Origin of the sequence: Streptomyces sp. NPDC048643, from assembly GCF_040650615.1 — a bacterium.
Lineage (GTDB): Bacteria > Actinomycetota > Actinomycetes > Streptomycetales > Streptomycetaceae > Streptomyces.
The window spans coordinates 1-115343 of the sequence record NZ_JBEZHO010000003.1; the positions used below are offsets into that span (position 1 = coordinate 1).

Sequence of the window (115343 nt, forward strand, 5' to 3'; positions counted from 1 at the left end):
GGGGCCCTGCTCGACGCCACCGGCGCCGTCATCGCGGTGATCTGCACGCCCATCCCCACCCACACCGACCTGGCGGCGGACGGCGCCCCTCCTTCGTACCGGGATCCCTGCGCGGGCCCCTAGAACTTGTTGCGCGGGGTGATCCCCAGCGACATGCCCGACAGGCCGCGCTGGCGGCCGCCGAGCTTGCCCGCGATGGCGCGCAGGGCGGAGCCGGCGGGGGAGTCGGGGTCGGTCAGGACCACCGGCTTGCCCTCGTCGCCGCCCTCGCGCAGGCGGACGTCGATCGGGATGGAGCCGAGGACCGGGACGCTCGCGCCGGTGGTGCGGGTCAGGCCGTCGGCGACCGACTGGCCGCCGCCCGTGCCGAACACGTCGACCATCTCGCCGCAGTGCGGGCAGGGCAGCCCGGACATGTTCTCGACGACACCGACGATCTTCTGGTGGGTCTGCACCGCGATCGAGCCGGCGCGCTCGGCGACCTCGGCCGCCGCCTGCTGAGGAGTCGTCACGACGAGGATCTCGGCGTTCGGGACGAGCTGCGCCACGGAGATCGCGATGTCGCCCGTGCCCGGCGGAAGGTCGAGGAGCAGGACGTCGAGGTCGCCCCAGTACACGTCCGCCAGGAACTGCTGGAGGGCGCGGTGCAGCATCGGGCCGCGCCACACCACCGGCGCGTTGCCCGGGGTGAACATGCCGATGGAGATGACCTTCACGCCGTGCGCGGACGGCGGCATGATCATGTTCTCGACCTGGGTCGGACGGCCGTCCGCTCCGAGCATGCGCGGTACCGAGTGGCCGTAGATGTCGGCGTCGACGACACCGACCTTGAGGCCGTCGGCGGCCATCGCCGCCGCCAGGTTCACGGTGACCGAGGACTTGCCGACACCGCCCTTGCCGGAGGCGACCGCGTAGACGCGGGTCAGCGAGCCGGGCTGGGCGAACGGCACCTCGCGCTCGGGGGTGCCGCCCTTCAGCGCGGTCGCCAGCTCACGGCGCTGTTCGTCGCTCATCACGTCGAGTTCGACCTCGACGGCGGTGACGCCCTCGACGCGCGCGACCGCGTCCGTCACGCGCTGGGTGATCGTGTCGCGCATCGGGCAGCCGGAGACCGTCAGGTACACGGCGACCGCGACCGTGCCATCCGCGCCGATCTCCACCGATTTGACCATCCCCAGCTCGGTGATGGGTCGGTTGATCTCGGGGTCGTTCACCGTCGCCAGTGCTTCACGCACCGCGTCTTCCGTAGCCATAGGGACGATGGTACGGCGCTCCCCATGGGCCCGGGAAAGCCCCGTCACCGGTCGTCTACGTCACGTGCCCGCGACCGTTCCGCCGGGAATACGACCCGGGAGTCCCCGGGACCCTCCGCGTACCGCTCCTCCAGCTCCTTGACCAGGTCCTGGAGCTCGGAGCGGATCCAGTCGCGGGTGGCGACCTCGCCGAGGCCCATCCGCAGCGCGGCGATCTCGCGGGTGAGGTACTCGGTGTCCGCGATGGACCGTTCGTTCTGCTTGCGGTCCTGTTCGAGGTTGACCCGGTCGCGGTCGTCCTGCCGGTTCTGCGCGAGCAGGATCAGCGGGGCGGCGTAGGAGGCCTGGAGCGACAGCATCAGGGTCAGGAAGATGAACGGGTAGCTGTCGAAGCGCAGGCCGCCCGGGGCGAAGATGTTCCACACGACCCACAGGATGATGACGATCGTCATCCAGACGATGAACCGTCCGGTGCCGAGGAAGCGGGCGATGCGCTCCGAGAGCCGTCCGAAGGCCTCGGGGTCCCACTCGGGCAGGAACCGGCGGCGCGGCGGCATCGGCTGGTCGAGCCGGCCACGGTGCCGGGGGGCCGCGGTGGCCCCGGTGGCGGCCCGCTCCCGTGTCTCGCGGTCAGCGCCCATGGCGTCCCCCTCGGCCGGAAGCGCCGCCCGGCCCCGCTGCGGGGTCCGCGCCCGTCCGGCCGCCCTCACTGCGGGCGCCGTCCGACGCCTCGTCGTCGCGGACGGCGTGCTGCACGTCCTCGGGGACGCTCTCGTCGAGGTGGAACTCCGTCTCCCGCCAGTCGTCGGGCAGCATGTGGTCCAGTACGTCGTCCACGGTCACCGCGCCGAGCAGCGAGCCGCTCTCGTCGACGACGGGCGCCGCGACCATGTCGTACGTGGCGAAGAACCCGGCGACGACAGGCAGTTCGTCCTCCGGCGCGAGCGGCTGGAGGTCGTCGTCGACGAGCGAGCCGACCAGCGTGAACGGCGGGTCGCGCAGCAGCCGCTGGAAGTGCACCGCGCCCAGGTACTTGCCCGTCGGGGTCTCGTCCGGCGGGCGGCACACGTAGACCTGGGCGGCGAGCGCGGGCGAGAGGTCGGGGTTGCGGACCCGGGCCAGCGCGTCGGCGACGGTCGCGTCGGGCCGCAGCACGATCGGCTCGGTGGTCATCAGGCCGCCCGCCGTCCGCTCCTCGTACGCCATCAGCCGGCGCACGTCGGCCGCGTCGCCGGGCCGCATCAGCGTCAGCAGCCGCTCCACGTCCTCGGCGGGCAGCTCGGCGAGGAGGTCGGCGGCGTCGTCGGGGTCCATCGCCTCCAGCACGTCGGCCGCGCGCTCCTCCTTGAGTTTGCCGAGGATCTCGATCTGGTCGTCCTCGGGCAGCTCTTCGAGCACGTCGGCGAGCCGGTCGTCGTCGAGGGCCGCGGCCACCTCGCCGCGCCGCTTCGGCGACAGGTGGTGCAGGACGTTCGCCAGGTCGGCCGGGCGCAGCTGCTCGAAGGTGGCGAGCAGGCTCTCCGCGCCCTGCCCGTCCTCCTCCAGCGCGACGCCGGTGACGGCGGACCAGTCGACGGTCAGCGTCTCGCCCTTGGTGCGCCGGAAGGGGCCGCTGCGGCCCTTGCGCACGAAGACCCGGTCGATCTCCCAGTCGCGGCGGGCCGGCAGCTGCTGGATCGACAGGTCGAGGACCGTGACCTCCTCGCCCGTCTCGACGAGGGTCACGAGCCGGTCGAGGAGTTCGCCGAAGATGAGCCGTTCGGTGGGCCGCTGCTCGAAGCGGCGGACGTTCAGGACGCCGGTCGAGATGACCTGGCCGGACTCGATGCCCGTCACCCGGGTCATGGGCAGGAAGATGCGGCGGCGGGTGGACAGTTCGACGACCAGGCCGAGCAGCCGGGGCGGCCGCCGGCCCACGCGCAGCATGGCGACGAGGTCCCGCACGCGGCCCACCTGGTCGCCGTTGGGGTCGAAGACGGCGACGCCGGCCAGGTGCGAGACGAAGATCCGGGGGGCACCTGCGGCCATTGCCCGCACCTCCTTCGCTTCGAAGCGTTCTGTGCCGGTCTGTCCGCTCGGGTGGGCTTCAGGCTAGCCCGTCCCGGTCGGATACGCCCTGGTGGGCGGTCCGGACGGACTGCCTCCGCCGGGCGGGCGCGGCACCGGTACGCTGCCGTACGCCGCCCAGCACCGCGCACGAAAGGCAGCCCCACCTGTGACTGCAATTCCCCCGGGCCGTACCCGCAGAGTCGCGATGGTGAGCGCGGTGTGCGCCCTGGCCGTGACAGGGATGGCGGGGCTGACGGGGTGCGGCAGTGAGGACCCGGACGCGGGCACGAACGGGGTCGGCAAGCTGCCCGCCGCGACCATCCAGGCGAAGACCAAGAAGGCCGCCGAGGACGCGAAGACCGTACGGCTGTCCGGGACCGTCGTGTCGAACGGGACCACGTACACCCTCGACATGCGTCTCAAGTCGGACGGCGGCACCGGCTCGGTCACCTCCAAGGGCGCCAGTTTCCGGCTGCTGCGGGTCGGCGAGCACCTCTTCCTCAAGGCGGACGCGCAGTTCTGGGCGCACGAGGACGACAAGAACGGCGACAAGCAGGGGGACACGGCCGCGGCCGACAAGCTGGAGGGCATGTACGTGAAGGTGCCGACCGGCGACCCCGCGTACAAGCGGTTCAGCGGCTTCACCGACAAGGACGTCCTGCTCGACGGGTTGCTCGGCCTGCACGGCGCGCTCGCCACGGACGGGCACCACGAGCAGTCCGGGGTCCCCACCATCCGCATCACCGGCGACAAGGGCTCCGGCGGCGCCCTGGACGTCTCGCTGAAGGGCACCCCGTACCCGCTGCTGCTGGTCCGCGCGGGCAACGCCGGCACGCTCCGGCTGACCGACTGGGGCAAGGACTTCCCGCTGGAGGAGCCCTCGGAGAAGGAGACGGTCGACTACGGGCAGCAACTGCCCACCTCGTAGTCCGCGCCGGTCTCGCACCCGCGCCCGCTCCCGGTCGTCAGCGGCGCTTTCGACGCTTCAGCAGGAGGCGCGGGAGCGCGGCGGGGATCTCCTGGCGGGTGGTCGCCGAGGTCGGCACCGGCCGCTGCGCGAGCGATCCGTCGGGCAGTCCGCCGGTCGCGCCGGTCGGCTCCAGACGGACGAGCCGGCACTCGCGGGCCCAGCGCTCGGGCATGGCCTCGCCGTCGGGCGCGTTCAGCCTCTTGCCCTTCAGCTCGCCGACAGCGGTCTCCCACTGCGGGGTGCCCGGCGCGAGTTCCGTGACGCGGGCGGACCAGGAGACGAGCCGTCCCCCCTTGTCCTTGCTGCGAACGGTGACGACCGCGTCGCCCCCGTCGGCGAGGTCGGGCAGCGGCTGCTCGCCCGGTCCGTCGCCGACCAGGAAGGCGGCCCCGTCGGCCCACACGTGCCAGAGCGGACGGGTGGGCACCTCGTGGCCCGGACCGGGATGCGCCGGCAGGCTGCCGCCGCGCACCCAGATCAGCCCGGACTTCTTGGTGGCCTCCTCGATGAGGGCCCGGTCGAGCAGCTCGTGCGTCATGGGGCCCAGCCTATCCAGGCCCTCCTAGAGCCAGCCGTTGCGCTTCAGGATGCGGTGGATGGAGAGACAGAGCCCGACCGTGACACACATGACGACCGGGTAGCCGTAGCGCCAGTGCAGCTCGGGCATGTGCTCGAAGTTCATTCCGTACACACCGCAGACCATCGTCGGTACGGCGATGATCGCGGCCCAGGACGTGATCTTGCGCATGTCCTCGTTCTGGGCGACGGACGCCTGCGCGAGGTTGGCCTGGAGGATCGAGTTGAGCAGTTCGTCGAAGCCGAGGACCTGCTCCTGCACGCGCGCGAGGTGGTCGGCGACGTCGCGGAAGTACTTCTGGATGTCGGGGTCGACGAGCCGCATCGGCCGCTCGCTCAGCAGCTGCATCGGGCGCAGCAGCGGCGACACCGCCCGCTTGAACTCCAGCACCTCGCGCTTGAGCTGGTAGATCTGCCCGGCGTCCGTGCCGCGCGGGGTGCCCTTGCGGCCGGGCGAGAACACCTCGGTCTCGACCTCGTCGATGTCGTCCTGCACGGCGTCCGCGACCGCGATGTACCCGTCGACGACGTGGTCGGCGATCGCGTGCAGCACCGCCGAGGGGCCCTTGGAGAGCAGTTCGGGGTCGTCCTGGAGCCGGTGCCGCAGCGCGCGCAGCGAGCCCTGCCCGCCGTGCCGGACGGTGATGAAGAAGTCCCCACCGGTGAAGCACATCACCTCACCGGTCTCGACGATCTCGCTGGTCGCGGTGAGCCGGTCGTGCTCGACGTAGTGGATGGTCTTGAACACGGTGAACAGGGAGTCGTCGTAGCGCTCCAGCTTGGGGCGCTGGTGGGCCTGGACGGCGTCCTCGACGGCCAGCGGGTGCAGGCCGAACTCCCTGGCGATACCGGCGAATTCGTCCTCGGTGGGCTCGTGCAGACCGATCCACACGAACCCGCCGTCGCGGCGCACCTGGCGCATCGCCTCGTGCGGGGTGAGCGGCGTGCGCGTCTCGACGCGGGCGCCGTCGCGGTAGACGGCGCAGTCGACGACGGCCGACGGGGTGCCGGGGTCACGGGTGGTGTCGTACGAGCCACTGTCCTTGCGCAGCGGGGGGCGCGGGCGGACCGCGGCGCGCAGGTCACGGATCATCGACATGGCAGGCTCCTTTTCGCAACGGAGGCGGCCTGCGACGGGTGGAACTACCCGGAATGGGGACGTCCTGACTGCGGATGTTTGGCACGTCCACAAAGCGGGGAGCACCGCACCGTCGCGGTGGCAGCTTCGCTACTGATTCAGATCGGACAGATCAGGGGTTCAGATCGGACAGATCAGGCGGAAACGAAGCGCTCTTCCGTGGTGCACCGGGCAACGCTGACACGTATGCACACGATTGCGGGAGGCGGCAGCCGGCAGGGCTGAAAGACCAGCGGGACCAGCTACGGACTCAGCGACAGGAAGAGCGGGTGGTACTGCACGATCGACTTCGATCCATTGCAGCCCCACCTCCTCCGGTCGGTCCCCCGTGGGGGACGAGCCATCCCCCGAAGGGGAGTCTGTCTCCCTCCGAAGGGGAGTCAGATCAGTCTCAGTGCGTCGGAGCTTTCGGGGCCAACTCCCGCAGCGCCATGAGGGCATGAGGGGTGCGTCCGATACGAGCTGCTCCGACCAGCGGCCAAGACTATCAGCGCACCGATGTGTCAAGGCGCAGCTTTGCGCGTTGTTGACCACGGGGTGCGGTGCCCGCCCTGGCGGGCGGCCCCGCCTATGCTCGGCGCATGGCAGATGTTCTTCCCCTGGTCGAGGCCCGTTTGCGCTCCGCGCTGGGCGAACCCGACGCGCGCGCCGCGGTCACCTTCCTCGGCACCGACCGCATCGAGGTGGTGCGCTTCACAGAGGGCGACGTCGTCCGCTACGCCACGCTCGGCATGTCCGCCCAGCCGATGGCCGACCCCACCGCGGCGCTCGCCGACCCGGTGAAGGGCCCGCGCGCCGAGCTGATCCTCTCGGTCCGCCCGGCCGGCGCCGACACCGACAAGGTGCTCCGCCCGCTGGCCGTCCTCGCCGCCTCGCCGCAGGTCGAGGGCCTGATCGTGGCCCCCGGCGCCTCCCTCGACGTGGGGGAACCCCTGTGGCCCGGCGCGCCGTTCACCTCCGTCCTGGTCGCGGAGTCCGGCGGCCTGGTGGAGGACCTGGAGCTCGACGAGCCGGCCGATCCCGTGCGGTTCCTGCCGCTGCTCCCCATGACCCCGAACGAGGCGGCCTGGAAGCGCGTGCACGGCGCCGCCGCCCTTCAGGAGCGCTGGCTGAACGGCGGAACGGACCTGCGCGATCCGCTGCGCAAGTCCGTTCCGCTCGACTGATCCCCGAGCCTGACGAGACGTCAACTGCTCTGCCCCTCAAGTGAGTCGGTGACCTCGGTCCGGTCTGCCGACCGGACCGCCCGGTCGGGTCAGTTCGCGAAGACCGTGACGCCGTCCTCGGTGGCGTGGGCCGGTTCCAGCTCCTGCGCCTCATGGGTGAGGGCGTGTCGCCGGACGAGGACCACCACGGCGCCCAGCAGCGCGGTGACGGCGGCCACCACGAACGGGATGCGGATGTTCGTCCACTCCTCGATCTTCGGCGCGAAGTAGGGTGCCGCGGCCGCCGCGAACCAGCGCACGAAGTTGTAGCCGGCGCTCGCCACCGGTCGCGGCGCGTCGGAGACCCCGAGGGCCAGTTCCGTGTAGACGGTGTTGTTCACGCCGATGAAGGCGCCGGACAGGATCGTGCAGACGATCGCGGTGGTGTGGTCGCCGTAACCGAGGGCCAGGACGTCGGCCGCGAGCAGCACCAGCGAGCCGCCGAGCACCTTGAGCGAGCCGAACCGCGCCTGCATGCGCGGCGCCACGATCACCGAGAAGACCGCGAGCAGCACACCCCAGCAGAAGAACACCGCGCCCGACTTGTAGGGCGTCATGTTCAGCACGAACGGGGTGAAGGCCAGCACGGTGAAGAACGTGTAGTTGTAGAAGAACGCCGACGTCGCCGCGGAGGCGAGGCCGCCGTGTCCGAGGGCGCGCAACGGGTCGAGCAGGGAGGTCTTGCGCGCGGGCTTCGGCTGCTCCTTGAGGAACACCGTGATGCACAGGAAGCCGATCGCCATCAGGAACGCGGTGCCGAAGAAGGGGTAGCGCCAGCTGGCGTCACCGAGCAGCGCGCCCAGCAGGGGGCCGCAGGCCATGCCGAGGCCGAGGGCGGACTCGTAGAGCAGGATCGCCGCCGCGCTGCCGCCGGCCGCGGCGCCGACGATCACGGCGAGGGCCGTGGAGACGAACAGCGCGTTGCCGAGACCCCAGCCCGCGCGGAAGCCGACCAGTTCACCGACCGACCCGGAGGTGCCCGCGAGTCCGGCGAAGACCACGACGAGCGCGAGACCGAGCAGCAGGGTCTTCTTGCCGCCGATGCGGCTGGAGACGAAGCCGGTGACCAGCATGGCGACGGCGGTGATCAGGAAGTACGAGGTGAAGAGGAGCGACACCTGACTCGGGGTCGCTTCGAGGCCCTTGGCGATGGACGGCAGGATCGGGTCGACGAGCCCGATGCCCATGAAGGCGACGACGGACGCGCCGGCCGTCGCCCAGACGGCCTTGGGCTGGCGCAGGAGGCCACCCGCGCCCGCGTCGAACGTGTCCCCTTCGGCGGGGGCTTCCGAGGTGCTGATCATGCCCGCTCCTTCACTGCGTACCGGCCAGATCGTTGTGCTATACACACGATAAGTTAGGTGGCCTAATTAATGCAAGGTACACGCAGTTTTGTCGTGTCAGGCACACGCCGGACGGGTGATCGTCCTTGACGCGAGGAAGGACGGGGAGGACCGTTGGACCCTATGAGGGGCGAACCCAGTTGCCCGAAGTGTGGTGGCCGGGTCAGGGCTCCCGGCCTCTTTGCCGACTCGTGGCAGTGCGATGTGCACGGCACGGTGCATCCGCTGCAGCCCGTGATCCCGCCTAGCGTCGAGGCCCTCGGTGTGGTCGTGCACCGCGCCCGGGTGCCGGTGTGGATGCCCTGGCCGCTGCCCGTCGGCTGGCTGTTCACCGGTGCCTCCTTCGCCGGGGACGACCGCAGCGGAGGCCGGGCCACCGCCGTCGCCTGCTCGGGCCCCGGACCCCTCGGCGGCATGGGCGAGCTGATCCTGGTCGCCGAGGAACTCGGCGTGGGCCTCGGCGCGCGGTACGCGGGCGTCGACGGACCGGACCCCGGCCCCTACATGAACGTCGAGAAGCCCCCTCAGGCGAAGGTCCTCGCGGCCGGCCGTCCCACCCCGCTCTGGCACGTGCCCAGCGCTCCCGGCGACCGCGCCGTCTTCGCGGGCGAGGCCCTCGGGATGTGGCTGTGGGCCGTCGTCTGGCCCGAGCAGACCGGACTGCTGATGTACGACGAACTCGTGCTGACGGATCTGCGGGACGCCGGCGCGGAGGTCGATCTGCTGCCCTGCGGGGCACTGTCCCCGCGGATCCTGGAGCCCTAGAGCCTTCCCCGAGGGGCTCCCGCTCCGGGCTTCGGTGTCCGGGGACGCCTTGTCGCGGCCCGGCACGCGGGTGCGGACGGTAGGGGGTGCTCGGCCGGTTCGGGTGTGACAGGAGTGCCCCGGATTCCCGTTATCCTTGAGCGTCCCCGTCCGACCCGTCACCGCTTGGAGTCCGCGTAGTGCGCATCGACCTGCACGCCCACTCCACCGCGTCCGACGGCACGGACACCCCGGCCGAGCTGGTGCGCAACGCGGCCGCCGCAGGGCTGGACGTCGTCGCGCTGACCGACCACGACACCACCCGCGGATACGCCGAGGCCCTTGCCGCGCTGCCCGAGGGGCTGACCCTCGTCACCGGCGCCGAACTCTCCTGCCGCGTCGACGGCATCAGCATGCACATGCTGGCCTACCTCTTCGACCCCGAGGAGCCCGCCCTGCTCGCCGAGCGCGAACTGGTGCGGGACGACCGGGTGCCGCGCGCCCAGGCCATGATCGGCAGGCTCCGCGACGCGGGCGTGCCGATCAGCTGGGAGCAGGTGGCGCGCATCGCGGGCGACGGGTCCGTCGGCCGCCCGCACATCGCCTCCGCACTCGTCGAACTGGGCGTCGTCGACACCGTCTCCGACGCCTTCACCGAGGAATGGCTCGCCGACGGCGGCCGCGCCTACGTCCCCAAGCACGAGACCGACCCCTTCGAGGCGATCCGGCTCGTCAAGGGAGCCGGAGGCGTCACGGTCTTCGCGCACCCCGCGGCCGCCAAGCGGGGCCGTACCGTGCCCGATTCGGTGATCGCCGAGCTCGCCACGGCCGGACTCGACGGCATCGAGGTCGACCACATGGACCACGAGCCGTCCACCCGCGCCCGGCTGCGCGGCCTGGCGGCCGAACTGGGGCTGCTCACCACGGGCTCGTCCGACTACCACGGCAGCCGCAAGACCTGCGTGCTCGGCGAGTTCACCACCGACCCCGAGGTCTACGGAGAGATCACCCGCCGATCCACCGGGGCGTTCCCCGTCCCGGGCGCCGGCGGAGCCTGATCCCGGAGGCTCCCCTCCCGGTCCGGAACGGCGGGCGGACACCCGCCGGCCACCGGTCGCCCACGCGCGACCGACCTGAACCGGATCCCCACCGTCACGGCGCATCCGCCGTACCGCGCGGTCCTTCGTTGTAGGCGCCCCGTCGGTCCCGGACGGTCCGTGCCGCCCCGCCGCACGCCTGCCCCCGAGGGCCGGTGTCGTGTCGAGGCGCACAAGACCTCCGGTGCCGGTCCGGCCCCGCCGCCCGGCGCTCGTACGCGGCTCGTACGCGCCAGGTCCCCGTCCCGCCCGCGGGACGCCCGCCCACCCCGGCGGACGGAACACCCGTCCGCCCCCGCTCACCACGCGCAAGGCTCTTCCTCACCATGTTCGACGTCGCCGTCTTCGGCTCCCTCTTCCTCACGCTCTTCGTCATCATGGATCCCCCCGGGATCACCCCGATCTTCCTGGCGCTCACCGCCGGCCGCCCCGCCAAGGTGCAGCGCCGGATGGCCTTCCAGGCGGTCTGTGTCGCCGGCGGCGTCATCACCGTCTTCGGGCTCCTCGGCCACCAGATCCTGAACTACCTGCACGTCTCCGTGCCCGCGCTGATGATCGCGGGCGGACTGCTGCTCCTGCTCATCGCCCTCGACCTGCTGACCGGCAAGACCGACGAGCCGAAGCAGACCAAGGACGTCAACGTCGCCCTCGTCCCCCTCGGCATGCCGCTGCTCGCCGGGCCCGGAGCGATCGTGTCCGTGATCCTCGCGGTGCAGAAGGCCGACACGGTCGCCACCCAGGTCTCGGTGTGGACCGCGATCCTCGCGATCCACGTCGTGCTGTGGATCGTGATGCGCTACTCGCTGCTGATCATCCGGGTCATCAAGGACGGCGGCGTGGTGCTCGTGACCCGGCTCGCGGGCATGATGCTCTCCGCGATCGCGGTGCAGCAGATCATCAACGGCGTCACCCAGGTGATCCAGGGCAGCTGAGCCGCCGGGCCCCGGCTCCGGACGCGCACCCCCCGGACACGCAGAACCCCGTACGGCATACGTGCCGTACGGGGTTCCGAAGTCTCTACATCAATAAACGGCCGCGGTCCGCAGCGCCTCGTCTCGGCGCCACCGGTCGCGTCCTCGCACTACGGGAAGTATTACGAAGCGGTCGAATCGGCGGGGCGGATCCACAGGCGCTGTCCGATGGCGGCGGCCTGCTGAACGATCCTGTTGACGGAGGCGGCATCCACGACGGTGCTGTCCACGGGGGTTCCGTCGACATCGTCGAGTCGCATGATTTCGAAGCGCATGGGCTTCTCCCTTCGTCTGGTCATCCTCCTGAGGAGAACTACTTGTATGGGAAGCCGCGGCATCGGTGTCCCGGCTTCCGTATGTATCCAACGGGATGCTTGTTACAAACATTCCCTACGCTAAGGAAATTTTTCGAGAACCTAATTACTGAGCGGTAAGCCGGGTGGCGGAGACTGACCGCCGCCGGTTGTGTTCGCAGCGTGACCGCCGGGACAATGGTCGTGATGAACGACGACCACGCGGCGCTCGCCGCCCGCATCGACCGCACGAACGAGCTGCTCCAGCGCATGCTCGCCGAGGTGGCGAAGACACCCTCCACGCACGCGATCTTCGTCGACGCCGGCTATCTGTACGCGGCCGCGGGACGGCTCGTCGCCGGCACGGAGGACCGCCGTTCGTTCGACCTCGACACTGAGGGCCTCATCGAGGCGCTCATCGACCGGGCCCGCACGATCTTCGCCGACAGCCGGCTCCTCCGCGTCTACTGGTACGACGGCGCCCGCCGCCGCATCCACACCTCGGAGCAGCAGTCGATCGCCGAACTCCCGGACGTGAAAGTCAGGTTGGGCAACCTGAACGCCAACAACCAGCAGAAGGGCGTCGATTCACTCATCAGGTCCGACCTGGAGTCCCTCGCCCGGCATCGCGCCATCAGTGACGCGGCCCTGCTCGGCGGCGACGAGGACCTGGTCTCCGCGGTCGAGGCGGCGCAGGGGTACGGGGCCCGGGTCCACCTCTGGGGCATCGAGGCACCCGAGGGCCGCAACCAGGCGGAGCCGCTGCTCTGGGAGGTCGACAGCCAGCGGACGTTCGACCTCGACTTCTTCAAGCCGTACGTGGCCCGCCGGACCGCCCAGTCGTACGACCCGACGGCGGCGGCCCGGCCCAGCCGGGAGGACGTGCGTTTCGTGGGCGCCCAGATCGCCGCGAAGTGGCTCGCCGCGCGGGGCCGGGAGTCCCTCGTGGAGCTGCTGCCCGGCCACCCCTACCTCCCCGGATCGGTTGACCAGGACCTGCTGGTCGAGGCCGAGGGACTCCTCCAGTACTCGCTGCGCGGACAGTCCGACCTGCGCCGCTCGCTGCGGGACGGCTTCTGGGAGCACCTTCAGGCGCAGTACTAGGCGGGGCGGGGCGGGGTGGGGTGGGGCGCGGCAGGGCGGGGTGGGCGCGCGGCGCAGACGTCCTGCCGCAGCCGTCTGTCAGCCGTCCGTCAGTCCCGGTCAGCCGTCTGTCAGTCGTCCGTCGTGTCCCAGAAGGCGGCCAGGGCGCGGGCGGTCTCCAGCGGCTGGTCCGTGTTGGGGGAGTGCTCCGCCCCTTCCACGACCGTGCGCCGCGCGTCGAGCCGTACGGCCATGTCGTCCAGCAGGTGCACCGGCCAGGTGTCGTCGTGCTCGCCGGATATCACGTGCTTGGGCAGCGGCAGGGCGGCCAGTTCGGCGACGCGGTCGGGTTCCGTGCAGAGCTGGCGTCCCGTCGCGACGAGCTGGGCCGGGCTGTTGGCGAGCCAGCGGCGGCGCAGGTCGGCGAGGTCGTCGAGCCCCGCGTCGAGCCCGCCGGTGTCGGTCTCCTCGGGCGGCTCCATCGCGCGGATCGCCTCCCATACCTCGTCCATGTCCATCACGGCGAGCGCGTCCCGCAGCAGCTTCACGCGCTGCTGCTGGGGCGTGGAGATCTGCGCGGGGCCGGAGGCCATGAGGGTCAGCGAGAGGAACGGCGACGGGTCGATCAGCACCGCCGCCCGGGCGATGTGGCCGCCCAGAGAGTGCCCCAGGAGATGGACGGGGGCGCCGATCGCGGCGGCCTGCGCGAGCGCGTCCCGCGCCAACTCGTCCTGTGCGTAAGGAGTTTCGTCGTCGGGCGGGCCGGCGGTCTCGAACTGCCCGCGCCCGTCGACGGCCACCGTCCGGTAGCCCGCCGAGGCGAGCGGTGCGTGCAGCGCGACGAAGTCCTCCTTGCTGCCGGTGAACCCGGGCAGCAGCAACACGGTCCCCTTCGGTGGCCCGTCCGCCGCCGCGTCGAGCACGGCGAACTCACCGCGCGCGGTCGCCAGGCGATACGCGTGGACACCTGCGGGCGGGACGAACGTGTAGGGCCTGCTCATGGACAGGAGGCTATAGGGCACCGGTGAAGGCCGCTCGGGGAGGTGAGGGGCACCGGGCCCGGGCGGGCTGCGGCCGGGCGGCACGCTCCCGGGCGGGCGCCCTCCGGGGCCGGAAACGCCGACGGCCCGGTCCCACCAGTTGGTGGGACCGGGCCGTCGGGCAGGAGATCAGCTCTCCGCGGGCTCCGTGGCGACCGCCTTGCGGGTACGGCTGCGGGTGGCCGGCTTGGCCTCCGCGTCGTCCGTGGCCTGGGCCGGGATGTCGGCGTCGGCGACGGCCTTGCGGGTGCGTCGGCGGACGGGCTTGGCCTCGGCCGTCTCGGCGGCCTCGGCCGTGTCCGTGACGGTGCTCGCGGCCTTGGCGCGGGTGCGCCGCGGCTTGGCCGGAGCCTCCGCGACACCCTCCGCCGTGTCGACCACGGCCTCCGCGGCCTTGCGCGTGCGGCTGCGGGTGGCTGGCTTGGCCTCCGCGTCGTCCGTGGCCTGGGCCGGGATGTCGGCGTCGGCGACGGCCTTGCGGGTGCGTCGGCGGACGGGCTTGGCCTCGGCCGCCTCGGCGGCGTCAGCCGTGTCCGTGACGGTGCTCGCGGCCTTGGCGCGGGTGCGCCGCGGCTTGGTCTCGGCGACCGCCTCGGCCACCTCGGTCGCGGCGGCCTCGACGGTGTCGACGACGGCCTCCGCGGCCTTGCGGGTCCGGCGCCGCACGGGCTTGGCCGGCGCCTCGGTCACCTCGGCGGTCTCGACGACCGTCTCGGTGGCGGGCGCCGCCTCGGCGGTCTTGCGGGTCCGACGGCGGGCCGGCTTGGCCGGCGCCTCGACGGCTTCCGCGACGACCTCGGCGGCGACGCTCTCGACCACGGCCTCGGCCGCGGTCACCGCGGCCTCGGCGTTCTCGATCGCCTCGATGCTCTCAGCGGTCCTCCGGCCCCGGCGACGGCGCGGCCTGGCCGCCTCGTCGGTGACGCCCTCGGCCGTCGCCACGGCGGTCACCGCGGCCTCGGCCACCGGAGCGGCCACCTGCTCGGAGCCCGATGCACCGCGCGTACGACGGCGGCGGCGCGGCGTCCGGGGCTCGGTGGCCCCTTCCGACGCGGGAGCCTCCGTGGTGCCCTCGGGCGCTGCCGAAGGCGTCGTGGACGGCTCGCCGTTGCGCGTGCGACGCCGGCGGCGCGGGGTGCGCTCCGAACGGTCACGCTCGCGCTCGGTGGTGGTGCTGGTGGCAGCCGGCGCGGCCGAACGGCCACCGCGGCCACGCGGACCGCCACGGCCACCGGTCTCGCCCAGGTCCTCGACCTCTTCGGCCGCGAGCCCGGCGCGGGTGCGCTCGGAACGCGGCAGGACACCCTTGGTGCCGGCCGGGATGCTCAGCTCCTCGTAGAAGTGAGGAGACGTCGAGTAGGTCTCCGGCGGGGCCGGGAAACCGAGGTCCAGCGCCTTGTTGATCAGCTGCCAGCGCGGGATGTCGTCCCAGTCGACGAGGGTGATCGCGATGCCCTTGGCACCCGCGCGGCCGGTGCGGCCGATGCGGTGCAGGTACGTCTTCTCGTCCTCGGGGGACTGGTAGTTGATGACGTGGGTCACGCCCTCGACGTCGATACCGCGGGCGGCGACGTCGGTGCAGACCAGCACGTCGACCTTGCCGTTGCGGAAGGCGCGCAGCGCCTGCTCGCGGGCGCCCTGACCGAGGTCGCCGTGGACCGCGCCGGACGCGAAACCGCGCTGCTGGAGCTGGTCGGCGAGGTCGGCGGCCGTGCGCTTGGTGCGGCAGAAGACCATCGCGAGACCGCGGCCGTCGGCCTGCAGGATCCGCGAGACCATCTCGGGCTTGTCCATGTTGTGCGCGCGGTAGACGAACTGCTTGGTGTTCGCGACCGTCGCGCCCTGGTCGTCCGGCGTCGAGGCGCGGATGTGCGTGGGCTGCGACATGTAGCGGCGCGCGAGACCGATGACCGCGCCCGGCATGGTCGCCGAGAACAGCATCGTCTGACGGCGGGCCGGCAGCATGTTCATGATCTTCTCGACGTCGGGCAGGAAGCCCAGGTCGAGCATCTCGTCGGCCTCGTCGAGGACGAGCGCCTTGATGTGGCCGAGGTTGAGCTTCTTCTGGCCCGCGAGGTCCAGCAGACGGCCCGGGGTGCCGACGATGACGTCGACGCCCTTCTTGAGGGCCTCCACCTGGGGCTCGTAGGCGCGGCCGCCGTAGATGGCGAGGACGCGCACGTTACGGACCTTGCCCGCGGTCAGCAGGTCGTTGGTCACCTGGGTGCACAGCTCGCGCGTCGGGACGACCACGAGCGCCTGCGGGGCGTCGGTCAGCTGCTCGGGCGTCGCCCGGCCCGCCTCGACGTCCGCGGGGACGGTGACCCGCTCCAGGAGGGGGAGGCCGAAGCCCAGCGTCTTGCCGGTGCCGGTCTTGGCCTGGCCGATGACGTCGGTGCCGGTGAGGGCGACCGGGAGCGTCATCTCCTGGATGGGGAAGGGGTTGATGATGCCGACGGCCTCAAGGGCTTCGGCCGTCTCGGGAAGGATTCCGAGCTCTCGGAAAGTCGTAGTCAGGGTGCTGCCTCTTCTGTGTACGCGGTGCGAGGCGAGCGCGGGGGTCGTGACGGGACCGTGCCGGGGACGTCGGCCGCTCTGTGACGGGCGGGCCGAGTGGCATGGGACCACTGCCGACGCTCGAGCTCTCGTGCCGCTGAGGGTTCCCTCCGGATGTCGCACGCAATGTGCCGTACCGACGAGGAGGGCTGTCGGGTCGGAGCCGATCGGGCCACCGACCGGGCATCCTCATTCGTGCGGCCCGACACATACTCGCCGGGCGCATTACCACCATACCCCGGAATCCCGCATATGCGATGGCCGGTTTGGTCACGTAGTCGTCGTCACACTGGTTGACCAGGGACTTCCCCCGTGCGGTGAGAGGGCTATTGTGCGCTTCATGACGACGCCTGACAACGCCGCTGAGAAGCCCGCCGAGGCCCCCGCAGACACCGCTCCGACGGCCACCGGAGTCGCCGCGCAGAACTGGGACACGGCCTCCGCCGACCCGCAGTACCGCGCCGCGGTGGTGGACCTGCTCGGAGCGCTCGCGTACGGCGAGCTGGCGGCGTTCGAGCGGCTCGCCGAGGACGCCAAGCTGGCGCCCACGCTCAGCGACAAGGCGGAGCTGGCGAAGATGGCGTCCGCCGAGTTCCACCACTTCGAGCAGCTGTCGAACCGGCTCTCCGCGGTCGGCGCCGACGCGGGCCAGGCCATGGACCCCTTCGTCGCCGCCCTCGACGGCTTCCACAAGCAGACGGCTCCCTCGGACTGGCTGGAGGGTCTCGTCAAGGCGTACGTCGGCGACTCGATCGCCAGTGACTTCTACCGTGAGGTCGCCGCCCGCCTCGACTCGGACACCCGCGGGCTGGTCCTCGGCGTCCTGGACGACACCGGGCACGCGAGCTTCGCCATCGAGAAGGTGCGCGCCGCGATCGACGCCGACCCGCGGGTGGGCGGACGGCTCGCGCTGTGGGCGCGACGGCTGATGGGCGAGGCCCTGTCGCAGTCACAGCGTGTGGTCGCCGACCGGGACGCCCTGTCGACGATGCTCGTGGGCGGCGTGGCGGACGGGTTCGACCTCGCGGAGGTCGGCCGGATGTTCTCCCGCATCACCGAGGCACACACCAAGCGGATGGCGGCGCTGGGGCTGGCCGCCTAGCACCCGCGGGCTCGGACGGGTCCCGGCCTCCGGGGCCACGGACCCGTGCCGGGTGCGGCGCACCGCGGACGGCCGCCGGGGCGGCTATCCGCGCGGCTGCCGCTCCCTCTCGCGTTCGCCGTGGCGCCCGCGCGCACGGAACCCGCGGAACCCGCGGAACGGACTAGGCGGTCGCCGAGCGTCGGCGAAAACGCTCCTCCGGGCGGAGCAGCAGTGACAGCAGCGCCGCGGAGACGGCCACCGCTCCGACGAGGATGACGACGTAGTGGCCCGAGCCGAGCGCGGTGTGCGTCAGGAAGGCGCCGAACAGGCCTCCCGCCACCCCCGTCGACAGGACCAGGCTGCGGGCCGGCAGACGGTGGGGCAGGCGGTACGAGGCCGCCCACGCCAGAGCCAGACCAAGCAGCGCGGAGCCGAGCGCTTCCAAGAACATGGTGGGGTGTCCCTCCCTCACGGCCGGTGCAAATCGGTCGTAGCCGGTCCTACCCGTGGCGTGCGGAACGCAACCCTCCCCTGTGCTCGAACTGTGGTCCATCTGTGGAGGAGTTCGCGCGGGGCGGAATCGCACGCGAAGGGTCCGGTGACATCGCCACCGGACCCTTCGTGTACCTCTGTGTCGCTCTGTGAACCCTCTTACAGAGCGCTGAATCCGACCTTGCGCTGCGTGGGCTCTCCGAGCTCCACGTAGGCCAGGCGGTCGGCCGGAACCAGGACCTTGCGGCCGTGGTCGTCCACGAGGCTGAGCAGCTGCGACTTGCCGGCCAGCGCCTCCGACACCGCGCGCTCGACCTCTTCCGGGGTCTGACCGCTCTCCAGAACGATCTCGCGGGGCGCGTGCTGCACGCCGATCTTGACCTCCACGGCTTTGTCCCTCCGACGGTCAGTCATGTGCGCGTTCGTACGCGCCGTACGCAGCACACATTAGCCCGGTGAGGGGACGTACACGCTCCGCCCGGGAACGCCAGGAGCGAACAGGCGGCGGGAACAAAGAAGCGGCCGGGGGATGTGTCCCCGGCCGCTTCCGTGTGCTCCGTGATGATCGGTGCCGTGCGTGCTCGGTGCTCGGCGGCGCTTGGCGGTGCTCGTCAGTGGGCGTCGGTGCCGTGCAGCGGGAAACCCGCGATGCCGCGCCACGCGAGCGAGGTCAGCAGCTGCACCGCCTGGTCGCGCGGGACGCTGCGGTCGCTGTGCAGCCAGGAACGGGCCACGACCTGTGCCAGACCGCCGAGCCCCGACGCGAGGAGCATCGACTCGGCACGCGAGAGACCGGTGTCCTCCGCGATGACGTCGCAGATCGCCTCGGCGCACTCGTGCGTCACCTTGTCGACGCGCTCGCGGACCGCGGGCTCGTTGGTGAGGTCGGACTCGAAGACCAGCCGGAAGGCACCGCCGTCGTCCTCGACGTACGCGAAGTAGGCGTCCATCGTGGCGCGGACGCGCAGCTTGTTGTCCGAGGTCGACGCGAGCGCCGTGCGGACCGCCTGGAGCAGGGACTCGCAGTGCTGGTCCAGCAGGGCGAGGTACAGATCGAGCTTTCCCGGGAAGTGCTGGTAGAGGACCGGCTTGCTGACGCCCGCGCGCTCGGCGATGTCGTCCATGGCGGCCGAGTGATACCCCTGCGCAACGAAGACTTCCTGGGCGGCGCCGAGGAGCTGGTTGCGTCGGGCACGGCGCGGCAGGCGAGTGCCCCGCGGGCGTGCCGCCTCTGTCTGCTCGATGGCTGTCACGCCGCCTCCCAAAATTGTCCACTGCGGTGTGCGCCGCGCCGCCATCGTACTTTTCGGTAACCGTGCTGTGTGCGGTGCGAGCGCAGAATTTCACGGACCGGACGCCGACGGCGGCGGCGCACAGTGGGCCGAAGGGGACGAGCTGGGCGCCCACCCCTCGCTACGGCCCTGATCAGCGGTGTCGCGTCACCTGTAGTCGTCCTCGTTCTGCCGGACGCCCCGGGCCTGCTCGGCGCGATCCCCCTCGTCGGCGCTGAGGGGATCGCCCGGGGGTTCCGGGTCCACGTCTTCGGCGGGATCGACCTCGCTGGCCTGCTCGGCGGCGTCCGCCTCCGGGGCCTCCACGTCGAGAATGTCCCGGAACTGGTCGTCGAACGTTCCGGGGTCTGTCGGGTCGACTGTCATGGTTCCTCTTCCCGAACGGTACGAGTGCGCTCCTGACGTACGTACGAGTGCCCTCGATGGAAGCCTAGGAGACACGCGATCGGGGCGCTATGCGATCCGCACGCGATCTGTGACGGCGAACACATGAGCCCCGGCGTGATCGTCTCGTAACATTGCGGCATGTCTTCGACCGAACTCCCGTCCGCGCTGGCCTCCACCGTCACGCCCAGGGTCGGTGCCGTCAGGGTCACGGAGGGCGAGCGGCTGCGGTCGGTCGGGCTTCCCGGAGTCACGCTGACGGTCCGGTCGAGGCCCCCGGCCCGCGAAGGGCTGCCGCCCGCCCTGTACGTGCACGGCCTGGGCGGCTCCTCGCAGAACTGGTCGGCGCTCATGTCGCAGCTCGACGGACTCCTGGACAGCGAGGCCCTCGACCTTCCCGGCTTCGGCGACTCGCCGCCGCCGGACGACGGCGACTACTCGGTCACCGGACACGCGCGCGCGGTCATCCGCTATCTCGACGCGTCCGGACGCGGGCCCGTCCACCTCTTCGGCAACTCGCTCGGCGGCGCCGTCTCGACGCGCGTGGCCGCCGTCCGTCCCGACCTCGTCCGCACGCTGACCCTCGTCTCGCCCGCCCTGCCCGAGATCCGCGCGCAGCGCAGCGCCTGGCCGACCGCGCTGCTGGCACTGCCCGGAGTGGCCGGTCTGTTCACCCGGCTGACCAGGGAGTGGAGCGCCGAGAGGCGCGTACGCGGGGTGACGGCCCTCTGTTACGGCGACCCCACCATCGTGACTCCCGAGGGGTTCCGCGACGCGGTGGAGGAGATGGAGCGGCGGCTCGCTCTCCCCTACTTCTGGGACGCCATGGCGCGTTCCGCGCGCGGGATCGTCAACGCGTACACGCTGGGCGGCCAGCACGGGTTGTGGCGGCAGGCCGAGCGGGTGCTGGCTCCGACCCTGCTGGTCTATGGCGGCCGCGACCAGCTCGTCGGCTACCGTATGGCCCAGCGCGCGGCCCGTGCCTTCCGCGACTCCCGGCTGCTGACTCTGCCGGACGCGGGGCACGTCGCCATGATGGAGTATCCACAGACGGTGGCCACGGCCTTCCGTGAACTCCTCGCGGACCAGGGAGAGTTGACCTCCGAGGCGGCAACCGGCGCGGAGAGCTGAGGCGGGAAGTGGGACGACACAGTCGTCGGGGGCGGGCCGACAAGGCGGAGACCTCGCAGACGCGAGCGGTTCCCGAGGCGGAGCCGTCACCGGAGCCGGGCCCGGACCGGAACCGTCGAGCGGCGGGGACCCGTCCCGGCGCCCTCGGGCCGTACCCGCCCGCGGGCGCGGCCTTGCCCCGCAGCGCGCCACCGCGCGCCGACGCGACTCCGGCCCACGGATTCCCACAGGCATTCGACGGCACCCCCGCGCGTGGGGTGCCGCGTTTCGTGGACGGGACACCCGCGCGCGGGATGCCCCGTTTCGAGGACGCGCCGTCCGGACGCCCGGTGCCCCGCGCTGCCGAGGGGACCCCGGCGCACGGATTCCCGCAGGCCTTCGACGGCACCCCCGCGCGCGGAGTGCCCCGGTTCGCGGACGGCACCCCGGCGCACGGGGTCCCGCGCGTTCTCGACGGGACACCCGCCCACGGGACGCCGCGACTTCCCGACGGCACCCCCGCGCACGGGACGCCCCGGGTTCGGGGCGGCCATCCCGAGCAGCGTGAACAGGGTGGCGGCTGGGGGGAGTCCAGGGCCGGCGCGGCCGCGCCGGGAGCGCCTCCGGGGCCGATGGTCCCGCGCCCGCGCCAGGAGCACCGAACCGCTCCCCGGCAGGCGTACGTCGACGCGTTCGACGTCGCCACGGACGAGGACGACGACCTTTTCGCGCCCCGTGCGGGCGCTCCCGGCCGGAACGCCGGCCCCCGGTCCGACGACCCGTACGGCTCCGTCACGTCGTGGGACACGGAGGCCGGCGGCTCCGGCGGCCCCGGTGAGCCGCCGCCGGAGACCGGGGAACAGGAGAAGGGCCGAGCCGGCAAGGGGCGGGCGTTCACCGGGATCGCGGCGGCCGCCGTCACCACCGTGCTGGCCGTCGTCGTCGCCGGACAGGTCGCGACGGGACAGCACGACGCCGGCGCCCGGACCCAGTCCGCCGCGGGCGGCCGGGTGACCCAGGACCCCGCCTCGCGCGGGGACGGCAGGCCGACCCAGGCGGGCCACCCGACCGTGGCCGCGGTGGCCCTGACGTACGACCAGAAGATGGCCAAGACGTACCCCCTCGGCGCGAAGCTCAAGGGGTCGGGGAAGTTCGACGCGGTGCCCGGGTTCGCCAAGGCGCCGGGCACGGGACGCAAGTACACCTACCGCGTCGACGTCGAGCAGGGGCTCGGCCTGGAGGGCGCGCTCTTCGCCGAGGCCGTCCAGAAGACGCTGAACGACAAGCGGAGCTGGGCGCACGGCGGGGCCCGCACCTTCGAGCGGATCAGTTCGGGCAAACCGGACTTCGTCATCACGCTGGCGAGCCCGGGGACCACCGCCGAGTGGTGCGCCAAGTCGGGCCTCGACACCACGGAGGACAACGTCTCGTGCGACTCGGCGTCCACCGAGCGCGTCATGATCAACGCGTATCGATGGGCCCAGGGCTCGACGACCTACGGTGACAAGATTCACTCCTACCGGCAGATGCTGATCAACCACGAGGTCGGCCACCGGCTCGGATACGGGCACGTCACCTGCGACAAGGACGGCGAGCTCGCCCCGGTCATGCAGCAGCAGACCAAGTTCCTCGACCACGACGGAATCCACTGCCGGGCCAACCCCTGGGCCTATCCCGGGAGTTGACAGGAGGCCCTCGGGCCACGTTGACATGCGCCGAAAGTTCGTTCATATTTTGGCGCATGTCGCCCCGTCACGCCTCCGTCTGCGCCGCCATCGAGCTGGCGCTCATCGGCGTGACCGCGCTGTGCGTGGCCGACATCGACTGTCGCTGACGCCCGCCCCCGGCGAGTGCGTCGCATTCCTTCTCGTCTCGTTTCCGTGCGCTCCTGAACCCTTCCGGTTCCCCGCGCCCGTACCTCCTCCGGTCCGGTCGGACTCCGACGCTTGACGCCCTGGGCGGGCTCCGTGCCCCGCTGTCTCATTCCGCGTCATTCCGTCTCAGTATTCGAACCACCCGAGAGGTCGTCTTCCGATGCGTCAACCGTCCCTCATAGCGCGCCGCGTGGCAGTGGCATCCGTCAGCCTGGTCGTGGCAGCGGGCGCCGCCGCCTGCGGCCCTGAGGACAACGATGCCAAGAGTTCCGGAGGCGGCGACTCCCAGGCGAAGAAGGGCGGCACGCTCAGCGTGCTGAACTCCAACCCGCAGTCGGACTTCGACCCCGCGCGGCTCTACACCTCCGGCGGCGGCAACGTGCCCTCGCTCGTCTTCCGCACGCTCACCACCCGCAACCGCGAGAACGGCGCGGCCGGCGCCAAGGTCGTCCCCGACCTGGCCACCGACACCGGCCGCCCGAGCAAGAACGCGACCGTGTGGACGTACACCCTGAAGAAGGGCCTCAAGTTCGAGGACGGCTCGCCGATCACCTCGGCCGACATCAAGTACGGCATCGAGCGCTCCTTCGCCGCCGAACTCTCCGGCGGCGCGCCCTACCTGCGCGACTGGCTCATCGGCGGGGCCGACTACCAGGGTCCCTACAAGGACAAGAAGGGCCTCGACTCGATCGAGACGCCCGACGACCTGACCATCGTCTTCCACCTGAACAAGCCGGAGGGCGAGTTCCCCTACCTGGCCACGCAGACGCAGTTCACCCCCGTCCCGAAGGCCAAGGACACCGGCACCAAGTACGAGCAGCACCCGGTCTCCTCGGGCCCGTACAAGGTCGTCAAGAACGAGAACGACGGTGAGCGGCTCCTCCTGGAGCGCAACACCCACTGGTCCGCGTCGACCGACGCCGAGCGCAAGGCCTACCCGGACAGGATCGACGTACGGTCCGGTCTGGACTCGTCCGTGATCAACCAGCGGCTGTCCTCCTCCCAGGGCACGGACGCCGCCGCCGTCACCACGGACACCAACCTCGGCCCGGCCGAGCTCGCCAAGGTGACCGGCGACAAGGAGCTCGCCTCCCGCGTCGGCACCGGCCACTTCGGCTACACCAACTACATCGCCTTCAACCCGAAGGTGAAGCCGTTCGACAACCCCAAGGTGCGCGAGGCGATCTCCTACGCCATCGACCGCAGCTCGGTCGTCAACGCGGCCGGCGGCTCCTCGCTCGCCGAGCCCGCGACCACGTACCTGCCGAACCAGAAGTCCTTCGGCTACACCCCGTACGACCACTTCCCGGCGGGTGCGTCCGGCAACGCCGCCAAGGCCAAGGAGCTGCTGAAGGAGGCCGGCTACAAGAACGGCCTGACCGTGACGCTGACGCACTCCAACAGCAAGGACTTCGAGACCAGCCCCGAGATCGCCACCGCGATCCAGGACGCGCTCAAGAAGGCCGGCATCACCGTCAAGCTCCAGGGCCTGGAGTCGAACGACTACAGCGACAAGGTCCAGAGCGTCAAGACCGAGCCGGGCTTCTTCCTCGCCCACTGGGGTGCCGACTGGCCCTCCGGCGGTCCCTTCCTGGCCCCGATCTTCGACGGCCGGCAGATCGTCAAGGACGGCGCCAACTTCAACACGGGCTTCCTGAACGACAAGTCCGTCAACGACGAGATCGACGCGATCAACAAGCTGACCGACCTCGACGAGGCCGCCAAGCGCTGGGGCGCGCTGGACAAGAAGATCGGCGAGCAGGCGCTCACCGTGCCGCTGTTCCACCCCGTCTACAAGCGCCTGTACGGCAAGGACGTCAAGAACATCGTGATCAGCGACTGGACCGGCGTTCTGGACATCTCCCAGGTCGCGGTGAAGTAGCACCGTGAGCGAGGCACTTGTCGCCTCCTCGGCCCCCGTGACGGACCCGTCCGTCACGGGGGCCTCGGGGGCCCGTCAGTTCTGGCGGCGGCTGCTCGCGCAGCGTGCCGCCCTCGTCGCGGCGGCCGTCGTCGCGCTCCTCGTCCTGGTCGCGATCGCCGCACCGCTGCTCACCGCGATCGAGGGCCAGGACCCCACCACCTACCACCCCTCGCTGGTGGACTCCGCACGCGGCGGGGTCCCCGTGGGGTCGCTCGGCGGCATCGGCGCCGACCACTGGCTCGGCGTCGAACCGCAGACCGGCCGCGACCTCTTCGCCCGTCTCGTGTACGGCGCGCGCGTCTCCCTCGGGGTCGCTCTCGGCGCGACCGTCGTCCAGGTCGTCATCGGGGTCGTGGTCGGCGTCGCCGCCGCGCTCGGCACGCGCTGGGTCGACCAGCTGCTGAGCCGCTTCACCGAGATCATCATCGCGATGCCGCTGATGATCATGTCGCTGGCGTTGCTGGCGATCGTGCCCAGCAGCTTCCCCCGTCCCCTGCTGGTCGCCCTCGTCATCGGCCTGATCGCCTGGGGCAACGTCGCGAAGATCGCGCGGGCCCGGACGCTGACCCTCAAGGGACTCGACTACGTCTCCGCCGCCCGGCTCAGCGGCTGGGGCACCTGGCGGATCGCCCGCCGCGAACTGCTGCCGGGACTCGCCGCGCCGGTCATCACCTACGCCGCGCTCCTCGTCCCGATGAACATCAGCGTGGAGGCCGCGCTGTCCTTCCTCGGCGTCGGGGTGAAGCCCCCGACGCCCTCCTGGGGACAGATGCTCACCGCCGCCGACGTCTGGTACCAGGCAGCCCCGCAGTACCTGCTGCTGCCCGCCGGCGCGCTCTTCGTGACGGTCCTGACGCTGACCGTCCTCGGCGACGGCATCCGCACGGCCCTCGACCCGCGCGCCGCCTCCCGCCTGAGCATCGGCACCGGCCGCAGGCGTGAGGCCAAGGCGGACGCGGACACCCAGAAGGCCACTGCGGACGCGAGCGCCGGGGCGGACGCCACCGGCCGGAAGGAGGAGCGGGCATGAGCGGCTTCGGCGGATTCGTCCTGCGCCGCCTCGTCGGCACCGTGATCACCCTGCTCGCCATCTCGGTGATCGTCTACGTCGTCTTCTTCGTCACGCCCGGCAACGTCGCCCAGATCACCTGCGGCCCCCGCTGCTCCCCGGAGCAAGTGCACCAGGTGGCCCAGCAGTTGAGGCTCGACGACCCCCTCTACGTGCGCTACTGGCACTTCCTCCAGGGCATCCTCGTCGGCCAGGACTACTCCACGGGCACGTCCGTGGAGCACTGCTCTGCGCCCTGCCTCGGCATGTCGTACCAGGGCGGCCAGCAGGTGACCCAGCTGATCTTCGCGAAGCTGCCGGTCAGTCTGTCGCTCGTGTTCGGCGCGATGATCCTCTGGCTGATCCTCGGCGTCGGCACCGGTGTCCTGTCCGCATGGCGGCGCGGCCGGATCAGCGAGCGCGTGCTGACCGGCGTGACACTCGCGGGCGTGGCCACCCCCGTCTTCGTCATCGGGCTCGTCCTGATGATCATCGTGTGCGGGCAACTGCGGCTCCTGCCCTTCCCGCAGTACGTCAGTCTCAGCGACGACCCCGAACAGTGGGCCTGGAACCTGCTGCTGCCCTGGCTCTCGCTCGCCCTCATCGAGGCCGCCACGTTCGCCCGGCTCACCCGGGCGTCGATGCTGGAGACGCTCGCCGAGGACCACATCCGCACCTTCCGCGCGTACGGCGTCGGCGAGCGGTCGATCATCGGGCGGCACGCGCTGCGCGGGGCGTTCGCGCCGATCATCGCGCTCAACGCGAACAACGTCGGCGGTGCCATCGGCGGCGCGGTCCTCACCGAGACGCTCTTCGGACTGCCCGGCATCGGTCAGGAACTGGTCCACGCCGTGAACGTCGTCGACCTTCCCGTGGTCGTCGGCATGGTCCTGGTCGTCGGCTTCTTCGTGGTCATCGCCAACGCCGTCGCGGACGTGCTGTACGCGGTGGCCGACCGACGGGTGGTGCTCGCATGAGCGACTCTTCCATGACAACATCGGCGACCGCTTCCCCGGCCTCGCCGGGCGCGGCGGCTTCGGCGAACACCGCTACCGCGAAGACCGCCAGCGCGGCCCCGCTGGTCGAAGTGGACGGACTGTCCGTCGACTTCGGCGACCTGCGGGCCGTCGACGGGCTGTCCTTCCGGCTGGAGAAGGGCGCCGCCCTCGGCCTGGTCGGCGAGTCCGGCTCGGGCAAGTCCACCGTGGCCTCGGCCCTGCTGGCGCTGCACCGCGACACCGGCGCGCGGGTCGCCGGCACCGTCCGGGTCGCCGGCGTGGACGTGCAGCGGGCGTCCGACGACGAGCTGGGCCGGCTGCGGGGCGGGAAGGCCGCGATGGTCTTCCAGGACCCGCTGTCGTCCCTGGACCCGTACTACGCGGTCGGCGACCAGATCGCCGAGGTGTACCGGGTGCACACGAAGGCCTCGCGACGCGCCGCACGCGCGCGTGCCGTGGACGTACTGGACCGGGTCGGCATCCCCGACGCGGTACGCCGGTCCCGCTCGCGCCCGCACGAGTTCAGCGGCGGCATGCGCCAGCGCGCCCTCATCGCCATGGCGCTGGCCTGCGAACCCGAGCTGCTGATCGCCGACGAGCCGACCACCGCCCTCGACGTGACCGTCCAGGCGCAGATCCTCGACCTGCTGCACACCCTGCGGCAGGAGACCGGGATGGGGCTGCTGCTGGTCACCCACGACGTCGGCGTCGCCGCCGAGAGCGCCGACGAGATCCTCGTGATGCGGCACGGCCGCGCGGTCGAGCACGGGCCGGTCACCGCCGTGCTCGGCTCACCCCGGGAGACGTACACGCGCGAACTCCTCGGCGCCGTGCCCCGCGTGGACACGCCCCGCGTGACCGGCGCGACCGGACCGGCCGCCGACCCGGGTCGTGGCGAGCCGACCGGTTCCGTGGAGGGAGCCGGTTCCGCGGCGGCCGCCCCGTTGGAACGGTCTACCTCCGTGGAGGCGACCGGGCCCGTCGCGGGCGTCGAGCCGGCGACCATCGGCTCGACGAGCGGTGGTACGCAGAGTGGTGCGCAGAGTGGCGGTTCGGAGATCGACGGTTCGGAGAGCGGCGGCGCGACGAAGGTCCCGTCGAACGACGTGGTCCTCGAAGCGGTCGGGCTCCGGCGCGAGTTCGGACGCGGGAAGCAGCGGTTCGCGGCCGTCGACGACGTGTCGCTGACCGTCCGCAGGGGCGAGACCCTCGGTGTCGTCGGCGAGAGCGGCAGCGGGAAGACCACCCTGGGAAGAATGCTGGTGGGGCTCCTGGAGCCCACGAGCGGAGCGATCCGCTACGAAGGGCGCGAACAGTCCGGCGTGCGCCCCTCCGTGCAGATGGTCTTCCAGGACCCGGTCTCCTCCCTCAACCCCCGGCGCAGCGTGGGCGAGTCCATCGCCGACCCGCTACGGGCACGCGGCGAGCGGGACGAGGGGCGCATCCGGGGGCGCGTACGGGAACTGCTGGACCGTGTGGGGCTCGAAGCGGCGCACTACGACCGCTACCCCCACCAGTTCAGCGGCGGACAGCGCCAGCGCGTGGGCATCGCACGGGCCCTGGCCGCCGAGCCACGCGTCATCGTGTGCGACGAACCGGTCTCCGCCCTCGACGTGACCACGCAGGCCCAGGTCGTCGCCCTGCTCGGTGAACTGCAGCGGGAACTCGGCCTCGCGCTGGTGTTCGTGGCGCACGACCTCGCGGTCGTACGCCAGGTCAGCGACCGGGTGGCCGTGATGCGGCGCGGCAAGCTCGTCGAGTACGGCACAGCCGACGACGTGTACGAGCGTCCGGGTGACCCGTACACCCGGCAGCTGCTGGCCGCCGTACCGGCGCTCGACCCGGAGGTCGCGGCGCGCCGACGCGCGGCCCGCAGGGAGCTGGCCGACGGCAAGGAGCTGACACCGGCGTGAGCGCGCGAGGCCCGCGGGCGGCAGCCCGGTTCGCGGGCTTCGGCCGACAAAACGTGACCGCTTGATCTCTTAGCGCGACAGAACGCCTCCCGCGCGGGAAAGTTACGACCGTTCACCCCTTTTGGTGGCGCGATGGACAACCGTCCGTCGCGCCACCGCCTTGTCCGCATACGTTCGTCCCGCTGCGAGCCGCCGGGTCAACGGCGGCTCCCCATACGGGAGATCGGGGGTGTGCTCGTGCGCATCGGACTGCTGACGGAGGGTGGCTATCCGTATGTGAGCGGTGACGCCAGACTCTGGTGCGACCGGCTCGTGCGCGGGCTCGGGCAGCACGAGTTCGACATCTACGCGCTCAGCCGCACCGAGCGCCAGGAGGACGAGGGCTGGATCCAACTGCCGTCCCAGGTCAGCCGCGTCCGCACCGCGCCGCTGTGGACGGCGGAGGACGACGGCGTGGTCCACGGGCGCCGCGCACGACGCCGCTTCGCCGAGGCGTACGGGGAGCTCGCGGCGGCCGTCTGCACGGGACCGGAGACACCCGGCGCGACGGGGTCCTCCGAGGGGGCGGCGGACTCCTCCGGCGTCGAGGCGGACCGTTTCGCCAGCGCGCTGTACGCCCTCGCCGAACTCGCCCGTGAGGAGGGCGGTCTGGTCGGCGCCCTCCGTTCGGAAGGAGCGGTCCGCGCCCTGGAGCGCGCCTGTCGCGCGCCCGGCGCGCTGCGGACCGCCCGCGCGGCACGCGTACCCGACCTGCTCGCCGTCGCCGGCCACATCGAGCGCGCCCTGCGCCCCCTCTCGCTGGACTGGTACGAGGACGACGGCCTCGGCTCGGTCGACCTCTGTCACGCCGCGGCCGGCGGAGCGGCGGCCCTGCCCGGCCTCCTCACCCGGCACTTCTTCGGAGTCCCGCTGCTCGTCACCGAGTACGGCGTGCAGCTGCGGGCGCACTACCTGTCCTCCAGCACCGTCACGGAGGCCCCCGCCGTCCGTGCCCTGCTCGCCGCGTTCCACGGCGCGCTCGCCGCCGAGGTGTACGGCGCGGCCACCCTCATCACGCCCGGGAACGCCCACGCCCGCCGCTGGCAGGAGCGCTGCGGCGCCGACCGCGCCAAACTGCGCACCGTCTACCCCGGCATGGAGGCCGAGCGCTTCGCCGAGGTCGGAGAGGGCGCCGAGGGCAGCCGGTGCGCGGACCCCGACACGCTGGTGTGGGTAGGCCGCATCGAACCCGCGAAGGACCTCATCTCCCTGCTGCACTCCTTCGCGGAGGTCCGCAAGGAGGAGCCGAAGACCCGGCTGAGGATCGTCGGCGCCCCCGCCGAAGGACCGGACGGCGCGACCTACCTGGCCCACTGCAAGGCGCTCGCCGCACAGCTCTTCCCCGACGAGGCCGAGGGCGTGCACGCGGTCGGCGACAACCCCGTGTCCTTCGAGGAGATCGGCGGACCGGAGGTCCCGAGCCTCGCCGAGGCCTACGCCTCCGGTGCCCTGGTCGTCCTCTCCAGCGTCGTCGAGGGCTTCCCGATCAGCCTCGTCGAGGCGATGTTCTGCGGCCGGGCCACCGTCTCCACCGACGTGGGCGCTGTCGTCGAGGTCATCGGCGGTACGGGACTGGTGGTCCCGCCGCGCAACCCGCGGGCGCTCGCCGAGGCGTGCGTGGCGCTGCTGCGCGACCCCGAGCGTCGCGAGCGCCTCGGCGCCGCCGCCCGCGCCCGCGCCCTCGAACTCTTCACCGTCGAGCAGAACATCACGGCATTTCACGGCATTTACCTGGAGATCGTCTCGCACTCACCGGTACGTCGCCTGGTCGTGGACAACACGGGGGAGCCGCTGCCGTTCGGCGTACCCGCCGAGGCCCACCTCCCTGGCCGCTGGACCGAGGCCCGCCTGATGGCCGCGGGCCGGCCGCGCTGGGGCGACGGGGCACCGGTGCGCGCCACGGCCACCGTTCCGGCGGGGGAGGGCGCATGACCGGCGACACCGCAGGACCGGGCGCCCGCGGCGGCGTCGGCGACCTGACGGAACCGGACCCCGACGGCACGGGAGTGCCGGAAGCGGGTGGAGGCGCGTCGGGCGGAGGTGCGGGCGTACAGGGCGAGGTCGCGTCGAGTGAGGTCGCTTCGGTCGGGGTCGCATGGGGCGAGGTCGCTTCGGGCGGTGACGCGGGCCGCGTTCGTGACGTTCGCCGTGGTGCGGGATCCGATGCCGGACCCGGTGGCGGACCTGGTGGCGGCGGGGGCCGGGGCGGGGAGCGTGCGGACGGAGCGGCGTGGCCCGCCGGCACGCGATCCGAGGTTGCCGACGGGGGGCTCATGCTCTCCGACACCGTTGTGGAGAGCGCGAGTTCCGAGGCCACCGGCGGTGGGAACGGGATTCCTGGCATCGGCGCGGAGGGTGCTGAGGGTGCCTACGGCGGGCGCAGGCTCGCCGGCCCCGGCCCCGGCAATGAGGGCGCCGACGGTGCGCGCAGGAACGCTGGACGCCGCGGCGCTGCGGACCCCGTGAAGGCGCTGATGCACCGGCATCGCGAACTCTGCGAACGGGCCGTCGACCCGCTGGAGATCGCCGCGGGTCTGGAGGCCCACGGCGTGACCGACCGGACCGCCGCCCGCTTCCGTCACCGGGACGTGTTCTCGCTCGCCGAGGAGATGTACGCGCGCGTGGCGCGCGACGGCGAGTCCGCGCCGCCCGACGCGGAGCGGCCCGCACCACCCGGTGCGCGCGCCTACTGGGCCGTCCTCGCCCTGGTGCCGGGCGCCCTCGGTGCGGGCGTCGTCGCGGGGCTGCGGCTCACGCACGGGCAACCCCGTCTCGCCGTCGCCGCGTTCGGCGCCCTCGCCGTCGCGTGCGGTCTCCGCCTCGCGCTGCGCCGCGGCCCGCTGAGCAGCAGCCACGGCACGACGGGCGCCACCCTCGCGTGGACGTGCTGGCTCGTCGCGTACGCCCTCCTCGGCGACGGCTTGCTGAACGCGGGCCTCACCGGAGGGCCGGACGGCAACTGGCCCCTGGCCACCGCCCCCGTGCTGGCCCTCTCGCTGGCCTGCGCTCCTGCCGCCTGGTGCGCCCACCTGTTCGTCAGCCGCGCTCGCCGCCGGCTCACCACGAGCCGGGGGCTGGAGGAGTTCGCCGCCTCCGTACAGCCCCTGCTCATCGGCGCGTTCGGCTTGTTCGTGTGCGCCCTGCTCGGCCTCCTCGCGTTGTGCGGCGCGGTGCTCGACGAGCCGCCCGCCTACGCCGGAGCCGGTGCCCTCGGCTCCCTGCTCCTGCTCGCACGACTCCTGACGGCGCGCGGCTTCACCCACGCCCCGGCCCTGGCACTCGCCGGAGCGGGCGCGGCGGAAGCAGCGGCCCTGGCCACGGTCTACGCGGCCCGGCTCCCCGGCTGTTCGTTCCTGGCCACCCCCGTCGACACCCTCGTCGACACCTGGGGGCCCGGCGCCGTACCCGCTCTGGTGTGCGGGGCGGGCGCCGTCATCCTGCTCCTGCACGCCTCCCGCACGCTGACCCGCGCCTCGGCCCACGCCCGGACCGGCGAGGCCCCATGAACGCCGGGGACGAGACCCGGCGAACGGGCCGAAGCGAGTCGCCGACTCTTGGCGTCCTCACCCGCGGGGCCCGGGCAGCGTCGAGGCACTCCGCCGTGCACGGAGTGAAGCCGCCGGCGCACGGCGGGCCGAGCCGCCGGGGCCGAGGCGCTTCGAAGGCCGGTGACCTGGGCGGCGGGACGGTCCGTGCCGTGGGCGGCCCGATCCCGTCGGGTCGCGGTCGACGGAGCCGCACCGCCCAGGGCGGCCCCAGGTGCGGGGCGCGGGGCGGATCGAAGCGCGGGGCGCGGGACGGATCGAAGCGCTCCGACCCCGGCATCGGCATCGGCTCCGACATCGGCCCCGGCTCCGACCCCGGCACGCCGAACGGCTGGGGCGGAGGCCGCGCTCCGAGCCCTGTCGCGCTCAGGAGGACGCGGCCTCTGGCCGGCCACGCCACGGCGCACGGGCCGTCTCCTCGCACGACGCTTCCTGTTCCGGCCCATGGCCCCCGCCGCCATGAGCCCTCTCCGGTGCCCGGGATCACGCCCCGGGGCCGGTCCCCCTTCTCCCGCGGGGCCGACACCGCGGGAGCTCTCCCCGACCTACGCATCACCTCGAAGGAGACAGTCAGATGATCACCTCCCGAACCGGAGAATCCGCCCCGGGAGCCGCCCGATGAGGGTCCTGCTGATCGGAGCCAACGGCTACCTCGGCCGTTTCGTCGCCGACAGACTGCTCGCCGATCCGGCCGTGCAGCTGACCGCGCTCGGCCGGGGCGACGACGCCGACGTACGGTTCGACCTCGCCTCGGGCAGCCCCGGCGCGCTCACCCGCTTCCTGGACGCGGTGCACCCCGGAGTCGTCATCAACTGCGCGGGCACCACACGCGGCGGCGCCCGCGACCTCACCCGGCACAACACCGTCGCCGTCGCCACCGTCTGCGAGGCCCTGCGGCGCAGCGGCTGCGGTGCCCGGCTCGTGCAGCTCGGCTGCGGAGCCGAGTACGGGCCCAGCCAGCCCGGCTCGTCCACCGCCGAGGACGCCGTGCCGCGCCCGGGCGGCCCGTACGGCGTGAGCAAACTCGCGGCCACCGAACTCGTCCTCGGCTCCGGCCTGGACGCCGTCGTGCTCCGCGTCTTCTCGCCCGCGGGGCCCGGAACACCTGCCGGATCCCCGCTCGGCCGGCTCGCCGAGGCGCTGCGCCGCGCCATGCAGTCCGGCGACGGCGAACTGAAGCTCGGCGGCCTGGGCGTGCAACGCGACTTCATCGACGTCCGTGACGTCGCCCGCGCCGTGCACGCCGCCTCCCTCTCCGCCGCGCAGGGCGTGATCAACATCGGCTCGGGACGTGCCGTCCGGCTCCGCGACGCCGCCTCCGTCCTCGCCCGCGTGGCCGGTTACGGCGGCACCCTGCACGAACTCGACGGGCCGTCAGGGCCGCCCGGCCCGGCCGGTCCCGCGCTGCGAGCCACCATCGGACACCCGCGCCCGGAACCCGACCACGTGGCCCCCGTCGCGTACCCCTACCCGGACGGCTGCGGCGGCTGGCAGCAGGCCGACGTGCGCACCGCCCGCGACCGGCTCGGCTGGCGGCCCCGGATCAACCTCGAGGAGTCCCTCGCCGACATCTGGATGGAGGCGGCGTGCCGCATCTGACCAGCACCGCCACCGGCACGGCCGGCACCGACCGGTCCGGGGTCGGCTTCGGTGTCCCCGGCTACGCGCACCCCCTCGTCGCTCCCGTCGAATGGGACGGCCTGACCCGCCCCGGCACCCCCTTGCACTGGGTGGTCCTGAACGTGGACAACGGCCCCGGTGACCGCCCCGACCCGCGCTGTCTGGAGGCCTCAGGACGGCTGCGCAACGCCGGTGTCCGGGTGCTCGGCCACCTGGACACCGCCTACGGGGCGCGCCCGTTCGACGACGTGGTCGCCGACGCGCGGCGCTATCTCGACTGGTACCAGGCCGACGGGTTCCTGCTCGACCGCTGCCCCGCCGAGCGCTCCGCGCTGCCCGAGATCCGCCGCACGATCGGGTCGCTGCGGGCGCTCCGCGACGGCGCGCACATCGTGCTGGGCCATGGCACCCACCCGTATCCGGGATACGCGGAGAACGCCGACCAACTGGTCACCTTCTCCGGGCCCTGGAGCGAGTACCGCTGGTCGCAGGTCGCCGAGTGGACCGCCGACTATCCGCCCGAGCGCTTCTGCCACTTCGTCCACGGTGTGCCGCGCGGTCATCTGGAGGAGGCGTTGCGCGTCGCGCGCTGGCAGGGCGCCTCCACGATCTACTTCACCGACCGCTCCGACCATGGGGGGAGGGTCGACCCCTGGGAGACGATGCCCGGCTACTGGGACGAAATCGTCTCGCGGATCGGAACGGGTGTCTCGGAATGAAGAAGGGCGTGGCAGTGTTACGCGGAGAACAACTGTAGTGATTGACCGACCAACGGAGTCCCCGTGTCGCTGCCACCCCTGGTCGAGCCAGCCTCTGAGCTCACCGTAGACGAGGTCCGCAGGTACTCCCGCCACCTGATCATCCCCGATGTGGGCATGGACGGGCAGAAGCGGCTGAAGAACGCCAAGGTGCTCTGTGTGGGCGCCGGCGGCCTCGGATCGCCGGCGCTGATGTACCTGGCCGCGGCGGGCGTGGGCACGCTCGGCATCGTGGAGTTCGACGAGGTCGACGAGTCGAACCTGCAGCGCCAGATCATCCACAGTCAGGCGGACATCGGCCGGTCCAAGGCCGCCTCCGCCCGCGACTCCGTGCTGGGCATCAACCCGTACGTGAACGTGATCCTTCACGAAGAGCGGCTCGAGGCCGAGAACGTGATGGACATCTTCAGCCAGTACGACCTGATCGTGGACGGCACGGACAACTTCGCGACCCGCTACCTGGTCAACGACGCGTGCGTGCTGCTCAACAAGCCGTACGTGTGGGGCTCGATCTACCGGTTCGACGGTCAGGCCTCGGTCTTCTGGTCCGAGCACGGGCCCTGCTACCGCTGCCTCTACCCGGAGCCCCCGCCGCCGGGCATGGTCCCCTCCTGCGCCGAGGGCGGTGTCCTGGGCGTGCTCTGCGCGTCCATCGGCTCCATCCAGGTCACCGAGGCGATCAAGGTGCTGACCGGCATCGGCGACCCGCTCGTGGGCCGTCTGATGATCTATGACGCCCTGGAGATGCAGTACCGCCAGGTCAAGGTCCGCAAGGACCCCGACTGCGCGGTCTGCGGCGAGAACCCGACCGTCACGGAACTCATCGACTACGAGGCCTTCTGCGGCGTCGTGTCCGAGGAGGCCCAGGAGGCGGCGGCCGGCTCGACGATCACTCCCAAGCAGCTCAAGGAGTGGATCGACGACGGCGAGAACATCGAGATCATCGATGTCCGCGAGGTCAACGAGTACGAGATCGTCTCGATCCCCGGCGCCAAGCTGATCCCGAAGAACGAGTTCCTCATGGGCACCGCCCTGGAGACCCTGCCGCAGGACAAGAAGATCGTCCTGCACTGCAAGACGGGAGTCCGCAGCGCGGAGGTCCTCGCCGTCCTGAAGTCCGCGGGCTTCTCGGACGCGGTGCACGTCGGCGGCGGTGTGATCGGCTGGGTCAACCAGATCGAGCCCGACAAGCCGGTGTACTGACCGGCGGCACGTCCCGCTCTTTCGGCGGCGGGGGTTCCGCGGACCGGGTGTCCGCGGAACCCCCGCCGTCGTCATGAACAGACCTTGCCGTCCTTCGGCACCGTCCCGTCCAGGAGATAGCTGTTCACGGTGGAGTCGACACAGTCGCTCCCACTGCCGTAGGCGCCGTGTCCCTCGCCCTTCCAGGTCAGCTCCACACCGACGTCCTTGCCGAGCTCGTCCGCCATCCTGCGGGCGCCCTCGTAGGGAGTGGCCGGGTCCCCGGTGTTGCCGACGACCAGGACCGGATCGGCGCCCGGAGCGCTCACCTCGGGGGTGTCGTGCTGCCCGGCCACCGGCCAGTCGTGGCACCAGCCCGCCGTGTCCCAGCCCATGAAGTCCCCGAACACGGGTGAGATCTTCTCGAACCCTGCCAGCCGCTTCTTCGTCTCCTCGGGGGTCGGGCGCTGCTTGTCGTCCAAGCACGATATGACCCGTTGTGAATGCGTCGTCGTGCCGTAGTGCCCGGAGGCGTCGCGTTCGTTGTATCCGTCGGCCAGGTGCAGCAGGGCCGAACCGTCCCCGTCCTCGGCGTCCTTCAGGGCTTCGGTGAGCGTCGGCCAGCCCTGCTTGCTGTAGAGCGGCAGCACGATGCCGGTGAGGGCCAGTGTCTGGCTGAGCTTGCGACCGCCGGAGGTGGGCAGCGGCTTCGCGTCGATCCGCTTCAGCAGGTCCGCGATCTTCCGCGATCCCTGCCGGGGGTCCTGGCCGGTGGACTTGAGGTAGTCGTCCAGGGCGCGCTGGAAGCCCAGCGTCTGGTTCCTGGCGTGGCCCACGGTGTCGGCGCTCGGGTCGACCACGGCGTCCAGGATCAGGCGTCCCACGTTCTTCGGGAACAAGTGGGCGTACACACCGCCCAGTTCCGTGCCGTACGAGATGCCGAAGTAGTGCATGCTGCGGTCGCCGAGGACCTGGCGCATCAGATCCATGTCTTTCGCGGTGTCGGTCGTCGACACATGGGACAGCAGTTTCCCGGCGGCCTTGGCGCAGCCCTTGCCGAAGTCCTCGGCGTCCTGGAAGTACGCAGCCTCCTCCGCCGCGTCGTCCGGAGTGGCGTCCACGGACTCGGATGCCTGGATGGCCTTGTCCGTGCGGCACCGCACGCCTTCGCTGGCAGCCACTCCGCGCGGGTCCCAGCTCACCAGGTCGTACCGCTCGTGGAGCGGTCCGACGGCGCTTTCGTACGACGGCAGGGTGGAGACGCCCGAGCCGCCGGGGCCGCCGAAGTTGAACAACAGGGAGCCGATGCGCTTGCTCTGACCGCCGGTCGCCTTCGAGCGGATGAGTGCGAGACCGATCGTCCCGCCGTCCGGCTTCGCGTAGTCGAGGGGGGTCTTGAGCGTGGCGCACTGCCAGCCGCCGCCTGGCGCGGGCGCGTCCGAAGTGGCCTTGCAGCGGCCCCAGTCGAGCTTCTGCGCGGTCAGGGAGGCGGGCAGTCCCGGCGACCCGGTGGAGGACGGCGCCGCGGCCGACGGTCCGTCGCTGTTCTTCCCCTCGTCCTTGCCGTCACCGGACGAGCCCCCGCCGCAGCCGGCCACCAGCAACGCGGCGGCGGCAGCGGCCGTCCACCGTGCGAAACGTGTCATGAGCGTCCCCCCTTGCCCGTGCTCCGCCCGAAGTCGCGGATCACATGCAGGCAATAGTAGGCGCCGGCCGCCGACCGTGCCGAGACCTGTGGATAACGCTCTGACCTGCGACTATCTAGGAGCAAACGGTTCCGGCCGAGGGGACGGTGCCCTGCAGCAGATAGCCGTTCACGGCGCCCTGCACGCACTTGTTCTTGCTGTCGTACGCCCCGTGTCCCTGGCCCTTGTACGTGAGCTCGACGCCCACGCCCTTGCCGAGCGCGTCCACCATCTTCCGCGCGCCCTCGTACGGAGTGGCAGGGTCACCGGTGTTGCCCACCACGAGGATCGGGGCCGCGCCGGGAGCGCTGACGTCCGGGTGGTCGGCGGCGCCCGGCACGGCCCAGTCGGTGCAGCTGACCATGCCCCAGGCCAGGTAGTCGCCGAACAACGGGGAGGCGGACCGGAACTCCGGGAGCTTCGACCGTACGAAGTCCGCGGTGTAGCGCGGCTTGTCGTCGGCGCAGTTGATGGAGATGTTCGCCGCCGTGATGTTGCTGTAGGTGCCGTTCTCGTTGCGCCCGTTCATCGAGTCGGACAGCAGCATCAGCACCTTGCCGTCGCCGTCGTACGCCTGCTGGAGCCCCTCGGTCAGGTACTCCCAGAAGTCCTTCGAATACAGCGACTGCGCGATGCCGTTGGTCGCGGCGGTCTGCGTCAGCTCGCGCGGGAAGATTCCGGGGATCGGCTTGGTCTCGAGGTCCTTCAGCAGTTTGGCGATGCGGTCCTTGACGTCCTGGGCGGTGTCGCCGATGGGGCAGTCCTCGACCTTCGAGGTGCAGTCGTCGGCGAAGTTGTCGAGCGCGAGCTGGAAGCCCTTGGCCTGGCCGAGCGAGCTCTGTTCCGGGTTCTGCGTCGGGTCGACGACCCCGTCGAACACGGCGCGTCCCACGTTCTTGGGGAACAAGTGGGCGTACACACCGCCCAGTTCGGTGCCGTACGAGATGCCGAAGTAGTGCAGCTTGTCGTCGCCGAGCACCTGGCGCATCAGGTCCATGTCGCGCGCCGCGTCGGTGGTGCGCACATGGGGGAGGACCTTGCCGGAGTTCTTCTCGCACGCCGCGTTGAACGTCTTGGTGTTCCGCAGCAGGTCCTGCGTCTCTGCGGCGTCGTCAGGGGTCGCGTCCTGCTGGAAGTACTTGTCCAGCTGCTGGTCGTCCTCGCATTCCACGCCCGCGCTGCGGCCGACGCCGCGCGGGTCGAAGCTGACCAGGTCGTAGCGGGTGCGCAGGGCGGCGTAGTCCTTGCCGAACGCGGGCAGGGTGGTGACGCCCGAGCCGCCGGGCCCGCCGAAGTTGAAGATGAGCGAGCCGATGCGCTTGCTCGCGTCACCGCTCGTCTTCGCCCGGATCAGCGCGAGCCCGATCGTGTCGCCCTTGGGGTCGGCCCAGTCGAGGGGCGCCTTCAAGGTGGCGCACTGCCACTCCGTACCGCCCGGCAGGGGCGAGGGCGCGCTGCCGCCGCCCTCGGACTCGGACGGGGCCGGGCACTCCTTCCAGCTGAGCTTCTGTGCCGTCAGATCCTCGTTCTTGGAGTCGCTGCCGCAGCCGGTCGACCATGCGGCCAGCAGGACGGCGGTGACGGTCAGGGCAGCGGCGCGCAGCTGGGACGGGTTCGGCATGCTCCCCATCCTGCGGGCCCGCGCGGCGGCGCGCTCGGGGCACGAGCCGTGTGGGTGAGGACGCGCCGCGAAGCCCGTACGAGGGAGTTCTCGGCGGTGTCCTAGAGCGCGCCCTTGCGGGTCAGGTGGTTGAAGAACAGCCAGCCGGGCAGCACCGGGATCCACAGCGTGAGCAGCCGGTACAGGAGTACCGCGGGGGCCGCGACCTCCTTGGGGAGGCCGACGGCGATCAGGCCGACCGTCAGGGTCGCCTCGACCGCGCCGACGCCACCGGGGGTCGGCGCCGCGGAGCCCAGTGCGTTGCCGGCGAGGAAGACGACGGCGACGCTGGCGAGGCTGAGTGTGGTCGGCTCCTCGTGGCCGAAGGCGCGGATCGACGCGTCCAGGCACATCACGAAGCAGGCCGTCAGCAGCAGCATGCCCCCGATGCCCGTGACGAGCTTCTGCGGCCGCTGGAGCACGTCGAGCATGCGCGGGACGACACCCGCGAAGAGTGACCGCACGCGCGTGGAGACGAACTTGCGCAGGAACGGCACCGACGTCACCACGAGGACGAGCACGGCGACCGTCAGCAGACCCGCGATGACCGTGCGGGACGGCGACAGGGACGGCGTCTTCTCCGTGCCGGTCAGATAGCCGAAGGACAGCAGCATCAGGATGTGGCAGCCGAGCCCGAACAGCTGGGAGGCGCCGACGCTCGCGACGGCGAGCCCGGGCCGGACCCCGGCACGCTGCAGGAAACGCGTGTTGAGGGCCACACCGCCGACCGCAGCGGGGGCGACGATCTTCACGAACGAGCCGGCGACCTGAGCCGCCACGGTCCGCATGAAGGGCACTCGTTCGGGCACGAAGCCGAGCAGGCTCATCGCCGCCGCGAAGTAGCTCAGCGCGGAGAACAGCACGGCCGCCGCGACCCAGCCCCACTCGGCGTTGTCGAAGAGCGTGCCGAACTCGATGTGGGTGAGCTGGGTCAGCAGGAAGTACGCGCCGATGGCCCCGGCGATGAAACTGATCAGGGTGCGCGGTCTGATCCGCTCCAGGCGAGCGGGCTCGACGGGCGCCTGCGGCCTGATCAGCAGCACCTGGTGGCGGATCTGGGTGAGCAGATCCTCCTCGCGCGCCTCGTCCAGCGCTTCGTCTATGGCCCGCTTCTCGGCGCGCTGTTCGGCACGGACGGCCTTCTTGGCGGTCTTCTCGGAGACGGGCGCCGCCGCCTCCGCCGCTTCCTCTGCGCGAGCGAGCTTGGCCTGCCGGGAGGCTTCGAGGACCGCGTCCCGTTCGCGCTGCGAGCGCTCTCTGGCCAACCTCCGCAGCGTCGCGCGCGTGCTGCGGGTCAGTGCGATCGGCTGGAGCATGGGCAGGCAGTCCGCGACCGCGTCCGGGCCGAGCACGCCGACCGCCGACGCGACCGCGCGCTCGGCGCCCACACGCAGTCCCACGGTGGTCACCAGCTGGGCGACGTCCATCCGCAGCAGGAGATCACCGGCCGCGATCTCACCGCCGCGCAGGTCCGTGAGGATCACCTTGCCGGAACGATCCACCAGAATCGCGTCGCCCGCGAGCCTGCGGTGCGCGATGCGCCGGGACTGAAGGGCCTGCACCTGGTGCCAGGTGTCGCGCAGCAGATCGTCCGTGACCTGCTCGTCGGGCAGGGAGTCGAGGGTGCGGCCGCCGGTGTGCTCGTAGACGAGCATCACGGCGTCGGGGCCCAGCTCGGAGGTGGCGATCAGTTTGGGGGCGTTGGCCCCGGCGGCGATCGCGGCGTACGCGAGGAGAGCCTCCTGCTCCAGGGCCTGGCGCAGCGACTGGAGGCTGCGGCGCGTGGTGATGCCGCGCAGCGTCAGGCGGCGCCAGACGCGGTAGAAGAAGCCCTGCGCCTGCTGTTCGCGGTCGACGACCGTGACGTCCAGGGGAGGGCCGTCCTCCAGGGTCACGAAGTAGCGCCGGCCGCGGTCGCCGTTCTCCGTGGTCTCCGGCGTCTCCTCGCGGGCCGCGCTGACCGGGTGGAAGCCGACGTGCCGCAGGCCCGCCATGAGGGTCCGCCCGGTGGGCCGCACGTTCGGGGAGCCGACCGCGTACAGCGTCCCGTAGGCGACCGTCCAGCCGATGAGCACCGTCAGGATGATCGAGAACGGTGTCGTGTAGCCGGTCACCAGCATGGAGAAGGCGTCGAGCAGGAGCACCACCCAGAGCACCCCGCGCCAGCGTGGTCTGCGGGACATCCCGACGGCCGTCATATAGGCGATGACCGGCGCGAGATAACCGTGGACCGGGTCGGTGAGGGCGTGGATGTCACCGGGGGAGGGCTGGGTGAGCGCCTCCTGGATGGAACCGGGGGCGCCCTTCGCGACCCACAGGTCCGTGGCGAGGGTCACCCCGTGGGCGAGGACCGCGGCGAGCACGCCGTCGGCGATGCGCAGTCCGTCCCGCTTGATCAGCCGTTCGATCGCGAAGGCGACGGGCACCAGGAGGATCGCGATGCTCGACGCGAGCCCCGCGATCTTGATCAGCAGATCGGGTGCCTGCCCGGTGCCCTTGTTGATGTCCTGTTCGAGACCCGAGGTGGTGCCGTGCGCGAACGCGGCGATGGCGAGCAGCACCGCGATGGCGAGCACGCCGACAAGGAGCCGCATGAGGTCGGAGGGGCGGTGTACGCGCGCGGGGAGGAGGGGTTCGTCGCCCTCGACCTCGTCCGCGTGGGCCTCGTCGACGTCCTCGCAGTCCCGCCTGGCCTGGCGCTTCTCCATGCCTGGGGGGCGCGGAGCGGTTTCCTCGGCCCGGGAGGAGGTCTCTTCGGCCTCGGTGTCGCCCGCATCGGACGCGGACTCCTCGGCCGAGCCGATCGACTCCTTGTCGTCGTTCTTGTCCTTCTCGCCGACGTCACCGGTGTCCGGGCGTGACGAGGCATCGGAGGTGCCCTCCGCGTCTTCGGGGTGCACGCCCTGCTGCCTCATGGTCTCTTCTTGATCTCGTATCACCAGTCACCGCCCGCACGATGGTGGCATGCCCGACTGACACAGGGGGGCATCAGGGTGCAAATGCGGGGTCGCACAGTCTGCCTCAAGCGTCACCCCGGAGCGAGGCACACGCACAGTCGCCGCCGCGTCACATTGTCGGTGGGGTGGTGCAGGATGGGGCGGATGAGCGAGGAGAGCCTTCCGGCGGACGCCCTGCCGGAGTACGCGGAGCGGGTCCTTGAGGTCGCCGAGCTGATCCCGCCCGGGCGCGTCATGACGTACGGCGACATCGCCGAATGGCTGGAAGAGGGGGGACCGCGCCAGGTGGGCCGGGTGATGGCCCTCTACGGCGGGGCGGTGGCGTGGTGGCGGGTCACCCGCGCCGACGGGACCCTGCTGCCCGGCCACGAACTGGACGCGATGGCCCACTACCGCTCGGAGGGGACGCCGCTGAAGGAGGCGAGCCGGTCCGCGGAGGGGCATCTGCCACGAGTCGACATGAGACGGGCGCGGTGGGACGGCGGCGAGCGGGCGGAAGGTCACACCTGACAGCTTCCGGCATTCACGGGACGGAAGGGGAACCTGAGGCCCGTACGAGGGAACCGAGGCACATCCGTGACATGCCGCACGTTCGTGAGGCGAGGGACGCACGTGACGTGAGGGAACAAGCGGAAGCCCTGCTTCCGTGAACCTCACCGGCGTACCGTCGTCGGCGCGCATCTCCCTCACCCCGCGGCCACCGCCTCCACCGCGCGACGGCCCGCCAACCAGTACGACCACCAGGACCGGCGAACCACGTGAGCTCCACTTCTTCCATCAGGCACCCGGCGCACCCTCAGGCGCGCCAGGGGACCCGCGGCGCGTACCGGCTGGTGCGCACCGCCCCGGTCCGGGTGGATCCCCCTCGTCTTGACGCAGGGCAGCGCGCGGTGGTTGAGCACGGCGGCGGACCGCTCCTCGTGCTGGCGGGTCCCGGTACGGGCAAGACGACCACGCTGGTGGAGTCCGTCGCCGCGCGGATCGCCCGGGGCGGCGATCCGGCACGCATCCTGGTGCTCACGTTCAGCCGGAAGGCGGCCGTCGAACTGCGCGACCGCATGGCCCTGCGCATAGGGGCCGCCCGCGCTCCCCAGGCCACCACCTTCCACTCCTTCTGCTACGCCCTGGTCCGCGCCCACCAGGACGCCGACCTCTTCGTGGAGCCGCTGCGGCTGCTCTCCGGTCCGGAACAGGACGTGGCGGTGCGCGGCCTGCTCGCGGGCCAGCCCGACCTGGAGCGGCTCGGCCTCGCCTCCGTGCGCTGGCCGGACGAGCTGCGCGCCTGCCTGACCACACGTGGCTTCGCCGACGAGGTCCGCGCGGTCCTCGCCCGCAGCCGTGAACTCGGGCTCGGCCCCGACGCCCTGGAGGCCTTCGCCCGGCGCATCGGGCGCCCGGACTGGAGCGCGGCTGCGGCCTTCCTCGCCGAGTACCTCGACGTGCTCGACATGCAGGGCGTGCTCGACTACGCGGAACTGGTGCACCGCGCGGTGCTCCTCGCCCGGCGCCCCGACGTCGCCGGGCGGCTCGCCGCGCAGTACGACGCCGTCTACGTGGACGAGTACCAGGACACCGACCCCGCGCAGGTACGGCTGCTGCACGCCCTCGCCGGCGGTGGTCGCACCCTCGTCGCCTTCGGCGACCCGGACCAGTCGATCTACGCGTTCCGGGGCGCCGACGTGAACGGCATCCTGGACTTCCCCGACGCCTTCCCGCGCGCGAACGGCCGCCCGGCGCCGGTCGAGGTCCTCAGGACGTCCCGCCGCTCGGGCGCCGCCCTGCTGGCCGCGACCCGTCTGCTCACCCAGCGCATGCCGCTCACCCGGCTGCCCGCCGAGAAGGTGCGTGCCCACCGCGAGCTGTCCCCGGTGCGGGACGGGGGTGGCGCCGAGGTGTACACGTACCCGACGGCCGGCACGGAGCTCGACAACATCGCGGACATCCTGCGCCGCGCCCACCTGGAGGACGGCGTCCCCTGGGGCGACATGGCCGTCCTGGTGCGTGCGGGTTCCCGCTCGATCCCCACGGTCCGGCGGGCACTCACCGTCGCCGGCGTGCCCCTCGACATCGACGGCGACGACCTGCCCCTGCGCCACGAACCGGCGGTGGCGCCGTTGCTGACGGCCCTGCGGGCGGTGGCCCGGGCGGAGTCGAACACGGACACGGACCGTAGCGCCGGTGAAGGCGCCAGTGCTTCCGAGAGCTCCGGTGCGTCCGAGGACGCCACCCTGCCTGGCGAAGCGGACGCGCACCAGGACGTGGACGCCACCGAGGAAGCCGACGACACGGAGGGCGTCCAGGGCGCGGAGAGCACCCCGGACGCGTCCCGGGACACCTCCGGGGACACCGACGACACAAGGGACTCCGAGGGCACGGACGGTTCGGCCGACGCCGCGGGCGGCGAGCCGGTCGTCGCGGCCTGGCTCGGCACCGAGACCGCGCTCACCCTCCTCGCCTCGCCGCTCGCCAGCATGGACGCGGCGGATCTGCGCCGCCTGGGCCGGGCGTTGCGCGAGGAGGAGCGCGCCGCCGGGAACCTCGTACCGCCGCCGTCCGACGAGCTGCTGGCCCGCGCGCTGGCCGAGCCGGAGCGGCTCGTCGCGCACGATCCGGCGTACGCCCGAGGGGCCCAGCGCCTCGGCGCACTGCTCCGCAAGGCCCGCGAGCGACTCGCGGGTGGCGGGAGCGCCGAGGAAGCCCTCTGGGACCTCTGGCAGGGCACGCCGTGGCCCCAGCGTCTGGAGCGGGCCGCCCGCCGCGGCGGGGCGGCCGGGCGCAACGCCGACCGGGACCTCGACGCGGTGTGCGCGCTGTTCGCGACCGCCGCGCGCGCGGAGGAGCGCACCGGAGGCAGAGGCGCCCTGAACTTCCTGGAGGAGATCGACGCCGAGGACATCGCGGCCGACACGCTGACCCGCCGGGCCGTCCGGCCCGACGCGGTGCGCCTCATGACGGCGCACCGTTCCAAGGGACTGGAGTGGCGGCTCGTCGTCGTCACGGGTGTCCAGGAGGGACTGTGGCCGGACCTGCGCCGGCGCGGCTCCCTGCTGGAGGCCGACCGCATCGGGCGGGACGGCCTCGCGGAACCCCTCACCCCTGGCGCGCTCCTCGCCGAGGAGCGAAGGCTGTTCTACGTGGCGGCCACCCGCGCGCGTGAGCGCCTCGTCGTCACCGCAGTGAAGGCACCGGCCGACGACGGCGACCAGCCGTCCCGCTTCCTCAGCGAACTCGGCGTGGAGCCCAAGGACGTCACCGGCCGACCGCGCCGCCCCCTGTCCGTCGCCGCGCTCGTCGCCGAACTGCGCGCCACGACGGTCGACCCGCGCGTCTCGGACCGCCTGCGGCAGGCGGCGGCCCACCGTCTGGCCCGCCTCGCCGCACTCGCCGACGAGGACGGCCGCCCGCTGGTCCCCTCCGCGCACCCCTACCGCTGGTGGGGCGTGTACGAGCCGACCGAGAGCAAGGTCCCGCTGCGCGACCGCGACCAGCCCGTCGTGCTGTCCGGCAGCGCGCTCGACCAACTCGCCAACACCTGTGCCCTCCAGTGGTTCCTCGGGCGCGAGGTGAAGGCCGACGCGCCCGCCACCGCCGCCCAGGGATTCGGCAACGTGGTGCACGTCCTCGCCGACGAGGTCGCCTCCGGACGGACCCCCGCCGACCTCGCCGTCCTCATGGAGCGCCTCGACTCGGTGTGGAACGCGCTCGCCTTCGACGCGCCCTGGAAGTCGGCGCAGGAGAAGGAGCACGCGCGCGTGGCGCTCGAACGCTTCCTGAAGTGGCACGTCATGGACCGCACCGGGCGCACCCCGGTGGCCAGCGAGCACGACTTCGACGTGACACTCGAAGCGGGCTCCTACGAAGTACGCATCCGCGGCTCCATGGACCGCGTCGAGGCGGACACCGACGGCCGCGCCTACGTGGTCGACTTCAAGACCGGCAAACAGGCCCCCAGCGCCGCCGAGGTGACCCACCACCCGCAGCTCGCCGTGTACCAGCTCGCCGTCCGCGAAGGTGCCGTCGACGACGTCTTCGACGGCGAACGCCCCGGCCCGGGCGGCGCCGAACTCGTCCAGCTGCGCCAGGGCGCCGCCAAGAAGAACGGCGGCGAGACCCTCCCCAAGGTGCAGGCGCAGGAGCCGCTGGAGGGCGAATGGGTCGGCGACCTCCTGGCGAACGCCGCGGGCAAGGTCCTCGACGAACGGTTCTCGCCCACGACCGGACAACACTGCACACACTGCGCGTTCCGGGCGTCGTGCAGTGCGCGGCCGGAGGGACGACAGGTCGTCGAATGACGCAGCCGGAGACGCACACCGGGTCGCCGGGCCGAAGGGTGCGAGGGGCGGGACGTCACCTACGTGACGTACGGCACCACACGGGCTGACCAGCGGTTCTCCCGCCCCGGCCGTCGATGTGGCCCCCAGTGTCAGCGGGCGCCGCTAGCCTCTCGGACATGCCCGCCCGTATCACCCGTCCCGATCAGCTCAAGGAGCTCCTCGGGATCCCGTTCACCCCGGAGCAGACGGAGTGCATCACCGCGCCCCCGGCCCCGCAGGTGATCGTGGCCGGGGCCGGTTCGGGCAAGACCACGGTGATGGCGGCGCGCGTGGTGTGGCTGGTCGGCACCGGACAGGTCGCCCCCGAACAGGTCCTCGGCCTGACGTTCACCAACAAGGCGGCCGGCGAACTCGCCGAGCGGGTCCGCAAGGCGCTCGTCAAGGCGGGCGTCACGGACCCGGACGTCATCGACCCCGACAACCCGCCGGGCGAGCCGGTCATCTCGACCTACCACGCCTTCGCGGGCCGCCTGCTCACCGACCACGGCCTGCGCATCGGGCTCGAACCGACGTCACGGCTGCTCGCCGACGCCACCCGCTACCAGCTCGCCGCCCGCGTGCTGCGCGAAGCGCCGGGTCCCTACCCGGCGCTGACCCGCTCCTTCCCCGACCTGGTCGGCGACCTGCTCACCCTCGACTCCGAGCTGTCCGAACACCTCGTACGAGCCGAGGACCTGCGCGCCCACGACGCCGAACTGCTGCGCACCCTCGAAGGCGTCAAACTCAGCAACGCCGACCTGCGCAAGGTCCCCGAGGCCGCCGCCGCCCGCCGGGAACTCGCCGCACTGGTCGGCCGCTACCGAGCCGCCAAACGCGAACGGGACCTCCTCGACTTCGGCGACCAGATCGCCCTGTCCGCTACCCTCGCCCGTACCCGCCCCGAGGTCGGAGAGATCCTCCGCGATGAGTTCCGGGTCGTCCTCCTGGACGAGTACCAGGACACCTCGGTCGCCCAACGCGTGTTGCTCGCCGGACTCTTCGGCGGCGGCACCGGACACCCCGTGACGGCGGTCGGTGACCCCTGCCAGGCGATCTACGGCTGGCGCGGCGCCTCGGTGGCCAACCTCGACGACTTCCCCGAGCACTTCGCGCGCCCCGACGGCCGTCCCGCCACCCGCCAGTCGCTCAGCGAGAACCGCCGCAGCGGCGGCCGCCTCCTCGACCTCGCCAACGGCCTCGCCGAACCGCTGCGCGCCATGCACGCGGGCGTGGAGGCCCTGCGGCCCGCCCCCGGAGCCGAACGCGACGGCCTCGTGCGCTGCGCGCTGCTGCGCACCCACGCCGAGGAGATCGACTGGCTCGCCGAATCCATCGCGCATCTCGTACGCACCGGGAAGGCGCCCGGCGAGATCGCCGTCCTGTGCCGCACCGCCACCGACTTCGCCGAGATCCAGGGCGCCCTCGTCGCCCGCGACATCCCCGTCGAGGTGGTGGGCCTCTCCGGGCTGTTGCACCTGCCCGAGGTGGCCGACCTCGTCGCCGTCTGCGAAGTCCTGCAGGACCCGGGGGCCAACGCCTCCCTCGTCCGTCTGCTCACCGGACCGCGCTGGCGGATCGGCCCGCGCGACCTGGCACTCCTCGGACGCAGGGCGCGGCTGCTCGTGTCCCACACGCGCGTGGGGGCCGACGAGGACCCGGACCGCCGGCTCGCCGCCGCCGTCGAGGGGGTCGACCCGGCCGAGGTGATATCGCTCGCGGACGCCCTCGACACCTTCCTGGAGACCCCCATCGAGACCCCGGGGGACGACGACGGGCTGCCCTTCTCGCCGGACGCGCGCGTGCGGTTCGCCCGCCTCGCCGCCGAACTCCGCGACCTGCGCCGCTCCCTCGCCGACCCCCTCATGGACGTCCTGCACCGGGTCCTCGCCGTCACCGGACTGGAGGTCGAACTCTCCGCGTCCCCGCACGCCCTGGCCGCCCGGCGCCGCGAGACCCTGTCGAACTTCCTGGACGTCGCCGCGTCCTTCGCGGCAGGCGACGGCGAGGCGAGCCTGCTGGCCTTCCTCGGCTTCCTGCGCACCGCCGCGCAGTACGAGAAGGGCCTGGACAACGCCCTGCCCGGAGGCGAGAACACCGTCAAGGTGCTCACCGCGCACAAGTCCAAGGGCCTGGAGTGGGACGTCGTCGCCGTGCCCGGCCTCGTCAACGGCACCTTCCCCAGCAGCCAGGGCCGCGAGAAGTGGACCGCCCAGGGCAAGGTCCTGCCGCACACCCTGCGCGGCGACGCCGACACCCTGCCCGACATCGAGGCCTGGGACGCCCGGGGCATCAAGGCCTTCCAGGAGGCCATGAAGGACCACCAGCACACCGAGGAACTCCGCCTCGGCTACGTCACGTTCACCCGTCCCCGCTCGCTCCTGCTCGGCTCCGGCCACTGGTGGGGCCCTTCCCAGAAGCGCCCCCGCGGCCCGTCCGACTTCCTGCACGCCCTGTACGACCACTGCGCGGCCGGACACGGCGAGATCGAGGCCTGGGCGGACGAACCGGCGGAGGACGAGGAGAACCCGGCCCTGCACGAGGCGTCCGCCGACCACGCCTGGCCGCTCCCGCTGGACGACGCGGCCCTCGCCAGGCGGCGTGCGGCGGCGGAGACCGTACTCGCCCACCTGGAGCGTGTCGCCTCCCACGACGACGCGCACCCCGCCACCGCCGGGCATCGCCCGACGGCCACCCACGACCCTGCCTCCCACGACGATCCGGAATGGCCGCCCCCGCCCGAGGACGACGAGGGCGATCCGTTCGCCTACGAGGAGGACGACCTCCCCGAGGACGACCACACGCAGGACGGCCCTCCCGAGGGTCCCCTCCCCGAGAGCGACGATTCCGACTGGGACTCCTGGACGACGGACCGCCCAGGCGACCGCCCGTCCAGGCACGGAACAGCCCGCCCGACCGTCCCGCACCAGGGCCACGCCCCGTCCATGGACGCCCGCCGGCATCCCGAGGACCCCGGCACCGAACGCCTCACGCCCGAGGAGGCCCGCACCCTCGCCTCCTGGGACCGCGACCTGGACGCCCTCACCGGGGAACTCCTGCGAGCCCGCGCGAGCGTCACCGACGTACCGCTGCCCGCGTCGCTCACCGCCTCCCAGCTGCTGCGCCTCGCCGCCGACCCGGACGCCTTCGCGCAGGAGCTCGCCCGCCCCATGCCGCGCCCCCCGCAGCCCGCCGCACGCCGGGGCACACGCTTCCACGCCTGGGTGGAGTCCCGCTTCGAAGCGCTGCGGCTGCCGATGCTGGAACCCGATGAGCTGCCCGGCAGCGATGCCGAGATCGCCGACGAGCGCGATCTGGAGGCCCTGAAGGACGCCTTCGAACGCACCCCCTACGCCCATCGCACTCCCTACCGCGTCGAGGCGCCCTTCCAGCTCGCCATCGCCGGGCGCGTGGTGCGCGGACGCATCGACGCCGTCTACAAGGACGGCGACGGCGACGGGACGACGTACGAGATCGTCGACTGGAAGACCAGCCGCGAGCGGACCGCGGACCCGCTCCAGCTCGCCGTGTACCGCCTTGCCTGGGCCGAGCGGCAGGGCGTGCCCCTGGAAGCCGTCACAGCCGCGTTCGTGTACGTCCGCGGCGGCGAGGTCGTCCGCCCCGGCCGGCTCCTGGACCGTGCGGCACTGGAGCGGCTGCTCACCGAGGACCCCGCGGCCCTCTCGGACGGGGCCCCCGGAGAACCGCCGGACGAACACGCCTCCGTGGGCAGCTAGGCTCGTGAACATGAGCAAGCCCGTTGACGACGTCGTCAGCACCGTCCGCACGTACATCGAGGCCCACCGCGCCGCCTTCCTCGACGACCTCACGGAGTGGCTGCGCATCCCCTCGGTCTCGGCCCAGCCCGACCACGCCGCGGACGTGGCACGCAGCGCCGACTGGCTCGCCGCCAAACTCGGGGACACCGGCTTCCCGACCAGCGAGATCTGGCCCACCGCCGGGGCCCCGGCGGTCTTCGCCGAATGGCCCTCCGAGGACCCCGACGCCCCCACCGTCCTCGTCTACGGACACCACGACGTGCAGCCGGCCGCCCGCGAGGACGGCTGGGACACCGACCCCTTCGAACCGGTGATCCGCGGAAACCGCCTCCACGCGCGCGGGGCCGCCGACGACAAGGGCCAGGTGTTCTTCCACACACTCGGCGTCCGCGCCCACCTCGCCGCCACCGGCCGCACCGCCCCGGCCGTGCACCTGAAACTGCTCGTCGAGGGCGAGGAGGAATCCGGCTCCCCGCACTTCCGCCGGCTCGTCGAAGAGCGTGCGGAGCGGCTCGCCGCCGACGCCGTGATCGTCTCCGACACCGGCATGTGGTCCGAGGACACCCCCACGGTCTGCACCGGCATGCGCGGCCTCGCCGAATGCGAGATCGAGCTGTACGGGCCCGGCCAGGACATCCACTCCGGTTCGTTCGGCGGCGCCGTGCCCAACCCGGCGGCCGCGGCCGCCCGCCTGGTCGCGGCCCTGCACGACGAGCACGCACGCGTGGCCGTACCCGGCTTCTACGAAGGCGTCACCGAACTCACCGACCGCGAGCGCGAGCTCTTCGCCGAGCTGCCCTTCGACGAGGAGCGGTGGCTGCGCACGGCCAGGTCGACGGCCACCCACGGAGAGGCCGGTCACACCACCCTGGAGCGCGTCTGGGCCCGCCCGACCGCCGAGGTCAACGGCATCGGTGGCGGCTACCAGGGCCCCGGCAGCAAGACGATCATCCCGTCCTCGGCCCTGGTGAAGCTCTCCTTCCGGCTCGTCGCGGGACAGGACCCCGACCATGTCGAGAAGGTCGTCCGCGCGTGGGCGGCCGACCAGGTGCCCGCCGGTATCCGGCACGAGATCACCTTCGGCCCGGCCACCCGCCCGTGCCTCACCCCGCTGGACCACCCGGCCCTGCAGTCCGTCGTGCGCGCCATGGGCCGCGCCTTCGAGCAGCCGATCCGCTACACCCGGGAGGGCGGCTCCGGGCCGGCCGCCGACCTCCAGGAAGTCCTCGATGCCCCGGTGCTCTTCCTGGGCATCTCCGTTCCCTCCGACGGCTGGCACGCCCCGAACGAGAAGGTCGAACTCGACCTCCTCATGAAGGGCGTCGAGACGGCCGCCCACCTGTGGGGCGACCTGGCCGAGAACTGGCGCGAGGCACACTGAACAAGCCGATCCCCACCCTCATGGGCGCCCCACACGCCCGTCCCGCTGAACCGCCCGCCGAAATAACCGTTCCACCGGGGGAGTTGGAAGCACCCGTGACCACCTGGACCGACCACAGCGCCGACCGTCCCATCTCGCTCACCGCGCCGAGCGGCATCGACCGCGCCGCCCACCACCGGCTCGACGAGGCCTGGCTCGCGGCGGCTTGGAGCCACCCCACGACCCGCGTCTTCGTGGTCTCCGGCGGTCAGGTGCTCATCGACGAGACGGCCGACGGCACCACCGAACTCCTGATGACGCCCTCCTTCGAGGCCCCGCTCACCGAGGCGCACCGTTACTTCCTGGGCACGGACGACGACGGCGTGAGCTACTTCGCGCTCCAGAAGGACGCGCTGCCCGGCCGTATCGACCAGTCCGCCCGCCCTGCCGGGCTGCGCGAGGCGGGGCTCCTGCTCTCCCCGCGTGACGCGGGACTGATGGTGCACGCCGTCGCGCTGGAGAACTGGCAGCGACTGCACCGCTTCTGCTCCCGCTGCGGCGAGCGCACGGTCATCGCCGCCGCCGGGCACATCCGCCGCTGCCCCGCCTGCGGCGCCGAGCACTACCCGCGCACCGACCCGGCCGTGATCATGGCCGTCACGGACGACGAGGACCGCATCCTGCTCGGCCGCCAGGTGCACTGGCCCGAGGGCCGCTTCTCCACACTCGCGGGCTTCGTCGAGCCGGGTGAGTCGATCGAGCAGTCCGTGCGCCGCGAGGTCTTCGAGGAGGCGGGCATCACGGTCGGCGACGTCGAGTACGTCGCCAGCCAGCCCTGGCCCTTCCCCTCCAGCCTCATGCTGGGCTTCCTCGCCCGCGCCACCTCGTTCGAGATCAACGTCGACGGCGAGGAGATCGAAGAGGCCCGTTGGTTCTCCAGGGAAGACCTGCGGGCCGCCTTCGAGTCCGGAGAGGTCCTGCCTCCCTACGGAATCTCGATTGCGGCCCGCCTGATCGAGCTCTGGTACGGCAAGCCCCTGCCGACGCGGGGGAACGCCGTCTGACGTCGCTCAGACGCCGATCTTCTGCTTGACCTGGGCCAGCGAAGGGTTCGTCAGCGTCGAACCGTCCGGGAAGAGAACGGTGGGAACCGTCTGGTTTCCGCCGTTCGCCTTCTCCACGAACGCCGCGGACTGCGGGTCCTGCTCGATGTTGATCTCGTTGTACGTGATGCCCTCGCGGTCCATCTGGCCCTTCAGCCGACGGCAGTAACCGCACCACGTGGTGCTGTACATCGTCACAGTGCCCTGCATGTCCAACGGCTCCTTCACGACTTCGGGTGCGTGCTCGCTGCCAGTGGAACGCAAGCGGCCGGGCCGCCATTCCCGCCGGGGGTATCCACGCGCCCGACCCACGTACCGGCTCCCGGCCGCCGGTTGACCCGGCCCGCGCAGTGATGCCTGTCGCATTCGTACGACTGCAGGTGCCTCCCTGTGGACAACCGGCTCACCCGTCTCTGCGGACCTGGCAGCATGGCGGGGTGACAGCAGCAACGCACTCCACCCTCTTCCCGCAGGTTCCGGACACGGCCGACGCGGTGCTCGACGGGCTCGACCCCGAGCAGCGCGAGGTGGCCACCGCCCTGCACGGTCCGGTGTGCGTCCTGGCCGGCGCCGGCACGGGCAAGACCCGGGCGATCACCCATCGCATCGCCTATGGAGTGCGCGCCGGGATCCTCCAGCCCTCCAGCGTGCTCGCCGTCACCTTCACCAACCGAGCCGCCGGCGAGATGCGCGGACGGCTGCGCCAGCTCGGCGCCGGGGGAGTGCAGGCGCGGACCTTCCACTCCGCCGCGCTGCGTCAGCTCCAGTACTTCTGGCCGAAGGCGGTCGGCGGCAGCCTGCCCCGGCTCGTGGACCGCAAGATCCAGCTCGTCGCGGACGCGGCGGCCGCCTGCCGCATCCGCCTCGACCGGGGAGAACTGCGGGACGTCACGGGTGAGATCGAGTGGTCCAAGGTCACCCAGACCATCCCCGCCGACTATGCGGCGGCCGCCGCAAAGGCCGGCCGCGAAGCCCCCAGGGACCCGGCCGAGATCGCCCAGATCTACTCCGCGTACGAGGACCTGAAGCGCGACCGCGCCGTCATCGACTTCGAGGACGTCCTGCTGCTGACGGTCGCCGTCCTGCAGGACCGCCACGACATCGCCGAGCAGGTCCGCTCCCAGTACCAGCACTTCGTCGTCGACGAGTACCAGGACGTCAGCCCGCTCCAGCAGCGGCTCCTGGAGCTGTGGCTCGGCGAGCGGGACAGCCTCTGCGTGGTCGGCGACGCCAGCCAGACGATCTACTCGTTCACCGGTGCAACTCCTGACCACCTGCTCGACTTCCGCACCCGCCATCCCGGTGCCACCGTCGTCAAGCTGGTCCGCGACTACCGCTCCTCGCCCCAGGTCGTCCACCTCGCCAACGGCCTGCTCTCCCAGGCCCACGGCCGGGCCGCCGAGCACCGCCTCGAACTGATCTCCCAGCGACCGGCCGGAGCCGAACCCGTCTACGCCGAGTACACGGACGAGCCCGCCGAGGCCGAGGGCGCCGCGCGCCGGATCCGCGACCTCATCGCCTCCGGCGTCCCCGCCGCCGAGATCGCCATCCTGTTCCGGACGAACTCCCAGTCCGAGACCTACGAACAGGCGCTCGCCGACGCCGGTGTGCCCTACCAGTTGCGGGGCGCCGAGCGCTTCTTCGACCGCCCCGAAGTGCGCAAAGCGGGATCGGCCCTGCGCGCCGCGGCCCGCTTCGGCGGCAACGACGCACTGCTCGACGACGCCGACGACCTGCCCTCGCAGGTGCGGGCGGTGCTCTCCGGCGAAGGCTGGACGACCAGGCCTCCGGCCGGCTCCGGCGCGGTCAGGGAGCGCTGGGAGTCGCTGGCCGCCCTGGTGAACCTCGCGCAGGACTTCGCGACCGCCAAGGCCGGCGCGACCCTCGCCGATCTGGTGGCCGAGCTCGACGAACGCGCGAACGCCCAGCACGCTCCGACCGTTCAGGGCGTCACCCTCGCCTCCCTCCACTCCGCCAAGGGACTGGAGTGGGACGTGGTGTTCCTGGTCGGTGTGGCCGAGGGCATGATGCCGATCACCTATGCAAAGACCGACGAGCAGGTCGAGGAGGAACGCCGCCTCCTGTACGTGGGCGTCACCCGGGCCCGTGAGTATCTCTTCGTCTCCTGGGCGCTGGCCCGCTCACCGGGCGGCCGTGCGGGCCGACGCCCCAGCCGGTTCCTGGACGGCCTGCGTCCCGGCTCCGTCGCCACGGCAGGACGGAGCGGCGGCGGTGGGGCCGGAGGCATCGAGCGCGGCGTCCGTGGTGGCGTCGCCACCGCCGTGGGGCGCAGAAGCCGGACCCCCGCGCGCTGCCGGGTCTGCGGGCGGACACTCACCGACGCCGGTGAGATGAAGCTGATGCGCTGCGAGGGCTGCCCCTCCGACATGGACGAGGGGCTCTACGAGCGGCTGCGGGAGTGGCGGGCGGTGCAGGCGGAGCGCAGCGGGCAGCCGGCGTTCTGCGTCTTCACGGACAAGACGCTGATGGCGATCGCCGAGACGGTGCCGGACGACGCGGGAGAGCTCGCCCGGATCCCCGGCGTCGGTGTGCGCAAGCTCAACCGCTTCGGGGCCGATGTTCTGGCCATCTGCGCAGGTCGCGAGGTTGGAGAAGAGCACGAGAGTGACTGATTCAAACTCGTCGAAAAAATAGTTTGCGCATGCCCCAGCAATCCCCATAGGTTCTTAACCACGGCAGCAGCGGCCTTCTCCGAGGCCCTGGTTCCGTGCTGTACTTAATAACCGTCGGGTCGGCTCACGCCGATCCCCCAAGACGCCGAGAGGAGGCGATTCCAGTGATCAGCATCAACACCAGCTTCATCAGGACCGTGAAAATGACCGATCCCTCGACCGTCGTCGTCTCCACCTGCTCGCTCGGCGTCTCGAACCTGGGCACCGGTCTGTCCGGCATCCGTGCCGTCCGTCCGGCGTCCTCCGTGTCTCTCGCGGGTCTTCCCATCCGTGAGCGCAATGAGCGACCGACGCAGGCACTGGAAGCGGCAGTAGTGGCAGAGGCGCATGCCTATGCCTTTGCGGCAGCCGGTGCCGGATCCCTGAAGCAGACGCAGCAGCACCACACGATGTGGGCCTTCCGTGGGCCTGAACCCTGGAGTGATCCAGCCTGATTCGATCAGGCCGGCGCCTTCAGGGCCGCGGAACCCCACCCGGGATCCGCGGCCCTTCTGTTTGTCCCCGACCGGGGACGACAGAGCGAAGGGGCCTCGGGACAAGAGAACCCGGTACCAGCCGCCAACCGGCCGACCCGGCCGGCACGACCAGACGAGGAAAACCAACCGTGCAACTCGAAGCGCACGCCCCGTCCGTACCGCCTTCCGAAACGATCCCCCCGCCCGGCTCCACGGAGGACTCCACCTTGATCCCGCTCACTGCGCTCACCGCGCTCGACGACGCCATCGAGAACCTCGGCGTACCCGTCCCCTGCCGTTCGTACGACCCGGAGGTCTTCTTCGCCGAGTCCCCGGCCGATGTCGAGTACGCCAAGTCGCTCTGCCGTACCTGCCCGCTGATGGAGGCCTGCCTCGCCGGCGCCAAGGAGCGGCGTGAGCCCTGGGGCGTCTGGGGTGGCGAGCTCTTCGTCCAGGGTGTCGTCGTGGCCCGCAAGCGGCCGCGTGGCCGCCCGCGCAAGAACCCGGTCGCGGCATGAACATCCGAGGAACGATCGACCGCCCCCTGACGAACGACCCCAAGAAACAGGCCCCGATGAAGCCGTCCGCGAGCGAGCCCGCCGGCTCCGCGACCCCAGACTTCACTTCTCACGGCGCGAACGACTCGCGTCAGAACAGGACCCGAGAGATGCAACTCATCCCAGAAGCCCTGGCTCGTGCGCATATGCACGAGCAACTGCACCAGGCTGAGCAGGAACGCCGGGCCGTGCGCCTGGCGACCGCTCGCCGCATGCAGCGCCGGGCCGAGCGCGCTTCGCTGCGTGCCCGCCGGGCGCTGGCCATGGCGGTCATGCAGTAGTCGACCCCGGTCGCTCTGACAGCCGCAGCAGTTGCAGGCACATCCACATCCCCGCGGGGGCCGGTCCGTTCGGACCGGCCCCCGCGGTGCGTTGTGCGGGGCGATCCGCGGACCGCGGGGATATCGTCGCCGAGTGACGAGTCTTCCCGGGGACAGTGACAGCACGGGTTCGGCGCCGCGGTCCGACGCGGGCGGTGACCGGAAGATCGTGTGCGCCCGCTGCGGCACCCGGGCCGACGGCCCCCGGCCGACGTGGACCTGCTCGGTCGAGAACGGCGCCCGCCACTACTTCTGCGACACCTGCTCGCGCAGCAACCTCAGAGCGATCGAGGGCCGTCTCGACTCGGCCTGGTGGTAGTCCCGCCGGCTCAGGCCTCGGCGGCCGGCAACTCCTCGTCCGGTTCCTCGTCGTCCTCCGCGTCCACTGCCTGCTCCGCGTCCTCCGCGTCCTCCTCCAGTACGAATCCCGGCAGCCACTCCTCCAGTTCGTCACGCAGCCGGACCGTCGCGCCGAGCTGACACAGGACGCCGATGGTGCTGAGCGTCACGCGGTGTATCAGGAGGTACGACGGCGGCAGGTTCAGCTGCCGGCCCAACTGGTGCGCGGGAGAACGAGGATCGGCGATCCGGGCGGCCTGGCTGCGCATCCAGCCCCGGGTGAAGGTGAACGCGTCCACCTGCGCCGGTTCGATGATCGGCACGAGGTAGTCCAGGACCGCGTCCGGGTCGAGGTCTATCGACTCCTTGACGAAGCCTTCCTCGCGGAGCAGTTCGTAGACCCCCTCGGCGTCGCCGTCCAGCGTCATCCGGAGGGAGTCGCCGATCGTCTGCGGCAGGCCGCCGGGGAGCCGGTCCACCGTGCCGAAGTCCAGGACGCCCAGGCGCCAGCCACTCTCCTCGTCCGGCAGCAGACGGAAATTGCCCGGGTGCGGGTCGGCGTGCAGCAGTCCGGTGCGGGCCGGACCGGAGAAGAGGAAGCGGGCCAGCAACTGGCCGGCGCGGTCGCGCTGCTCCTCGGTGCCGTCGTTGATCACCTCCGACAGTGGCACTCCGTCGATCCACTCGGTCACCAGAACCTGGTCGCACTGGTGGACCACCGCGGGCACCAGCACGTCCGGATCGTCCGCGAACTCCTCCGCGTGCGCCGCCTGGGCCTGCGCCTCCAGGCCGTAGTCGAGCTCCTCGGAGACCCGGTCGCGCAGCTCCGTGATGAGCGGCTTGATGTCCATGCCGGGGATCAGCGGTCCGAGCAGCCGGGCGAACCGGCTGAGCTGGGTCAGATCGGAGAGCAGGGCGTCCCCCGCTCCGGGGTACTGCACCTTGACGGCCACCTCGCGCCCGTCGTGCCACACCGCCCGGTGCACCTGGCCGATCGAGGCCGCCGCGGACGGCTTGTCCTCGAACTCCAGGAACAGCTCGTCCCAGTCCGCGCCGAGCCGCTCCTCCAGTACGGAGTGGACCGTGCGCGTCGGCATCGGGGGTGCCGCCTCCTGGAGTTTCGTCAGCGCCGCCCGGTACGGGCCCGCGACCTCCTCCGGCAGTGCCGACTCGAAGACGGACAGCGCCTGCCCGAACTTCATCGCGCCGCCCTTGAGCTCCCCGAGGACCTTGAAGAGCTGCTCGGCCGTGCGCTGCTGGAGCTCGCGGCCCACCAGCTCCGCGGACGCCCCGCCGATGCGCTTTCCGAGTCCCCAGGTCGCGCGCCCGGCGAAGCCGAGCGGCAGCGCGGCGAGTTTGGCAGTACGGGTCACTGCCTTCCGGGGAAGATCAGACATGCGCCCTCCAGGTCCCAGCAAGCCCTGCCGCGTGCGACTGTTGCCCTGCCATTGTCGCGTGTGGCTCCTCGTCCTCGGAGGCCCGCTCCCCATTTGTTTTCTCAGCGGCTCCGCAGGGGCAGCCGGAATGGGCCCAAACCGGCTTCGCATGCCAGTCGCAGCCCGGGAGAGACGCCTCCCAGCGCACTCCGGCGGCGGAGGGCGCATCTCCGTCCAGGAAGGCGAGCGCATGGCTCGCGGCGAGCCCGGCGACCGCCGCTGCCAGGCCCAGATCGCACGCGGGAACCCGGCGCTGCCGCCCGGAGCGCCACTGCGCCACCAGGCGCGGCCAGGTCGGATCCCGGTCGGTCCGCACCTGGTCCAGACAGCCCGCACAGCCGGTGTCCCCGGGCAGGACCAGGGGGCCGACGACTCCGGTCGCCTCGACCACCCCGACGTACAGATGGGGTGTCCCCGAAGTGATCAGGGGCTCGGCCGACACCGGATCGGGGGCGTGCACGGAAAGGGCGTCCCGGGGAGCGAGGATCACCAGGGACAGTCCGCGGGTCGCCTCCCCCTCCCGCTCCCCGGACGAGGCCCGGGGGGAGCTGTCCGGGGCCGCCCGCCGCACCGCCCGCCGGGCGGCGTCCTGACGGCGCTCGCCGATCGACTCCACGGGCAGGCCGCCCGGCGCGACGTCCCCCGGCTCGACCCGGCCCAGGTCACGCACCTCCACCTCGCCCACCCCGGCGCCCGCGAGCAGCGAGGCCAGGACGACGCCCACCCGGCCGGCACCGCGCACCTGGACGCGCAGGGCACGACGGGCCGCGAGGCGCGCGACGGCCCCGCCCGGTTCGGGAGCGACGAGGGAGAGGGAGGCGAGATCGGGCCGCATCCGCTCCATGACCTCCTTCTTCTCCCGCAGCGCGTCCGCGGCCGGGCCGCCTCCGGTCGCGTCGTCCAGCAGCCCCGAACGGGCCAGCCGGTCCACCAGACCGTCGACATGCCCGTCCGGCAGGCCCATCTCGCGCCCCTGCTCGCGCAACAGCGGCATCCCGCGGGTGCCGTCGAGCAGATCGAGGAAGCTGCCGGTCGCCGTGTCCATCGGGCCCAGCACCATCGCGTGCGCCGGCGCCATGCCGAACTGCACCGTGTTGAGATCCCGCCAGGCGCGCCGCAGCGCGGGCTTCACGATCGGATGCATGACCTACCCCCGTAGACCGTAGTACGTCCCCGAATGTCCGCCGGGTGCTCCCGCAGCGCGGACCGGATGCCAGCATGCCCGGGCCGTCCGGACCCCGCCGAAAGTTGTCCACAGGCGGCATCGTTCGTCGTACAAATCGAACACGGGGGGTGCGGATCGGCATCGAACCGTCCCGGGGACGGGACTTCCCCCATGTGCAGCGGGTAACGTCGGGGCGTGCCCGCCGACCCACTGCACCGCGCCGCAAAACCACAGCGCAGCACGACGAGCCCGCCGCCGAGCGGTTCGGGGGCGAGCGCGATCGAGGTCCGCAGGAGCGCCCGACGGCGCAGAACGGTTTCCGCGTACCGCGAGGGCGATCGCACCGTCGTGCTCATCCCCGCCCGCATGTCCGAGGCGGAGGAGCAACGCTGGGTGACCGTCATGCTCGACAAGCTGGCCGCCCAGGAGAGCAAACGGGTACTCGGCGACGCCGAGCTGTCCGAACGCGCCGAGCGGCTGTCGGCCCAGTACTTCGAGGGCCGGGCGCGGCCCTCGTCGGTCCGCTGGGTCACCAACCAGAACACACGCTGGGGCTCGTGCACCCCCTCCGAAGGCAGCATCCGACTGTCGCACCGGCTCCAGGGCATGCCCGAGTACGTCGTCGACTACGTCCTTCTGCACGAGCTCGCCCACCTGCTCGTTCCCGGTCACGGGCCGCGCTTCTGGCGTCTTCTGGAGGCCTATCCGCGCACCGAGCGGGCCCGCGGCTATCTCGAAGGGGTCGTCGCGGCGGACCGGTTGCCCCGGATGCCGGCCGCGGGCGACGAGTAGGGCCGTCCGTCCTTCGTCGGAGACCGGACGGCACCCCGGAGCGGAAGCGATTGTGTACCGGGTCTGTACCGGCTGAGTCCGGTCCAAGATTTTGCCGTTAGCCTGACGCGACGCACTTGTATTCGGGATGGGGGACGGTCGTTACGCATGGCCAGGGAATTCCAACGCGGCCACAAGGCCAAGATCACTGACCTCACCGCGGGCACCGATCTGTACGTAGGTGTGCAGATCACCGGCCCCGGGCTGACCTTCGACATCAGTTGCTTCGGGCTCGACGCCCACGAGCAGCTGTCCGACGACCGGTACTTCGTCTTCTTCAACCAGCCGAAGTCCCCCGAGGAGTCCATCCAGCTGCTCGGTGCCCAGTCGGGTGACACCGAGTCCTTCCGTGTCACCCTCGACCGGATCCCGGCGCAGATCCAGAAGCTCTCGTTCACGGCGACCATCGACGGCGCCGGACAGATGTCGCAGATCGCCCCCGGGTACCTGCGCATCGTCGCGGGCGGCCAGGAGGTGGCCCGGTACGCGTTCAGCGGCGCCGAGTTCTCCACCGAGCGCGCCGTGATGCTGGGCGACCTCTACCTGAAGGACGTCTGGCGGTTCGCAGCCGTGGGACAGGGCTTCGACGGCGGCCTCGACGCGCTGCTGAAGAACTTCGGTGGCGAGGTCGCCGAGGAGGAGCCCGCCGCGCAGCAGCCGCAGTCCGGCGCCGCGCCGTCCTTCGCACCGCCGGCCTTCGGGGCCCCCGCACCGGCTCCGGCCCAGGGGTTCGCGCCGCCGCCCGGTGCCACTCCGCCGGCCCCGGCTCCCACCTCCTCGGTGCACGGCGCGCCCACCATCGTGGCGCCGCTGCACACCCCGCCGGGCGGAGCCACAGTGCCGCCGCCGGGACCCGCGCCGTACGCGCAGCCCCCCGGCCCGCCCGGTCCGCCCGGTCCGCCGCCGGGCTACGGCCAGCAGCCGCCCGGCCAGACGGCCCCGCCCCCTCCCGGCTACGGGCAGCAGGCGCCGACCGCGCCTCCCGGCTACGGTCAGCAGCCTCCGTCGGCACCGCCCGGCTACGGCCAGCAGCCGCAGTACGGGCAGGTCCCGGGCCAGGCGCCCGGACCGCACCCGGGGCAGCCCGGCGCGCCCTCCCCCTACGGCGTTCCCCAGGGATCTCCGCAGGCCGGAGCCGGTGTGGCCGCCGCGCTCAACGTCTTCAAGGAGACGCCGACCGGTCAGCGCTGGACTCCGCAGAACAAGAAGCTCATCCGCGTCGACCTGGGCGTCGGCGGTCAGCCCGTGCTGGCCCGCCAGGGCAGCATGGTCCTGTATCAGGGCAAGGTCGACTTCAGTTACAAGGGCGCCGGATTCGCCGGCCGGCTCGTGGGCAACGCGACCGGCCAGGAGATGCAGCTGATGCGCTGCACCGGTCAGGGCCAGGTGTTCTTCGCCGAGAACGCCACCCATGTGCACCCGATCGAACTCCAGGGTGACGCGATCTGTGTCTCCGCGGAGAACGTGCTGGCCTTCGACGAGTCCCTGCAGTACGAGGTCCGTCGCATCGAGGGGCACGGCATTCCCGGCGGCGCGCTGTTCACGATGCAGTTCCAGGGGACCGGCACCATCGTCGTCAAGACGCACGGCGCGCCCGTCGTCCTGCCGGTGACGCCCACGACGTTCGCCGACTGCAACGCCGTCGTCGCGTGGTCCGCGGCCGCCCAGGTGATCGTGTCCAGCCAGGTGCGGATGCGCCGGAACGCCTACCCCGGCGACACCGGCGAGAGCGTGAACCTCCAGTTCCGCGCCGCGCCCGGCAGTTTCGTCGTCGTCCAGCCGTACGAGGTCTGAGGGAGCCCGTCATGAACCAGCCATTCGCGGGCTTCGCCCCTGCACCCGTCACCGCGCGCATGGAGAACCACGGCAGTCACATGCTGAAGGTCGCCATGCAGAGCGGAAGCGACCTCTTCGCGCGCGTGGGCTCGATGGTCGCCTACGAAGGGTTCGTCCAGTACGAGCCCAACCCGCCCGCCGTACGCCAGATCGCGCGCGACTGGATGACCGGCGAGGGCGCGCCCCTCATGAAGTGCTCCGGCGACGGCCTGCTCTACCTGGCCGACTACGGGGCGGACGTCGTCGTCATCAACCTCAACGGCGACGCGATCTCCGTCAACGCCACCAACCTCCTCGCCTTCGACACGCAGCTCACCTGGGGCGTGGAGCGGGTGAAGGGTCTCGCCAAGTTCGCCGGCCAGGGTCTGTGGAACACCAAGATCTCCGGCCAGGGCTGGGTCGCGCTGACCTCCCGGGGCAAGCCCATCGTCGTCGACTGCGGCGGCGGTGAGGACGAGACGTACGTCGACCCCGACGCGCTCGTCGCGTGGTCCCCGAACCTCAAGGTGAAGGGCAAGCGCAGCTTCAAGGCGCAGTCGCTGATCGGCCGCGGCAGCGGCGAGGCCTACCAGATGGCGTTCTCCGGTACCGGCATCGTCGTCGTGCAGCCCAGCGAGGACAGCACCGACCGCCTCCGAGTCCGGGGCTGAGGGGGAACAGGACACCATGCAGAGCCCGATTTTCGGCTACAACGACCAGCAGACCCAGGACCGCTACAGCCTGCAGAACTCGCAGATGCTCCGCGTCGTCCTGGAGGGGCACGACGACATCCTCGCCCGCAAGGGCACCATGGTCGCCTACCAGGGACTCGTCGAGTTCGACGCCGAGTACCAGACAGGCGGCCAGCACCGCGCGCGTGCGTACACCGGCGAGGGGCTCGACCTGATGCGCTGCCACGGGCAGGGCACGGTCTACTTCGCCAACCTCGCCCAGCACGTGCACGTCGTCGACGTGGACCAGGACGGCCTCACCGTCGACAGCAGCTACGTCCTCGCGATGGACTCCGCGCTCCACCACGAGGTCATCGCCGTGGACAGTCAGTACGGCATCTCCGGCTCCGGGAAGTACCAGCTCAACATCACGGGGCGCGGCAAGGTCGCGCTGATGACCTCCGGGATGCCCCTGATGATGCAGGTCACCCCGGACCGGTACGTGAACTGCGACGCCGACGCGATCGTCGCGTGGTCCACGAGCCTGCGCGTCCAGATGCAGGCCCAGACCCACTCCTCCGGCGTGTGGCGGCGCCGCGGCAACACCGGTGAGGGCTGGGAGCTCAGCTTCATGGGCAACGGTTACGCGCTGGTCCAGCCCAGCGAGCTGCTGCCGCCGCAGAACGCGGCGGTCGGCCAGGGGCTGCGCGCCCAGTACGGCATGGGCCAGCAGGGTGTCCACGCGCAGAACCAGGGCAACGCCTGGAGCTGACCGCACGACGGTCCGGTTCGGAGCAGCGGCACGGAACGAGACGAACGGCGTAAGGGGCGACCACCTGGGTGGTCGCCCCTTACGCCGTTCGTCGACGTCCCTCACCCCCGCGGCGCCTACCGGTCGCCCGGTCGGCCCCGTCGAGACGCGGGTTCACAGCCGGGCGCGGGCCGCCTCCACAAGCCGTACGACCGACGCGTCGGCCACTTCGGAGACCTCGTCGTACGCGAACCAGCGCAGGTCGAGGGACTCGTCGCTGATGGCCGCGACCGCGTCGGACGGCGCGAGGGCGACGTACTGCACGTCCAGATGCCAGTGGCACGGAGCCGGGATGGCGTGCCGGTCCAGCGTCACGGGGCCGCCGGGCGCCAGGGTCAGCCCCCGGATGCCCGACTCCTCGGTCGCCTCGCGCAGGGCGGCGGCGGCCAGCGTCGCGTCGCCCGGCTCGCAGTGGCCGCCCATCTGCAGCCACATGCGGAGCTTGCGGTGCAGCGTCAGCAGAACGCGGCCCCGCTCGGGGTCGACCACCAGGGCACTCGCCGTGATGTGCCCGGCGTGACACGACTTCCACGTGCCGTCCGGGTGTTCGGACAGATGGTCCAGGTAGACCTGGCGCAGTTCTTCCTGGCCCTCGTGGCTCTTCAGCACGAGGACCGCGTCGTCGTGCAGGCTCACTCGGTGCCGTCGCCCTTTGGCTCGCCCTTGTCGTCGCCCTTGGAGCCGTCGTCCTCGGCGTCGGCGGCCTCCGAGGAGGTGCCCTTCGTCAGGTCCGGCTTGCCGGCCGAGCCGCTCGCGGCCTCGCCGAGCATCTTGTCGAGCTCGGAGAAGTCCATGTGCTCGCGGTGCACGAAGCCGTCCGGGTCGTCCAGGTCGGACGCCGTGGGCAGCATGTCCGGGTGGGCCCACAGGCCGTCCCGGCCGTCCACACCGCGCGCGTCGGTGAGCGAGGCCCACAGGCGCGACGCGTCCCGCAGCCGGCGCGGACGCAGCTCCAGGCCGATCAGCGTGGCGAACGTCTGCTCGGCGGGACCGCCCGTGGCGCGGCGGCGGCGCAGCGTCTCACGCAGCGCGTCGGCCGACGACAGGCGCGGCTTGGCGGCCGCGTGCACGACCGCGTCGACCCAGCCCTCGACCAGCGCGAGCGCCGTCTCCAGGCGGGCCAGCGCGGCCTTCTGCTCCGGCGTGTCCTCCGGCTGGAACATGCCCTGCTGGAGCGCCTGCTGCAGCTCCTCCGGGTTCTGCGGGTCGAACTGGCCGACCACGTCCTCCAGCTTCGCGGTGTCGACCTTGATCCCGCGCGCGTAGCCCTCGACGGCGCCGAACAGGTGCGAGCGCAGCCACGGCACGTGCGCGAAGAGACGCTGGTGGGCGGCCTCGCGCAGCGCGAGATAGAGCCGCACCTCCTCCTGGGGGACGCTCAGGTCCTTGCCGAAGGAGGCGATGTTCAGCGGGAGCAGCGCGGCCTTGCCGACCGGGCCGAGCGGCAGGCCGATGTCGGTGGAGCCGACGACCTCGCCCGCCAGGACACCCACGGCCTGCCCGATCTGCGTACCGAACATGGCGCCGCCCATGGAGCGCATCATGCCGATGAGCGGGCCCGCCATGGCCTGCATCTCCTCGGGCAGGACGTCGCCCATGGCCGCGCCGACACGCTCGGCGACCGGATCGACCAGCTCCTTCCACACGGGAAGGGTCGCCTCGACCCACTCCGCGCGGCTCCAGGCCAGCGCGGAGCCGGCGCCGGACGGCAGCGACGTCGCGTCGTCGAGCCACAGGTCGGCCAGACGCACCGCCTCCTCGACGGCGAGCCGCTCGGCGGGGCCGACGCTCGCGTCCTTGGTGCCGTCAGAAGTGCCCTGGGAGACCGTCTGACGGGCGATCTGCTTGGCCATGTCCCAATTCACCGGACCGCCCTCGTACGAGAGCATCTGACCCAGCTGCTGGAACGCGGCGCCGAGATCATTGGGGTTCATCGAGCCGAACATGGCTGCGAGGGGATTGTCGGCTCCGGGACCACCGGCTCCGGGCCCGAAACCGAAAGGTCCCTGGCCACCGCCGCCCTGCTGGTCCTTCTTCTTGCCCTCGTCGCCGTTCTCCGGCTCCTCCGGCGGAAGGCCGAATCCGAATGGGGTGTCACTCACGGGATTCCTCGGCTGGTAAGGCCGCCGGGTTCGTTCCGACGGCGGCTGCCCACAACACCACCCAGCGTAGACACCTGAACCCGATCGGGCCTCGGTGCTTCGCCGACTCGTCGCCTGCGGCAGGATGGATGCCACCTGGTAGGGGCGCGTCACGCGCGTCCATTACTGAAGACAACCGCTGGAGACGCCCGGTGAGTTCCCCAGATCCACAGGTTCGCGCAGCGCGAAACCGCTCAACCAGCCCGGCCGCACGCGGCCCCGTCGTCGCGGTCACCGGCGCCGCTGCGGGTGTGGGCGCCATGCTCACCGAGCAGCTGGCCGCCAGCGAGGAGATCAAGCAGGTCGTCGCCATCGACGAGCGCCGCGGTGAGTGCGCCGACGCGCAGTGGCACATCCTGGACGTCCGGGACCCGGCGATCGCCGAGAAGCTGCGCGGCGCCGACGTCGTGGTGCACCTGGCCCTCGACCTCGACCTCGAGACGGACGCGGCGGCCCGGACGGCCTACAACGTCCGGGGGACGCAGACCGTGCTCACCGCCGCCGCGGCGGCCGGTGTCCACCGCGTCGTCCTGTGCACGTCGGCGATGGTCTACGGGGCGCTGCCCGACAACGAACTGCCGCTCGCCGAGGACGCCGAACTGCGGGCGACCGCCGAGGCCACGGGCGTCGGCGACCTCCTGGAGATCGAGCGGCTCGCCCGTCGCGCGCCCCGGGCGCACCCCGGACTGAACGTGACGGTCGTACGGCCCGGAGTGCTGGTCGGCGGTGGCACCGACACCGCGCTGACCAGGTACTTCGAATCGCCGCGACTGCTGGTCGTGGCGGGCTCGCGGCCCGCCTGGCAGTTCTGCCACATCGAGGACCTGTGCAGTGCCCTGGAGTACGCGGTCGTCGAGAAGGTGGAGGGCGAGCTGGCCGTCGGGTGCGACGGCTGGCTGGAGCAGGAGGAGGTGGAGGAGCTGAGCGGGATCCGGCGGATGGAGCTGCCGTCCGCGGTCGCGCTGGGCGCCGCCGCCCGGCTCCACCGGATCGGGCTCACCCCTTCGCCCGCGGGCGACCTGGCCTACACGATGTACCCCTGGGTGGTGAGCGGGAGCCGGCTGCACGACGCCGGGTGGCGGCCCCGGTGGACCAACGAGGAGGTCCTCGCCGAACTGCTCGAGGAGGTCGCCGGGCGACACACCGTGGCCGGGCGCCGACTGGGCCGCAAGGACGCCACGGCGGCGGGCGCCGCGGGCGCGACGGTGGCGCTGCTCGGTGCGGCGGCTGTCGTCCGCCGGGCGCGAAAGGCACGACGCCGGATCTGAGCCCGGGCGTGTCGCGGCCCCCTGACCCCCCTCCGGGAGGGCCCGGGCCTCCTCAGGGAGGCCTGCGGGCACCGTGCGGGTGGCCTGCACGGTGATCGCCCGGTGGGTCCGGTCTGTAGGAGGCTCCAATCCGGCACGCGTGCGTGCCGGGTGAAAGGTCTATTCCGCCCTGTCGGCGGGGTGCGGCACGATGGAGTCATGGCACCTACCTATGACCACCCCGGTGAGCAGGGCGCGCAGGATCCGATCCGGCTGCTGGCGATCCGCGACGAGCCGCTCTCCCTGGACGAGGTCTTCCGTGCCGTCGGGGACGACGCCGCCGGCGGGACGGCGCTCTTCGTGGGAACGGTGCGCGACCACGACGGGGGCGCCGACGTGGACGCCCTGGGGTACTCCGGCCACCCCAGTGCCGAGGCGGAGATGCGGCGGGTCGCCGAGAAGGTCGTCGCCGACTATCCGGTGCGGGCGCTGGCCGCCGTCCACCGGGTGGGCGATCTGCGGGTCGGGGACCTCGCGGTCGTCGTCGCCGTGGCGTGTCCGCACCGGAGCGAGGCGTTCGAGGCGTGCCGCAAGCTCATCGACGACCTCAAGCACGAGGTGCCGATCTGGAAGCACCAGACGTTCTCCGACGGTTCGCAGGAGTGGGTCGGCGCCTGCTGATCCTTACCTCCGGTCGCATGACCGATCCTCCGGTTGCGTAACCGGGGCCCTGCCGTGAGCGTTAACCCTGCGGATGGTTAATCTGCTGATCAGTCAGTTGCGGTCGCTCATGGGGTTGGGAGGTCGACATGGCGGCGCTTGCCTGGTTGCTGATTCCGCTTATGGCCGCGATCGGTGCCGGTGTCTGGGGCAGTTGGGCCGGCCGGAATCGCAAGGCCGCGGGAGACGGCGTCGAGCTCGCTGGATACACGCGCTTCCGTGAGGCCATGGAGCGGTCGGACGTCGAGGAGAAGTCACCCTCCGACGTGCTCTGAGACCACCGCCCCGCCAGGGCTGCGGGCCGGCCCGGCGAACGGACCCCGGCGGCACCCCCGTACGGACGGCCCCGACGGTGCGCTGACAGGACTGTCCCGTACTGTCGTTCCATGCCACGCCGCACCGCGACGATGCTCGCCTCCACTCTGATCCTGATCGCGCTCCTGTGCGCGGGAGTGTTCATCAAAGTGCCCTACGCGGAGATGTCGCCGGGTCCCACGGTGAACACGCTGGGCGACCACGACGGTGAGCCGGTGCTGCAGATCTCAGGGCGCAAGACGTACCCGACGACCGGTCACCTGAACATGACCACGGTCCGGGTGACGAGCGCCGACTACAACATGAACCTCGTCGAGGCCGTCTACGGCTGGCTGGCCCACGACAACAAGGTCGTGCCGCACGACACGCTCTACCCGGACGGCAAGACCGAAGAGCAGTCGACGCAGGAGAACGCCGAGGAGTTCAGCCAGTCCCAGGAGAGCGCCAAGGTGGCCGCCCTCAACGAGCTGGACATCCCGGTGAAGTCCTGGGTGATCGTCTCCACCGTCCTCAAGGGTTCCCCGGCCGAGGGCCGACTGCACGCCGGTGACGTCATCAAGTCCGTCGACGGCACCGTGGTGAAGGCGCCCGACGACGTCGCGAAGCTGGTCACCAAGCACAAGCCCGGTGACAAGGTCGTGTTCACGATCGTGCCCGCCAAGGAGCAGGCCGCCGCCGAGAAGGAGCACACGACGGCGACCGCGACCAAGAACGTGACGATCACCACGACCACGTCCGACGACAAGGGCAGCGACCGTGCCATCGTCGGGATCTCGGCCGGGACCGACCACACGTACCCCTTCACCATCGACATCAAGCTCGCCGACGTCGGCGGCCCGAGCGCCGGCCTGATGTTCGCGCTCGGCATCGTGGACAAGCTCACCCCGGGGAACCTCACCGGCGGCAAGTTCGTGGCCGGCACCGGCACCATCGAGGACAACGGCAAGGTCGGCCCCATCGGCGGCATCGAGATGAAGACCGTCGGCGCGCGCGACAAGGGCGCCCAGTACTTCCTGACGCCGAAGGACAACTGCGCCGCCGCGGCCAAGGACACCCCGAGCGGGCTCACGCTCGTCAAGGTCAACACCATCGACGACGCGATGAACGCCCTCAAGGACATCAGCGCGGGCCGGACCTCCGACCTGCCGAAGTGCACCACCAAGGGCTGACGGACACCGCGGAGGCCGAACGGCGCCGCCCGCGCGCGTGACGTGAGAGGGGGCGCCCCGGAACTCCGGGGCGCCCCCTCTCACGTCGTCACCACGCGGACCGGTCCGCGCGAACGTCTCAGTCGGCGAAGGTCGCGGACAGCGCGTCCGCGAGGCCGGGCACCAGGCCCGCGCCCGTGAGGACCTCCGTCGACGCGTCCTTCTCCCGCAGCCGCAGGGCGGAGTCGCGGGTTCCGTCACGCAGCACGCCGACCGTCATCCGGACCTCCTGGCGGTCCGGGTGCGCGGCGACCCACTGGGTGAGCTTCTTGCCGCTGAGGCCTTCCGGGACGGACGCCTCGGCGGACGGCGGCAGCATCAGCCGCTCCACGGTGAGCGCGCAGCCCACCACGGCGTCGGGCCAGGCGATGGTGCCGAGGAACTCGTCGAGCGGCTTGCCGGCAGGGATCTCGTCCTGCTCGACGGGGGTCAGACCGGTGGTCGCCTGCTCGTCCTCCAGGCCGAGCTGGCGGGCGAGGCCGGGTTCCTGGGTCCGCAGGCGTGCGGTGTCTACGAGGGCGAAGAGGCGGGCGGGCTGGTCCCAGCCGAGGCCGGATGCGTACTCGTCGATCTCGAGTACGGCCCGGGTGAGGGGGCTCGCTGCCATGGGAGTGTTGGACATGGTCACAATCCTGCCTCGTTCGTACCCGGAAACGGGAACCGAGTAAAGCGTGAGTAAGTTGCATAGATGAGGCTCCTCGATCACGGAGCCTTACGGACGGCTCTCCAAGTCGGGGGGCCTGACGGATCAACAGCGACTTCGAGGTGCGCACCTTGGCTTTCCAGATGCCGGACCGCGGCGGAGGCCCGACGGGGCCACGGATGAGAGTGGGCCGGCCGTCCCGGCGTGTCCGGACCCTGCTCATGACACTGGGCGTCCTGGCCGTTCTGGCCATGGCCTTCGTCATGTTCGCGGGGTTCTGGACGGACTGGCTCTGGTACAGATCGGTTCACTACTCGTCGGTCTTCACCACCACCCTGTGGACCAAGATCGGGCTCTTCTTCGTCTTCGGCCTGCTCATGGCGGCCGCGGTCGGCTTCAACATCTGGCTGGCGCACCGGCTGCGTCCGCCGCTGAGCGCCATGTCCATGGAGCAACAGAGCCTCGACCGCTACCGCATGGGCATCGCGCCCTACAAGCGGTGGCTGCTGGTGGGCATCGTCTCCGTGGTGGGACTGATCGCCGGCGCGTCCGCCTCGGGCCAGTGGCGCACGTGGCTGATGTGGGTGAACGGAGTGCCCTTCCACCAGAAGGACCCCCAGTTCCACCTCGACGTCTCGTTCTACGCCTTCGACCTGCCCTGGTACCGGTTCCTGCTCGGCTTCGGCTTCGCCGCGGCCGTGCTCTCCCTGATCGCCGCCGCGCTCACGCACTACCTCTACGGCGGCCTGCGGGTCACCAGCCCGGGCGCGCGTGCCACGGCCGCGGCGACCGGGCATCTCTCGGTGCTCCTCGGCATCTTCGTGGCCCTGAAGGCGGTCGCCTACTGGCTCGACCGGTACGGCCTCGCGGTGAAGTCCAGTGACTTCAAGGCGACGGGCAACTGGACGGGCCTGCGGTACGTCGACGCGAACGCCTATCTGCCGGCCAAGACGATCCTGTTCTGCATCGCCGTCATCTGCGCGCTGCTCTTCTTCGCCACCCTGTGGCGGCGCACCTGGCAGCTGCCCGTCATCGGCTTCGGCCTGATGGTGCTGTCGGCGATCCTCATCGGCGGGCTGTACCCGGCGATCGTGCAGAAGTTCCAGGTCCAGCCGAACGAGCAGGCCAAGGAAGCGCCGTACGTCGAGAAGAACCTCAAGGCGACCCGCGAGGCGTACGGGATCGACGGCACCGACGTGAAGGACTACCCGGGGTCGAGCGACACCAAGGACAAGGCCAAGCTCCGGGACGACGCCGACACGGCGGCGAGCATCCGGCTCATGGACCCGAACGTCGTGTCGCCCACGTTCCAGCAGCTCCAGCAGGTGCGGAACTACTACGGCTTCCCGTCGAACCTGGACGTCGACCGGTACAGCAAGGACGGCAAGGACCAGGACACCGTCATCGGTCTCCGTGAGCTGAACCTCGCGGGCATCCCGAAGAGCAACTGGATCAACGACCACTTCCGTTACACCCACGGATACGGCGTCGTCGCGGCCAAGGGCACCACGGCCGACAGCGAGGGCCGGCCGGTCTTCACCGAGTACAACCTGCCGTCGAGGGGTGACCTCGGCGAGTACCAGCAGCAGATCTACTACGGCGAGAAGACCACCCAGTACTCGATCGTCGGCGGTCCCCAGAAGGAGATCGACTACTCCGACGACAGCGGTGAGAAGACCACCAGCTACAAGGGCAAGAGCGGCATCAGCCTCTCCAGCCCGGTCAACCGCGCCGCGTACGCGGTGGCGTTCGGCGAGCCGCAGATCCTCTACTCGGGCGCGATCGGCGAGGGTTCCCGGATCCTCTACAACCGCACGCCCAAGGAGCGCGTCGAGGCGGTGGCCCCCTGGCTCACCATCGACGGCGACGCCTACCCGGCCGTCGTCAACCACAAGATCCAGTGGATCGTCGACGCGTACACCACGACCAACGGCTATCCGTACGCCTCCCGCACCACCCTCGGCGACACCACGGCGGACTCGCTGACGGCGGCCAACAACCAGCGGGCGGTGGTGGCCCAGCAGAACCAGGTCAACTACATCCGCAACTCGGTGAAGGCGACCGTCGACGCGTACACCGGCGAGGTCAAGCTCTACCAGTGGGACACCAAGGACCCGGTCCTGAAGACCTGGATGAAGGCGTTCCCGAACACGGTGAAGGCGAAGGACTCGATCTCGCCCGACCTGATGGCCCATCTGCGGTACCCGCAGGACCTGTTCAAGGTCCAGCGTGAACTGCTCACCCGCTACCACGTGAAGGACGCGCAGACGTTCCTCAGCGGCAGCGAGGTGTGGCAGGTCCCGGACGACCCGAGCAACAACTCGGGCAGCGCCGTGCCGCCGTACTACCTCAGCATGAAACTGCCGGGGGAGACGTCACAGGCGTTCTCGCTCACGACGACGATGACACCGAACGGCCGGGACAACCTCGCCGCGTTCATGTCCGTCGACGCCGAGGCGGGCACACCGGACTACGGCAAGATCAGCATCCTGAAACTGCCGACGGGCAAAACCGTCGACGGGCCGAAACGGGTGCAGAGCCAGTTCAACTCCGAACCGTCCATCGCCGAGTCCATCAGCCTTCTCGAACGCGGCGATTCCAAGGTGGAGTACGGCAACCTCCTGACGGTGCCCCTCGACGGCGGACTCCTCTACGTGGAACCCGTGTACGTCCGCGGTGGCGACCTCAAGTACCCGCTGCTGCGCAAGGTGTTGGTCACCTACGGAGGCAGCACGGCCTTCGAGAGCACGCTGGACCAGGCGCTCAACAAGGTCTTCGGGGCCGAGAGTTCGACCCAGCCACCACCGGACGAGAACACCACGAAACCGCCGACGTCGAGCAACCCGACGGTGCAGGCGGCTCTGGAGGACGCCCAGAAGGCCTTCGACCAGGGCCAGGAAGCCCTCAAGAAGGGCGACTGGCAGGCGTACGGAGAGGCGCAGAAGGATCTGCAGGACGCGCTGAAGAAGGCCGAGGACGCGCAGAACAAGGCGGACAAGGCCGGCAGTGGCGGCTCCGGCGCCGACAAGAGCACGGACAAGAGCGGCGACAAGAAGAGCAGTCCGAGCGGCAGCCCCAGTAGCACTCCGAGCAGCGACAAGGGCTCCGGAAGCAGCTGATCAGAAGCCCACCCCGCGCCGTGATACGGTTGCAGAACAACGGCGCGGGGTGGAGCAGCTCGGTAGCTCGCTGGGCTCATAACCCAGAGGTCGCAGGTTCAAATCCTGTCCCCGCTACTGAAGTCGAAGGCCCGGATCCAGTTCATGGATCCGGGCCTTCGGCGTGTGTGACGCCACGCCGAGGCGCACCCGGTGACCTGGCGACTCCCAGGAAGTGCTGCGCCATACGTGGGGAGTTGAGGGATCTGTGTTTCACTTGTCTCTCTGTGGGCATGTCGACAAAACGCTGAAGTGACCTCACTGGCTGCGGTATACCAGGTGTACCCAGGTTGCAGGTGGTGCGACGATGGACGTTATGGGGGACAAGGCAACTCTGTTGGATACAGGGCGGTTTGCGCAGCCTGCCGACTTTGAGCAGCCTGTGGATCTCACGCAGCCTTCCGACCGGGACGAAACCGGCGAGGCTGCCGAGGAGGCACGCCAGTGGTCGGCGGCCGAGGCCGGCGACGTCGAGGCGATGAGCGTCCTCGGGGCCATGCTGCTGCGCCGGGGTGATCTCGACGCGGCCGAGCCGCAGTTGCGCGCGGCGACCGCCGCGGGCGACCGTGCCGCGGCCAACAACCTGGGTGTCCTCCTGCATCAGCGCGGGTACGCCGACGAGGCCGCCGGATGGTGGCGGATCGCCGCCGTCGCGGGCAGCGCGGCCGCGGCGCACGCGCTCGGCCGGCACCACCGCGAGCGCGGTGACGAGCCGGCCGCCGAGTACTGGCTGCGCCAGTCCGCGGAACAGGGCCACGCCCTGGGCGCGTACGCGCTCGCGGACCTGCTGGAGCACCGCGGCGACGTGGGCGCCGAGCAGTGGATGCGCTCCGCCGCGGAGCGCGGGCACCGCGAGGCCGCCTACCGGCTGGCGCGCGCGCTCGACCGCAAGGCCCTCGAATCGGGCCAGGCCGTGGCGGACAACGGTGTCATCGGAGCGGCGGGCGAGGACGCCGAACAGTGGTACCGGCAGGCCGCGGCGCGCGGGCACCGACGGGCCGCCCTGCACCTCGGCGCCATCCTGGAGAAGCGGGGCCATCTCAAGGAGGCCGGGCGCTGGTACCTGACGTCCGCGAAGGACGGCGAGGCGCGGGCCGCCTGCGCCCTCGGATTCCTGCTGCGCGACGCGGGGGACAGCGAGAGCGCCGCCGTGTGGTGGCTGCGGGCCGCGCAGGACGGCGACGGGAACGCCGCCAACGCCCTGGGTGCCCTGCACGCCGAGCGGGGTGAGACGCAGACCGCCGAGCGGTGGTACCGCGCCGCGATGGACGCGGGCGACGTGAACGGCGCGTACAACCTCGCGCTGCTCTGCGTGGAGCAGGGCCGGACCGCGCAGGCCGAGCAGTGGTATCGGCGCGCCGCCTACGCCGGTCACCGTGAGGCCGCGAACGCGCTGGCGATCCTGCTGCTCCAGGTCGGTGACGCGGCCGGGGCCGAGCCCTGGTTCTCCAAGGCGGCGGAGGCCGGCAGCGTGGACGCCGCGTTCAACCTCGGCATCCTGCACGCCGGACGCGCGACCGACAGCGACGACGCCGCCGCCCTGCGGTGGTACGAGCGGGCGGCCGCAGCCGGACACACGGAGGCCGCGCTCCAGGTCGCCATCGCGCGGCTGCGGGAGGGCGACGAGCGGGCCGCCGAGCGGCACCTGCGCTGTGCGGCGGGAGGGGGCAGCGCCGAGGCCGCGTACCGGCTCGCCGCCGTGCTCGACGCCCGCCGCCCGCCGGCGCCCGCGCACGAACTGGGCGAGCCCACGCAGGAGAAGAGCGAGTGCGAGGAGTGGTACGAGCGGGCGGCGTCGCAGGGGCACCGGCGCGCACAGGTGCGGGTCGGGATGCTGGCCGCGGCGCGGGGCGACGTGGTGGAGGCGGCCCGCTGGTACCGCGAGGCCGCCGAGGCGGGGTCGCGCAACGGCGCCTTCAACCTCGGGCTGTTGCTGGCCCGTGAGGGCAGCGAGCCGGAGGCGGCGCTCTGGTGGACCCGGGCGGCCGACGCCGGCCACGGACGGGCGGCGCTCCGGCTGGCCCTCGTCTACGCGCGCCGCGGGGAGCTCGCGGAGGGCCAGCGCTGGGCCGACCGCGCGGTGTCCCTGGGGCCTGCGGAGGTCGCCGAGCGCGCGGCCCGGCTGCGGGACGCGCTGCGGGAGGAACTGTCCGCCTGAGGCGGCGTGCCCTGGGGTGCCCGCGCGGTCCCGTCGCCGGTTCCGAGGGCGGCCCCCGTGGCGTCACCGGGGTCTCCCCGGCGTGGGCGAAGGCGGGCGGCTCGGGGGGCGCGTCCTCGGCCTCCGAGTGCCCCGTTTCCTTGTGGCGACCGGCCTCCGTGGCTCTCCGGACAACTGATTTGCGCTGGTCCGCAGCAGTGACGTACTGTTCAGTTCAACGACGCGGGGTGGAGCAGCTCGGTAGCTCGCTGGGCTCATAACCCAGAGGTCGCAGGTTCAAATCCTGTCCCCGCTACTGAAGGCCGAGGGCCGGAATCCGAAAGGGTTCCGGCCCTCGGTGTTTTCGGGAACCGCGCCGCCTTCTCCGGCGCCCGCCGTCTCACCGCCGTCTGACCGATGGACGGTCGAAAGCCCCGGCGCGCTTGGCGTGCCGGGGCTTTCGTGTGGCTCTGTGTCGCGCTGTTACGCCGCCGCGCAGTTCGGGCAGACGCCGCGGTACGTCATCTCGACACCCGACACCGTGAAACCGAAGCGCTCGGTGTCCGGGAGGTCCCCGAGCGGGTCGCCGCCCGGGTGGACGTCACGGATCGCGCCGCACTGGGCGCAGACCAGGTGGTGGTGCGGCCGGTGCGCGTTCGGGTCGTACCGCTTCGCGCGCTTGTCGGTGGCGACCTCCAACACCTCGCCCAGGGAGACCAGCTCACCCAGCGTGTTGTAGACGGTCGCCCGGGAGATCTCGGGCAGCTTGGCCACGGCCCGGGCGTGCACCTCGTCGGCCGTCAGATGGACGTGGTCGCCGTCGAGCACCTCGGCCACGACACGCCGCTGCGATGTCATCCGCCAGCCGCGTCCGCGCAGTCGTTCCAACAGGTCACTCATACACATCAGCCTAACAGCAGGTGAACCAGATCCCGAATGGGTGTGACTTTGGAAGGTGAATTGACTTAGACAAAGTCCATTGTAGGATCTGGTTCGGTACTGGCCGGGGAGTCGAGCCGGCCTGGATGACGCTGGAGGCGCACATGACGCAGGGACCGCTGACGACGGAGGCCGGAGCGCCGGTCGCCGACAACCAGAACAGTGAGACCGCGGGCGCCGGCGGGCCCGTCCTCGTCCAGGACCAGCTCCTGCTGGAGAAGCTCGCGCACTTCAACCGTGAGCGCATTCCGGAGCGCGTCGTCCACGCGCGGGGTGCCGGGGCGTACGGCACGTTCACGCTGACCCGTGACGTCTCGCGGTGGACGCGGGCGGCGTTCCTCTCCGAGGTGGGCAAGCGGACCGAGACGTTCCTGCGCTTCTCGACCGTGGCCGGGAACCTCGGCTCGGCGGACGCCGTGCGCGACCCCCGCGGCTTCGCGCTGAAGTTCTACACCGAGGAGGGCAACTACGACCTCGTCGGCAACAACACCCCGGTGTTCTTCATCAAGGACGCCATCAAGTTCCCGGACTTCATCCACACGCAGAAGCGCGACCCGTACACGGGCTCCCAGGAGGCCGACAACGTGTGGGACTTCTGGGGTCTGAGCCCGGAGAGCACCCACCAGGTGACCTGGCTCTTCGGTGACCGCGGGATCCCCGCCACCTACCGCCACCTGAACGGCTACGGCTCGCACACCTACCAGTGGAACAACGCGGCCGGCGAGGTCTTCTGGGTCAAGTACCACTTCAAGACCGACCAGGGCATCAGGAACCTCACCACCGAGGAGGCGGTCCGTCTCTCCGGCGTGGACCCCGACTCCCACCAGAGGGACCTGCGCGAGGCCATCGAGCGCGGCGACTTCCCGTCCTGGACCGTGCAGGTGCAGATCATGCCGGCGGCCGAGGCGGCGACGTACCGCTTCAACCCGTTCGACCTCACCAAGGTGTGGCCGCACGAGGACTACCCGCCCGTCGAGATCGGCCGGCTGGAGCTGAACCGCAACCCGGAGAACGTGTTCGCCGAGGTGGAGCAGAGCGTCTTCTCGCCGGCCCACTTCGTGCCGGGCATCGGGCCCTCGCCCGACAAGATGCTCCAGGGGCGCCTGTTCGCGTACGGGGACGCGCACCGCTACCGCGTCGGGATCAACGCCGGGCATCTGCCGGTGAACCGCCCGCACGCCGCGGAAGCGCGCACCCACGCGCGCGACGGCGCGCTGTACGACGGCCGTCACGGCGCGGCGAGGAACTACGAGCCGAACAGCTTCGGCGGACCGGTCCAGACGGACCGGCCGCTGTGGCGGCCCGTCCCCGTCGACGGACACACCGGGAACGGCCCGGCCCCGGTCCACGCGGAGGACGACGACTTCGTGCAGGCGGGCGACCTCTACCGGCTGATGTCCGAGGGCGAGAAGGATCGGCTGATCGAGAACCTGGCGGGGTTCATCGCCAAGGTCTCCCGTGAGGACATCGCCGAGCGCGCGGTGCGCAACTTCCGCCTGGCGGACAGTGACTTCGGCAAGCGGCTGGACGCCGCGGTCCAGGCCCTCCGCGGCTGACGGCCGGCGCTTGTCGTGGGCGGCGGGCCGGAACTCCGGGTGACCCCGGGGCTCCGGCCCGCTCGTTTTCCGGGTCGTACGTGCCGTGCCCGCCCTGCGCGGGTCAGGCGGGGATCTGCTGCCGCGCCGGAGCCCAGCAGCGGATGATGTCGCGGACCGAGACGATGCCGACCGGTCCGTCGTCGTCGAGCACGATCAGATGCCGGAAGCCACCGTGCGTCATCGCGGACGCGGCCTCCTCCAGGGTCCAGCCGGAAGCGGCGAAGACGACGTCGGTGGTGGTGTGGGTGCAGGCGGTCTCGGTGTCGGGATTCTGGCCCAGGGCGAGGGAGTTGAGGATGTCGCGCTCGGTGAGGATGCCGAGGCCGGAGGAGTCCTCGTCGAGGACCACCGCCGCCCCGACGCGGCGCGCCGACATCAGTCTGGCCGCCTGGCGGAGCGTGTGGGTCGGGCCGATGGTGAGGACCACCGTGCTCATGGCGTCGCGGACGAGCATGGGCTGGAGCCACCTCCTTGGTGAACCGCCGAACTCCCGATGCGGCACTGGAGAAACGGTTCACAAGTTCACAAGTGGGGGAGCTCTCAGAGTCGCAGTTAAAGGGAGGGTCAACAAGAGGGCGCGTGCGGTGAGTTCGGGGGCGCCCGAGGAGTACTCAGCAGTCCCGGGCCGACCGGGGCTGCTCAGGAGTCGCGCCCGGCGTCTCCTGCCGGGGTAAAGAACCGCCGGGTGGGGTCAAGGCCGGTGAGCGGCCCGGGGCCACCCGTCGGCGCGGTGTCGACCGACGCTCACCGCCGCCGCGTCAACCACCGCCCACCCAGGGTCAGTAGCGCTGGTTGAGGTAACCGAGCATCTCGTCGTGCAGGATGCCGTTCGACGCGGCCGCGTTGCCGCTGTGCGGGCCGGGACGGCCGTCGAGTCCGGTGAAGGAGCCGCCCGCCTCGGTCACCACGATCGCGTTCGCCGCCATGTCCCAGAGCGACAGCTCGGGTTCGGCGCAGATGTCCACGGCGCCCTCGGCCACCATCATGTACGGCCAGAAGTCGCCGTACCCGCGGGTGCGCCAGACGGCCTTCGTGAGGTCGAGGAAACCGTCGAGACGGCCCTGGTCCTCCCAGCCGGACAGCGACGAGTACGCGAACGAGGCGTCGGACATCCGGGACACGCTGGAGACCCGCAGCCGGCTCGCGGAGGACAGGCTGCGGCCGGTGAAGGCGCCGTGGCCCTTCGCCGCCCACCAGCGGCGGCCGAGCGCGGGCGCGGAGACCAGGCCGACGACCGGCTGGTAGCCGCCCTCCGCCGCCTCCATCAGGGAGATCAGCGTCGCCCAGACGGGGACGCCGCGGACGTAGTTCTTGGTGCCGTCGATCGGGTCCACGACCCAGCGGCGCGGGCCGGTGCCCTCGACGCCGTACTCCTCGCCGAGGACCGCGTCGCGCGGCCTGGCCCGCTGGAGATGCCCGCGGATGATCTCCTCGGCGGCCTTGTCCGCCTCGCTCACCGGCGTCATGTCCGGCTTGGTCTCGACCTTCAGGTCGAGCGCCTTGAACCGGTCCATCGTCGCGGCGTCGGCGGCGTCCGCGAGGACATGGGCGAGCCGCAGGTCATCGAGATAGTCGGGCATGACCGAACCGTATCTGTCCGCGTCGGGACGGGGCTACAGGGGACCGGAGGATGATCCGCTGCCCGCGCCGGCAGAGTTCGTCGGCCTGAGGGTCGGGGGCGTGCGGCCGGGCGGGGACGCGTGCGGTCCGGCTGCGTGCGCCCTCCGTACACGCGGTGAACCCGCCGGAGACGCCGCGGACCCTTGACAGTGCTTCCGTGCGCGTCAAATCTGGCTGCAGAGCCGCTCGCCCCAGGGAGGCGATGATGCCCGCAGCGCGAGAATCCCTCTTGGACGCCGCCTACACGGCGCTGGCGCGCAGAGCGTGGTCGGCCGTGCGGATGGTCGACGTGGCCGCCGTGGCGGGGGTGTCACGCCAGACGCTCTACAACGAGTTCGGGAGCAAGGACGGCCTCGCGCGCGCTCTCGTACGCCGGGAGGCCGACGCCTATCTCGCCGGGGTCGACCGGGCGCTCGCCACCCACACGGACGCCCGGGACCGGCTGGTCGCGGCCGTCGAGTGGACGGCCTCGGCGGCGCGCAGCAACGCGCTCGTGCGGGCGATGCTCACCGGGTGCTGGGCCGAACGGCTGCCCTCGCCCGGCCTGTCCGCCGTACCGTCCGCGTCCGTGGTGCCCGCGCAGCGGCGGGCGGACGGGCCGCTGCCCTCGCCCGCGGACTTCGTGGCGCTGGTGAGGGACCGGGCCGTCGCCACCCTCGGTGTCTCCCGGGCGGAGGCCGCCGAGGTCACGCGGTCGTGCGAACTCGTCGTCCGGCTCGGGCTGTCGTGCGTGATCGCGCCGCCCGCCGAGGGCGGGGCCACGGACCTGGTCAAGGCCGCTCTGGCGCCGTCGCTGCGGCACGGGCTCTGAAGTCGGCCGGGGTGTCTCGCGCTCGAAGCCTCATTGGGCCGAACCCGACAGCTGGAGGCCGATGACGCCCATGATGACGAAGCTGATCGAGACGATCTTGAGGACCGAGACCAGGTCGTCGAGGAAGATCATGCCGTAGATGGCGGTGCCCGCCGCGCCGATCCCCGTCCACACCGCGTACGCCGGCCCGACGTCGAGCTTCTTCAGGGACAGCGTCAGCAGCCCGAAGCTGCCGAGGGCGAAGACGCAGAAGGCCACGGTGGGCCAGAGTCTGGTGAAGCCGTGCGAGAGCTTCAGACAGACGGCGAAGCCGGTTTCGAGCAGTCCCGCCACAACGACCAGCAGCCACGCCATGTCGTGTCCTCCCTTGTCCGCACGTCGACTGCCTTGGCTGGTCCGGATCCGGCTCGGTGCGATTATGCATTCAACGGCCGGGAGAAGCCCTTACCGACCACGGACCCACGCAAACACGCCGACGTCAGTCGCCCTCGTGGCGCTCCCGGGTGGCGAGCAGCCGGCGCAGCGAGTAGAGCCGCTGCGGATCCGCGTGACCGTCCGCCACCCACTGGTCGAGCGCGCACTCCGGCTCGTCGTGGCTGCACGCGCGCGGACAGCCCTCGGTGCCGGGTTCGAGGTCGGGGAAGGCGTGGATGACCCGGGACGGGTCGACGTGGTTCAGGCCGAAGGACCGGACGCCGGGGGTGTCGACGAGCCATCCGCCCTCCTTGCCCGCCAGCGGCAGGGCCAGCGCGGAGGTCGTGGTGTGCCGGCCGCGGCCGGTGACCGCGTTGACGTGACCGGTCGTCCGGCGCTGCTCCGGCGGCACCAGCGCGTTCACCAGGGTCGTCTTGCCGACGCCCGAGTGGCCGACGAACGCCGTGATCCTGCCGACCAGTTGTTCCCGCACCAGGTCGGCCGCTGCCTCGCTCTGCAACTCCTCGCGGCTGGTCACCACGTACGGGATGTCCAGCGCGCCGTACAGCTCCAGGAACTTGTCCGGCGGCGCGAGGTCCGACTTCGTCAGGACGAGGAGCGGGGTGAGGCCGCCGTCGAAGGCCGCCACCAGACAGCGGTCGATCAGCCGGGGGCGGGGCTCGGGGTCGGCGAGGGCGGTGACGATGGCGAGCTGGTCGGCGTTGGCGACGACCACGCGCTCGAAGGGGTCGTCGTCGTCGGCCGTGCGGCGCAGTACGGAGGTGCGCGGCTCGATGCGGACGATACGGGCGAGCGTGTCCTTCTCACCGGACAGGTCGCCGACGATGGCCACCCGGTCGCCGACGACGGCGGCCTTGCGGCCCAGTTCGCGGGCCTTCATCGCCATCACGATCCGGTCGTCGACCAGGCAGGTCAGCCGCCCGCGGTCGACCGTGAGGACCATGCCCTCGACGGCTTCCTCGTGCTTGGGGCGGATGTTCGTCCGCGGACGGTTGCCCTTGCGGTTCGGCCGCTGGCGGATGTCGTCCTCGTCGGTGTTCTTGTTGTAACGGCGCATGATCCAGGTCCGCCCGTCAGTTCCCGAGCATTCCGGTCCACAGGTCGGGGAAGTCCGGCAGGGTCTTCGCGGTCGTCGCCACGTTCTCGATCTGGACGCCCTCCACCGCCAGCCCGAGGATCGTGCCGGCCGTCGCCATGCGGTGGTCGTCGTACGTGTGGAAGACGCCGCCGTGCAGCCGGCGCGGCCGGATGTGCAGACCGTCGGCGGTCTCGGTGACGTCGCCGCCGAGTTCGTTGATCTCCTTGGTGAGCGCGGCCAGCCGGTCCGTCTCGTGCAGCCGCAGGTGGGCCACGCCCCGCAGGGTGGAGGGCGAGTCGGCGAGCGCCGCGACCGCCGCGATGCCCGGGGTCAGCTCACCGACCTCGCCGAGGTCCACGTCGATCCCGTGGACAGCACCCGAACCGGTGAACTCCAGTCCGCTCTCGGTGAGTTCGCAGGAACCACCCATCTCGGTGAAGATCTCCCGCAGCCGGTCACCGGGCTGGGTGGTGTGGGCCGGCCAGTCGGGCACGACGACCGTGCCGCCGGTCACGAGGGCCGCGGCGAGGAACGGCTGGGCGTTCGACAGGTCGGGCTCGACGATCAGGTCGCGGCCGAGCAGCGCGCCCGGCGTCACCCGCCACACGTTCGGCTCGCCGCCCGACTCCGGGGTGTCCACCTGGGCGCCGACCGCGCGCAGCATGTCGACGGTCATCCGGATGTGCGGCATGGAGGGGAGCGTCGAGCCGGTGTGCCGGACCTCGACGCCCTGGTTGAAGCGCGGCGCCGAGAGCAGCAGGGCGGACACGAACTGGGAGGACGACGAGGCGTCGATCTCCACCGGGCCGCCGTCCAGGGAGCCCTGGCCGTGCACGGTCAGCGGCAGCGCGCCGCGGTCGTTGTCGTCGATGCGGGCGCCGAGCAGCCGCAGCGCGTCGATCACTCCGTGCAGCGGACGCTCGTAGGACCGCGGGTCGCCGTCGAACCGGATGGGGCCGTCCGCGAGCGCGGCGACCGGGGGCAGGAAACGCATGACGGTGCCGGCGTTGCCGACGTCGACCGTGGCCGGGCCGCGCAGGCCCGAGGGGATGATCCGCCAGGCCTCGCCGGAGGCGTCCGGGCCCGCCGCGACGGTGGAGCTGGAGGCGACCGTCTCCTCGATGCCCACGCCCATGGCGCGCAGCGCGCCCGCCATCAGCAGGGTGTCGCGGGAACGCAGCGGGCGGCGCAGCCAGCCCGGCTCGGAGGCCAGTGCGGCCAGCACGAGAGCGCGGTTGGTGACCGACTTGGACCCCGGCACGTGGACCGTCGCGTCGACGGCTCCGCTTGCGTACGGGGCGGGCCAGAGGGCGGTGTGGGCGGGGTTCGCGGTCATGCGCTCCACTTTATCGGCTGGAGGCCGGGCTGCCGTTGGTCCGTCGCGGCCGAAGACCCCGTCGGACGGGCCCGGGGAGGGCCCCGTGCCCGGGTCGTCGCGGACGGCCGCGCCGCAGCTCGGGACCCCTCAGCGCCGGCGAGGGGCCGGTCGGCCGGCTCACACCTCCAGCAGCCACCGCGCGCCGCCCATCAGCGCGCACAACGACACGGCGTGGAACAGGAACAGCCACAGCCCCGCCGGTACGTGGGTGAGCCGCGACAACTGGTCGGCGTCCGAGTCGCCCGCGTTGCCGCGCATCCGCTTCGCCTGGAGCTCGAAGGCCGGCCGGACACCGCCGAGAAGCAGGAACCACACCACGGCGTACGCGAACGCCGCCTGCACCTGGGGTCCGGTGAGCCAGGACACCATCACGAACGTTCCGCCGGCGAGGATCACGGTCAGCGCGCCGTACGCGTTGCGGATCATCACCAGCATGGCTATCAGCAGGGCCGTGGCCAGCCACAGCAGCAGGGTGATGTGTCCGGCGGCGAGGAGGGCCGCGCCGCCGAGGCCGAGCAGCGGGGGAGCGGTGTAGCCCGCCGCGGCCGTCAGGATCATGCCCAGGCCGGTCGGCTTGCCGCGGCTCACGGTCAGGCCACTGGTGTCGGAGTGCAGCCGGATGCCGCTCAGGCTGCGGCCGGTGAGCAGCGCGACCAGTCCGTGGCCGCCCTCGTGCGCGATGGTCACGGCGTTGCGGGAGAGGCGCCACACCCCGTGCGGGACGACCGCCGCGAGGGCCGCGACCAGAGTGGCGATCACCACCCACAGATCGGGGTCCGGCTGGCTGCCGAAGACCTCGTCCCACAGCGTGCTGAGGGAGGCCAGCGAGGTGGATGCGGTGCTGTCCATGGTGGGCGGGGGCTCCCTCTCGTGACGCGGAGTCTGGCAGTCTGGCACGTATGTGCGGACGGTATGCGGCGAGTCGTCGACCCGAGGATCTCGCAGGAATCTTCGAGATCGAGAAGTGGGACGTCGAGGAGACTCTGGCTCCCGACTACAACGTGGCCCCGACGAAGGAGGTCTACGCCGTCCTCGACCGTCCTGTTAAGGACGCGGACAGCCCGAGGCCGGTTCGCCAGCTGCGCAAGCTGAAGTGGGGGCTCGTACCGTCCTGGGCCAAGACACCCGAGGGCGGCGCCCGGATGATCAACGCGCGGGCCGAGACGGTGCACGAGAAGCCCTCGTACCGCCGGGCCTTCACCTCGCGGCGCTGCATCGTCCCGGCCGACGGCTACTACGAGTGGGTCACCGGCACCGCCGAGCGCGACCTGGAGGTCGAGGGCAAGAAGAAGCGGCCGCGCAAGCAGCCGTACTTCGTGACCCCGGCGGACGGCTCGGTCTTCGCGATGGCCGGGCTCTACGAGTTCTGGCGGGACCGGACCCTGCCGGACGAGCACCCACTGGCCTGGTGGGTGACCTGCTCGGTGATCACGACCGAGGCGGAGACCACGCCGCTCGCGGCGGCGCCCGACGAGGGCCCGCGGGCGCTGGCCGACATCCACCCCCGGATGCCCCTGATGCTCACCCCGGACCTCTGGGACAGCTGGCTCGACCCGGCCGGCACGGACCCGGACGCCCTGCGTGACCTGCTCGCCCCGCCGCCCACCGGACTGATGCGCGCGTTCCCCGTGTCCACGGCGGTCAGCAACGTCCGCAACAACGGACCGGAGCTGCTGAAGGAGCTGGAGGGGCCCGAGGAGGGCACACTCTTCTGACGTGACCGAGATCAACAGTGTGAGCGAGACGATCGAGACGGACGCCGGCCCGGCCCGCGTCACCTGGCACCGGGCGGCGGACCCGCGGCTCCTTCTCGCCGTGAGCCACGGCGCGGGCGGCGGCATCGAGGCCAGGGACCTCCGGGCGCTCGCCGAGGTGCTCCCCGGGCACGGGGTCAGCGTCGCCCTCGTCGAACAGCCCTGGCGGGTGGCCGGCAAGAAGGTGGCGCCCGCGCCGAAGACGCTGGACGTCGGCTGGCGCGGGGTGTGGCCGGCCCTCGCGAAACCCGGACTGCCGGTGATCTCCGGCGGCCGCAGCGCGGGCGCCCGCGTCGCCTGCCGCACCGCGTCCGAGCTCGGCGCCGCCGCCGTCCTCGCCCTCAGCTTTCCGCTGCACCCGCCGGGCAGGCCGGAGAAGTCCCGGGCGGACGAACTGCTCGGCTCCAGGGTGCCCACGCTCGTCGTCCAGGGCGGCAACGACCCGTTCGGCCGACCGCAGGAGTTCCCGGACGGCTCGTTCGAACTGGTCGAGGTGGCGTACGCGGACCACGGCTTCGCCGTACCGAAGAGGGCGCCGCTCGGCCAGGAGGAGGCGCTGGAGATCGTCACGGACGGCGTCGTGCGGTGGTCCGCGTCACTCGGGTGATGCCCGGGAATGTTGCGTGACGGACCACTGTTGTGCGGATCAGACAGCACGGAGCGCGTGCTGGACCGTTCGTACGAGAGGAAGTCCGCCGCATGGGTTCGACCTTCTGCCCGAGCCGCAGCAGCCGCGCTGACCTTGACTGGACGGTGCTGCACGCGGGTAAGAACACTCCGGTTCGGACACCGGGCGGCCAGGATGTACGTCCCTCCCCGGCGGCTGGGCAAGCCGCCCCGACCGAAGGTCGTCTATTCTCCGATTCCAGTGGGACCGGTCTCGGTCTCGCTACATCGCTGGAGGAGGTGGGTCCGGTCACTGGGACCGACGCAGGGACCGATAACGGCCAGGCGGAGCAGCCCGAGGGCCAGGGCACGAGCGACGCGACGGCGGAATCGTCCGCCGAGCGCACCGCGCGCTTCGAGCGGGACGCGCTCGAATTCCTCGACCAGATGTACTCGGCCGCCCTGCGCATGACGCGCAACCCGGCCGACGCCGAGGACCTGGTGCAGGAGACGTACGCCAAGGCGTACGCGTCCTTCCACCAGTTCCGTGAGGGCACCAACCTCAAGGCGTGGCTGTACCGCATTCTCACCAACACCTTCATCAACTCGTACCGCAAGAAGCAGCGCGAACCCCAGCGCAGCGCGGCCGAGGAGATCGAGGACTGGCAGCTCGCGCGGGCCGAGTCGCACATGTCGACGGGACTGCGCTCCGCCGAGTCGCAGGCGCTCGACCACCTGCCCGACTCGGACGTCAAGCAGGCGCTGCAGGCGATTCCCGAGGAATTCCGCATCGCCGTGTATCTCGCGGACGTAGAGGGCTTTGCGTACAAGGAGATCGCGGACATCATGGGGACACCCATCGGAACGGTGATGTCCCGGCTGCACCGGGGCCGTCGCCAACTGCGCGGCATGCTGGAGGACTACGCCCGTGACCGCGGGCTGGTTCCCGCGGGCGCCGGAGAGTCGAACGAAGCGAAAGGCTCGGGCTCATGAGCTGCGGAGAGCCGCACGAGACGGATTGCAGTGAGGTACTCGATCATCTCTACGAGTTCCTCGATCATGAGATGCCGGACGCGGACTGCACCAAGTTCGAGGTCCATTTCGAGGAGTGCTCTCCGTGCCTGGAGAAGTACGGCCTCGAACAGGCCGTCAAGAAGCTCGTGAAGCGGTGCTGCGGTCATGACGACGTGCCCACCGATCTGCGGGCCAAGGTCATGGGACGCATCGACCTGATCCGCTCGGGGCAGGCCGTTCCCGACCACGACGTGACCGCGACGGCCCGGGAGTCCTGACCCCGGCGCGACCGTCTCGGACACCGAAAGACCGTCCGTCCGTCACCCGAACGTGCTAATCCGCGGGCTCCCGGCCCGCGGATTCGTGCATACCCGTCCACATGCCGCTTTCCCCGTCCTAGGCTCCGGAGCCTGAGACCGGGGGAGGGACGAGGAGATGGGTTCGGTTCCGGCGGGAGCCCGGGTGTACGTGGCCTGCGTCGTTCTCGCGGCGCTCGCCTGCCTCGCCCCCGTGCCGGACCTCCGCGTCCCCTGGTGGATCGTCGCCCTGCTCGCCGCGCTCTACGCCGGCTGCGACCACGTCCCGCCGCCACGCGGGCCGCGCGCCGCCGGGTCACCCGGCGCCGAGACCGCCCAGGGCATGGGCACCTTCCTCCCCGTCCTGCTGGCCGGCGCCTTCCTGCTGCCCCCGTCCGCCGCCGCCCTCGTCGCGCTGCCCGGAGCCCTGCTCGCCCGCGTCGACCAGCGACCGCGCACCCCCCGCCGCGTCTGGCGCGCCGCCCAGCTCGCCGTCGCCGTCTGGGCGGCCTCCCGGGCGTACGGCTCGCTCGGCGGCCCTGCCGCGGTCGCCACGCCCCGTTTCCCCTACGCGCTGCTGCCCGCGGGCGCCGCCGTCCTCACCTTCTGCGCCGTACTCGCCGTCCTCGACGGCGGCATCCTCGCGCTCGCCGAACGGGCGCCGCTGCGCACCGCCTGGCGCGGCCTCTTCGCCCGCTCGCTGGCCCCCGTCGCCGCGCACGGGCTGGCCGGACTGATGATGGCGGTGCTCTGGCGCAGTCCGTACGGCCCCGTCGCCGCCCTGCTCGTGCTCCTCCCCATGTACGTGTCCTGCTGGGTCTTCGCCCAGTACCACCGGGAACGCGCCGCCCACCAGGCCACCATCCGCGCCCTCGTCCAGGCCGTCGACATCAAGGACGGCTACACCCGCGGACACAGCGAGCGGGTGGGCCAGGCGTCCATGATGATCGCCCGCGAACTCGGCATGGACGCCGACCGCGTCGAGGGACTCCGGTTCGCCGGGATCCTGCACGACGTCGGCAAGCTCGGTGTGCCCACCCGGCTGCTGCGCAAGGACGGCCCGCTGACCCCCGACGAACGCCGGATCATCGAACTGCACCCCGAGTACGGGCACGAGATGGTCCGCGGGATCGCGTTCCTCGGCGAGGCCCGCTCGGCGATCCTGCACCACCACGAACGGCTGGACGGCAGCGGATATCCGTACGGTCTGAGCGGTGCGCAGATCCCCGAGTTCGCCCGGGTGGTGGCCGTCGCCGACGCCTTCGACGCGATGACCTCCACCCGGTCCTACCGCAGGGCCCGGCCGGTGCCGGCGGCCCTGGAGGAGCTGGAGCGGTGCGCGGGGGCGCAGTTCGACCCCGGAATGGTCGCGGCGCTGGTGCGGGCGCTCGGCCGGCACGGCTGGCATCCGGCGGTCACCGCGGACGTCGGCCCACCCGCTGTCGCGGGCGCCGGACCGGCCTCCCCGCACGCCTCCGACGCCCTCGGCCGGGGGGCGCCGTGACCACCGCCGCACCCCGGCACGGGCTGCCCGCGCGTCCCGCACGCTTCCCGTCGGCCGTGGCACCGCCCGCCACGATCACCGCCGTACGCGCCCTCGCCCTCCTCCTCGCCGTCCTGGCCCTCGGCGTCACCCTCTGGGACGGGCTCGACGACCGCGGTACGGCGCTGGCCTTCGGCGTGCTCATCGCCGTCGGCGAGCTGGCCCGCTGGAGCGGAGCCGAGGAACGGGAGTCGGCGCCCCTCGGAGCCGCCGGAGCCCTCGCGTACGCGCTGCTCGGCGAGAACGCGGGCCAGCGCACCGGACACGGCGTCCTCCAGGTCGTCGCCGTGGTCGTCGCGGCGGCCCTGATCGGCTGCGTCCCGCATGTCGCCCGGGGACGCGGACCCACCCTCGACCACCTCGCCCGGCGCGTCCTCACCGTCGCCTTCGCCGCCGTCTGCTTCCAACCCCTCTACAACCAGGGCAGGTTGCCGGCGTGGGGAGGGCCCGCGGTCGCCCTGCTGCTCGTCGCGCTGCTCGTGCTCACGACGCTGTGGGACGCCGTACTCGCGGCGGCGACGGCGCACGCGCGGACCCGCTGGCCGTTCGGGCCGCTGCTGCGTGACGAACTGCGGGCCACCCTCGGGATCGGCTCGGCGGTGTGCGCGACCGGGGCCGTCATGTCGCTCGCGGTCGCGGTGGTCGGGCTGTGGGCACTGCCCGTCTTCTCGCTGCCGCTGCTGCTCACCCAGCTCTCCTTCCGGCGGTACGCGGCGGTGCGGGTCACCTACCGGCAGACGATCGCGTCGCTCGCCCGGGCGACCGAGATCGCCGGGTACACCCCGGCCGGGCACGCCCGGCGGGTGGCCGCCCTCAGCCGGGCCGTCGGCCGCGAGCTGGGCCTGTCCGAACCCGACCTCACCGTCCTGGAGTACGCGGCGCTGATGCACGACATCGGACAGCTCAGCCTGGTCGACCCCGTGCCGGCCGGGGCGACCGCCGGTCTCCCGCCGGCCGAGCAGCGGCGGATCGCGCTGCTCGGGGGCGCCGTCGTCCGGCAGACCGGGGTGGACGCCGGGGTCGCCGTGGTGGTGGAGCGGCAGGCGGATCCGTACCGGGAGCAGCCCGTCACCGCGCGCATCGTCCGCGCCGTGAACGCATACGAGGAGATGGCCCGGGAAGCAGGGCCCGGAGGGCCGCTGACGGCCCTGGAGAAGCTGCGGCTCGCGACGGCCCGCGACTACCAGCCCGAGGTCGTGGAGTCGCTGGCCCGGGTCCTGTCACGACCCGGTCTGACCTTGCCCTGGGCTGGGTAACCCATGGGTAATGAGCGGCCGTCCGACGGTACGTGGTTGGATGCGAGGAAGAGGGTGTTCGGGGGTACGGGCCTGCCCGGGCCCGCACTGTCTTCAAGGGACTCTTCAAAGAACCGGCAGGCGGGAAACGCAAGGAACTGGCAGGCGGGAATCGTGAGGATCTTCGGCAAGGGACGACACCGGCCCTCCGCCTCATGGCGGCAGGCCACCGATCGTGCGTTCACGCTCATCGGCGACGGCCGGTACGAGGACGCGGGAGCGCTGCTGACGCGGGCCGCGGACCTGGAGCCCTGGCTGTCCGAGTCCTGGTTCAACCTGGCGCTGCTGCACAAGTTCCGGCACGACTGGGAGCAGGCACGGGCGGCGGGCCTGCGGGCCGTCGCGCTGCTCGACCGGGAGACCGGCGCACCCGACTGGTGGAACGTCGGGATCGCGGCCACCGCCCTCCAGGACTGGCCGCTGGCCCGCCGTGCCTGGCAGGCGTACGGGCTGCGGGTGCCCGGCGGGGCCGCCGTCTCGGGTGAGCCGGTGGGCATGGACCTCGGCAGCGCGGCCGTCCGGCTGTCGCCCGAGGGCGAGGCCGAGGTCGTGTGGGGGCGGCGGCTGGACCCCGCCCGTATCGAGGTGCTGTCGATCCCGCTGCCGTCCTCCGGGCGCCGCTGGGGCGAGGTCGTGCTGCACGACGGCGTTCCGCACGGCGAGCGGACGACCGCGGCGGGCCACTCCTATCCGGTCTTCGACGAGATCGAGCTGTGGGCCCCCTCACCGGTGCCCACGTGGGTCGTCCTGCTGGAGGCGGCGACCGAGGACGACCGGGACGCGCTGGAGCAGCTCGCCGCCGACGCGGGGTTCGCCGCCGAGGACTGGTCCTCGTCCGTGCGGCTGCTGTGCCGGATGTGCTCCGAGTCACGGATGCCGTCCGACGAGGGCGACGGAGAGCACCTGGACCCGCACGACCACAGTGAGCCGGGGCATCCGGGCCCGCTGGGGCACCGCACCGACGGGCAGCTGTGGGTGCCCGAGCGGGAGTGCGGGCTCGCGGCGCCCGCCTCGCTGGTGCGCGGGCTGCTGGACGGCTGGGTGGCGGACAGCCCGGATTCCCGGGACTGGCGGGACCTGGAAGAGGTCTGCTGAGGTCCCCTTAGGCTGTACCCGCAGAATTTTCCGAAGGTTTGAGGAAGGCGTACGTCGTCATGGCCCAGCAGGACACCGATCAGCAGCACGTGGGCGTGCTTCCCGTGGACGACGACGGCTACGTCATCGACACCGAGGAGGCCGAGGAGCGCGAGTCGGCCTACCGCGAGCGCGGTACCTCGCGGCCGATCACGGTGGTCGGCAACCCGGTGCTGCACAAGGAGTGCAAGGACGTCACCGACTTCGGTGACGAGCTGGACCGGCTGATCGCCGACATGTTCGCGAGCCAGCGCGCCGCCGAGGGCGTGGGCCTGGCCGCCAACCAGATCGGCGTCGACCTGAAGGTCTTCGTCTACGACTGCCAGGACGACCAGGGCACCCGGCACGTCGGTGTGGTCTGCAACCCGAAGCTCGTCGACCTGCCGGCCGAGCAGCGTCAGCTCGACGAGAGCAACGAGGGCTGCCTGTCCGTGCCCACGGCGTACGCGCCGCTGGCCCGCCCCGACTACGCCGAGGTCACCGGTCAGGACGAGAAGGGCAACCCGGTCCGGGTGCGCGGTACGGGCTACTTCGCGCGCTGCCTCCAGCACGAGACGGACCACCTGTACGGCTACCTGTACATCGACCGGCTCTCCAAGCGTGAACGCAAGGACGCCCTGCGGCAGATGGCCGAGAACGAACCGCGCTACGAGATCGTCGCGAACGACTGACCACCGCTGACGTAGCACGTCTCCGGCCGTCCCGTACGGCTGTGACAGAAATTGACAGGCGGGACGCGCGGCTCCTCGTGGGCCGGCCCGAACGGTGCCTGGTCAGGTGAACCTCCTGACCAGGCACCGTTCGTATGTACGTCGCACGTTCGCTCCCTTGTGCTCTCCCGGTGATCCAGATTCAGTCACACAAGGGGAGATTCTCGGCACCTTGAGGTAGTGAATGGAGCAAATCCGTTCCCAGAACGGTCAGTTGTGGTGCTGAATGGGAAGTGCGGGGATACGCAACGGCGCACGCCCGGCACAGCGGGAGGGGCGTGGCGCCAACAGGCGGCTGAGAGGGGTTTGTTCGTGCATGCTTTCTCACACGGCTCTTCATCGACACCGACAGCGATCGCGGTCCCACCGGCGCTCTCTCTCCCGGTGATCGAGTCCGAGTTTCCCCGTCAACTGCACCCGTATTGGCCCAGGCTCCAGGAGAAGACCCGGACCTGGCTCCTCGAAAAGCGGCTGATGCCCGCGGACAAGGTCGAGGAATATGCCGACGGTCTGTGCTACACGGACTTGATGGCGGGCTACTACATAGGCGCTCCCGACGAGGTCATGCAGGCGATAGCCGACTACAGCGCGTGGTTCTTCGTCTGGGACGACCGGCACGACCGCGACGTCATCCACGGCCGCGCGGACGCCTGGCGGACGCTCAGGTTCCAGCTCCACGCGGCCCTCGACGCACCCGGGGACCACCTGCATCACCAGGATCCCCTGGTCGCGGGGTTCGCCGACAGCGTGGGGCGGCTGTACTCGTTCCTCGGGGAGAACTGGAACGAGCGGTTCGCGCTCCACTTCCACGCGGTGATCGAGGCGTACGACCGGGAATTCCGGAACCGTACGTCCGGCGCCGTACCCACCGTCGAGGAATACCTCGAACTGCGTCGGCTCACCTTCGCGCACTGGATCTGGACCGACCTTCTGGAACCGAGCGCGGGACAGGAACTTCCCGACACGGTACGACTGCACCCTGCATTTCACCGGGCGGCCCTGCTCAGCCAGGAATTCGCCGCCTGGTACAACGACCTCTGTTCGCTGCCGAAGGAAATAGCGGGCGACGAGGTCCACAATCTCGGCATCAGCCTCATTCACCATCAGGGGTTGACGCTCGAAGAAGCCGTCACCGAAGTCCGGCGCCGGGTCGAGGAATGCATCAGTGAATTCCTCGCCGCCGAGAAGGACGTCTTAAGGCTCGCCGAAACCCTCACGGACGGCACCGTGGAGGGAAAGGCGACGAGTGCCGCGGTGAGGGCGTGCGTCGGAAACATGCGGAACTGGTTCAGCTCCGTGTACTGGTTCCACCACGAGTCGGGCCGGTACATGGTCGACAGCTGGGACGACCGCTCGACACCCCCGTACGTCAACAATGAAGCGGCAGGTGAGAAATGACCGTCGAGTCCGTACGACCCGAGGTGCCCGAGGTGCTGGAGCTGTCCGTTCCGCCCCTCGCCGGAGGCGGGGTGCCCGTGCTCGGGCACGGCTGGAAACTGGCTCGCGACCCGCTCGCCTTCTTCACCCAACTACGGGACCACGGCGACATCGTGCGTCTGAAGCTCGGTCCCAAGACGGTGTACGCCGTCACCACCCCCGCGCTCACCGGCGCGCTGGCGCTCAACCCGGACTACGAGATCGGCGGCCCCCTGTGGGAGTCGCTGGAAGGGCTGCTGGGCAACAAGGGCGTCGCGACGGCCAACGGGCCGATGCACCGGCGCCAACGCCGGACCATCCAGCCCGCGTTCCGCGCCGACATCATCCCCGAGTACGGGCCGATCATGGAGGAGGAGTCCCGCGCGTTCGCCGACCGCTGGGAGGGCGGGGCGACCGTCGACTGCACCTCCGAGTCCTTCCGCGTCGCCGTCCGCATGGCCGCCCGCTGCCTGCTGCGCGGCCGCTTCATGGACGAGCGCGCCGAGCGGCTCAGCCTTGCCCTCGCGACCGTGTTCCGCGGTATGTACCAGCGCATGGTCATACCCGCGGGCCCGCTCTATCGCCTCCCGCTTCCGTCCATGCGCAAATTCGACCGGGCATTGGCCGATTTGCACGCTCTCGTCGACGAGATCATCGCCGAGCGCCGCGCATCTGGTCAAAAGCCGGACGATTTGCTGACGGCATTGCTGGAAGCGAAGAACGACGACGGCGACCCCATCGACGAACAGGAGATCCACGACCAGGTCGTCGCGATACTCACGCCCGGAAGCGAAACCATCGCGTCCACGATCATGTGGCTGCTCCAAGTCCTCACCGAACACCCGGAAGAGGCGGACAAGGTGGCCGCCGAGGTCCAATCCGTCGTCGGGGACCGGCCCGTCGGATTCGACGACGTCCGGAAGCTGTCGCACACGAACAATGTCGTCGTCGAGGCCATGCGTTTGCGCCCCGCCGTATGGATATTGACGCGGCGGGCGGTGACCGAAACCGAACTGGGCGGCTATCGCATTCCGGCCGGTGCCGACATCGTCTACAGCCCGTACGCGATCCAGCGCGATCCCCGGTCGTACCAGGAGCATCTGGATTTCGACCCCGACCGCTGGCTTCCGGAACACTCCAAGGACATCCCGAAGTACGCGATGCGTCCGTTCAGCGTGGGCAACCGCAAGTGCCCCAGTGACCACTTCTCGATGGCGCAGCTCACGCTCGTCACCGCGACCGTGGCCTCCCGCTGGCGCTTCGAGCAGGTGTCCGGTTCCAACGACGCGACCCGCGTCGGCATCACCCTGCGGCCGCAGAAGCTGCGGCTGAAGGCCGACCCGCGCTAGACCGCTCCGCCGTCCGGCCCGGCCGGACCGTACCCACCCGCACGTCCACCTGGCGCACGTTCAGGCCGCCTCCGGGCCCCTGAACGTGCGCCGGTACGCGTTCGGGGTCGTCCCCAGACTCCGGACGAACTGATGGCGCAGGGCGGCGGCCGTGCCGAATCCGGTGCGGCTCGCGATCGCGTCCATCGTCTCGTCCGACGCCTCCAGCAACCGCTGTGCCAGCAGCACCCGTTGGCTCAGGATCCAGCGGTAGGGCGTGGTCCCGGTCTCCTGCTGGAAGCGGCGCGCGAAGGTGCGGGGCGCCATGTGGGCGCGGGCGGCGAGCTGTTCGACGGTCGTCTCCAGGTCCAGGTGCCGTTGTATCCACACCAGCACGTCACCGACCGTGTCGCACCGCGAGCGGGGCAGGGGCCGCTCGATGTACTGGGCCTGGCCGCCCTCCCGGTGCGGCGGGACCACCATGCGGCGGGCGATGGTGTTGGCCACCTCGGTGCCCTGCTCCTTGCGGACGATGTGCAGACAGGCGTCGATCCCGGCGGCGGTGCCGGCCGAGGTGATCACCGGGTCCGCGTCCACGTACAGCACGTCCGGTTCGACGACCGCCCGCGGATACTGCCGGGCCAGCTCGTCGGCGTGCTGCCAGTGCACCGCGCAGCGGCGGCCGTCGAGCAGCCCGGCCGCGCCGAGCGCGAAGACACCCGAACACACGCTGAGGACCCGGGACCCGCGGTCCACCGCCCGGCGCAGCGCCGCGAGCAGTTCGGGCGGATAGCCGCGGACGGCGAAGGTGTCCCCGGCGGGGACGACGACGAGGTCGGCCTCTTCGAGCCGGTCCAGGCCGTACGGGGTGGAGACCGTGAACCCGGGGACATGGGTGGCGAGCGTCGGCCCCTCGGCGGAGACGACCGCGAACTCGTAGACGGGCAGGCCCTCGTCGCTGCGGTCGAGGCCGAACACCTCGCACACGACGCCGAGTTCGAAGGGATGCACGCCGTCGAGCAGGACGGCGGCCACGTTGTTCAGCATGCTCCCCAGTGTGCACCGCGCGTGGCAGTAATTCGAGGGTGTGCGGCAGTTCTGCCACTGACGGTAAGGAGTCAACGACGGGACACTGGTGTCTATGAACGCATTGATGGACAACCTCGTCGGATTCCTCGTCGTCCTCGCGATCTTCGCGCTCGTGGCGCTCCCGTCCTTGATCGGGCTCGCCCGTGAGAGGCGGGTGGACCGCTCGCTCAGGGCGGCCGCCGGCGCCCGGCAGGACGCCTGGCGGCCACCGCGGCCTCAGGCCTTCGTCACGACCACCGTGACCGTCCACTCCTGAAGTCCCTTGCAGGAGATCCGGCCCGGATCGCTCGGGCACATCGGCCGGGACGAGGTCAGCTCGACCGTCCCGGCCGAGACCGCCCGGTACGCGGCGGACGCGCCGCCCGGCTGGAGCACGATCCCGCCGTTGGTCGGAACCAGGCCGCCACCGTGGCTCTTCACGGGCTTCCAGGGCCGGGGTGTGGTGCCGTCCAGAACGACGCGGATCGTGTCCCCGGCCGTCAGGCAGTACGTGTGCCCGGTGTCGGCCGCGTCGAGCTGTCCCTTCACCGATCCGCAGTCCTGACCGGACGACGGGGGCGGCGAAGCGGGTGAGGACGGCGGCGAAGTCGGTGCGGGCGCGGTCGGCGACGCGGATCCGGGTGAGGACGGTGACGGGGTCGGGGACGACGGAGCGCCCGACGGCGACACGGTCTTGCCGCCGCCCGCCTCGCTCCCGCCCTGCGTTCCGCAGCCCGCCGCGAGGAGCAGGGTCAGTGCCGTGAGGGCGATGGTCCTGGTGTGGGTCGTTCGACGCATGGGGTGGCCTCCTTGCGGGTTGGACGTGCCACCGGCGGATCAGGATCCATCCGGCCCGCGTGACGTGCGACAGGGCCCCGGCCGCCGTGGCGGCCGGGGCCCTGTGCGTGTTCGATCAGCCGGTCGTGAGGGCGGTGTCGTCCACGACGAAGCTCGTCTGCTGGGAGGAGTCCTCGGCGCCGCTGAACTTCAGCGTGACGGTGGAGCCGGCGAAGGAGGACAGGTCGAAGGTCTTCTGGGCGTAGCCGGTGGCCTTGTTGAGGTTGGAGTAGGTCGCCAGCGTGCTGGAGCCGGCGGTGACGGTGAGCTTGTCGTAGGCCGTGCCGGTGCTGGTCTCGGCCGTGTCGACGTGCAGGTAGAAGGTGAGCGTGGCCTTGCAGCCGGCCGGGACGGTCACCGACTGGGACAGCGTGTCGGTGTGGGTGGAGCCGTAGCCGTCCAGCCAGGCCTTGTAGGAACCGCCGTGCGCCGCCTCACCGGTGTCGGTCGTGATGACGCCGCTCGACGCGGTCCACGAGGTGCTGCCCGACTCGAAGCCCGGGTTGCCGAGGAGCTGCGCCGCGCTGCAGGTGCCGCCGCCCGAGGTGCTCACGGTCCAGGTGAACGAGGCCGAACCGGAGGCGCCGGTGCTGTCCTTGGCGGTGACGGTGACCGCGTAGGTGCCCGCGGTGCTCGCGGTGCCGGAGACCAGCCCGGTGGAGGAGTTGATCGACAGCCCGGTCGGCAGCCCGGTCGCGCTGTACGTGAGGGCCGCGCCCGCGCTGTCGGTGGCCGCGATCTGCAGGCTCACCGAACTGCCCGTCGTCGTGGACCGGTTGCCCGGGTTGGTGACGGTCACCGTGTTGCCGGTGCTGCCGCCCGAGGTGAAGGCGGCCGTGCCGTTGGGGGTGCCCCAGCCGGTCGGTCCGTCGTAGCCGGTGGCCGCGGTGCAGAAGTAGGAGGGTGAGCAGGAGCCGTTGTTGCCGCTGGTCACGTCGTAGAGGCTCGACGTGTGGGAGTAGGGGTACTTCGCCGGGTAGTCGGCGGAGCCGGGGGTGCCGGCCAGCGCGTAGACGCCGGCGATGATCGGGGCCGAGGCGCTGGTGCCGCCGTAGACCGCCCAGCCGGAGCCGCCGTAGGTGTCGTAGACGGCCACGCCGGTCGCGGGGTCCGCGACCGCGGAGACGTCGGACTCCATGCGCTTCGAGCAGCCGGTGTCGGTCTGCCAGCTCGGCTTGGTGTCGTAGGCGGAGCAGCCGGAGCCGGTGCCCTCGGTGCTGTTGGTCTTCCAGACCGACTCGCTCCAGCCGCGGGAGCTCGACGAGGTGGTCAGCGCGGTCCCGCCGACGGCGGTCACGTACTGGGACGTGGCCGGGTACTCGGCGCCGTAGGCCTCGTCGCCCGAGGAGACGGTGATCGCGACGCCCGGGTGCTTGAAGTACGAGGTGTCCTCGCCGGTCTGCGAGGAGGACTCGTCGCCGCCCCAGCTGTTGGAGACGAACTTCGCGCCGAGCGCGACCGCCTCGTTCTCCGCCGCGCCGAGGTCGGTGTCGTTCGCCGAATCGGCCTCGACGAGGACGATGTCGCAGTTCGGGCAGACGGCGCTGACCATGTCGATGTCGAGCGCCTCCTCACCCGCCCAGCCACTGTCGTTCGTCGGCAGCGAGGTGGTCGAACCGGTCTGACTCACCTGCTTGAAGCAGCCGTTGGCCTTCGTGCAGGCGGACAGGCCGAACTGCGAGCGGTAGGTGGCCAGGTCGGCGGCGGCGTTGGGGTCGTTGTACGCGTCGACGACGGCGACGGTCAGGCCGGAGCCGCCGGTCGAGGGCAGGTTGTAGGCGCTGTGCAGGTTGGCCGGGCTCAGGCCGGACACCGCGGCGGCCGCGTCCGGGGAGACGGCGGCGGCGAGCTTCTGGGCGATGTCGGTCCTGCGCTGCGCGAAGCAGGACATGGTGCCGGGCCGGGCGGCCTCGGCGCACAGGTGCTTCGTCGCGACCTTCTGGCCGGCCTTCCCGGTGGCGTGGACGGCCTGCCGGGCGGGGTCGGTCAGGGCACGGGAGTTCTGGGTGGTGCGGGAGAGCTGGGGGGCCGGTGCGGGCTGCGCGTCCGCGGGCGGGGCCGCCGCGAACCCGGCGAGGCCGAGGGCGAGGGCCGGAAGGGCGGTGGTGAGGAGTCTTCGCAGGCTCCGGACGGGTCTGCCGGAGGGTATCGGGCGCTGGGAACGCATGGGGGTGTCGCCTCCATCGGTTCATGGCCGCTGCCGCGTGGGCCCGGGTGGGGCCCGTGCGGTGCCACAGCCGGAAGTGGGGGTTCTCGGCGCTCTGAAGGGACGGGCCGGTGACGCGCGTAGCGCGGGGCATGGAGAGCCGACCCGCTGTACGTCATGGGCATGCCAATTCAGTCGTCCTGTCGTGCCACTGTTCGGCGACATGGCGGGACGGCCAGAACGTAGCCGGGCCCGACGACCTGCGAACACCCGTGCCCGCGGAACTTTGCCGCTCCATGGACGGGGATTGGAAAGGGGATTGGCGGCCCGGGGGCAGCACGTGACGAAAGCGGGGCCCGCACATGACGGAGGCGGGCGAACACGGCGAGAGCCGGACCGCACGGGGCGGCCCGGCTCTCACCGATCACGAACTCGCCTTCAGGACCTCGTCAGTGACGGTCGATCAGGCGCCTGGGGAGGTGTCCAGGGATCAGAAGTCCTCGTCGAGGTCGACCGAACCCTCCACCGCCACCTGGTACGCCGACGGACGGCGCTCGAAGAAGTTCGTCAGCTCCTGGACACCCTGGAGCTCCATGAAGGAGAACGGGTTCTCGGAGCCGTACACCGGCGCGAAGCCCAGCCGCTGGAGGCGCTGGTCGGCGACGCACTCCAGGTACTGCCGCATCGAGTCGGTGTTCATGCCCGGCAGGCCCTCACCGCACAGGTCGCGGCCGAACTGCAGCTCCGCCTCGACGGCCTCGCGCAGCATGTCGGTGACCTGCTCCTGGAGCTTGTCGTCGAAGAGCTCCGGCTCCTCCTTGCGGACGGTGTCCACGACCTCGAAGGCGAAGCTCATGTGCATCGTCTCGTCGCGGAACACCCAGTTGGTGCCGGTCGCCAGGCCGTGCAGCAGACCGCGGCTGCGGAACCAGTAGACGTACGCGAAGGCACCGTAGAAGAAGAGGCCCTCGATGCACGCGGCGAAGCAGATCAGGTTCAGCAGGAAGCGGCGGCGGTCGGCCTGCGTCTCCAGCCGGTCCATCTTCTCGACCGAGTCCATCCACTTGAAGCAGAACTGCGCCTTCTCGCGGATGGAGGGGATGTTCTCGACCGCGTCGAAGGCCGCCGCGCGGTCCGCCGGGTCGGGCAGATACGTGTCCAGCAGCGTCAGATAGAACTGGACGTGCACGGCCTCCTCGAAGAGCTGACGGCTCAGGTAGAGCCGCGCCTCGGGGGAGTTGATGTGCTTGTACAGCGTCAGCACGAGGTTGTTCGACACGATCGAGTCGCCCGTCGCGAAGAACGCGACCAGCCGGCCGATCATGTGCTGCTCACCCGGCGTCAGCTTCGCGAGGTCGGCGACGTCCGAGTGGAGGTCGACCTCCTCGACGGTCCAGGTGTTCTTGATCGCGTCCCGGTAGCGCTCGTAGAAGTCCGGGTAGCGCATGGGACGGAGAGTCAGTTCGAAGCCCGGGTCGAGCAGGTTCTTCTCGCGGTTGGTGTCGGTCATTACTGGCAGGCCTCGCAGGACTCGGGGTTTTCCAGGGAGCAGGCGACGGCGTCGGGGTCGGCGACCTGCTGGACGGGGATGGTCTTCTCGGGCTGCGCCTGGGCCTGGGCCGCGCGGGCGATGCGCGTCGCGGGACGGGACCGCAGGTAGTACGTCGTCTTCAGGCCCGACTTCCAGGCGTACGAGTACATCGAGGACAGCTTGCCGATGGTCGGGGTCTCCAGGAACAGGTTCAGGGACTGCGCCTGGTCCAGGAACGGGGTCCGCGCGGCGGCCATGTCGATCAGGCCGCGCTGCGGGATCTCCCACGCCGTGCGGTACAGGTCGCGCACGTCCTGCGGCACCCAGGTGAAGCCCTGCACCGAGCCGCTGGACTCGCGCAGCGCCTCACGGGTCTGCGCGTCCCACACGCCGAGCTTCTTCAGCTCGGCCACCAGGTAGGAGTTGACCTGGAGGAACTCGCCGGAGAGCGTCTCGCGCTTGAACAGGTTCGACACCTGCGGCTCGATGCACTCGTAGACCCCCGCGATGGACGCGATGGTGGCGGTCGGGGCGATGGCGAGGAGCAGCGAGTTGCGCATGCCGACCTCGGCGATCCGCTGCCGCAGGGCGGCCCAGCGCTCCGGCCAGTTCAGCTCGACGTCGAAGTGGTCGGGGTGCAGCACGCCACGGGCGGTACGGGTCTTCTCCCAGGCCGGGAGCGGGCCGTTGCGCTCGGCGAGGTCCGCGGAGGCCTCGTACGCGGCGAGCATGATGCGCTCGGCGATCCGGGTGGACAGGGCGCGTGCCTGCGGCGAGTCGAAGGGCAGCCGCATCTTGAAGAAGACGTCCTGCAGGCCCATCGCGCCCAGACCGACCGGACGCCAGCGGGAGTTGGAGCGCCCGGCCTGCTCGGTCGGGTAGAAGTTGATGTCCACGACCCGGTCGAGGAAGGTGACCGCGGTGCGGACGGTCCCGTCGAGCCGCTCCCAGTCGATGTCGTCACCGACGACGAACGCGCCGAGGTTGATCGAGCCGAGGTTGCAGACCGCGGTCTCCCCGTCGTCCGTGACCTCCAGGATCTCGGTGCACAGGTTCGAGGAGTGGACGGTGTGGCCGGGCTCCGCCGTCTGGTTGGCGGTGCGGTTGGCGGCGTCCTTGAAGGTCATCCAGCCGTTGCCGGTCTGCGCGAGGGTCCGCATCATGCGGCCGTACAGGTCGCGGGCCGGGATGGTCTTCTTGGCGAGGCCCGCCTCCTCGGCCTTGCGGTAGGCGGCGTCGAACGCGTCGCCCCACAGGTCGACCAGCTCGGGCACGTCCGAGGGGGAGAACAGCGACCAGACGCCGTCCTCGTTCACCCGGCGCATGAACTCGTCCGGGATCCAGTGGGCGAGGTTCAGGTTGTGCGTACGCCGGGCGTCCTCACCGGTGTTGTCGCGCAGCTCCAGGAACTCCTCGATGTCGGAGTGCCAGGTCTCCAGGTACACCGCGGCCGCGCCCTTGCGCCGGCCGCCCTGGTTCACCGCGGCGACCGAGGCGTCGAGCGTCTTGAGGAACGGGACGATGCCGTTGGAGTGCCCGTTGGTGCCGCGGATCAGCGAACCGCGCGACCGGATGCGGGAGTACGACAGCCCGATGCCGCCGGCGTGCTTCGACAGCCGGGCCACCTGGTGGTAGCGGTCGTAGATGGAGTCCAGCTCGTCCTGCGGGGAGTCGAGGAGGTAGCAGGACGACATCTGGGGGTGCCGCGTACCGGAGTTGAAGAGCGTGGGGGAGGACGGGAGGTAGTCGAGCCGGCTCATGAGCCCGTAGAGCGCGGAGACCTCGTCGACGGCCTGGGCCGTGTCGTTCTCGGCGAGACCGGAGGCGACCCGCAGCATGAAGTGCTGGGGCGTCTCGACGACCTTGCGGGTGATGGGGTGGCGGAGCAGGTAACGGCTGTGCAGCGTACGGAGACCGAAGTAGCCGAAGCGGTCGTCGCCCGCCGTGTCGATCATCGCGTCGAGCCGGGCGGAGTGCAGCCGGACGAACTCGGCGGTGCGGTCGGCGACCAGGCCCTCACGGTGGCCGACGGCGACCGACTCGGAGAAGGTCGTGACGCCCTGTGAGGCGGCCTCCGCGGCGATGCTGATGGTGAGCAGCCGCGCGGCGAGCCGGGAGTAGACCGGGTCCTCGGAGATGAGACCGGCGGCCGCCTCCGTGGCCAGTTCGCGCAGCTCGGCCTCGTCGGCGCGGGCGGACCGGCCACGCAGCGCCGCGGCGGCGACCCGGCCGGGGTCGGCGTCGGTGAGATCGGCGGTGAGGTCGGTCAGGGTCCGCAGCAGCGCGGCTCCGGGACCGTCGGTCTCCACCGGGGCCTGGTGCGCGGTCACTGAAGCCGGATCTGCTGGCGCGATGGTCACGTGGGGCTCTCCCTCGCTCGGCACGGGGCCTGTCGGGGAGCACGGGGGCACACGGGAGCGCTTCTGGGCAGCCAGCGCACCGCGTCCACCGGCCCATTCCGCGAGGCCCGGACGTCGTCGGCACCCGGGCCGGGTGGCCGGGGTGCGCTGTCGGCAGGTCCTCGGACTGAGACGTGTGCGGGCACGTCCAATACACGAACACGCACAAGTACACCGTTGCGGGACAGTTCCGGATTCGCACCGGATTCCCCTGCGACGACAGCGAGCACGAGCATACATCTTGTGCCGGGCTCAGGGAGCACCCCCACATGTTGTGTCGTGTCGGTGCCGGAGAGCGCTACGGAGCGTGCCGAGAGGTCAACTCGTAGGTGAGCGGCCGGAGGTCACCGGGCTCCGGACGCGCCGTCCGGCCCGTCGCCCCGGCCGCCCGCGCGGCCCGGCGGCGCCCCTCCCGGCTCGCTGGTCCGGGCGCGGTCGGGTCCGCCGGGCGGACACGGCGACGGGCCGCCGGATGTCCTCTCCGGCGGCCCGTGCCCGTGCGTCGCGCGCCCTGTTCCCGGGGCGTGTCCTAGTGGCCGGCGCCCGCCGTGGCCGGCGGGAGCTCCGCCTTCACTCCGGGCTCGCCCGCGTCGACCGTGTAGTCCTCGGGCGAGGTCTCGTCGATGCCGTCCGGCGCCTTGAACGCCCGCAGCACGAAGGTGAGGACGACGGAGACGACCACGTTCATGACGAACGCCGTGAGGCCGATGTAGCCGATCTCCCCGATGCCGGGGATCTCCTTCGAGCTGCCGCCGAAGTGCTTCTGGGTCGGCGAGGCCACCCCGTAGGCGGCGAGCGTCCCGTAGACCATGCCGACCGCCCAGCCGCCCAGCAGCGCCCAGCGGTGGAACCAGCGGGTGAACAGGCCGCCGACCAGCGCGGGGAAGGTCTGCAGGATCCAGATGCCGCCCAGCAACTGGAAGTTGATCGCGACGGTCTTGTCCATCGTCAGGACGAAGACCAGCGCGCCCACCTTCACCAGCAGCGAGACGATCTTGGAGACCCGGGTCTCCTCCTTCGGCGTCGCGTCCGGCTTGATGAAGTCCTTGTAGATGTTGCGGGTGAAGAGGTTCGCGGCCGCGATCGACATGATGGCCGCCGGGACGAGGGCCCCGATGCCGATGGCGGCGAAGGCCACGCCCGCGAACCAGTCCGGGAACATGGTCTCGAAGAGCTGGGGGATGGCGAGCTGGCCGTTCTGCACCTTCACGCCGGCCGCGATGGCCATGAACCCGAGCAGGGCGAGCAGGCCCAGCATCAGCGAGTAGAGGGGCAGGATGGTCGTGTTGCGGCGGATGACCTCGCGGCTGCGGCTGGACAGCGTCGCGGTGATGGAGTGCGGATACATGAACAGCGCCAGCGCGGAACCCAGCGCGAGCGTGGCGTAGGTCCACTGGCCGGCCGCGGGCGGGACGACCCCGCCGGCCCCGGCCGCCGTGTACTTCTCGCCGGCCGCCTTGAAGATCTCGTCGAAGCCGCCGAGCTTGATCGGGATGTAGATGATGGCCACCGCGATCACGATGTAGATCAGGGTGTCCTTCACGAACGCGATCAGCGCGGGGGCCCGCAGACCCGAGGAGTAGGTGTACGCGGCCAGCACGCCGAAGGCGATGAGGAGCGGCAGGTCCTTGACGAACCAGTTGGTGTTCTCCCCGCCGCCCACGCCCATCACGTCGAGGACGGCTTGGATGCCGACCAGTTGGAGCGCGATGTACGGCATGGTCGCGAGGATGCCGGTGACGGCCACGGCCAGCGACAGGCTCTTGGAACCGAACCGGCCGCGCACGAAGTCCGAGGTCGTCACATAGCCGTGCTTGTGGGAGACCGACCACAGGCGGGGCAGGAACGTGAAGATCAGCGGGTACACGAGGATCGTGTAGGGCACGGCGAAGAAGCCGGCCGCGCCCGCCGCGTAGATCGCCGCGGGGACGGCGACGAAGGTGTACGCCGTGTAGAGGTCGCCGCCGAGCAGGAACCAGGTGACCCAGGTGCCGAACGACCGTCCGCCCAGGCCCCATTCGTCGAGGCTGTGTTCGTTGTCGGCCTTGCGCCAGCGCGCGGCCAGGAAGCCCATGGCCGTGACGGCCAGGAAGAAGAAGACGAAGACGCCGAGAGCGACGCCGTTCACACCGTCGTTCATGCTCCGGTCCCTCCCTTGGCCGCGCGGGCCCGCTGGTCACGCCGCCAGAGCTGGTGCGCGGTCACCGTCAGCACCGTCGAGAGGAGCACCCACAGCATCTGGTACCAGTAGAAGAACGGGATGCCGATGAAGGTCGGGTCGGTCTTGGCGTAGGAACCGACCCACAGCATCGCCACGAAGGGTGCGACGAGGCAGAGCGCGATCACCACGCGGACCGGTGTCACCACCGGTGGTTTCACTTCGGGCAGGTCTGACATACGGCGGCTCCGTCCCCTCGCGATCACCTGTGTAACGCGCAGGCAATCTAGGCGACGGCTCGGCTTTAGGGAACCCCTGCTCGGAGCGCTGGTGTGGAGGCTTGGTGTGCGTGCAGGACGACACCCTCAGGAGCGGCGGGACCGCGGGGAGCGGTCGCGCTCCCCGGGGTCCGGGCGGGCGGCGGCGCGCCGCCCCAACCGGCTCAGTCCGTCGGGCGCTTGAGGCGGGCGACGAACTTGTACCGGTCGCCACGGTACACCGACCGCACCCATTCCACCGGCTCGCCCCGCTTGTCGAGCGAGTGGCGGGAGAGCATCAGCATGGGCAGCCCCACGTCGGTGCCGAGCAGTCCGGCCTCGCGCGGAGTGGCCAGCGAGGTCTCGATGGTCTCCTCGGCCTCGGCGAGATGGACGTCGTAGACCTCGGCGAGCGCGGTGTAGAGAGAGGTGTACTTGACGAGCGAACGGCGCAGGGCGGGGAAACGCTTGGCGGACAGGTGGGTCGTCTCGATCGCCATCGGCTCGCCGCTCGCGAGGCGCAGCCGCTCGATGCGCAGCACCCGGCCGCCGGCCGAGATGTCGAGCAGACCCGCGAGCGCGTCGTCCGCCGTGATGTAGCCGATGTCCAGGAGCTGCGAGGTGGGTTCGAGACCCTGGGCGCGCATGTCCTCGGTGTACGAGGTGAGTTGGAGCGCCTGGGAGACCTTGGGCTTGGCGACGAAGGTGCCCTTGCCCTGGATGCGTTCGAGGCGGCCCTCGACTACCAGTTCCTGAAGCGCCTGCCGCACGGTGGTGCGCGAGGTGTCGAACTCGGCGGCGAGCGTGCGCTCGGGCGGCACCGGTGTCCCGGGCGGCAGGGTCTCCGTCATGTCGAGCAGGTGCTTCTTGAGCCGGTAGTACTTGGGCACGCGCGCGGTACGGATGGGCGCCCCACCCTCGTTCTCCGCACTGCTGACGTCGGTGCTCATGCTCCGCCTTCCCGGCTCCGGATGCCGAAGCGACCGACGTTCCGTCGGTCACGGCTCACATCGTGGCACGGCTTGTCGCGCGAGTGTCCCCCGCACGCTCCGTGATCCCCTCTATATACCGTCGGCGTTCCTGTTGGTCTAGTCCATCGCGCGGGTGTGATCGCGCGCGCGACGGTTCGGAGAGGTCCGGTGGCGCGGCTCCCGAGGACGTACGGGCGGGTCACCCGGGGTGCGCCGGTGGTGGGGCCGCCGTCTTCCGGGGGTTCCCGAACGCCCCCGCCATTTATGCCGCTTACCTACTTAAAGGTCCTTGCATATGTAGGTCCCATAACGGCCGACTGGACGGGCTTACACACCCTTGACACCCCTCTAGGTCTAGGCCAAGCTCCCCGTACTGGTCTACACCATTGGTCCAGTCCCGGCCCCACGGGCGGTCACACGTCGTATGTCACCGCGGGGAGCAGGGGGGTTTGTGGCATCCCTGAGGAGGGTGGCTGTGAAGCGCAAGCTGATAGCCGCGATCGGTATCGCGGGCATGATGTTCTCCATCGCGGCGTGCGGGGACAGTGACGACAAGTCCGGGGGGTCGGACAAGGCCGGCGACACCAAGGCCCTGACGGTCTGGCTCACGGTCGACGCGCAGAACAACTGGCCCGAGCTGGTCAAGGCGGCCGACGCGGCGGTCAAGGCGAAGCACCCCGGCATCAAGATCAACCACGAGTACTACGGCTGGCCGGACAAGAACACCAAGCTCGACGCGGTCCTCGCCACCGACAAGGCGCCCGACGTGGTCGAGATGGGCAACACCGAGATGCTCGGCTACATGGTCAAGGGAGCCTTCGCTCCCCTGGACACGTCGAAGTTCGAGAACTCGGACGCCTGGCTGGACGGCCTCAAGGCCTCCGTCACCTACGACGGCAAGACCTACGGCGTGCCGTACTACGCGGGTGGCCGCGTCGGCAACTGGCGCAAGGACGTCGCGGCTTCGGTCGGCGTGAAGACCCCGCCGAAGACGTACGCCGAACTCACCTCCGCCCTGGACAAGATCCAGAAGAAGGAGGGCAGCAAGTTCAGCGCCTGGTACCAGCCCACCCGTGACTGGTACGCGGCCATGTCCTTCGTCTACGACGCCGGCGGCTCCATCGCGAAGGAGGAGGGCGGCCAGTGGAAGGCCAACCTCTCCTCGCCCGAGTCGGTCAAGGGCCTCACCGAGTTCAAGAACGTCGTCGACAAGTACATGCACGGCGACAAGACCAAGGACGAGTCCGACCGTTACATCGTCTACGGCCAGGGCAAGTCCGGCATGATCTTCGGTGCCGCCTGGGAGGGCGCGACCGCCGAGGACCCGAAGAGCGACAAGACCGGCAAGCTCAAGGGCAACCTCGAGAACTTCGTGATGCCCGGCCCGTCCGGCAAGAACCTCCCGGTCTTCCTGGGCGGCTCCGACCTCGCCGTCCCGGTGAAGTCGAAGGCGCAGGCCGTGGCCTCCGAGTGGATCAACGCGTTCACCGGCGCCAAGGGCCAGAAGGGCCTGATGGCCAAGGGCAACCTGCCGAACAACAAGACCGACCTCGCCACCCTGAAGAACGACCCGAAGACGGTCGTCCCGGCGACCGCGGCCGAGTCCAACTGGTTCGTCCCGATGGCGCCGGGCTGGGGCCAGGTCGAGAAGGCCCAGGTCCTGCAGACCATGCTGCAGAGCATCGGTACCGGCAAGAAGTCGGTCGAGGACGCCGCGAAGGAAGCGGACGCCAAGATCGACAAGGTCATCAACACCAAGTGACCTGAGAGCAGGGCCCCGTCGGTCCTCCGTCACGGAGGGGCGGGGCCCTGCCTGCCGTACGGCCCGGCCCGGGGGCACGCCTCCCGGGCCCGGCCGTACGGGCCTTCGCCTTCGTACGACCTGAGGGACCGCTGAGGAGCGCGCGATGAGTGCCGCAGACACGACCACCCCCGCCAAGGTGCCGCCACCGCGGCAGGCGCCACCGCCACCGGCCGTCCCCACGGCACCGCGCAAGCGGCGCACCTCGGGCGGACCGGCGACACCCTGGGCGCTGCTCGCCCCCTGCCTGCTGATCCTCGCGCTCGTCCTCGGCTACCCGCTGGTCCGCCTGGTCACACTCTCGTTCCAGAAGTTCGGGCAGTCCCAGCTCTGGGGCTTCCAGCCGGCCGAGTCCGTCGGCTTCGACAACTTCAGCACCGTGCTCGGCGACAGCGAGTTCTGGGCGGTCGTCGTCCGGACGATCATCTTCGCGGGCGGCTCCGTCATCTTCACGATGGTCGCCGGCATGCTGATCGCGCTGCTCCTCCAGCGGGTCTCCGGCTGGGTGAAGACGCTCATCAACATCGTGCTGGTGGCCAGCTGGGGCATGCCCATCATCGTCGCCACCACGGTCTTCAAGTGGCTCTTCGACTCCGACTACGGCATCTTCAACGCGCTGCTCAGCAAGCTCCCCGGCGTCGACATGATCGGCCACAACTGGTTCGCCAGTGGGCCGCAGGGCCTGGCCGTGATCATGCTCCTGGTCGTCTGGGGCGCCGTGCCGTTCGTCGTCATCACGCTCAGCGCCGGACTCACCCAGGTGCCCGCGGAGCTGGAGGAGGCCGCACGGCTCGACGGAGCGGGCGCCTGGGGTGTCTTCCGCTACGTCACGCTGCCGATCCTCAAGCCGATCATCGTGATGCTCACGACCCTCTCCGTCATCTGGGACATGGGCGTCTTCCCGCAGGTCTTCGTGATGCGCGGCGGCCACCCCGAGGCCGAGTTCCAACTCCTCACCACGTACTCGTACGACCGTGCCTTCGTCGTCAACGACTACGCGCAGGGATCGGCGATCGCCCTGCTGACCGTGCTGCTCCTGCTGGGCGTGGTCGCCGTGTACATGCGTCAGATGCTGAAGATCGGAGAGGTCGAATGAGCGCCGTCGCCACGCCCGGGCGTGCGTCCGCCGCGGGGCGGAAGTCCTCGGGACCCCGCAAGTCCAAGCTCGGCTGGAACCTGCTCGGCCTGCTCGTCTTCCTCACCGCCGGCTTCCCGGTCTACTGGATGTTCAACACGGCCTTCAAGCCGGCCAAGGACGCCATCGACCCCGATCCGAGCCTGTTCCCCACCGGCCTCACGCTCGACAACTTCCGTCGCGCGCTGGACATCGCCGACTTCTGGGGCCCGGTCGGCCGCAGTCTCATCGTGTCCGTCTCGGTGGTCGTGGTCGGCATCATCGTGGGCATGCTGGCCGCGCTGGCCATCTCCCGCTTCGCCTTCCGCGGCCGGAAGGTCGTGATCGTCGGCATCCTCGCGGTCCAGATGGTCCCGCTGGTCGCCATGATCATCCCGGTCTTCCTGCTGCTGAACGACCTCGACCAGTACGACAAGCTCTCCGGCCTGATCCTCACGTACCTGACCTTCATCCTTCCCTTCACGGTGTGGACGCTGCGCGGCTTCATCGTCAACATCCCGAAGGAGCTGGAGGAGGCCGCGATGGTCGACGGGTGCAGCCGCACCGGCGCCTTCATGCGGGTGGTCTTCCCCCTGCTGGCCCCGGGCATGGTGGCCACGTCCGTCTACGCGTTCATCCAGGCCTGGAACGAATACCTCTACGCCCTGATGCTGATGAGCCAGAAGAACCAGACCGCCACCGTCTGGCTCGGTAACTTCACCACCAAGCACGGCACCGAGTACGCCCCGATGATGGCCGGATCCACCATGATGGCCGTGCCGATCGTCGTCCTGTTCCTCCTCGTCCAGCGCAAGATGGCCGCGGGTCTGACCGCGGGCGCCGTGAAGGGATAACGCCACCCGATGACGACATTCGCCAGCGGTACAGACACCCTGACGCGCGACGCCCTCACCGTCCTCCAGCCCGGTTTCACCGGAACCACGGCTCCGGACTGGCTGCTGCGCCGTCTCGGTGAAGGTCTCGCCTCCGTCGGCCTGTTCGGCCGCAACATCGCCTCTCCCGATCAACTGTCCGCTCTGACCGCCCAGTTGCGGGCCGAGCGCGACGACGTCCTCGTCGCCATCGACGAAGAGGGCGGCGACGTCACCCGCCTGGAGGTGCGCACCGGTTCGTCGTTCCCCGGCAACCACGCGCTGGGCGCCGTCGACGACGTGGCCCTCACCGAGGCCGTCGCCCTCGAACTCGGCCGCCGGCTGGCCGCGTGCGGGGTGAACCTCAACTGGGCGCCCTCCGCCGACGTGAACTCCAACCCCTCGAACCCGGTCATCGGCGTACGGTCCTTCGGCGCCGACACCGACCTGGTGGCCCGGCACACGGCGGCCTACGTCACCGGCCTCCAGGCCGCCGGCGTCGCCGCCTGCACCAAGCACTTCCCGGGCCACGGCGACACCGCGGTCGACTCCCACCACGCACTGCCCCGCATCGACGCGGACCTCTCGGTCCTCCAGTCGCGCGAACTCGCCCCGTTCCGGGCCGCGATCGCCGCGGGCAGCCGTGCCGTGATGAGCGCCCACATCCTGGTCCCGGCCCTGGACCCGGACCGCCCGGCCACCCTCTCCCGCCGCATCCTCACCGGCCTGCTGCGCGAGGAACTCGGCTACGAGGGCCTCATCGTCACCGACGGCATGGAGATGCAGGCCATCTCCGCGACGTACGGCATCGAGCGGGGCAGCGTGCTGGCCATCGCGGCCGGCGCCGACGCCATCTGCGTCGGGGGCGGACTGGCCGACGACGACACCGTGCGCCGCCTCCGGGACGCCCTGGTCTCCGCGGTCCGCGCCGGCGAGCTCGCCGAGGAACGGCTGGCGGACGCGGCGAACCGGGTACGGGCGCTCGCCGAGTGGACGGCCGCGGCCGCCGCGGTCTCCCGGTCCCACACGAATGGCTCAAACGGTTCGAACGCGTCGAACGGTTCGGACACCCCGGCCGTCACCGTCGGTGCGAGCTTCCCGGGTGGCCCGGCCGGCTCCGACAGCACCGTGGACGTCGGTCTGATCGCCGCCCGGCGCGCGCTCACCGTGACCCGTTCCGGGGCGTTCACGCCGCTCACCGAGGCGCCCTACGTCGCCGCCCTCACCCCGGTCGCGAACATCGCCGTCGGTGACGAGACGCCCTGGGGCGTGGCCGCCGAACTGGCCCGGCTGCTCCCCGGCACCGAGACGGGCAGCTTCACCGGCGAGGACGCGGGCTCCTCGGCCCTCGCCGCCGCCGGAAGCCGTCCGGTCGTCGCCGTGGTCCGCGACGAACACCGGCACCCCTGGATGGTGGCGGCCCTCGACACACTCCTCGCCGCCCGCCCGGACAGCGTTGTCGTCGAGATGGGCGTTCCCCAGTCGGCGCCCCGCGGCGCCCTCCACATCGCCACCCACGGTGCCGCACGCGTCTGCGGCCAGGCGGCGGCGGAGGTCATCGCGGGGGAGTAGCCGCGCGGGCCCCGGACCCGACATGCCGGTGCCCGGCCTCCCCAGGGAGGCCGGGCACCGGCATGTGTACGTGAAGGAGCCGCCGGGCGCTAGATGCCCTGCCAGTCCGGCTTCGCGGCGAAGGTGGCGCGGAAGTAGTCCGCGAGCTTCAGCTTGGACGCGGCGGCCTCGTCGACCACGACCGTCGCGTGCGGGTGCAGCTGCAGCGCGGAGGCCGGGCAGATCGCGGCGACCGGCCCCTCGACCGTCGCCGCCACCGCGTCCGCCTTGCCCTCACCGGTGGCGAGCAGCACGAGGTGGCGCGCCTCCAGGATCGTGCCGATGCCCTGCGTGATCACGTGGTGCGGGACCTGATCGATGTCGCCCTCGAAGAACCGCGCGTTGTCCACCCGGGTCTGCTCGGTCAGCGTCTTGATGCGGGTGCGCGAGGCGAGCGAGGAGCACGGTTCGTTGAACCCGATGTGCCCGTCCGTGCCGATGCCCAGGATCTGCAGATCGACCCCGCCGGCGGCGGCCAGCGCCGCGTCGTAGGCCTCGCAGGCCGCCTGGACGTCCGCCGCGGTGCCGTCCGGACCCATGAACGCGTCCATGCCGAGACCCAGCGGTTCGAGCACCTCGCGCCGCAGCACCGAACGGTAGGACTCGGGGTGCTCGGCCGGCAGCCCCACGTACTCGTCGAGCTGCGCGACGCGCGCGCCCGAGGCGTCCACGGCACCGGAACGCACGGTGGCCGCCAGCGCCTCGTAGATGGGCAGCGGCGTCGAGCCGGTGGCCACGCCGAGCAGGGCGTCGGGCTTGCGCCTGAGCAGCTCCGCCATGGCCTCGGCGATCAGCTCGCCGCCCGCCTTGGCGTCCGGGACGATGACAACTTCCACGCTGGGCCTGCCGATCTGGAGAGGGGACTCAACTGGAACCCGAAGGGGGACACGTGTGGTATAGACCAATCTAGCAGAGCGCCACCCGCCCGTCGTCCTCCCCGCCGGTCCCGGACACCGCACCGGCAACCCGGCACGGCCGCCCCGCCCGGCCACCGCATCCGCCGATCCCGCCCGTTCACGAACCGAAGCGGGCTAGTCTGATGGATGCTCGCGGGTGTTTGAGAATCGGACGACGACAAACATCCGCGGACGCATGGACAGCGAACACATGGACGCAGGACCATGGTCTAGTCCACAATGCTTTGAGAAACTGAACAAGCCTCCGCCTTCCCCGCACAGGAAGGCGGACCGAGGAACCGGCGCTCTCTGCCCTGACTGCTCCGGCTCCTCTCTTCGGCCAGATCGGGACCGCACACCCCGTGGCCGTTGTTGCTCCGGGCTGCGGTGCCGGGAGGGTTGAGGGTCCCTCCCAGGCGCCGCGGCCCGCGGGTGTCTCCGGGGGCCGTACGCGCCTGGCTGGAGCCCCCTGCGGGCGGCTGACCGGGGTCCTGTCGGATCCGCCGGGTACGCTCGCACACGTGCCCTCCATGAACGACCTCGTACGCCAGCACACCGCCCTCGGTGACTCCGATCTCGAGTGGCTGCATCTGCTGGTCTCGGAGTGGCAGTTGCTCTCCGACCTCTCCTTCGCCGACCTCGTGCTGTGGGTTCCCACGCGCGACGGCACCCGCTACGTCTCGGTCGCCCAGATGCGCCCCAACACGGGCCCGACCTCGTACCAGGACGACATGGTCGGCCATCTGGTCCCGCGCGGCCGCCGGCCGCTGCTGGACGCGGCGCTCGACGAGGGCCGGATCGTGCGCGAGGGCGATCCCGAGTGGCGGGAGGAGGTCCCGGTCCGCGTCGAGTCCATTCCGGTGCGGCGCGAGGGCCGCGTCCTCGGTGTCATCGCCCGCAACACCAACCTGCTCACCGTGCGCACCCCGAGCCGTCTCGAGCTGACGTATCTGCAGAGCGCCTCCGACCTCGCCCAGATGATCGCGGCGGGCACCTTCCCCTTCCCCGACCAGCAGGTCGACATGGACGCCTCGCCGCGGGTCGGCGACGGACTGATCCGCCTCGACGCGGACGGAGTCGTCCAGTACGCGTCCCCGAACGCGCTGTCCGCCTACCACCGCCTCGGTCTCGCCGCCGACCTGGTCGGCCACAACCTCGGCTCCACCACCGCCGAACTCGCGCCGTCCCGCGGCCCGGTGGACGAGGCGCTGGCCAAGGTGGCCAGTGGTTGGGCGCCCCGCGAGTTCGAGATCGAGAGCGCCGAGGGCGTGATCCAGCTGCGGGCGATCCCGCTCAAGCCCAAGGGCACCCGCGTCGGGTCCCTGGTCCTGCTTCGGGACGTCACCGAACTGCGCCGCCGCGAACGTGAGTTGATCACCAAGGACGCCACCATCCGGGAGATCCACCACCGGGTGAAGAACAACCTCCAGACGGTCGCGGCCCTGTTGCGGCTCCAGGCCCGGCGCATCGACTCCGAGAGCGGCCGGGAGGCACTGGAGGAGGCCGTGCGCCGGGTCGGTTCCATCGCGATCGTGCACGAGACCCTCTCCCAGAACCTGGACGAGCGGGTCGAGTTCGACGAGATCGCGGACCGGGTGCTCGCCATGGTCGCCGAGATCTCCCCCGGCAAGGTCACCGGCCGGCGCACCGGACGCTTCGGCATCCTGGACGCCGAGGTCGCCACCCCGCTGTCCATGGTGCTCACCGAGATCCTCCAGAACGCGCTGGAGCACGGCTTCCGCGAGGGCGACCGGGGCACCGTCGAGGTCTCGGCGGTCCGCGGCGGCACCGCGAAGGAGGGCCGCCTGCTGGTCACCGTCCAGGACGACGGGGTGGGACTGCCCGAGGGCTTCGACCCGCACCGCTCGGGCAACCTCGGTCTGCAGATCGTACGGACGCTGGTGGAGGGTGAGTTGGGCGGCACCTTCGACATGGTGGCGGCCCCGGAGCGCGGCACCCAGGTGATCCTGGACCTCCCGGTGAGCGTGCCCAAGTAACCGATCGGCACACGATCCGCACAACTGGCCCCCGGGCGGCGGCAGTCGACGACCGCTCGGTCGGTCACTCACGGTGACCCCCTGCGGATACGGGCGACGAGCGGACAGCAATGAGCCCCGGACCACATGTGGTCCGGGGCTGAAAGCTCGTTGCAATCAAGCGCATCGGGGTACTGCGCGCTGCGGCTCGGGGGCGGGAGATGCGTACACGCTGTACGCGCCGCCAAGCTCAGGCTCGTGCGGGGTGGAACGTCAGGCGGTGGCCTGACGAGCTCGGTTGCGGGCGGCACGGCGCTTCATTGCGCGGCGCTCGTCCTCGCTGAGGCCACCCCAGACGCCGGAGTCCTGGCCGGACTCGAGCGCCCACTGCAGGCACTGCTCCATGACGGGGCAGCGGCGGCAGACGGCCTTGGCTTCCTCGATCTGCAGCAGCGCAGGACCGGTGTTGCCGATGGGGAAGAAGAGCTCGGGGTCTTCCTCGCGGCAAACGGCGTTGTGACGCCAGTCCATGGCTGCTACCTCTCCTTGGTATTACATGCACGTTGCTTGTGAATGTGAACGCTTTCACGAATCCCTCAACAAGTGAAGGGCCGACGACCAGACGGACTGGTGTGGTCCTGTGATTTGAGGAGGGGTTCCGGTGCTCTGTGGGGCCGATGTTGCGGGCCGTCCCGAGCGCCACGTAGAGACTCGCAAACCTCAGCGGCGGATACAACCCCTTCTGGAAAGTTTTTTTTGATTCCTCGGTGTCGACTAGGTCACAGCCGTACTTCCATGGGGTGGACCCTGGTCTAAACGTTCGAGTGAAAGGACTTTGGGCCCTTCCGCTCACACAATCACACGCAGTGCACGGCGTACGCCTGTGAACGTCACGCTGGTTCGCAGTCCGAGGTGGTCGCCGTCCATCTGGAGGGGTAGCGGGGCCTTCGAATGCAAGGTGAAGTCCGTCAGGTCGTGCAGGGAGAGGGCGTGCTTCCCGCGGGGTCCCCGCTCGGGGGACGAAGTGAGCAACTGGGTGGCATACCGGGCAACCGAGGCCGTCGACATGCGGCTGAGGCCGAGTACGTCGAGCCCCGTATCGAACGAGGCCTTAGGCGACGCGTACACCGGACGATTGCCGAGAAACGTCCACGGCGCGGTGTTGCAGATGATGGAGAGCACCAGATCGGTCACCGGGTCCGCGCCGGGGCGCTCCAGGGTGATCGTTCCGTGCCGGCGGTGCGGTTCGTCCAGAAACTGCCGCATCACCTGGCGGAGATACAGCGCATGCGTCGACCGCCGGCCGCGCTCGCGCTGCTGCTCGACCCGGCCCACCACCCCCGCGTCGAAGCCGAGCCCGGCGCAGAAGGTGAACCAGCGGGAGGGCACGGCCTCGTCCTCCGTGCCGGGAGTCCCCGCGGCGAGGCCGAGGCCCACGGTGCGCTCCCGTTCCTCGCGCAGCGCGTCCAGCAGGGCGCCGGTCGCCTCCACGGCGTCGTTCGGCAGGCCGAGCGCGCGGGCGAAGACATTGGTGGAGCCGCCGGGGACGACCGCGAGGCGGGGCAGGGCGTCCGGGTCGGGGCCCCGGTGCAGCAGACCGTTCACGACCTCGTTGACCGTGCCGTCCCCGCCGAGGGCCACGACCAGGTCTATC

97 protein-coding genes, 2 tRNA genes and 1 riboswitch (1 of these 100 running past the window's edge) are annotated in these 115343 nt (G+C 71.2%); of the genes, 59 read left to right on the plus strand and 40 right to left on the minus strand.

From position 1 onward, the window contains the following. Window positions 1-119 precede the first annotated feature (119 nt). The 3 genes from AB0C62_RS03790 to AB0C62_RS03800 are packed head-to-tail and all read right to left on the minus strand — an operon-like array spanning window position 120 to window position 3281. The gene (locus tag AB0C62_RS03790) at window positions 120-1253 is read right to left on the minus strand and encodes an Mrp/NBP35 family ATP-binding protein (RefSeq protein ID WP_362969474.1); all 1134 of its coding nucleotides are present in this window, start codon (window positions 1251-1253) and stop codon (window positions 120-122) included. 44 nt (window positions 1254-1297) lie between these two features. After that, window positions 1298-1894 carry a DUF1003 domain-containing protein gene (locus tag AB0C62_RS03795; protein ID WP_362969475.1) on the minus strand — a complete coding sequence of 199 codons (597 nt, stop codon included), beginning with the start codon at window positions 1892-1894 and terminating at the stop codon, window positions 1298-1300. Continuing rightward, the gene (locus tag AB0C62_RS03800; RefSeq protein ID WP_362969476.1) at window positions 1884-3281 is read right to left on the minus strand and encodes a CBS domain-containing protein; all 1398 of its coding nucleotides are present in this window, start codon (window positions 3279-3281) and stop codon (window positions 1884-1886) included. Before AB0C62_RS03800 ends, AB0C62_RS03795 begins: the two co-directional genes overlap by 11 nt. 187 nt (window positions 3282-3468) lie before the next feature. Between AB0C62_RS03800 and AB0C62_RS03805 the strand changes: the two genes are divergently transcribed. Continuing rightward, on the plus strand, window positions 3469-4230 hold the full coding sequence (locus AB0C62_RS03805; protein WP_362969477.1) for a hypothetical protein: 762 nt from the start codon (window positions 3469-3471) through the stop codon (window positions 4228-4230). 37 nt (window positions 4231-4267) lie between these two features. Here the strand turns inward: AB0C62_RS03805 and AB0C62_RS03810 are convergent, their stop codons facing one another. Then, window positions 4268-4810 (minus strand): hypothetical protein, encoded by a 543-nt coding sequence (locus tag AB0C62_RS03810; protein ID WP_362969478.1) that lies wholly within the window; start codon window positions 4808-4810, stop codon window positions 4268-4270. 24 nt (window positions 4811-4834) lie between these two features. Further along, a complete protein-coding gene (locus AB0C62_RS03815; protein ID WP_362969479.1) occupies window positions 4835-5947 on the minus strand; it encodes a magnesium and cobalt transport protein CorA in 1113 nt (370 codons plus the stop codon). Window positions 5948-6567: 620 nt separating this feature from the next. On the opposite strand from AB0C62_RS03815, the gene AB0C62_RS03820 reads away from it, so the two are divergent. Next, on the plus strand, window positions 6568-7152 hold the full coding sequence (locus AB0C62_RS03820) for a suppressor of fused domain protein (protein WP_267048468.1): 585 nt from the start codon (window positions 6568-6570) through the stop codon (window positions 7150-7152). 89 nt (window positions 7153-7241) lie between these two features. Here AB0C62_RS03820 and AB0C62_RS03825 read toward each other — a convergent pair whose 3' ends face one another. After that, complete coding sequence (locus AB0C62_RS03825) at window positions 7242-8495, minus strand: MFS transporter (RefSeq protein WP_362969480.1); 1254 nt, start codon at window positions 8493-8495, stop codon at window positions 7242-7244. A gap of 162 nt (window positions 8496-8657) precedes the next feature. On the opposite strand from AB0C62_RS03825, the gene AB0C62_RS03830 reads away from it, so the two are divergent. The 3 genes from AB0C62_RS03830 (at window position 8658) to AB0C62_RS03840 (ending at window position 11307) form a co-directional block, all read left to right on the plus strand. Further along, window positions 8658-9299: a DUF6758 family protein gene (locus AB0C62_RS03830; RefSeq protein WP_362969481.1), complete on the plus strand. Its 642-nt coding sequence runs from the start codon at window positions 8658-8660 to the stop codon at window positions 9297-9299. A 179-nt stretch (window positions 9300-9478) separates the two neighbouring features. Then, a complete protein-coding gene (locus tag AB0C62_RS03835; protein WP_362969482.1) occupies window positions 9479-10336 on the plus strand; it encodes a PHP domain-containing protein in 858 nt (285 codons plus the stop codon). 365 nt (window positions 10337-10701) lie between these two features. Continuing rightward, complete coding sequence (locus AB0C62_RS03840; RefSeq protein WP_164371912.1) at window positions 10702-11307, plus strand: MarC family protein; 606 nt, start codon at window positions 10702-10704, stop codon at window positions 11305-11307. A gap of 161 nt (window positions 11308-11468) precedes the next feature. Here the strand turns inward: AB0C62_RS03840 and AB0C62_RS03845 are convergent, their stop codons facing one another. Continuing rightward, entirely contained in the window at window positions 11469-11621 is a 153-nt protein-coding gene (locus AB0C62_RS03845) for a hypothetical protein (RefSeq protein ID WP_106983652.1), read from the minus strand. Between the two features lie 225 nt (window positions 11622-11846). Here AB0C62_RS03845 and AB0C62_RS03850 point away from each other — a divergent pair, with 225 nt between their 5' ends. Beyond that, entirely contained in the window at window positions 11847-12743 is an 897-nt protein-coding gene (locus AB0C62_RS03850; protein ID WP_351429834.1) for an NYN domain-containing protein, read from the plus strand. A gap of 110 nt (window positions 12744-12853) precedes the next feature. Here AB0C62_RS03850 and AB0C62_RS03855 read toward each other — a convergent pair whose 3' ends face one another. Further along, window positions 12854-13723, minus strand: coding sequence for an alpha/beta hydrolase (locus AB0C62_RS03855; protein WP_362969483.1), 870 nt, complete (start codon window positions 13721-13723; stop codon window positions 12854-12856). Between the two features lie 168 nt (window positions 13724-13891). After that, window positions 13892-16186 (minus strand): DEAD/DEAH box helicase, encoded by a 2295-nt coding sequence (locus AB0C62_RS03860; RefSeq protein ID WP_362969484.1) that lies wholly within the window; start codon window positions 16184-16186, stop codon window positions 13892-13894. 472 nt (window positions 16187-16658) lie between these two features. Between AB0C62_RS03860 and AB0C62_RS03865 the strand changes: the two genes are divergently transcribed. Further along, a complete protein-coding gene (locus AB0C62_RS03865; RefSeq protein ID WP_351429828.1) occupies window positions 16659-17420 on the plus strand; it encodes a ferritin-like fold-containing protein in 762 nt (253 codons plus the stop codon). Between the two features lie 163 nt (window positions 17421-17583). Here the strand turns inward: AB0C62_RS03865 and AB0C62_RS03870 are convergent, their stop codons facing one another. The 4 genes from AB0C62_RS03870 to AB0C62_RS03885 all read right to left on the minus strand — a co-directional run bounded on the left by AB0C62_RS03870 (window position 17584) and on the right by AB0C62_RS03885 (window position 19552). Continuing rightward, window positions 17584-17853, minus strand: a complete 270-nt coding sequence (locus AB0C62_RS03870) for a hypothetical protein (RefSeq protein ID WP_362969485.1) — start codon at window positions 17851-17853, stop codon at window positions 17584-17586. Between the two features lie 200 nt (window positions 17854-18053). After that, window positions 18054-18281: a DUF3107 domain-containing protein gene (locus AB0C62_RS03875; protein WP_028801993.1), complete on the minus strand. Its 228-nt coding sequence runs from the start codon at window positions 18279-18281 to the stop codon at window positions 18054-18056. Between the two features lie 224 nt (window positions 18282-18505). Continuing rightward, the gene (locus tag AB0C62_RS03880) at window positions 18506-19147 is read right to left on the minus strand and encodes a TetR/AcrR family transcriptional regulator (RefSeq protein ID WP_362969486.1); all 642 of its coding nucleotides are present in this window, start codon (window positions 19145-19147) and stop codon (window positions 18506-18508) included. Window positions 19148-19333: 186 nt separating this feature from the next. Beyond that, window positions 19334-19552 carry a hypothetical protein gene (locus tag AB0C62_RS03885; RefSeq protein ID WP_362969487.1) on the minus strand — a complete coding sequence of 73 codons (219 nt, stop codon included), beginning with the start codon at window positions 19550-19552 and terminating at the stop codon, window positions 19334-19336. 159 nt (window positions 19553-19711) lie between these two features. Between AB0C62_RS03885 and AB0C62_RS03890 the strand changes: the two genes are divergently transcribed. The 12 genes from AB0C62_RS03890 (at window position 19712) to moeZ (ending at window position 35602) form a co-directional block, all read left to right on the plus strand. Beyond that, complete coding sequence (locus AB0C62_RS03890; protein WP_362969488.1) at window positions 19712-20701, plus strand: alpha/beta hydrolase; 990 nt, start codon at window positions 19712-19714, stop codon at window positions 20699-20701. An 8-nt stretch (window positions 20702-20709) separates the two neighbouring features. Further along, a complete protein-coding gene (locus AB0C62_RS03895) occupies window positions 20710-22365 on the plus strand; it encodes a DUF3152 domain-containing protein (RefSeq protein WP_362969489.1) in 1656 nt (551 codons plus the stop codon). Between the two features lie 56 nt (window positions 22366-22421). Next, a complete protein-coding gene (locus AB0C62_RS03900) occupies window positions 22422-22514 on the plus strand; it encodes an Ms4533A family Cys-rich leader peptide (RefSeq protein WP_323178179.1) in 93 nt (30 codons plus the stop codon). Between the two features lie 200 nt (window positions 22515-22714). Further along, window positions 22715-24436: an ABC transporter substrate-binding protein gene (locus tag AB0C62_RS03905; protein ID WP_362969490.1), complete on the plus strand. Its 1722-nt coding sequence runs from the start codon at window positions 22715-22717 to the stop codon at window positions 24434-24436. Between the two features lie 4 nt (window positions 24437-24440). Beyond that, window positions 24441-25508, plus strand: a complete 1068-nt coding sequence (locus tag AB0C62_RS03910; protein ID WP_362969491.1) for an ABC transporter permease — start codon at window positions 24441-24443, stop codon at window positions 25506-25508. Further along, on the plus strand, window positions 25505-26503 hold the full coding sequence (locus tag AB0C62_RS03915) for an ABC transporter permease (protein ID WP_362969492.1): 999 nt from the start codon (window positions 25505-25507) through the stop codon (window positions 26501-26503). The genes AB0C62_RS03910 and AB0C62_RS03915 overlap by 4 nt, the downstream gene beginning before the upstream one ends. Continuing rightward, window positions 26500-28437, plus strand: coding sequence for an ABC transporter ATP-binding protein (locus AB0C62_RS03920; protein ID WP_362969493.1), 1938 nt, complete (start codon window positions 26500-26502; stop codon window positions 28435-28437). The genes AB0C62_RS03915 and AB0C62_RS03920 overlap by 4 nt, the downstream gene beginning before the upstream one ends. Window positions 28438-28674: 237 nt before the next feature. Next, entirely contained in the window at window positions 28675-30408 is a 1734-nt protein-coding gene (locus tag AB0C62_RS03925; protein WP_362969710.1) for a DUF3492 domain-containing protein, read from the plus strand. A 341-nt stretch (window positions 30409-30749) separates the two neighbouring features. Continuing rightward, window positions 30750-31982, plus strand: a complete 1233-nt coding sequence (locus tag AB0C62_RS03930) for a hypothetical protein (RefSeq protein ID WP_362969494.1) — start codon at window positions 30750-30752, stop codon at window positions 31980-31982. Between the two features lie 657 nt (window positions 31983-32639). Next, entirely contained in the window at window positions 32640-33620 is a 981-nt protein-coding gene (locus AB0C62_RS03935; protein WP_362969495.1) for an NAD-dependent epimerase/dehydratase family protein, read from the plus strand. Continuing rightward, on the plus strand, window positions 33608-34360 hold the full coding sequence (locus AB0C62_RS03940; protein WP_362969496.1) for a spherulation-specific family 4 protein: 753 nt from the start codon (window positions 33608-33610) through the stop codon (window positions 34358-34360). The genes AB0C62_RS03935 and AB0C62_RS03940 overlap by 13 nt, the downstream gene beginning before the upstream one ends. Before the next feature lie 63 nt (window positions 34361-34423). After that, on the plus strand, window positions 34424-35602 hold the full coding sequence (moeZ, locus tag AB0C62_RS03945) for an adenylyltransferase/sulfurtransferase MoeZ (protein WP_362969497.1): 1179 nt from the start codon (window positions 34424-34426) through the stop codon (window positions 35600-35602). A gap of 71 nt (window positions 35603-35673) precedes the next feature. Here the strand turns inward: moeZ and AB0C62_RS03950 are convergent, their stop codons facing one another. From AB0C62_RS03950 to AB0C62_RS03960, 3 genes are all read right to left on the minus strand, one after another. Next, window positions 35674-37227, minus strand: coding sequence for an alpha/beta hydrolase (locus tag AB0C62_RS03950; protein ID WP_362969498.1), 1554 nt, complete (start codon window positions 37225-37227; stop codon window positions 35674-35676). 115 nt (window positions 37228-37342) lie between these two features. Continuing rightward, a complete protein-coding gene (locus tag AB0C62_RS03955) occupies window positions 37343-38887 on the minus strand; it encodes an alpha/beta hydrolase (protein WP_362969499.1) in 1545 nt (514 codons plus the stop codon). Between the two features lie 101 nt (window positions 38888-38988). Beyond that, window positions 38989-41841: a lysylphosphatidylglycerol synthase transmembrane domain-containing protein gene (locus tag AB0C62_RS03960; protein WP_362969500.1), complete on the minus strand. Its 2853-nt coding sequence runs from the start codon at window positions 41839-41841 to the stop codon at window positions 38989-38991. Between the two features lie 186 nt (window positions 41842-42027). Here AB0C62_RS03960 and AB0C62_RS03965 point away from each other — a divergent pair, with 186 nt between their 5' ends. The 5 genes from AB0C62_RS03965 (at window position 42028) to nudC (ending at window position 52396) form a co-directional block, all read left to right on the plus strand. Then, complete coding sequence (locus AB0C62_RS03965) at window positions 42028-42393, plus strand: MGMT family protein (protein ID WP_362969501.1); 366 nt, start codon at window positions 42028-42030, stop codon at window positions 42391-42393. A gap of 248 nt (window positions 42394-42641) precedes the next feature. Further along, on the plus strand, window positions 42642-46175 hold the full coding sequence (locus tag AB0C62_RS03970) for an ATP-dependent DNA helicase (RefSeq protein WP_362969502.1): 3534 nt from the start codon (window positions 42642-42644) through the stop codon (window positions 46173-46175). A gap of 158 nt (window positions 46176-46333) precedes the next feature. Then, window positions 46334-49930 carry an ATP-dependent DNA helicase gene (locus AB0C62_RS03975; RefSeq protein ID WP_362969503.1) on the plus strand — a complete coding sequence of 1199 codons (3597 nt, stop codon included), beginning with the start codon at window positions 46334-46336 and terminating at the stop codon, window positions 49928-49930. Window positions 49931-49940: 10 nt separating this feature from the next. Beyond that, complete coding sequence (locus tag AB0C62_RS03980; protein ID WP_362969504.1) at window positions 49941-51353, plus strand: dipeptidase; 1413 nt, start codon at window positions 49941-49943, stop codon at window positions 51351-51353. 95 nt (window positions 51354-51448) lie between these two features. Continuing rightward, window positions 51449-52396, plus strand: coding sequence for an NAD(+) diphosphatase (nudC, locus tag AB0C62_RS03985; protein ID WP_179165302.1), 948 nt, complete (start codon window positions 51449-51451; stop codon window positions 52394-52396). A gap of 6 nt (window positions 52397-52402) precedes the next feature. Here the strand turns inward: nudC and AB0C62_RS03990 are convergent, their stop codons facing one another. Further along, complete coding sequence (locus AB0C62_RS03990) at window positions 52403-52645, minus strand: mycoredoxin (RefSeq protein WP_351128896.1); 243 nt, start codon at window positions 52643-52645, stop codon at window positions 52403-52405. A 227-nt stretch (window positions 52646-52872) separates the two neighbouring features. Here AB0C62_RS03990 and AB0C62_RS03995 point away from each other — a divergent pair, with 227 nt between their 5' ends. The 5 genes from AB0C62_RS03995 to AB0C62_RS04015 all read left to right on the plus strand — a co-directional run bounded on the left by AB0C62_RS03995 (window position 52873) and on the right by AB0C62_RS04015 (window position 56779). Further along, window positions 52873-55068: an ATP-dependent DNA helicase UvrD2 gene (locus AB0C62_RS03995; RefSeq protein WP_362969505.1), complete on the plus strand. Its 2196-nt coding sequence runs from the start codon at window positions 52873-52875 to the stop codon at window positions 55066-55068. Window positions 55069-55232: 164 nt separating this feature from the next. Then, on the plus strand, window positions 55233-55562 hold the full coding sequence (locus tag AB0C62_RS04000; RefSeq protein WP_362969506.1) for a hypothetical protein: 330 nt from the start codon (window positions 55233-55235) through the stop codon (window positions 55560-55562). A gap of 170 nt (window positions 55563-55732) precedes the next feature. After that, window positions 55733-56101: a WhiB family transcriptional regulator gene (locus AB0C62_RS04005; protein WP_081219299.1), complete on the plus strand. Its 369-nt coding sequence runs from the start codon at window positions 55733-55735 to the stop codon at window positions 56099-56101. Continuing rightward, window positions 56098-56421 (plus strand): hypothetical protein, encoded by a 324-nt coding sequence (locus AB0C62_RS04010; protein WP_362969507.1) that lies wholly within the window; start codon window positions 56098-56100, stop codon window positions 56419-56421. Before AB0C62_RS04005 ends, AB0C62_RS04010 begins: the two co-directional genes overlap by 4 nt. 133 nt (window positions 56422-56554) lie before the next feature. Continuing rightward, on the plus strand, window positions 56555-56779 hold the full coding sequence (locus AB0C62_RS04015; protein ID WP_362969508.1) for a hypothetical protein: 225 nt from the start codon (window positions 56555-56557) through the stop codon (window positions 56777-56779). Between the two features lie 10 nt (window positions 56780-56789). On the opposite strand, the gene AB0C62_RS04020 is transcribed toward AB0C62_RS04015, so the two are convergent. Both AB0C62_RS04020 and AB0C62_RS04025 read right to left on the minus strand, forming a co-directional pair. Continuing rightward, complete coding sequence (locus AB0C62_RS04020) at window positions 56790-58196, minus strand: AarF/UbiB family protein (protein ID WP_362969509.1); 1407 nt, start codon at window positions 58194-58196, stop codon at window positions 56790-56792. After that, entirely contained in the window at window positions 58189-59379 is a 1191-nt protein-coding gene (locus AB0C62_RS04025; RefSeq protein WP_362969510.1) for a TOMM precursor leader peptide-binding protein, read from the minus strand. The genes AB0C62_RS04020 and AB0C62_RS04025 overlap by 8 nt, the downstream gene beginning before the upstream one ends. A 216-nt stretch (window positions 59380-59595) precedes the next feature. On the opposite strand from AB0C62_RS04025, the gene AB0C62_RS04030 reads away from it, so the two are divergent. The 4 genes from AB0C62_RS04030 (at window position 59596) to AB0C62_RS04045 (ending at window position 63489) form a co-directional block, all read left to right on the plus strand. Continuing rightward, the gene (locus AB0C62_RS04030) at window positions 59596-60192 is read left to right on the plus strand and encodes a M48 family metallopeptidase (RefSeq protein ID WP_362969511.1); all 597 of its coding nucleotides are present in this window, start codon (window positions 59596-59598) and stop codon (window positions 60190-60192) included. Window positions 60193-60339: 147 nt separating this feature from the next. Continuing rightward, the gene (locus AB0C62_RS04035) at window positions 60340-62025 is read left to right on the plus strand and encodes a TerD family protein (protein WP_362969512.1); all 1686 of its coding nucleotides are present in this window, start codon (window positions 60340-60342) and stop codon (window positions 62023-62025) included. Window positions 62026-62036: 11 nt separating this feature from the next. Next, window positions 62037-62717, plus strand: coding sequence for an AIM24 family protein (locus AB0C62_RS04040; RefSeq protein WP_358815641.1), 681 nt, complete (start codon window positions 62037-62039; stop codon window positions 62715-62717). A 16-nt stretch (window positions 62718-62733) separates the two neighbouring features. Further along, window positions 62734-63489 (plus strand): AIM24 family protein, encoded by a 756-nt coding sequence (locus AB0C62_RS04045; RefSeq protein ID WP_362969513.1) that lies wholly within the window; start codon window positions 62734-62736, stop codon window positions 63487-63489. Between the two features lie 153 nt (window positions 63490-63642). On the opposite strand, the gene AB0C62_RS04050 is transcribed toward AB0C62_RS04045, so the two are convergent. Together AB0C62_RS04050 and AB0C62_RS04055 are read right to left on the minus strand one after the other, a co-directional pair. Continuing rightward, entirely contained in the window at window positions 63643-64164 is a 522-nt protein-coding gene (locus AB0C62_RS04050; RefSeq protein ID WP_362969514.1) for an NUDIX hydrolase, read from the minus strand. Continuing rightward, window positions 64161-65630 (minus strand): zinc-dependent metalloprotease, encoded by a 1470-nt coding sequence (locus AB0C62_RS04055; protein WP_362969515.1) that lies wholly within the window; start codon window positions 65628-65630, stop codon window positions 64161-64163. Before AB0C62_RS04055 ends, AB0C62_RS04050 begins: the two co-directional genes overlap by 4 nt. A gap of 191 nt (window positions 65631-65821) precedes the next feature. On the opposite strand from AB0C62_RS04055, the gene AB0C62_RS04060 reads away from it, so the two are divergent. The 4 genes from AB0C62_RS04060 (at window position 65822) to AB0C62_RS04075 (ending at window position 69120) form a co-directional block, all read left to right on the plus strand. Beyond that, complete coding sequence (locus AB0C62_RS04060; protein WP_362969516.1) at window positions 65822-66937, plus strand: SDR family oxidoreductase; 1116 nt, start codon at window positions 65822-65824, stop codon at window positions 66935-66937. A gap of 198 nt (window positions 66938-67135) precedes the next feature. After that, window positions 67136-67597, plus strand: a complete 462-nt coding sequence (locus AB0C62_RS04065) for a molybdenum cofactor biosynthesis protein MoaE (protein ID WP_362969517.1) — start codon at window positions 67136-67138, stop codon at window positions 67595-67597. Window positions 67598-67725: 128 nt separating this feature from the next. Beyond that, complete coding sequence (locus AB0C62_RS04070) at window positions 67726-67911, plus strand: hypothetical protein (RefSeq protein WP_164371942.1); 186 nt, start codon at window positions 67726-67728, stop codon at window positions 67909-67911. 111 nt (window positions 67912-68022) lie between these two features. Continuing rightward, window positions 68023-69120, plus strand: coding sequence for a PDZ domain-containing protein (locus AB0C62_RS04075; protein ID WP_362969518.1), 1098 nt, complete (start codon window positions 68023-68025; stop codon window positions 69118-69120). A 118-nt stretch (window positions 69121-69238) separates the two neighbouring features. Here AB0C62_RS04075 and AB0C62_RS04080 read toward each other — a convergent pair whose 3' ends face one another. Then, complete coding sequence (locus tag AB0C62_RS04080) at window positions 69239-69781, minus strand: PPA1309 family protein (RefSeq protein ID WP_081219314.1); 543 nt, start codon at window positions 69779-69781, stop codon at window positions 69239-69241. A 164-nt stretch (window positions 69782-69945) separates the two neighbouring features. Here AB0C62_RS04080 and AB0C62_RS04085 point away from each other — a divergent pair, with 164 nt between their 5' ends. From AB0C62_RS04085 to AB0C62_RS04100, 4 genes are all read left to right on the plus strand, one after another. Beyond that, the gene (locus tag AB0C62_RS04085) at window positions 69946-72921 is read left to right on the plus strand and encodes a UPF0182 family protein (protein WP_362969711.1); all 2976 of its coding nucleotides are present in this window, start codon (window positions 69946-69948) and stop codon (window positions 72919-72921) included. Between the two features lie 43 nt (window positions 72922-72964). Beyond that, a tRNA-Met gene (locus AB0C62_RS04090) sits at window positions 72965-73038 on the plus strand. 229 nt (window positions 73039-73267) lie between these two features. Continuing rightward, on the plus strand, window positions 73268-75118 hold the full coding sequence (locus AB0C62_RS04095; protein ID WP_362969519.1) for a tetratricopeptide repeat protein: 1851 nt from the start codon (window positions 73268-73270) through the stop codon (window positions 75116-75118). 221 nt (window positions 75119-75339) lie between these two features. Continuing rightward, window positions 75340-75413 (plus strand) — tRNA-Met (locus AB0C62_RS04100). A gap of 167 nt (window positions 75414-75580) precedes the next feature. Here the strand turns inward: AB0C62_RS04100 and AB0C62_RS04105 are convergent. Further along, complete coding sequence (locus AB0C62_RS04105; protein ID WP_358815649.1) at window positions 75581-75997, minus strand: Fur family transcriptional regulator; 417 nt, start codon at window positions 75995-75997, stop codon at window positions 75581-75583. Window positions 75998-76122: 125 nt separating this feature from the next. Between AB0C62_RS04105 and AB0C62_RS04110 the strand changes: the two genes are divergently transcribed. Then, window positions 76123-77592, plus strand: coding sequence for a catalase (locus AB0C62_RS04110; RefSeq protein ID WP_362969520.1), 1470 nt, complete (start codon window positions 76123-76125; stop codon window positions 77590-77592). 103 nt (window positions 77593-77695) lie between these two features. On the opposite strand, the gene AB0C62_RS04115 is transcribed toward AB0C62_RS04110, so the two are convergent. Together AB0C62_RS04115 and hisN are read right to left on the minus strand one after the other, a co-directional pair. After that, window positions 77696-78088: a CBS domain-containing protein gene (locus AB0C62_RS04115; protein WP_362969521.1), complete on the minus strand. Its 393-nt coding sequence runs from the start codon at window positions 78086-78088 to the stop codon at window positions 77696-77698. Window positions 78089-78413: 325 nt separating this feature from the next. Next, window positions 78414-79214: a histidinol-phosphatase gene (gene hisN / locus AB0C62_RS04120; protein WP_362969522.1), complete on the minus strand. Its 801-nt coding sequence runs from the start codon at window positions 79212-79214 to the stop codon at window positions 78414-78416. A gap of 242 nt (window positions 79215-79456) precedes the next feature. Here hisN and AB0C62_RS04125 point away from each other — a divergent pair, with 242 nt between their 5' ends. Then, window positions 79457-80065, plus strand: a complete 609-nt coding sequence (locus AB0C62_RS04125; RefSeq protein ID WP_362969523.1) for a TetR/AcrR family transcriptional regulator — start codon at window positions 79457-79459, stop codon at window positions 80063-80065. A gap of 30 nt (window positions 80066-80095) precedes the next feature. On the opposite strand, the gene AB0C62_RS04130 is transcribed toward AB0C62_RS04125, so the two are convergent. From AB0C62_RS04130 to AB0C62_RS04145, 4 genes are all read right to left on the minus strand, one after another. Beyond that, window positions 80096-80419 (minus strand): multidrug efflux SMR transporter, encoded by a 324-nt coding sequence (locus AB0C62_RS04130; protein WP_358815653.1) that lies wholly within the window; start codon window positions 80417-80419, stop codon window positions 80096-80098. 124 nt (window positions 80420-80543) lie between these two features. After that, on the minus strand, window positions 80544-81557 hold the full coding sequence (gene rsgA / locus AB0C62_RS04135) for a ribosome small subunit-dependent GTPase A (protein ID WP_362969524.1): 1014 nt from the start codon (window positions 81555-81557) through the stop codon (window positions 80544-80546). A gap of 16 nt (window positions 81558-81573) precedes the next feature. Then, the gene (gene aroA / locus AB0C62_RS04140; protein WP_362969525.1) at window positions 81574-82914 is read right to left on the minus strand and encodes a 3-phosphoshikimate 1-carboxyvinyltransferase; all 1341 of its coding nucleotides are present in this window, start codon (window positions 82912-82914) and stop codon (window positions 81574-81576) included. 159 nt (window positions 82915-83073) lie between these two features. Continuing rightward, on the minus strand, window positions 83074-83805 hold the full coding sequence (locus tag AB0C62_RS04145; protein WP_362969526.1) for a M50 family metallopeptidase: 732 nt from the start codon (window positions 83803-83805) through the stop codon (window positions 83074-83076). Between the two features lie 50 nt (window positions 83806-83855). Here AB0C62_RS04145 and AB0C62_RS04150 point away from each other — a divergent pair, with 50 nt between their 5' ends. The 10 genes from AB0C62_RS04150 to AB0C62_RS04195 all read left to right on the plus strand — a co-directional run bounded on the left by AB0C62_RS04150 (window position 83856) and on the right by AB0C62_RS04195 (window position 94073). Continuing rightward, window positions 83856-84671 (plus strand): SOS response-associated peptidase, encoded by an 816-nt coding sequence (locus AB0C62_RS04150; protein ID WP_362969527.1) that lies wholly within the window; start codon window positions 83856-83858, stop codon window positions 84669-84671. A 19-nt stretch (window positions 84672-84690) separates the two neighbouring features. Beyond that, window positions 84691-85317, plus strand: coding sequence for an alpha/beta family hydrolase (locus tag AB0C62_RS04155; RefSeq protein ID WP_362969712.1), 627 nt, complete (start codon window positions 84691-84693; stop codon window positions 85315-85317). 299 nt (window positions 85318-85616) lie between these two features. Further along, window positions 85617-86309 (plus strand): RNA polymerase sigma factor SigR, encoded by a 693-nt coding sequence (gene sigR / locus AB0C62_RS04160; protein WP_266616398.1) that lies wholly within the window; start codon window positions 85617-85619, stop codon window positions 86307-86309. Beyond that, window positions 86306-86608: a mycothiol system anti-sigma-R factor gene (gene rsrA, locus AB0C62_RS04165; protein WP_081219328.1), complete on the plus strand. Its 303-nt coding sequence runs from the start codon at window positions 86306-86308 to the stop codon at window positions 86606-86608. Before sigR ends, rsrA begins: the two co-directional genes overlap by 4 nt. A 157-nt stretch (window positions 86609-86765) precedes the next feature. Then, window positions 86766-88130: an HD-GYP domain-containing protein gene (locus AB0C62_RS04170; RefSeq protein ID WP_362969528.1), complete on the plus strand. Its 1365-nt coding sequence runs from the start codon at window positions 86766-86768 to the stop codon at window positions 88128-88130. 113 nt (window positions 88131-88243) lie between these two features. After that, window positions 88244-89425, plus strand: a complete 1182-nt coding sequence (locus AB0C62_RS04175; RefSeq protein WP_362969713.1) for an HD domain-containing protein — start codon at window positions 88244-88246, stop codon at window positions 89423-89425. A 153-nt stretch (window positions 89426-89578) separates the two neighbouring features. Beyond that, window positions 89579-90559: a hypothetical protein gene (locus AB0C62_RS04180; protein ID WP_081219330.1), complete on the plus strand. Its 981-nt coding sequence runs from the start codon at window positions 89579-89581 to the stop codon at window positions 90557-90559. Window positions 90560-90618: 59 nt separating this feature from the next. Beyond that, entirely contained in the window at window positions 90619-91269 is a 651-nt protein-coding gene (gene def, locus AB0C62_RS04185; RefSeq protein WP_362969529.1) for a peptide deformylase, read from the plus strand. 351 nt (window positions 91270-91620) lie between these two features. After that, window positions 91621-92706, plus strand: a complete 1086-nt coding sequence (gene cyc1 / locus AB0C62_RS04190) for an epi-isozizaene synthase (RefSeq protein WP_267050005.1) — start codon at window positions 91621-91623, stop codon at window positions 92704-92706. After that, window positions 92703-94073, plus strand: a complete 1371-nt coding sequence (locus AB0C62_RS04195) for a cytochrome P450 (RefSeq protein ID WP_362969530.1) — start codon at window positions 92703-92705, stop codon at window positions 94071-94073. The genes cyc1 and AB0C62_RS04195 overlap by 4 nt, the downstream gene beginning before the upstream one ends. A 60-nt stretch (window positions 94074-94133) precedes the next feature. On the opposite strand, the gene AB0C62_RS04200 is transcribed toward AB0C62_RS04195, so the two are convergent. Beyond that, the gene (locus AB0C62_RS04200) at window positions 94134-95099 is read right to left on the minus strand and encodes a helix-turn-helix domain-containing protein (RefSeq protein WP_362969531.1); all 966 of its coding nucleotides are present in this window, start codon (window positions 95097-95099) and stop codon (window positions 94134-94136) included. Between the two features lie 94 nt (window positions 95100-95193). On the opposite strand from AB0C62_RS04200, the gene AB0C62_RS04205 reads away from it, so the two are divergent. Beyond that, on the plus strand, window positions 95194-95397 hold the full coding sequence (locus tag AB0C62_RS04205) for a hypothetical protein (RefSeq protein WP_362969532.1): 204 nt from the start codon (window positions 95194-95196) through the stop codon (window positions 95395-95397). On the opposite strand, the gene AB0C62_RS04210 is transcribed toward AB0C62_RS04205, so the two are convergent. The 7 genes from AB0C62_RS04210 to AB0C62_RS04240 all read right to left on the minus strand — a co-directional run bounded on the left by AB0C62_RS04210 (window position 95358) and on the right by AB0C62_RS04240 (window position 105398). Further along, on the minus strand, window positions 95358-95918 hold the full coding sequence (locus tag AB0C62_RS04210) for a hypothetical protein (RefSeq protein ID WP_362969533.1): 561 nt from the start codon (window positions 95916-95918) through the stop codon (window positions 95358-95360). The two genes, AB0C62_RS04205 and AB0C62_RS04210, sit on opposite strands and share 40 nt — an antisense overlap. A gap of 115 nt (window positions 95919-96033) precedes the next feature. Then, window positions 96034-98124, minus strand: a complete 2091-nt coding sequence (locus AB0C62_RS04215) for a putative Ig domain-containing protein (RefSeq protein WP_362969534.1) — start codon at window positions 98122-98124, stop codon at window positions 96034-96036. Window positions 98125-98593: 469 nt separating this feature from the next. Next, window positions 98594-99613: a ribonucleotide-diphosphate reductase subunit beta gene (locus AB0C62_RS04220; RefSeq protein WP_362969535.1), complete on the minus strand. Its 1020-nt coding sequence runs from the start codon at window positions 99611-99613 to the stop codon at window positions 98594-98596. Then, a complete protein-coding gene (locus AB0C62_RS04225; protein WP_362969536.1) occupies window positions 99613-101994 on the minus strand; it encodes a ribonucleoside-diphosphate reductase subunit alpha in 2382 nt (793 codons plus the stop codon). The genes AB0C62_RS04220 and AB0C62_RS04225 overlap by 1 nt, the downstream gene beginning before the upstream one ends. Before the next feature lie 134 nt (window positions 101995-102128). Beyond that, a riboswitch (cobalamin riboswitch) is annotated at window positions 102129-102286 on the minus strand. Window positions 102287-102562: 276 nt separating this feature from the next. Continuing rightward, the gene (gene mctP, locus AB0C62_RS04230) at window positions 102563-104173 is read right to left on the minus strand and encodes a monocarboxylate uptake permease MctP (RefSeq protein WP_362969537.1); all 1611 of its coding nucleotides are present in this window, start codon (window positions 104171-104173) and stop codon (window positions 102563-102565) included. Continuing rightward, complete coding sequence (locus AB0C62_RS04235) at window positions 104170-104430, minus strand: DUF3311 domain-containing protein (protein WP_164371964.1); 261 nt, start codon at window positions 104428-104430, stop codon at window positions 104170-104172. Before AB0C62_RS04235 ends, mctP begins: the two co-directional genes overlap by 4 nt. A gap of 203 nt (window positions 104431-104633) precedes the next feature. After that, a complete protein-coding gene (locus AB0C62_RS04240; protein ID WP_362969538.1) occupies window positions 104634-105398 on the minus strand; it encodes a GntR family transcriptional regulator in 765 nt (254 codons plus the stop codon). Window positions 105399-105894: 496 nt separating this feature from the next. Here AB0C62_RS04240 and AB0C62_RS04245 point away from each other — a divergent pair, with 496 nt between their 5' ends. From AB0C62_RS04245 to AB0C62_RS04260, 4 genes are all read left to right on the plus strand, one after another. Then, window positions 105895-107181, plus strand: a complete 1287-nt coding sequence (locus tag AB0C62_RS04245) for an extracellular solute-binding protein (RefSeq protein ID WP_081219343.1) — start codon at window positions 105895-105897, stop codon at window positions 107179-107181. Window positions 107182-107326: 145 nt separating this feature from the next. Continuing rightward, window positions 107327-108316: a sugar ABC transporter permease gene (locus AB0C62_RS04250; protein WP_362969539.1), complete on the plus strand. Its 990-nt coding sequence runs from the start codon at window positions 107327-107329 to the stop codon at window positions 108314-108316. Beyond that, window positions 108313-109188 (plus strand): carbohydrate ABC transporter permease, encoded by an 876-nt coding sequence (locus AB0C62_RS04255; protein WP_362969540.1) that lies wholly within the window; start codon window positions 108313-108315, stop codon window positions 109186-109188. Before AB0C62_RS04250 ends, AB0C62_RS04255 begins: the two co-directional genes overlap by 4 nt. Window positions 109189-109197: 9 nt before the next feature. Beyond that, the gene (locus AB0C62_RS04260) at window positions 109198-110778 is read left to right on the plus strand and encodes a glycoside hydrolase family 3 protein (RefSeq protein WP_362969541.1); all 1581 of its coding nucleotides are present in this window, start codon (window positions 109198-109200) and stop codon (window positions 110776-110778) included. 89 nt (window positions 110779-110867) lie between these two features. Here AB0C62_RS04260 and nagB read toward each other — a convergent pair whose 3' ends face one another. Further along, a complete protein-coding gene (nagB, locus tag AB0C62_RS04265; RefSeq protein ID WP_362969542.1) occupies window positions 110868-111653 on the minus strand; it encodes a glucosamine-6-phosphate deaminase in 786 nt (261 codons plus the stop codon). A 590-nt stretch (window positions 111654-112243) separates the two neighbouring features. On the opposite strand from nagB, the gene AB0C62_RS04270 reads away from it, so the two are divergent. Then, the gene (locus AB0C62_RS04270) at window positions 112244-113710 is read left to right on the plus strand and encodes a PAS domain-containing sensor histidine kinase (protein WP_362969714.1); all 1467 of its coding nucleotides are present in this window, start codon (window positions 112244-112246) and stop codon (window positions 113708-113710) included. A 252-nt stretch (window positions 113711-113962) separates the two neighbouring features. Here the strand turns inward: AB0C62_RS04270 and AB0C62_RS04275 are convergent, their stop codons facing one another. After that, entirely contained in the window at window positions 113963-114220 is a 258-nt protein-coding gene (locus AB0C62_RS04275) for a WhiB family transcriptional regulator (protein ID WP_006380970.1), read from the minus strand. 318 nt (window positions 114221-114538) lie between these two features. Beyond that, window positions 114539-115343, minus strand: partial view of a diacylglycerol kinase family protein gene (locus AB0C62_RS04280; RefSeq protein ID WP_362969543.1) — the 3' portion only. 164 nt of this gene lie beyond the right edge of the window; 805 of the gene's 969 nt are visible here — the last part of the coding sequence; its start codon lies off the right edge, out of view; it ends in the stop codon at window positions 114539-114541.

Coding starts and splice junctions, on each gene's coding strand:
- AB0C62_RS04240 (WP_362969538.1), bottom strand. CDS start 105,398: ATGAGCACCGACGTCAGCAGTGCGGAGAACGAGGGTGGGGCGCCCATC.
- AB0C62_RS03870 (WP_362969485.1), bottom strand. CDS start 17,853: ATGTTCTTGGAAGCGCTCGGCTCCGCGCTGCTTGGTCTGGCTCTGGCG.
- AB0C62_RS03950 (WP_362969498.1), bottom strand. CDS start 37,227: ATGACACGTTTCGCACGGTGGACGGCCGCTGCCGCCGCCGCGTTGCTG.
- AB0C62_RS04040 (WP_358815641.1), top strand. CDS start 62,037: ATGAACCAGCCATTCGCGGGCTTCGCCCCTGCACCCGTCACCGCGCGC.
- hisN (WP_362969522.1), bottom strand. CDS start 79,214: ATGCCCGACTATCTCGATGACCTGCGGCTCGCCCATGTCCTCGCGGAC.
- AB0C62_RS04275 (WP_006380970.1), bottom strand. CDS start 114,220: ATGGACTGGCGTCACAACGCCGTTTGCCGCGAGGAAGACCCCGAGCTC.
- AB0C62_RS04105 (WP_358815649.1), bottom strand. CDS start 75,997: ATGAGTGACCTGTTGGAACGACTGCGCGGACGCGGCTGGCGGATGACA.
- AB0C62_RS04010 (WP_362969507.1), top strand. CDS start 56,098: ATGAACATCCGAGGAACGATCGACCGCCCCCTGACGAACGACCCCAAG.
- AB0C62_RS04260 (WP_362969541.1), top strand. CDS start 109,198: ATGACGACATTCGCCAGCGGTACAGACACCCTGACGCGCGACGCCCTC.
- AB0C62_RS03975 (WP_362969503.1), top strand. CDS start 46,334: ATGCCCGCCCGTATCACCCGTCCCGATCAGCTCAAGGAGCTCCTCGGG.
- rsrA (WP_081219328.1), top strand. CDS start 86,306: ATGAGCTGCGGAGAGCCGCACGAGACGGATTGCAGTGAGGTACTCGAT.
- AB0C62_RS03920 (WP_362969493.1), top strand. CDS start 26,500: ATGAGCGACTCTTCCATGACAACATCGGCGACCGCTTCCCCGGCCTCG.
- AB0C62_RS04235 (WP_164371964.1), bottom strand. CDS start 104,430: ATGTCAGACCTGCCCGAAGTGAAACCACCGGTGGTGACACCGGTCCGC.
- AB0C62_RS03795 (WP_362969475.1), bottom strand. CDS start 1,894: ATGGGCGCTGACCGCGAGACACGGGAGCGGGCCGCCACCGGGGCCACC.
- AB0C62_RS03810 (WP_362969478.1), bottom strand. CDS start 4,810: ATGACGCACGAGCTGCTCGACCGGGCCCTCATCGAGGAGGCCACCAAG.
- AB0C62_RS03855 (WP_362969483.1), bottom strand. CDS start 13,723: ATGAGCAGGCCCTACACGTTCGTCCCGCCCGCAGGTGTCCACGCGTAT.
- AB0C62_RS04270 (WP_362969714.1), top strand. CDS start 112,244: ATGAACGACCTCGTACGCCAGCACACCGCCCTCGGTGACTCCGATCTC.
- AB0C62_RS03840 (WP_164371912.1), top strand. CDS start 10,702: ATGTTCGACGTCGCCGTCTTCGGCTCCCTCTTCCTCACGCTCTTCGTC.
- AB0C62_RS04170 (WP_362969528.1), top strand. CDS start 86,766: ATGGGTTCGGTTCCGGCGGGAGCCCGGGTGTACGTGGCCTGCGTCGTT.
- AB0C62_RS04025 (WP_362969510.1), bottom strand. CDS start 59,379: ATGCATCCGATCGTGAAGCCCGCGCTGCGGCGCGCCTGGCGGGATCTC.
- AB0C62_RS03845 (WP_106983652.1), bottom strand. CDS start 11,621: ATGCGCTTCGAAATCATGCGACTCGACGATGTCGACGGAACCCCCGTG.
- def (WP_362969529.1), top strand. CDS start 90,619: ATGGCCCAGCAGGACACCGATCAGCAGCACGTGGGCGTGCTTCCCGTG.
- AB0C62_RS03815 (WP_362969479.1), bottom strand. CDS start 5,947: ATGTCGATGATCCGTGACCTGCGCGCCGCGGTCCGCCCGCGCCCCCCG.
- AB0C62_RS03865 (WP_351429828.1), top strand. CDS start 16,659: ATGACGACGCCTGACAACGCCGCTGAGAAGCCCGCCGAGGCCCCCGCA.
- AB0C62_RS04210 (WP_362969533.1), bottom strand. CDS start 95,918: ATGCGTCGAACGACCCACACCAGGACCATCGCCCTCACGGCACTGACC.
- AB0C62_RS03980 (WP_362969504.1), top strand. CDS start 49,941: ATGAGCAAGCCCGTTGACGACGTCGTCAGCACCGTCCGCACGTACATC.
- AB0C62_RS04255 (WP_362969540.1), top strand. CDS start 108,313: ATGAGCGCCGTCGCCACGCCCGGGCGTGCGTCCGCCGCGGGGCGGAAG.
- AB0C62_RS04045 (WP_362969513.1), top strand. CDS start 62,734: ATGCAGAGCCCGATTTTCGGCTACAACGACCAGCAGACCCAGGACCGC.
- mctP (WP_362969537.1), bottom strand. CDS start 104,173: ATGAACGACGGTGTGAACGGCGTCGCTCTCGGCGTCTTCGTCTTCTTC.
- AB0C62_RS03935 (WP_362969495.1), top strand. CDS start 32,640: ATGAGGGTCCTGCTGATCGGAGCCAACGGCTACCTCGGCCGTTTCGTC.
- AB0C62_RS04075 (WP_362969518.1), top strand. CDS start 68,023: ATGCCACGCCGCACCGCGACGATGCTCGCCTCCACTCTGATCCTGATC.
- AB0C62_RS03960 (WP_362969500.1), bottom strand. CDS start 41,841: ATGAGGCAGCAGGGCGTGCACCCCGAAGACGCGGAGGGCACCTCCGAT.
- AB0C62_RS04215 (WP_362969534.1), bottom strand. CDS start 98,124: ATGCGTTCCCAGCGCCCGATACCCTCCGGCAGACCCGTCCGGAGCCTG.
- AB0C62_RS03820 (WP_267048468.1), top strand. CDS start 6,568: ATGGCAGATGTTCTTCCCCTGGTCGAGGCCCGTTTGCGCTCCGCGCTG.
- AB0C62_RS04095 (WP_362969519.1), top strand. CDS start 73,268: ATGGACGTTATGGGGGACAAGGCAACTCTGTTGGATACAGGGCGGTTT.
- AB0C62_RS03800 (WP_362969476.1), bottom strand. CDS start 3,281: ATGGCCGCAGGTGCCCCCCGGATCTTCGTCTCGCACCTGGCCGGCGTC.
- AB0C62_RS04080 (WP_081219314.1), bottom strand. CDS start 69,781: ATGTCCAACACTCCCATGGCAGCGAGCCCCCTCACCCGGGCCGTACTC.
- AB0C62_RS04195 (WP_362969530.1), top strand. CDS start 92,703: ATGACCGTCGAGTCCGTACGACCCGAGGTGCCCGAGGTGCTGGAGCTG.
- aroA (WP_362969525.1), bottom strand. CDS start 82,914: ATGACCGCGAACCCCGCCCACACCGCCCTCTGGCCCGCCCCGTACGCA.
- AB0C62_RS04085 (WP_362969711.1), top strand. CDS start 69,946: ATGCCGGACCGCGGCGGAGGCCCGACGGGGCCACGGATGAGAGTGGGC.
- AB0C62_RS03955 (WP_362969499.1), bottom strand. CDS start 38,887: ATGCCGAACCCGTCCCAGCTGCGCGCCGCTGCCCTGACCGTCACCGCC.
- AB0C62_RS03915 (WP_362969492.1), top strand. CDS start 25,505: ATGAGCGGCTTCGGCGGATTCGTCCTGCGCCGCCTCGTCGGCACCGTG.
- rsgA (WP_362969524.1), bottom strand. CDS start 81,557: ATGCGCCGTTACAACAAGAACACCGACGAGGACGACATCCGCCAGCGG.
- AB0C62_RS03905 (WP_362969490.1), top strand. CDS start 22,715: ATGCGTCAACCGTCCCTCATAGCGCGCCGCGTGGCAGTGGCATCCGTC.
- AB0C62_RS03790 (WP_362969474.1), bottom strand. CDS start 1,253: ATGGCTACGGAAGACGCGGTGCGTGAAGCACTGGCGACGGTGAACGAC.
- AB0C62_RS03825 (WP_362969480.1), bottom strand. CDS start 8,495: ATGATCAGCACCTCGGAAGCCCCCGCCGAAGGGGACACGTTCGACGCG.
- AB0C62_RS04150 (WP_362969527.1), top strand. CDS start 83,856: ATGTGCGGACGGTATGCGGCGAGTCGTCGACCCGAGGATCTCGCAGGA.
- AB0C62_RS04145 (WP_362969526.1), bottom strand. CDS start 83,805: ATGGACAGCACCGCATCCACCTCGCTGGCCTCCCTCAGCACGCTGTGG.
- AB0C62_RS04130 (WP_358815653.1), bottom strand. CDS start 80,419: ATGGCGTGGCTGCTGGTCGTTGTGGCGGGACTGCTCGAAACCGGCTTC.
- AB0C62_RS03850 (WP_351429834.1), top strand. CDS start 11,847: ATGAACGACGACCACGCGGCGCTCGCCGCCCGCATCGACCGCACGAAC.
- AB0C62_RS04065 (WP_362969517.1), top strand. CDS start 67,136: ATGGCACCTACCTATGACCACCCCGGTGAGCAGGGCGCGCAGGATCCG.
- AB0C62_RS03890 (WP_362969488.1), top strand. CDS start 19,712: ATGTCTTCGACCGAACTCCCGTCCGCGCTGGCCTCCACCGTCACGCCC.
- AB0C62_RS03830 (WP_362969481.1), top strand. CDS start 8,658: ATGAGGGGCGAACCCAGTTGCCCGAAGTGTGGTGGCCGGGTCAGGGCT.
- AB0C62_RS03930 (WP_362969494.1), top strand. CDS start 30,750: ATGCTCTCCGACACCGTTGTGGAGAGCGCGAGTTCCGAGGCCACCGGC.
- AB0C62_RS03860 (WP_362969484.1), bottom strand. CDS start 16,186: ATGACGCTCCCGGTCGCCCTCACCGGCACCGACGTCATCGGCCAGGCC.
- AB0C62_RS04115 (WP_362969521.1), bottom strand. CDS start 78,088: ATGCTCGTCCGCGACGCCATGAGCACGGTGGTCCTCACCATCGGCCCG.
- AB0C62_RS04125 (WP_362969523.1), top strand. CDS start 79,457: ATGATGCCCGCAGCGCGAGAATCCCTCTTGGACGCCGCCTACACGGCG.
- AB0C62_RS03885 (WP_362969487.1), bottom strand. CDS start 19,552: ATGACAGTCGACCCGACAGACCCCGGAACGTTCGACGACCAGTTCCGG.
- AB0C62_RS04110 (WP_362969520.1), top strand. CDS start 76,123: ATGACGCTGGAGGCGCACATGACGCAGGGACCGCTGACGACGGAGGCC.
- AB0C62_RS04020 (WP_362969509.1), bottom strand. CDS start 58,196: ATGTCTGATCTTCCCCGGAAGGCAGTGACCCGTACTGCCAAACTCGCC.
- AB0C62_RS04070 (WP_164371942.1), top strand. CDS start 67,726: ATGGCGGCGCTTGCCTGGTTGCTGATTCCGCTTATGGCCGCGATCGGT.
- AB0C62_RS03965 (WP_362969501.1), top strand. CDS start 42,028: ATGAGCGAGGAGAGCCTTCCGGCGGACGCCCTGCCGGAGTACGCGGAG.
- AB0C62_RS04205 (WP_362969532.1), top strand. CDS start 95,194: ATGAACGCATTGATGGACAACCTCGTCGGATTCCTCGTCGTCCTCGCG.
- AB0C62_RS04200 (WP_362969531.1), bottom strand. CDS start 95,099: ATGCTGAACAACGTGGCCGCCGTCCTGCTCGACGGCGTGCATCCCTTC.
- AB0C62_RS03990 (WP_351128896.1), bottom strand. CDS start 52,645: ATGCAGGGCACTGTGACGATGTACAGCACCACGTGGTGCGGTTACTGC.
- AB0C62_RS04250 (WP_362969539.1), top strand. CDS start 107,327: ATGAGTGCCGCAGACACGACCACCCCCGCCAAGGTGCCGCCACCGCGG.
- AB0C62_RS04220 (WP_362969535.1), bottom strand. CDS start 99,613: ATGACCGACACCAACCGCGAGAAGAACCTGCTCGACCCGGGCTTCGAA.
- AB0C62_RS04035 (WP_362969512.1), top strand. CDS start 60,340: ATGGCCAGGGAATTCCAACGCGGCCACAAGGCCAAGATCACTGACCTC.
- AB0C62_RS03900 (WP_323178179.1), top strand. CDS start 22,422: ATGTCGCCCCGTCACGCCTCCGTCTGCGCCGCCATCGAGCTGGCGCTC.